The sequence below is a fragment of the Streptomyces sp. NPDC048416 genome (genome assembly GCF_043200435.1).
Lineage (GTDB): Bacteria > Actinomycetota > Actinomycetes > Streptomycetales > Streptomycetaceae > Streptomyces.
The window spans coordinates 227,859-343,201 of record NZ_JBICXU010000004.1 but is presented as its reverse complement, the minus strand read 5'-3'; the positions used below and the strand labels follow the sequence as shown (position 1 = coordinate 343,201).

Here is a 115,343-nt window from a genome sequence, read left to right as displayed (position 1 = left end):
AGGGGTACGGGGTGAACCTGCCCGAGCGGACCCTGCCCGGAGCCGGCCCGGTCGCCCCCCTGGTGGTGGTCGACAACGACGCGGTCGTGGTGACGGCGGTGAAACTCGCGGACGACACAAGCGGCGACGTGGTGGTCCGCTTCCACGAGGCGTGCGGCGGGCGGGCAAGGGCGACCCTCACGCCCGGCTTCACGGCGCACAGTGTCACGGTGACGGACCTGCTCGAACGTCCTTTGTCCGAGGCCGAGTCGACGGATGGCGCGGTCGAGGTCGCCCTGCGCCCCTTCGAACTGCGGACGCTGCGATTCCGGCGGTCGTGAACCGATGCGGCCGTCGCGCTCCGATGCGGCCGTCGTGTCCCGGCCGACCCGCCACGGGCCGGCCGGGACACGACAGCCGGCGGCCTCACACCGGCCGGAACCAGACGGTGGCCAGCGGCGGCAGGGTCAGGTTGAGGGAGACGGGGCGGCCGTGGGACGGGGTCGCGTCGGGCTTGAGGGGGTCGGGGTTGCCCACCCCGCCTCCGCCGTAGCGGGCCTCGTCCGTGTTCAGGGTCTCCTGCCAGGCGGAGACCGTCTCCGGCACGCCCAGGCGGTACTCCGCCCGGACCACCGGCGAGAAGTTGGACACGGACAGGAGCGGTGAGCCCGAGGCGTCGTGGCGCAGGAACGCGAAGACGTTGTCCTCCGCCGCGTCGCCCGCCAGCCACGAGAAGCCCGCCGGGTCCGTGTCGCGCTCCCACAGGGCGGGCTCCCGCGCGTAGGCGCGGTTCAGGTCGCGCACCAGGTCGCGTACGCCCCGGTGGTCCGGCTCGGCGCTGTAGGAGGGGTCGAGCAGCCACCAGTCGGGGCCGTGCTCCTCGGACCACTCGGCGCCCTGCGCGAACTCCTGCCCCATGAAGAGGAGTTGCTTGCCGGGGTGGGCCCACATGAAGCCCAGATAGGCGCGGTGGGTGGCGCGCTGCTGCCACCAGTCGCCGGGCATCTTCGACACCAGGGCCCGCTTGCCGTGGACCACCTCGTCGTGCGAGATCGGCAGCACATAGTTCTCGCTGTACGCGTACACCATGGAGAACGTCATCTCGCTGTGGTGGTACTTGCGGTGCACCGGCTCGTGCTGGACGTAGCCGAGCGAGTCGTGCATCCAGCCCATGTTCCACTTCAGGCCGAAGCCGAGGCCGCCGTGGTCGGTGGGCCGGGTCACGCCGTCCCAGGCGGTGGACTCCTCGGCGATGGTCACCACGCCCGGGCAGCGCCGGTAGACCGTGGCGTTCATCTCCTGGAGGAAGGCCACCGCGTCCAGGTTCTCGCGGCCGCCGTGCTCATTGGGGTTCCACTCGCCGTCCTCGCGCGAGTAGTCCAGGTAGAGCATCGAGGCGACCGCGTCGACGCGGAGCCCGTCGACGTGGAACTCCTCGCACCAGTACGTGGCGTTGGCGACCAGGAAATTGCGGACCTCCTTGCGGCCGTAGTCGAATTCGAGGGTGCCCCAGTCGGGGTGCTCGGCGCGCAGCGGGTCCTCGTGCTCGTACAGGGTGCGCCCGTCGAACTCCGCGAGCGCCCAGTCGTCCTTGGGGAAGTGCGCCGGCACCCAGTCCACGATCACGCCGATGCCCGCCTCGTGCAGCGCGTCGACCAGGAAGCGGAAGTCGTCGGGGGTGCCCATCCGGGACGTCGGGGCGTAGAAGCCGGTGACCTGGTAGCCCCAGGAGCCGCCGAAGGGATGCTCGGACACCGGCAGGAACTCCACATGGGTGAAGCCCAAGTCCTTGACGTACGCCGGGAGTTGATCGGCAAGCTGGCGGTAGGTCAGGCGCGGGCGCCACGAGGCCAGGTGGACCTCGTACACCGAGAACGGCGCCTCGTGCACCGGACGCGTGGCGCGGCGCGCCATCCAGTCGTCGTCGCGCCAGATGTGGTGCGACTCCGTGACGATCGAGGCGTTGGCGGGCGGCACCTCGGTGCGTCGCGCCATCGGGTCGGCCCGCAGGGTGTGGCTGCCGTCGGGGCGCATGATGTCGAACTTGTACAGCGCCCCGTCGCCGACGCCGGGCAGGAACAGCTCCCACACGCCGGTCGAGCCGAGGGAGCGCATGGGGTGCGCGGTGCCGTCCCAGTACGTGAAGTCGCCGGTGACCCTGACCCCCTGGGCGTTCGGCGCCCACACCGTGAAGCGGGTTCCCGTGACGCCCTGGTGGACCATCGGGCGGGCGCCTAGCGCCGTCCACAGCTCCTCGTGCCGGCCCTCGCCGATCAGGTGCAGATCGAGGTCGCCGAGCGAAGGCAGGAAGCGGTACGGGTCCTGCACCTCGATCTCGTTGTCGTCATAGGTGACGAGCAGCGTGTAGTCCGGGACCGTACGCAGCGGCAGCACCCCGGAGAACAGGCCGTCGCCGTCGTCGTGCAGCTCGGCCCGCAGCCCCTTGCCGAGCACGGTCACGGCCTGCGCGTAGGGGCGCAGGGCACGGATCGCCACCCCGCCGCGCACCAGGTGCGCGCCGAGCATGTAGTGCGGGTCGTGGTGTCCGCCCGCGAGCAGGCGCCCCCGGTCCGCGGCGCTGAGGGCGGGCGCGGGCCGTACACCGCGGCTCGCGGGCCGGCGCGGCGCGGGGGGCGTCTTGGCGGCCTTGGCCGCCGGGGCCGCTGTCTGGGCGGTGCGGGGGGCGGGTTCAGAGGAGTTGCGGGCGGGGCGGGGGGTCACGGGGTCTGCCTCCTCGGGGCGTCGTGCGCGGGTGGGTGGGGATTCTGGTGGATCAGGGTCGGTCAGGGCGCGGCGTCTGGTGCGGTGCATCGCAAGGCGCCGGAACGGCTTGTAGCGGAGCTATCGGGGCGTTTGGGCAACGCCGCGAAGTGCCGTGCCAGACGTCGCGCCCCCGGCCCTGGTCCACCAGACACCCCCTAGGAACCGGCCAGGCGGTCGATCGCCGCCATCGGCACGGGCAGCCAGTCGGGGCGGTGCCGGGCTTCGTAGAGCACTTCGTACACCGCCTTGTCGGTCTCGTACGCGCGCAGCAGCTCGGGCGAGTCACGCGGGTCGCGGCCCGAGCGCGCCGCGTAGCCCGAGCAGTACGCGGCCCGGCAGTCCTCGGCCCAGCGGGGGTTGTTCGGGCGGGCGGAACAGGAGGCGTAGTCGAAGGAACGCAGCATGCCGGCGACGTCACGCACCGGGGGCTGCGGGCGGCGGCGCTCGGCGAGCGGGCGGCTCGGCTCGCCCTCGAAGTCGATCACCGACCAGGGCCCTTCGCCGGCCCGCAGGGCCTGGCCGAGGTGGAGGTCGCCGTGGACACGCTGGGCCGTGCCCGCCGTGTCGAGCGCGGCGACCGCGTCGAAGGCGGCCCGCAGCCCCGGGACGTAGGGCGCGAGCGCGGGCACGGCCTGGGCGGTGGCGTCGAGGCGCTCGGTCATCGCGTCCGCGATCAGCGCGGTCTGCGGGCGGCCGAGGGAGACGGCCGGGAAGGCGTCGGCGAGCGCCAGGTGCACATCGGCGGTGGCCCGCCCCAGTTCGTACGCCTCCTCGGTGAAGGGGCGTCCGTCCGCGAGCGAGGCGAGCGCGAGGGTCCAGCCGTCGTCGGCGCCGCGCAGGAACGGCTGGAGCACCCCGAGTGTCGTCTCCTGGGGCTGCGAGGTCCGGAACCAGGCGGCGGGGGCGGGCACCCTCTCGCAGCCCTGGCGGGCCAGGGCCCACGGCAGCTCCAGGTCCGGATTGACGCCGGGCTGCACCCGCCGGAACACCTTGAGAATGAACGTATCTCCGTACACCAGCGAGGAGTTGGACTGCTCCACGCCGAGCATGCGCGGCGCGAGATTGGGCGCCACGGTGACCTCGGGGTCGCGTTCGAAACAGAGCGGGCCCACCGTGCCCGGGTTGCGCAGCCGCTCCAGGAGCAGGGCGGCGGACTGCGGGTCCTGGAGGGCGTCGTACACGGTGCGTCCGGCCAGCGGGCCCTGGCTCGCCCGGCCGATCAGGGCGGGCGCGAGACGGGGCGGCAACTGGTCGCGCACCCCGACGAGGAGCTGGTAGCAGTCGGCGGGCTGCGCCCTTGGCGGGTTGCTCGGGGCGGGCGGTGCGGCGTGTTCGGTGCGGACGAGCAGATGCAGGAAGCCGGGCAGCAGCTCCGTCGCGGTGAGCAGCGCGAAGTCCGTGACGGGCCGCCCCTTTCCCGCGAACCAGCGCTGCCGTGGCAGCCATTCGTGCAGCAGGGGTGCGAGTGAGGTCAGCAGCCTGGTGAGTGGGAGGCCGGTCGTACGGGGCGGTGCGGCCTTCGGCATGGCGGCGCATCCTTTCCCCGGGCACACATCGAGTTGCGCAGAGTGTCCCGGATTGCAACAGAAGCTGTCCGGCGGCGCGCGGGGTCCGGGGTTCAGAGTGCCCCGGGCGGAGCGCTGGAAACCGCTCCGCCCGGGCCCCGGTCACAGGGCTGCGGGGGGCGGGGTGGGGTCCTTGCGCAGCCGGAACCAGTAGAAGCCGTGGCCCGCCAGGGTGAGCAGATACGGCAACTCGCCGATCGCCGGGAAGCGCACCCCGCCGATCAGCTCCACCGGGTGCATCCCGTTGAACGCGCGCAGGTCCAGCTCGGTGGGCTGGGGGAAGCGCGAGAAGTTGTGCACGCACAGCACCAGGTCGTCGCCGTGTTCGCGCAGGAACGCCAGGACGGCCGGGTTGGAGGAGGCCAGCTCGGTGTACGAGCCGAGCCCGAAGGCGTGGTTCTGCTTACGGATCTCGATCATCCGCCGCGTCCAGTGCAGCAGCGAGGACGGCGAGGCCATGGACGCCTCGACGTTGGTCACCTGGTAGCCGTAGACGGGGTCCATGATCGTGGGCAGGAAGAGCCGGCCCGGGTCGCAGGAGGAGAACCCGGCGTTGCGGTCGGGCGTCCACTGCATCGGGGTGCGCACCGCGTCACGGTCGCCGAGCCAGATGTTGTCGCCCATCCCGATCTCGTCGCCGTAGTACAGGATCGGCGAGCCGGGCAGCGAGAGCAGCAGCGCGGTGAACAGCTCGATCTGGTTGCGGTCGTTGTCGAGCAGCGAGGCGAGGCGGCGCCGGATGCCGATGTTGGCGCGCATCCGGGGATCCTTGGCGTACTCGGCGTACATGTAGTCGCGCTCTTCGTCCGTGACCATTTCGAGGGTGAGCTCGTCGTGGTTGCGCAGGAAGATGCCCCACTGGGCGTTCTTCGGGATCGCCGGGGTCTTGGCGAGGATTTCCGAGACGGGGTAGCGGGACTCGCGCCGCACCGCCATGAAGATGCGCGGCATCACCGGGAAGTGGAACGCCATGTGGCACTCGTCGCCGCCCTTGGTGAAGTCGCCGAAGTAGTCGACGACGTCCTCGGGCCACTGGTTGGCCTCGGCGAGCAGCACCGTGTCCGGGTAGCTCGCGTCGATCTCGGCGCGTACCCGCTTGAGGAATTCATGCGTTGCCGGAAGGTTTTCGCAGTTGGTTCCCTCCTCCTGGTACAGGTAGGGCACCGCGTCGAGGCGGAAGCCGTCGATACCGAGATCGAGCCAGAAGCGCAGCGCGGAGACGATCTCCTCCTGCACGGCCGGGTTCTCGTAGTTGAGGTCCGGCTGGTGGGAGAAGAAGCGGTGCCAGTAGTACTGCTTGCGGACCGGGTCGAAGGTCCAGTTGGACGTCTCGGTGTCGACGAAGATGATCCGGGCGTCCTGGTACTGCTTGTCGTCGTCGGCCCAGACGTAGTAGTCGCCGTACGGGCCGTCCGGGTCCCGGCGCGACTCCTGGAACCACTCGTGCTGGTCGCTCGTGTGGTTCATGACGAAGTCGATGATCACGCGCATGCCGCGCTGGTGGGCGGCGTCCACGAACTCCACGAAGTCGGCCAGGTCGCCGAACTCGGGCAGGACGGCGGTGTAGTCCGAGACGTCGTAGCCGCCGTCGCGCAGCGGGGACTTGAAGAACGGCGGCAGCCAGAGGCAGTCGACGCCCAGCCATTGCAGATAGTCCAGCTTGGCGGTGATGCCCTTGAGATCCCCGACGCCGTCGCCGTTGCTGTCCTGGAAGGACCGCACGAGCACCTCGTAGAACACGGCGCGCTTGAACCACTCGGGGTCGCGGTCCTTGGCGGGGGTGTCCTCGAACGTGTCGTGGACGGGCTCATTGACGATCATGGTGTGGGTGACCCTCCGATCGGCGGGGACGGTCGCAGGACCAGGATGTGCGCGGGTGCTCGGCCCGGTTCAAGGCGCACGTAGTTGGCCCTGCCCCAGTGGTAGGTCTCTCCGGTGAGCTCGTCGCGCACCGGGAAGGACTCGTCCCATGCGAGGCCGAGTTCCGGCATGTCCAACGAGACCGTGGCCTCCTGGGTGTGGTGGGGGTCGAGGTTGGCGACCACCACAACAGTGTTCGATCCTGAGCGCTTGCTGTACGCGATCAACGCGTCGTTGTCGGTGTCGTGGAAGTGGACCGAGCGCAGCTGCCGCAGGGCCGGCTGGCGGCGCCTGATGCGGTTGAGCGCGGTGATCAGCGGAGCGATGGAACGGCCCTCGCGTTCGGCCGCCTCCCAGTCGCGCGGACGCAGCTGGTACTTCTCCGAGTGCAGGTACTCCTCACTTCCCGGCTTGGCGGGGACGTTCTCGCACAGCTCGTATCCGGCGTAGACGCCCCAGGACGGGGAGAGCGTCGCGGCGAGCACGGCCCGCACCTCGAAGGCGGGGCGGCCGCCGTCCTGGAGGTAGCCGTGCAGGATGTCCGGGGTGTTCACGAAGAAGTTGGGCCGCATGTAGGGCGCGGTCTCGGTCGCCAGCTCCGTGACGTACTCGGTGAGCTCCTGCTTGCCGGTGCGCCAGGTGAAGTACGTGTACGACTGCTGGAAGCCGATCGTGGCGAGGGTGCGCATCATCGCGGGCCGGGTGAACGCCTCGGCCAGGAAGATCACGTCCGGGTCGGTGCCGTTGATCTCGGCGATGACCTTCTCCCAGAACACCACCGGCTTGGTGTGGGGGTTGTCGACGCGGAAGATCCGTACGCCGTGCCCCATCCAGAACCGCAGCAGCCGTACGGTCTCCTCGATCAGACCCGGCATGTCCCGGTCGAAGGCGATCGGGTAGATGTCCTGGTACTTCTTCGGCGGGTTCTCGGCGTACGCGATCGTCCCGTCCACCCGGTGGTGGAACCACTCGGGGTGCTTGTCGACCCAGGGGTGGTCGGGAGAGCACTGGAGGGCGAAGTCGAGGGCCACCTCCAGACGCAGGTCGCGGGCGGCGGCCACGAAGTCGTCGAAGTCGTCGAGGGTGCCCAGATCGGAGTGGACGGCGTCGTGGCCGCCCTCGGCCGAGCCGATCGCCCAGGGCACGCCGACGTCCCAACGCCCGGCCTCCAGGCTGTTGTCGGGCCCTTTGCGGTAGGTGGTTCCGATGGGGTGGACCGGTGGCAGGTAGACGACGTCGAAGCCCATGGCGGCCACCGCGGGCAGCCGCGCGGCGGCGGTGCGGAAGGTGCCGGAGACTGGCGGGCCCTCGCCGGTGACCACGGCGCCCTCGGAGCGCGGGAACAGCTCGTACCAGGAGCCGTACAGGGCGCGCCGGCGTTCCACGAGCAGCGGCATCGGCGCCGAGCAGGTCACGAGGTCGCGCAGCGGGTACGCCGCGAGGGCCGCGCCGGCCGGTGGGGCCAGGGCGGCGGCGAGCCGGGCCGCGGGGGAGCGGCTCGTGTCGCGCAGGGCGTCCACCACGGCCAGGACCGCCTCGCGCCGCCCCTTCGCCTTCGGCACCCCGGCCGCGGCCCGCTCGTACAGCGCGGCGCCCTCCGCGAGGACGAGCTCGGTGTCCAGGCCGGCCGGGATCTTGATGCGGGCGTTGTGGCGCCAGGTCGTGAGCGGGTCGCCCCACGCCTCGACGGTGAACGTCCACAGGCCTTCGGAGGTCGGGGTGACATCGGCGCCCCACCGGTCGGTGCCGGGAGCGAGTTCGCGCATCGGGGTGAAGGGCCGGCGGCGGCCTCCCGGGTCACGCAGCACGACGTTGGCGGCCACGGCGTCATGGCCTTCACGGAACACGGTGGCGGTCACCTGGAAGCTCTCCCCGGCCACCGCCTTCGCGGGCCTTGTGCCGCACTCGACGGCGGGGCGCACGTCGAGCACGGGGATGCGGCCGATGGACGGGTTCGGGATCACGGGCTCACCTGTGGATGATTGGTATGGTTTGCCGCGTTTGCGGGATTCTGTCCTTTTTATCTGTTCCCCTGGCGACTGACCGGCTGCGGGCATGGCCGCTCCTGTCCGCGTTCACTCGAATGGCGTGCGGGAAAGACTGCGGGAAGGCGTACCGAGTGAGCCTTCCACGGTGTACGGGTGGGCATTCCGGCTGTTTGTTAACTACCTGCGCGTAATGGTTCGGACAAGGAATCCGCCCGTCCTTTGGCCGACAACGATCCAAACTTTGCCCGCCCGCACGTGAGGTGACGCCCTTTCAGGGAACGGCCGGGCGCGCCGCCCCCACCTGGAATCGGACAGGCCGGACCGCGGGGCACAGTCGTGGCCCGGGGCGCACCGGCACTACCTTCGGGAGTGAAGGAGGGGCGCACATCGCGGTGTGGCCGCCCCACTCCGTACGTCCCCTGCGAAGGTGGAAGCGTGAAGGCAATCCGTCGATTCACCGTGCGCCCCGTCCTGCCCGACGCCCTTCGTCCGCTCAGCGATCTCGCGCGCAATCTGCGCTGGTCCTGGCATGCGGAGACCCGAGACCTCTTCCAGTTCGTGGATCCCGACGGCTGGCGGGCGGCGGGTGAGGACCCCGTCCGGCTGCTCGGGTCCGTCAGCGCCGCCCGGCTCGACTCGCTCGCCCAGGACCGCCGCTTCCTGCGCAGGCTCACCGCTGCCGCCGACGACCTCGACGACTATCTGCACGGCCACCGCTGGTACCAGGACCAGAGCGGTGAACTCCCGTCCGCCATCGCCTACTTCTCGCCCGAGTTCGGTGTCACCGCCGCCCTGCCGCAGTACTCCGGCGGCCTCGGCATCCTCGCGGGCGACCATCTCAAGTCCGCCAGCGACCTCGGCGTACCGCTCATCGGGGTCGGCCTCCTCTACCGGCACGGATACTTCCGCCAGTCGCTCTCGCGCGAGGGCTGGCAGCAGGAGCACTACCCCCTGCTCGACCCCAACGAGCTGCCCGTCTCACTCCTGCGGGAGGCGGACGGCACCCCCGCCAAGGTCGCCCTCGCGCTCCCCGGCGGCCGCGCACTGCACGCCGCCGTCTGGCAGGCGAGGGTCGGCCGGGTGCCGCTGCTCATGCTCGACTCGGACGTCGAGGAGAACGGCCCGGGCGAACGCGACGTCACCGACCGCCTGTACGGCGGCGGCAGCGAGCACCGGCTGCTCCAGGAGATGCTGCTCGGCATCGGCGGAGTACGCGCGGTACGGACGTACTGCCGCCTCACCGGGCACCCGGCGCCCGAGGTGTTCCACACCAACGAGGGCCACGCCGGGTTCCTCGGGCTCGAACGCATCCGTGAACTCGCGGGCGATGGGCTGGAATTCGACGCGGCGCTGGAATCGGTGCGGGCCGGCACGGTGTTCACCACCCACACCCCGGTGCCGGCCGGAATCGACCGCTTCGACCGGGAGCTGGTCGCCCGCCACCTGGGCGACGACGGCGAACTGCCCGGCGTGGACGTCGAGAAGATCCTCCACCTCGGCATGGAGACCTACCCCGGCGGCGAGCCGAACCGCTTCAACATGGCCGTGATGGGGCTGCGCCTCGCCCAGCGCGCCAACGGCGTCTCCACCCTGCACGGCGCCGTCAGCCGGGACATGTTCGCGGGGCTCTGGCCGGGATTCGACCCCCAGGAGGTGCCGATCACCTCCGTCACCAACGGCGTGCACGCCCCCACCTGGGTGGCGCCCGAGGTCTTCCGGCTCGGCGCCCGCCAGATCGGCGCGGGCCGCACCGAGGACGCGCTGACCACCGGCGGCTCCGACCGGTGGGACGCGGTCACCGGCATCCCCGACGGCGAGATCTGGGAACTGCGCAGGGAACTGCGCGAACAGCTGGTCCACGAGACCCGGGAACGGCTGCGCGCCTCCTGGCGCCAGCGCGGCGCGGGCTCGGCCGAACTCGGCTGGATCGACTCGGTGTTGAGCCCCGACGTGCTCACCATCGGCTTCGCCCGGCGGGTGCCCTCCTACAAACGCCTCACGCTGATGCTGCGCGACCGCGACCGGCTGATGGAACTGCTGCTGCACCCGACGAGGCCCGTGCAGATCGTCGTCGCGGGCAAGGCGCACCCCGCCGACGACGGCGGCAAACGGCTCGTGCAGGAACTGGTGAAGTTCGCCGACGACCCACGGGTCCGCCACCGCATCGTGTTCCTGCCGGACTACGGCATGCGGATGGCGCAGAAGCTGTACCCGGGCTGCGACGTGTGGCTCAACAACCCGCTGCGCCCCCTGGAGGCGTGCGGGACGAGCGGGATGAAGGCGGCCCTCAACGGCTGCCTCAACCTGTCCGTCCTGGACGGCTGGTGGGACGAATGGTTCGAGCCGGACTTCGGCTGGGCCATCCCGACCGCGGACGGCGCGGCGACCGACGAGGACCGCCGCGACGAGCTGGAGGCCAATGCCCTGTACGACCTCATCGAGGACCGGGTCGCCCCCCGCTTCTACGACCGGGGCCCCTCGGGGCTGCCCGACCGCTGGATCGAGATGGTCCGCCAGACCCTGACCAAGCTGGGGCCCAAGGTGCTCGCGGGACGGATGGTGCGGGAGTATGTGACCCGTCTGTACGCGCCGGCCGCGGCGGCCCACCGCTCCCTCGACCCGTCCACGGCGCGCGATCTCGCGCACTGGAAGGCCCGGGTGCGGGGCTCCTGGCCGCGGGTCGCCGTGGAGCACGTCGAGGCGGTGGCCCCGGCGGCGGCCGCCCCGAACGGCACCGCGGAGCTCGGCTCCACGCTGGCGCTGCGGGTACGGGTGGCGCTGGGCGACCTCGGTCCCGACGACGTCGAGGTGCAGGCGGTGGCCGGCCGGGTGGACACGGCGGACGCCATCGCGGACGCGGCCACCTTCCCGCTGAAACCGGCGGGCGGCCCCGACCTGGAGGGCCGCTGGACCTACGAGGGCCCCCTCGCCCTGGACCGCACCGGCCCGTTCGGCTACACGGTCCGCGTGCTGCCGGCCCACCGCTGCCTCGCGACCCACGCGGAGCTGGGTCTGGTGGCGGGCCCGACGGAGGCGACGGGGGAGGGCGCCGGCGTGCTCATGCGCTGAGTCCGGTCCGCGCCCGGGCTCGCGGCCCGGGCGCGGACATGGGCGGTGCCCGGAGCCTCTGGGGCTCCGGGCACCTTCACTTTCCGGCCAGCCGCCTGGTCAGAAAATGAGCCTGCGGGGCGGTTTCGTCAGGGACGGGCTCAGAAGCTGAGCTTGAAGTCCGTGACGGTGCCGGTGTCGTACCGGCCCTTGTCCTGGACCTTCAGCTTCCAGACGCCGTTGGCCGCGACACTGGAGGCGTTGACGGTGAACGTCTTGTCCATGTTCGCCGTCGAGTCCGAGGACGAGTTCTGCAGACGGAACGACTTGCCGTTCGGGGCCACCAGGTCGATCTGGAGGTCACCGATGTAGGTGTGGGTGATCTTCACCCCGACCTTGAGGGCGCTCGGCGCGTTGCCCGTGATGCCGGAGACGGTGACCGGGTCGTTGATGGCGTTGCCCGGGTAGTCCGGGATGGCCACGCTCGCGCTGTTCTCGAAGACCTTGCCACCGGGGTCGGTGCCGCCGCCGTGCCGGGCGCCGACGTTGATGGCCGCCCACGCGTCGGTGATGTTGTTGACCTCGGCGCTGTTCGCGCCGTACAGCTCGGTCGCCGCGGCGATGGTGCCGGCGCGGGCTCCCGCGTAGTCGGTGCTGGAGTTGAACTTGGTGCTCAGCGCCTTGTACCAGATGAGCTGGGCCTTGTCGCGGCCGATGCCGGTGACCGGCAGACCGTCGGAGGTCGGCGAGTTGTAGCTCACGCCGTTGATGACCTTGGCGCCGCTGCCCTCGGAGGCCAGGTAGAACCAGTGGTTCGCCGGGCCCGACGAGTAGTGCACGTCGAGGTTGCCGACACCGGAGTACCAGCTGTCCGCGGAGCCGCCGTCCTTGCTGGGCTTGTCCATGTAGCGCAGCGGGGTGCCGTCACCGTTGATGTCGATCTTCTCGCCGATGAGGTAGTCACCCGGGTCGGAGGAGTTGTTCGCGTAGAACTCCACCGAGGTGCCCATGATGTCGGAGGTGGCCTCGTTCAGACCGCCCGACTCGTCCGCGTACTCAAGGCCCGCGGTGGCCGCCGTGACGCCGTGCGACATCTCGTGGCCCGCCACGTCCAGCGCGGTCAGCGGGTCGTTGTTGCCGGACCCGTCGCCGTACGTCATGCAGAAGCAGCTGTCGTCCCAGAACGCGTTCACGTACGAGTTGCCGTAGTGGACGCGGGAGTAGGCGGCGACGCCGTCGCCGCGGATGCCGCTGCGGCCGAAGACGTTCTTGTAGAAGTCCCAGGTCTCGGCCGCGCCGTACGCGGCGTCGGCGCCCGCGGTGGCCGCGTTGGCGTTGGTGCCGTCACCCCAGGTGTCGGTGGACTGGGTGAACAGCGAACCCGTCCCGGACGTCCCGTGGTTGAGGTTGTAGGTCTTGTGACCGCCGCGGCCGGTGTCGTTGAGCGTGTAGCTCGACCCGGACTGCGAGGTGCCGAGGGTGACCTGCCCGCTGTAGCGGGTGTTGCCCACGCCGGTCTCGATGCCCTGCCACTGGTGCAGCTTGGCGCCCGTCTTGGCGTCCGTGATGACGTGCAGCTGGTTCGGCGTGCCGTCGTCCTGGAGCCCGCCCACGACCGTCTCGTACGCGAGGGTCGGCGCGCCCTTGACCATCCAGATGACCTTGCGGGCGCTGTCGGCCTTGTCCGCCTTCGAGCCGGCTGCCTTGGCGGCCTTGAGGGCCTGCGTGGCGGCGGCGGCCGGGGCGTTGGAGGGCGCGGCGGTGGAAACGCCCTGGAGCTGGGCGGTGTTCGCCTTGATGACGCCCTTGGTCTTGCCGGCCGCGGTGTCGACCATCAGGTCGCCGCCGAGGACGGGCAGGCCCTGGTAGGTGCGCTCGTAGCGGGTGTGGACGGTGCCGTCCTGGTCCTTGGCCACGTCGTGGACGACGAGCTTTTCCTGCGCGCCCAGGCCGAGTGCCTTGGCGGTGGTCGCCGTGGTGGCGGTGGCCTGGCGTATGAGCTCGGCGCGCTGGGAGGGGGTGAGGCTCACGGGCAGGGCGCCCGGGTTGCGTACCGCCTGGGCCTTGACGGCCGCGGTGGACGCGGAGTCGTCGGGGTGTGCGCTGGCGGTTCCCGCCTGGAAGCCGACGCTGAGCATGGCGGCTGCGGCGATCAGGGCGCCGGTGGCGGTGGCACGACGACGATGCGTGGATCTCACGCGAACTCCTTCTGCGAGGGGGATCCGGGCGACTGGGTGGGGTCGGCCGGGCAGAGCAAAGCGGAGCAGGTGCGGCAACGAAATGATGTGCGTGAAAACTGTGTGCGAGGAACGGGGGAAGAGTGCCAGCAGTGGAGAACCCGTGTCAGGAGCGCGTCAACAAGTTGGCCGAAAAACGTCCGTTGTCCGAAGGTCGTCGTTCGTTAAGCGGACGTTTCGCGGATGCTCACCGCGATGCCGTCGAGAAGTCGGTCGAGCCCGAAACCGAAGAGCGAGTCCAAGTCCATCTCGAACGGCTCGTGATCGAAGATGGTGGCAAGGACGGGGTAGCGGCCGCTCGACACGATGGCCGCAAACCGACCCCCGTTCTGGTCCATCCACTCCTCGTTGGAGACCCCGGTGTCCTGGAGCGCGTGCCCCTCCAACTCCATGGCGAGGCCCAGCCCTTGGACGAAGGCGATGAGCGTCAGATGCGCGAGCATCACCTGGTGCGTGCCCAGTGACGTGCCGCGCAGGGCCCGCAGCACCGACTCCGTGTACTTCATCGCCTCGGGCATGGGCTCCGGCCGGATGAAGGAGGCCATCGCCCGCGCCATCCAGGGATGCCGGCGATACGCGCCCCACAACCGCCGTGAGGCGTGCGTGAGTTGGTCCCGCCAGTCACCCGTGGGATGGCCCGGATCCGCCTCGGCGAACCCCACGTCCGTCATGAGCCGTACGAGCTCGCCCTTGCTCGGCACATGCCGGTACAGCGCCATCGTGGAGGCCCCCAGCTCGCCCGCGACCCGCCGCATCGAGAGCCCGGCAAGCCCCTCGGCGTCCGCGATGCGGACCGCGGCGGCCACGACGGCCTCGCGGCTCAAAGGCGGCGCCCCCTCGTGCCCGCGCGCCGGCACGGCATCGGCGACCACCGTGCCGACGCCCGGCACCACCCGCACCAGGCCCTCGCGCGCGAGCACGGCGAGCGCCTTGGTCGCGGTCGCCATCGCCACCCCGCTCTCGCGCACGACGGCCCGCGTCGAGGGCACCCGGTCGCCGGGCGCCAGCTCGCCCGAAGCGATGCGCTGCCGGATCCCGGCGGCGATGGAGAGATAGGGCGCGTGATCGGTCACGCCGGGCAGCGTACTAGTGCACCGTACGGCGTTCCACCCGCAGTGCCAGGGCGTTTTCAGGGGTGCACTAGGTCGACGGTAGCGCCGTACGCGACCCGCTGCTTCGCTCCCCCCATGAACACCATCACCGGCCCCCTCGCGGGCCGCACGGACCCGGCCCCACCGCGTGCCGGACGCAGGGAATGGACCGCGTTCGCCGTCCTCATGCTGCCGCTGCTCCTCGTCTCGATGGACGTCTCCATCCTCTACTTCGCCATCCCGTTTATCAGCGAGGACATCGCACCCAGCTCCACCGAGCAGCTGTGGATCCTCGACATGTACGGGTTCGTGCTCGCCGGTCTGCTCATCACGATGGGCGCGCTCGGCGACCGGATCGGCCGGCGCCGGCTCGTGCTCGCGGGAGCGGCGGTCTTCGGCGTGGCCTCGGTCGCCGCGGCCTACGCGGACTCGCCCCAACTGCTCATCGCCGTACGGGCCTTGCTGGGCGTCGGCGGCGCCGCCCTGATGCCGTCCACGCTGGCCCTGATCCGCAACCTCTTCCACGACGACAGGCAGCGCGCCCAGGCGGTCACCGCCTGGACCGGCGTCATGACCGTCGGCATCTCCTTCGGGCCCGTCGTCAGCGGAGCCCTGCTCGAACACTTCTGGTGGGGTTCGGTGTTCCTCATCAACCTCCCCGCCATGCTCCTCCTGCTGATCCTCGCGCCCGTGCTGCTGCCCGAGGTGAAACAACCGGTGGCCGGCCGCTTCGACTGGCCGAGCGCGGTGCTGTCGCTCGCCGGACTGCTCCCCGTCATCCAGGGCGTCAAGCAACTCGCCCGCGACGGCGTCGCGTTGACGTCGGTCCTGGCTGTGGTCGCCGGACTGGCGATCCTGTACGTCTTCGTGCGGCGCCAGTCCAGGATCGCCCACCCCCTGATCGACCTGGAGCTGCTGCGCCGGCGCACCTTCGGCGGCGCGGTGCTCGCCAACCTCTTCGCCATCGCGGCGACCGTGGGCATGGCGGTGTTCCTCACCCAGTACCTCCAGTCGGTGCTGGGCAAGAGCCCCCTCGATGCGGCGCTGTGGAGCCTCGTGCCCGCGGCGGGGGCGTTCGCGGGGGCGCCGAGCGGGGCGGCGCTCGCCCGGCGCTTCGACCGGGGCACCGTCATGGCGGTCGGCTTCGCCGTCTCCGCCTGCGGCTTCCTCGCGCTGACCCGGGTCCGCACGGACTCGCCCCTGTGGTTCACCCTCACGGCCTGTGCGGTGTACACGTCGGGCCTCGTCGCGGCGATGGCACTCGCCAACGAACTCGCCCTCGGCGCGGCCCCGCCCGAGCGGGCCGGATCGGCGGCCGCCGTCCTGGAGTCCGGCCAGGAGCTGGGCGGCGCGCTCGGCATGGCGGTCCTCGGGTCGGTCGGCGCGGCGGTCTACCGGCACGGCATGGCCGACGCGCCGGCCGCGGCCCGCGAGACGCTGGGCGCGGCGCTGGTGTCGGCGCGGGGGCGTGATCTGACGACGGCGTTCGATGCGTTTACGCGGGGGCTGGATCTGGCGGCGTTCTGTGCGGCCGGGTTGATGGCGGGGGCGGGGGCGCTGGCGCTGGGCCTGCTCCGGGTGCGGCGATCCGAGAGGGTGCCCTCGCTGACTCCCCCAGGGAGGTAGGCCCCTTGGAGCGCTTGCCTGTGGCGCCGGGGCTTGGGGGACCGGGGGTGGCTCCGTCGTCGTCCGAGCGCGAGTTGAGCGTGGCCGACCGCGCAGTTCCCCGCGCCCCTTGGGGTGGCGGTGGTCGGTTTTTGGGCGCGGGTCGGGCGTGGTTGCTCGCGCAGTTCCTCGCGCCCCTTGGGGGGGGTGGTGGTTGGTTTTTGGGTGCGGGCTGGGCGTGGTTGCTCGCGCAGTTCCTCGCGCCCCTTGGGGTGGCGGTGGCGAGGGGGAGGGTGGCTGCCGCTGGGTGTGGCTGGGTGTTGCTGGGCTGTCGGGGTTCCTCGGTGCTGCCCGGGGGGCGCGGGGAACTGCGCGAGCGGCCCACGGCGGTGGGCGGACGAAGGGCGGCGGGGTGTCCCCGGGGGTGCGGGGAACTGCGCGATCAGCCGTGGGCGGCGGGTGGGTGACAGTCGCGGTGGGTCCCCAGGGGGAGGGTGGCTGTCGCTGGGTGTTCGGGGTGTCTCGGTGCTGCTCAGGGGCGCGGGGAACTGCGCGGGCAACCCATGGCGGTGGGCGGACGAAGCGCATCGGGGTGCCCCCGGGGGCGCGGGGAACTGCGCGATCAGCCGTGGGCGGCGGGCGGGTGACAGTCGCGGTGGCGCCCCCCAGGGGAGGGTGGGTGTCGCTGGGTGTTCGGGGTGTCTCGGTGCTGCTCAGGGGCGCGGGGAACTGCGCGACCAGCCCACGGCGGCGGGCGGACGAAGCGCATCGGAGTGTCCCCGGGGGCGCGGGGAACTGCGCGACCAGCCCATGGCGGCGGGCGGACGAAGGGCGGCGGGGTGCCTCCGGGGGCGCGGGGAACTGCGCGAGCGGCCCACGGCGGTGGGCGGACGAAGGGCGTCGGGGTGTCCCCAGGGGCGCGGGGAACGGCGCGAGCGGCCCGCGGCGGTGGGCGGGTGAAGGGCAACGGGGTGTCCCCGGCGGCGGGGGCAGCTCAGGGTGGCGGGCGGGTGAGGGGCGGCCGCGGCGTGGGGGTACGGTGTCGGGCCCAGCGCCGTATCAGCGAGGAGCACACCGGTGACGGACAACCGCATAGGCCCACCCCACTTCGGCACCGAGCGCGAAACCCTGCGTGCCTTCCTCGACTACCACCGGGCCACGCTGGCCATGAAGTGCGAGGGGCTGGGCGATGAGGAGCTGCGGCGGGAGTCGATGCCGCCCTCCACGCTGTCCCTGCTCGGCCTGGTGCGCCACATGGCCGAGGTCGAACGCGCCTGGTTCCGCCGGGTGTTCGAGGACAAAGACGCCCCGATGGTGTGGTCGGACACGGTCGATTTCCAGGCGGCGTACGACACGAGTGAGGCGACCGGCGCCGAGGCGTTCGCGGCCTGGGAGGCCGAGGTCGAGCACTCCCGCCGGATCGAGCGCGCTGCCGAGTCCCTGGACCTCGCGGGCCGCCAGCCGCGCTGGGACGAGGAGGTGTCGCTGCGCATGGTGATGCTGCACATGATCCTGGAGTACGGCCGGCACAACGGCCACGCCGACCTGCTGCGCGAGGGCGTCGACGGCACGGTGGGCGCCTGACCCCCGCCGGGCCCCAGGCCCCAGGCCCCGGGCCCCGGGTCAGCGCCAGGGGAGGTTCCGCCACGGGCTGCCCTCGTGCTCGGTGAGGACCCGGTGCGCGTCGAGGCTCTGCTGGTAGAAGGGGCCGTAGGACTCCTCGTCGAAGCGCAGCACCCGCCCCAGCGCGTACCCGGCGGAGAAGTCCTCCCACGAGCGGTGGGCCGACTTGCTCAGCGCCCCCGCGTACACGATCGCCTGCTCGGCCTCGTGCGGGGTGCAGAACCGGGCCTCCAGTCCGCAGCGGGCCAGGTTCACCGCGCGGGCGTAGTCGTAGGCGACGGTGGTGGTCACCCGGCCGTCCGGCTCCAGCAGTCCGTCGGCGCGGAACCGGGCCTCGTACCGGATGATGCGCCGCACCAGCTCCTCGACGTGCCTGACCGTGGCGTCACCCAGCCCGATGTCCTGGGCGTGCCCCGCGGCGGTCTCGCGCCACAGCTCGGCCGGCGGCGGCTCACCGAGGCCCGCGCGCAGCTCCTCGCGCACACCGAGTACGAAGTCCGGCTCGGGCGGGCTGTTGCGCGCGTCGAGCAGAATGTCCAACTGACGCCTGAACGACGTGGGTTCGGTGATGTTCCACGATGAGCGCAGCGCTGCGAGCTGGCCGGCGTAACCGTGGTGGACGGTGCCGACCTCGTTCCACGGCACACCGCTCCCGGTCGCCAGATGCGCGCCGCACGCCAGGCCGTAGGCGAGCGGCCCGTGCAGGGCGCCGTGCCGCAGCGCGATCAGCCGGGCGCCGCGCGGGCGCTCGGTCTCCTCGTGGACGCGACGCCACATCGCACGGTGCTCGGGCGCGGCGGGCAGGAACAGCTGGGCGGGGGTGCCGGCGTTGACCGCGAGCAGCTGGTTCGGCCCGCGCCAGCCGAAGTCGGCGATCCACTCCAGAGACACGTCGTGGAACACCCAGTCGGGATGCCACGGCGGCAGCATCCCGCGGGTGAGCACCGGCTTGCACAGCCACCCCGAAGGGTCGCGGTAGGAGGGCCAGTGGACCAGGTCGGGCCGCGCGTCGACGTCCGCCTTCGGCGCCCCTATGTACAGCTCCTCACGGGCCAGCACCCGTAGCTGCGCCTCCACGTCGCCGCGCAGTCCCGCGGAGTGCAGCAGCCACTCCGTCTCCGTCGGCGCCGCCCAGCTGATCCCCGTTGCCGTTGCCACGTCCCGATCCTACGAAACCGGTCCCGGGCGGCACGGCGGCAGGTATGGGCGAGTGCACAGGGGAGGTGACGGACGAGCTCGCAGGCGAGGCGACGGGCAGGTGCACAGGCGAGGTGACGGGGAGGCGTGGGGGAGGCGTGGGGGAGGCACGGAAGAGGCCGTGCGGCGCGGGAAGGTTACTGTCCCCGGATGAACATTCCCGCCGAAATGCTGCCCCACGACGTCCAGTTGCGGATCGTCGTCCCCGACGACGCGGAGGCGCTGTACCGCGCTCAGCTCGCGAACCGCGAGCATCTGAGACCGTGGGAACCCCGCCGCGCGGAGAGCTTCTTCACCGTCCGGGGCCAGGCCGAGCGGATCGAGGGGCAGGTGGAGGAGTTCCGGGAAGGGCGTGTCGTGCCCTGGGTGTTGGAGAAGGACGGCGCCGTCATCGGCATCATCACGCTCTCCGGTGTGGTGCTCGGCCCCTTCCGCAGCGCGTCGCTCGGGTACTGGGTCGCCGCCGACCAGCAGGGCCGAGGGCTGGCCGGCGCGGCCGTGGCGCGAGTCTGTGCCATCGCCCGCGACATCGTCGGCCTGCACCGCATCGAGGCCGGCACGCTGCTCGACAACCACGCCTCGCAACGCGTCCTGGAGAAGAACGGCTTCGACCCGATCGGCATGGCGCCGCGCTATCTGCACATCGACGGGGAATGGCGCGACAACCGGCTGTTCCAGCGGATCCTGCACGACGGCCCCCCGCCGGGCCACTGACCGGGGCCCGGCGCCCGGCGTGACTTCCGGGCGCCGAGGGAGAGTCACCCGCCGGCCCACGGGTCCCTCGCGGGGTGTGCCGAGCCTGAGGGACGCCGCTCAGGCCAGGCTGTCCTGCCAGGCCCGGTGCAGGCCGGCGAAGCGGCCCGTGCCCGCGATGAGGTCGGCGGGGGCGCCGTCCTCGACGATGCGGCCGTGCTCCATGACCAGGACCCGGTCCGCGACCTCGACCGTGGACAGCCGGTGCGCGATCACCACCGCGGTACGGCCTCCCAGAACCGTGTGCATGGCACGCTGCACCGCGCGCTCGCCGGGAATGTCGAGCGAGCTGGTCGCCTCGTCGAGGATCAGGACGGCCGGATCGGCGAGCAACGCCCGTGCGAACGCGACCAGTTGGCGCTGCCCGGCCGAGATCCGGCCGCCCCGCTTGCGTACGTCCGTGTCGTACCCCTCGGGGAGGCCCGCGATGAAGTCGTGCGCGCCGATCGCCTTCGCGGCCCGCTCGATCTCCTCCCGGGTGGCGTCCGGACGCCCGATCGCGATGTTCTCGGCGACCGTGCCGGAGAACAGGAACGCCTCCTGGGTGACCATGACGACCCCGCGCCGCAGGTCCCGTACGGACAGGTCGCGCAGATCGGTGCCGTCGAGCAGCACGCGGCCCGGTCCGGGGCTCTCCTGCCCGGGCGCGGCCGGGGCGTTGGGCGACGGGTCGTAGAAGCGGGCCAGGAGCTTGGCGAGGGTGGACTTGCCCGCGCCCGTCGAGCCGACCACGGCCACGGTCTGGCCGGCGGGGATGGTCAGATCGAAGCGGGGCAGCACCTCGCCGCCGGTCCGGTAGGCGAAACTGACCTGCTCGAAGTCGACGCGGCGGCCCGGGAGTTCACTTACGCGCTCCGGCAGCGGGGCCGGCGTGGCCGCTTCCGGGACGGACGGGACCTGGGCGAGCAGACCGGCCACCTTCTCCAGGGACGCGGCGGCCGACTGGTAGGAGTTGAGGAACATGCCGAGCCGGTCGATCGGGTCGTACAGGCGCCGCAGGTACAGCACCGCTGCCGCCAGCACACCCAGGGCGAGGGTGCCGTCCGCGACCCGTGTCGCACCCCACAGCACCATCGCCGCGACCGCCGTGTTGGCCACGAGCCGGGAGCCCACCACGTAGCGCGCCATCTCCAGGAGCGCGTCCCCGTTCTTGCGTTCGTGCCGCCGGTTCAGCTCAAGGAACTCGGCGTCGTTGGCCCGCTCGCGCCGGAACGCCTGCACCGGCCGGATGCCGTTCAGGGTCTCCGCGAACTTGACGATCACCGCGGCGATCGCCGTCGACCGTGCCCCGTAAATGGCTCCGGCCCTGCGCTGGTAGACACGGATCAGGAAGTGCAGCGGCACATAGGAGAAGAGGGCGAGCGCGCCGGTGCCCCAGTCGAGCCAGAGCAGCATCGCGCAGATGTAGACCGAGGAGAGGATCACCCCGATCAGCTCCTGAAGCCCCTCGCTGAGCAGTTCCCGCAGCGACTCGACATCCGTGGTGGAGCGCGAGATCAGCCGGCCCGAGGTGTACCGCTCATGGAAGTCCACGCTCAGCGCCTGGGCGTGCCGGAATATCCGCCCGCGCAGATCGAGCAGCAGGTCCTGGTTGACCCGCGCGGAGGCCCGGACGAAGGCGTACTGGAAGAACCCGGAGGCCAGTGCGCACAGCAGGTATCCGGCGCCGACGGCGATCAGCGGCCCGTGGTCGTGTGCCCGGAACGCCGGTACGCCCCGGTCGATGGCGTACGCGACGAGCAGCGGGCCCGCCTGCGCCGCCGCCTGCTGCACGACGAGCATCAGCGTCGCAAGCACCACCCGGCGGCGCAACGGGCGCAGCAGCGACCGCAGCAGGGCGCCGGTCGCCCCGGCGGGCGCGGGCAGCTCGTCCCGGTCGAACGGATCGACGTGGCCCCCCGACGGCGCCGCCGGTTCGTCGCCGGTGGCCGTTTCCTCCCCGACCGTGGTCGTCATCGCCCGTCCTCCCGCTCGTCCCGGTGCTGGTCATCGGCGCCCGACATCAGCCAGGCGTATTCGGCGTTGCCGCGCAGCAGTTCCTGGTGCGTACCGACGGCCGCGATCCGGCCCTGCGACAGCAGCGCCACCCGGTCGGCCAGCATCACCGTCGAGGGCCGGTGCGCCACGACCAGCGCGGTGGTGTCCTCAAGCACCCGGCGCAGCGCCGCCTCGACCAGCGCCTCCGTGTGCACGTCGAGGGCCGACAGGGGGTCGTCGAGTATCAGGAACCTGGGCCGCCCCACGACCGCCCGCGCCAGCGCGAGCCGCTGCCGCTGCCCGCCCGACAGGCTGAGCCCCTGCTCGCCGACCTGTGTGTCCACGCCCTGCGGCAACCGGTGTACGAACTGGGCCTGCGCGATGTCAAGGGCGCGCTCCAGGTCCCGCGAACTCCCGCCGCCCATCAGGACGTTGTCCCCGACGGATGCCGAGAACAGCGTGGGCTCCTCGAACGCCACGGCGACGAGCCCGCGCAGCCGGTCCCGGGACATCCCGGCGATGTCCTCCCCGTCGAGCGTGATCCGCCCCCCGCCGACCTCGTAGAGGCGGGGCACGAGCGCGGTGAGCGTGGTCTTCCCGGACCCGGTCCCGCCGACCAGCGCCATCGTCTCGCCCGGCCGGATGTGCAGATCGACCCCACCCAGCACGGGCGAACTGCCCTCGGCGGCATCGGGATACCGGAACAAGACCCCGTCGAACCGAATCCCGTCCGCGACCGACACCGCCACCTCAGCCCCTCCGGCGTCGGAGGAGCCGGGGTCCGCCGGCAAGTTGACGGACGCGGCCACCCCAGCCTCTCCGGCGTCGGAGGAGCGGGGGTCCGGGGGCAAGGTGTCGGGCGTGGCCACCCCAGCCCCTCCGGCGTTTGAGGAGCGGGGGTCCGGGGGCGGAGCCCCAGGTGCACGGTCCGCAGGCGATGCGACGGGCGTGGCCACCCCAGCCTCTCCGGCGTCTGAGGAGCGGCGGTCCGCGGGTGACGCGACGGGCGTGGCCACCCCAGCCCCTCCGGCGCTTGAGGAGCGGGGGTCCGGGGGCGGAGCCCCTGGTGCACGGTCCGCAGGCAAGGTGACGGCGGAAGGGGCCACGGGGGCGGAGCCCGACGCGGGGCCCAGGGGCAGCGCCCCCTGGGGGTCACCCGGGGGCACACCCCCCGAGGGGTGGCTCGCGGAGGCGCCCGGCGCCTCAGCCTCCTCCCGCACATCCATCGCCTCAAAGAACCGCTCCGTCGCCGTCGCAGACTCCTGGCTCATCGCCAGCAGGAACCCGATCGACTCCACCGGCCACCGCAGGGCCAGCGCCGTGGACAGGAACGCCACCAGCGTCCCGGCCGAGAGCTCACCGTCGGCCACCTGCACCGTGCCGAGCACCAACGCCGCCCCGATGGCCAGTTCGGGAATCGTGGTGATCAGGCCCCAGATCCCGGCGAGCAGCCGCGCCTTGGCGAGCTCGGTGCCGCGCAACCGCAGGGCGAGTTCGCGGAAGGCCAGCGCCTGGCTGCGGTGCTGCCCGAACCCCTTGATGATCCGGATGCCGAGCACGCTCTCCTCGACGACCGTCGTCAGATCACCCACCTGATCCTGCGCCTGCCGGGCGACCAGCGAGTAACGGGTCTCGAACAGCGAGCAGATGACCACCAGCGGGATCACCGGCACCAGCAGCACGAGACCGAGGCTCCACTGCTGCGAGAGCAGGATCGCGAACCCGGCGAGGATCGTGACCGCGTTGACGACGAGGAAGGTCAGCGGGAACGCGAGGAACATCCGCAGCAGCATGAGGTCCGTGGTGCCGCGCGACAGGAGTTGGCCCGACGCCCACCGGTCGTGGAAGGAGACCGGAAGGCGCTGCACATGCCGGTACAGATCGGCCCGCATGTCCGCCTCGACCCGTGCGAGCGGCCGCGCCACGAGCCAGCGCCGGAACCCGAACAGCGCCGCCTCCGCCAGCCCGAGCAGCAGCAGGTACGCCGCGCCGAGCCACACCCCGCCGGGGTCGTGGTCCGCGACCGGCCCGTCGACGATCCACTTCAGGACGAGCGGGATCACCAGGCCGAGGCAGGAAGCGATGACGGCCACAACTGCCGCACTGAACAGGCGCGTTCGTACGGGTCGTACGTACGGCCAGAGCCTCAGGAGCGAGCGGGTGGCCGACTGGTCCTTGGTAGCTGCATGTGATTCGGACATCAATGCTGAGCCTACGGAGAGGCACTGACAGTGCCCACCGAGTTTCGACCGGGCCCCGCTGGTCCGCTGGTCCTAGGACCGGTGGAGCCGCGATCGAGCGACCTCCCCGTCCGGACCCCGAACCGGGACCCGGACCCCGAACCGGGACCCGGACCCCGAACCGGGACCCGGACCCGAACCGGGACCCGAACCGGGACCCGAACCGGGACCCGGACCCGGACCCGGACCCCGGACCCGAATCCGCCCCCACTCCCGGCCCCCGCCACCGCGGCCAGTCGTACCGCCCATCAACCGATCGGTTGATCCGGGGTCGAGCGTGATGGGCGATGTGCGGGGCCCCCGCCGGGCGGGATTCTCAGGGCATGGCAATCATCGAAGTCAGCGCACTGCGCAAGGCATACGGCCGCAGGCCCGCTGTCGACGGCGTCAGCTTCGCCGTCGAGGAGGGGGAGATCTTCGGCATCCTGGGCCCCAACGGCGCCGGCAAGACCACCACCGTCGAATGTGTCGAGGGGCTGCGCGTGCCCGACGCGGGGACGATCCGGGTGGCCGGTCGCGATCCCGTGGCCGACCACGACGAGGTGGCCCGCATCCTGGGCGCCCAGCTCCAGGAGAGCGAGCTCCAGCCCAAGCTCACCGTGCGTGAGGCGCTTGAGCTGTACGCCGCCTTCTACCCGAACCCGGCCGACTGGCGTCCGCTCGCCGAACGCCTGGGGCTCACCGAGAAGTTGGCCACCCGCTTCGCCAAACTGTCCGGGGGCCAGAAGCAGCGCCTGTCCATCGCGCTCGCGCTCATCGGCAACCCGCGCGTCGTGGTGCTCGACGAACTCACCACCGGGCTCGACCCCCGGGCCCGCCGCGACACCTGGGAGCTGATCGAGGACGTACGCCGCGGCGGGGTCACCGTGCTGCTCGTCACCCACTTCATGGAGGAGGCGCAGCGCCTCTGCGACCGGGTCGCCGTCATCGACAAGGGGCGGATCGCCGCCCTGGACACCCCCTCCGGCCTGATCCGGCGGGCGGCGGGCTCCACCGTCATCTCCTTCACGCCCTCGGCGCCGCTCGACGACGCCGCGCTGGCCGCGCTGCCGCAGGCCGCCGCGGTGGAGGACAAGCACGGCCGGGTGACCATCCACGGCACCGACGAGACCGTCAACGCCGTCATCACCCTGCTCGCCCGGCACCACATCACCGCCCACCAGCTCCGCGTCGGCGAGGCGACCCTCGACGACGCGTTCCTCGACCTGACGGAGGCCTCGGCATGACCAGCACCCTCACCCCGCCCCGCCCGAGTGGCGCCGCCCGCACCTCCCGTCCGGCCGCCGTCGCCGTCCTGAAAACCGAGACCAAGCTCTTCCGCCGCGAGCCCGCCGGACTCTTCTGGATCATGGTCTTCCCGACCGTGCTGCTGGTCGTGCTCGGCTCGATCCCGGGCTTCCGCGACCCCGACAAGGCGCTCGGCGGCATCCGCTTCGTCGACGCGTACGTACCCGTCGCCGTGCTCCTCTCCATGATCATGGCCGGGCTCCAGGCCATGCCGCCGGTCATCACCGGATACCGCGAGCGCGGCATCCTGCGCCGGATGTCGGCCACCCCGGTCCGCCCGTCGGCCGTACTCGGCGCGCAGATGGGGCTGCACGGCGCGGCGGCGCTCGTCTCCGCCGTCCTCTCCCTCACGGTGGGCCGGATCGCCTTCGGCGTGGCGCTTGCGCACCAGCTCTTCGGGTACGCCCTCGCCCTGCTGCTCGCCGTCCTGAGCGCGCTCGCTCTCGGCGCGCTGGTCTCCGCGCTCTCCCGTACCTCGAAGATCGCCAACGCCATCGGCTCCGCGGTGTTCTTCCCGATGATGTTCAGCGCCGGAGTCTGGCTGCCCGTCCAGGCCATGCCCGACACGCTGGCCCGCATCGTCGAACTCCTTCCGTTCGGCGCCGCGGCCCAGGCGCTCGGCGAGGCCGCGGCCGGCGACTGGCCCGGCTGGGACCACCTCGGCATCCTCGCCCTGTGGACCGTGGTCCTCTCGGCGGCCGCGACGCGCTGGTTCCGGTGGGAATGACAGCGGTGTCCCTCCGGGGCGGTTGCGACGACGGAGCCCGCCTGGACGACACTTGGGGCATGAGCGACGGGGTGAACACGGCGAAGCGGGATCCGGTGGAAGAACGCTGGGACGTGTTCCACCGCTGGGGCCCCTACGGGCTCCTCTTCGTCGGCAGCCTCGCCGCCACCGCCACCGCCGACCTGCTGATGAGCACCACCGCGCGCTGGGTCACCGTCGCCCTGGCCGGCGCCGCCCTCGCGCTCCAGCTCTGCTGGGGCCGGCTGCGCCGCACCCGGCCGGGACCGAGCGCGGCCGGAGCCGTCTACTACTTCCTGCGCTGGGGGATCGCCTTCGCGCTCACCTGGCTCAACCCGTTCTTCGCCTTCTACGCGGTCTGCGGCTACTTCGGCGCCCACGTGGTGCTGCCCCGGCGCCTGGTGAAGCCCGGCCTGTTCGCGACGGCGGTCGTCATGGCGGGCTCCCAGTCCGGCGGGCTGCCCCCCAAGGGCTCCATGGGCTGGGTGCTGTTCGGGGCGGTGCTCGTCATCAACATCGTCCTCCTCACGGTGTTCAGCCACCTCGCCGCCCAGGAGGACGAGCGGACCCGCGTGCAGGCGGCGACCATCGCCGAACTGGAGACCACCAACGCCCGGCTCCAGCAGGCCCTCGACGAGAACGCCGCCCTGCACACCCAGCTGGTGCTCCAGGCCCGCGAGGCGGGCGTCGCCGACGAGCGCCGCCGGCTCGCCGCCGAGATCCACGACACCATCGCCCAGGGACTGACCGGCATCATCGCCCAGCTCCAGGTGGTCACCAGCAGCACCGACCCCGCCCTCGTGCGCGACCACCTGGCCAGCGCGCAGGAACTGGCCCGGCACAGCCTCGGTGAGGCCCGGCGCTCCGTGCAGAACCTCAGCCCCCTCGACCTCGAACACGACGTCCTGCACGAGGCGTTGAAGAAGACCGTCGCCGAATGGGGCACCCGGCACGCGGTGCGCGCCGACTTCACCGTGACCGGCACCGCCGTGCAGCTCCACGAGGAGATCGAGGCCACCCTGCTCCGCATCGCCCAGGAGGCCCTGGCCAACGCTGGCCGGCACGCCCGGGCCTCGCGTGTCGGCGTGACCCTCTCCTTCATGGGCGACGAGGTCTCCCTGGACGTCCGCGACGACGGCCGGGGGTTCGACCCGCTGGACCTCCCGGCCCGCACCGGCACCGGCGGCTTCGGCCTCGACGGGATGCGGGCCCGCGCCGAACGCATCGCGGGCAGCCTCACCGTGGAATCGGAGCCCGGCCATGGCACCGCGGTCTCCGCCCGCGTACCGTTGGTCCCCCATGACCACTGACGCCACCATCACCCTCCTGATCTGCGACGACCACCCTGTTGTACGGGACGGTCTGCGCGGCATGTTCGCCTCGGCCGACGGCTTCCGGGTCCTTGGCGAGGCGGCCGACGGCGTCGAGGGCGTCGACCTCGCCCAACGGCTCGACCCGGACGTCGTCCTGATGGATCTGCGGATGCCGGGCGGCGGGGGAGTGGCCGCGATCGCTGAGCTCACCCGGCGCGCCCTGCGCTCCAAGGTCCTCGTCCTCACCACCTACGACACCGACTCGGACACGCTGCCCGCCATCGAGGCGGGCGCCACCGGGTACCTCCTCAAGGACGCCCCCCGCGATGAGCTGTTCGCCGCGGTCCGTGCCGCCGCCGCGGGACGCACGGTGCTCTCACCCGCGGTCGCCTCCCGCCTGGTCACGGCGGTGCGCACCCCGGCCGCTCCGGTCGGCGAACCGCTCTCGGCCCGGGAGCGCGAAGTGCTCGTCCTGGTCGCGCAGGGCACCTCCAACCGGGAGATCGCCCGGAACCTGTTCATCAGCGAGGCCACGGTCAAGACCCATCTGACGCACATCTACGGCAAGTTGGGGGTCAAGGACCGGGCCGCGGCGGTGGCGGTGGCGTACGACCGGAAGATCCTCGGCTAGCCGCGGCGCGTCCCGCCCCTGCCCTCCCTCAACCTTCAGGACCCCGGCCCTGCCCTACCCCGCCACCTTCAGGACAAGGACCGACCGGGCCGGCAGCGTCACCGTCTCGCCGCCGCGGTGCGGGCGGCCCGGCGCCTCGGCCTGGTCCTCCAGGGAGGTGTCCACCACCAGCTCGTAGGAGCCGGCCCACGGCGGGCCGGGCAGCACACAGCTCTGCGGGCGGTCACCGGAGTGCAGCAGGATGAGGAAGCTGTCGTCGATCACCGGGGCGCCCCGGGCGTCGCGGCCCGGAATGTCGCGGCCGGAGAGGTAGAGGCCGAGGGTGGCGGCCGGCGCGTACCAGTCCTGCTCCGTCATCTCCTTGCCCCGCGCGGTGAACCACGCCAGGTCCCGCAGCCCGTCGGCGCCCCGCGCCCGGCCCGAGAAGAAGGCCCGGCGGCGCAGCACCGGATGGCGGTGCCGCAACGCGACAAGGCGGGTGGCCAGTTCGAGCAGTCCGCGCGGGCCGGGCTCGTCCAGGAGCGACCAGTCGACCCAGCTCACCTCGCCGTCCTGGCAGTACGCGTTGTTGTTGCCGCCCTGGGTGCGGCCCATCTCGTCACCGGCGACCAGCATCGGCACCCCGGTCGACACGAGCAGAGTGGTGAGCAGATTGCGCAGCTGGCGGCGGCGCAGCGCGTTGACGCCCGGGTCGTCGGTCTCGCCCTCCGCCCCGCAGTTCCAGGCCCGGTTGTCGTTGGTGCCGTCCCGGTTGCCCTCCCCGTTGTCCTCGTTGTGCTTGCGCTCGTAGGAGACCAGGTCGCGCAGCGTGAAGCCGTCGTGAGCGGTGATGAAGTTGATCGACGCGTACGGGCGCCGGCCGCCCCAGGCGTACAGGTCGCTCGAACCCGAGAGCCGGTAGCCGAGGTCGCGCACATCGGGCAGCGCGCCGCGCCAGAAGTCCCGTACGGCGTCCCGGTAACGGTCGTTCCACTCGGTCCACAGCGGCGGGAAGGACCCCACCTGGTAGCCGCCGTTGCCCACGTCCCAGGGCTCCGCGATCAGTTTCACGCGGCGCAGGACCGGGTCCTGGGCGATCACGGCGAGGAACGGGGAGAGCATGTCGACGTCGTGCATCGAGCGGGCGAGCGCCGCCGCCAGGTCGAACCGGAAGCCGTCCACACCCATCTCGGTCACCCAGTAGCGCAGCGAATCCGTGATCAGGCGCAGCACATGGGGCTGGACCACATGGAGTGTGTTGCCGCACCCCGTGTAGTCGGCGTAGCGCCGGGCGTCGGACTGGAGGCGGTAGTAGCCGCGGTTGTCGATGCCGCGCAGGGACAGGGTCGGCCCCAGCTCCCCGGCCTCGGCGGTGTGGTTGTAGACCACGTCGAGGATGACCTCGATGCCGGCCGCGTGCAGTGCCCGCACCATCCGCTTGAACTCGCCGACCTGCTGACCGGTGCTGCCGCTCGCCGAGTACGCGGCGTGCGGGGCGAAGTACCCGATCGAGTTGTAGCCCCAGTAGTTGCGCAGGCCGCGCCGGAGCAGATGGTCCTCGTGCGCGAACTGGTGGACCGGAAGCAGCTCGACGGCCGTCACGCCGAGCCGCACCAGATGGTCGATCGCCGCTGGATGTGCGAGCCCCGCGTACGTACCGCGCAGATGCCCGGGCACCCCCGGATGCAGCCGGGTGAAGCCGCGCACGTGCAGTTCGTAGATGACGGAGTCGGACCAGGGCGTCTTGGGCCGGTGGTCGTCGGCCCAGTCGTCGTCGTCCTGTACGACCACGCCCTTGGGGACGTGCGGCGCCGAGTCGCGGTCGTCGCGCACGGTGTCGGCGACCTGCTGCTGCGGCCAGTCGCGTACGTGTCCGTACACCTCGGGCGGCAGCGTGAAGTCGCCGTCCACGGCCCGTGCGTACGGGTCGAGCAGCAGCTTCGCCGGGTTCCAGCGGGCGCCCGTCCACGGGTCCCAGCGCCCGTGCACCCGAAACCCGTACCGCTGGCCCGGCCGCACGCCCGGCACGAAGCCGTGCCAGATCTCATGGGTCAGCTCGGTCAGGGCGAGCCGGGTCTCGGTGCCCGCCGCGTCGAACAGGCACAGCTCGACCGACTCGGCGCCCCCCGCCCACAGCGCGAAGTTGGTGCCCGCGACGCCGTCCGGGCCGACCCGGAAGCGGGCCCCCAGCGGGGTCGGCGCCCCCGGCCAGACAGGGGGGCGCAGAGCCCCCGGTTCACCCCGATGGCCGTTCACCTTCCGGCGCCCCTCCTTCTCGGGCGCGCTCCTGGCGGCCTCCGGCACTGCCTCCTGCTCGGCTGCGCTCGACACCTGACGGCCTCCCGCGGCTCGGCACAGGGCAGCCGCGGCGTCCCGGCCGCGGCTCCCGATGCGTGTCCCTGCACCTGTTCTTCCCGCAACCGCCCTCGTACTCACGTTTCCCCCGGCGGGGGCCGGTCGTTGGGCCGGTCGTGACAGACGTACTGAAGCGGGCAGGGGCGGGCGCGGCCGCCGCCCTGGCATGGGCAGGACTGACGGCGGTCCTGGTGACCGCGCTGACCGGGTGCTCGGGCGGCACCCTGGACATCGGTGACATCGGCGGCAAGCCGTTGACGCCGCAGGAGGCGATCCTGGTGACCCCGGACGACGGGGCCAAGGCGGTCACGGCCGACCAGAAGGTGGAGGTGCGGGTGCCGAGCGGGCGCCTGGAGCGGGTCAAGGTGATGAAGACGGAGGACGCGCAGCCCGAGGAGGTGCCGGGGAAGATCTCCGCGGACGGGCTGACGTGGACGCCGGACGCGGGGGCGCTGCAACTGGCCGCGCTCTACACGGTGGACTCCGTGGCGCTCGACGGGCACGGCCGGCGCCAGGCCCGCCACACCAGCTTCACCACCTTCGTCCCCGAGCACCGGTTCATCGGCTACTTCAAGCCCGAGAACCGTTCCACGGTGGGCGTCGGCATGATCGTGTCCTTCAACTTCAACCAGGCGATCAAGGACAAGGCGGCCGTCGAGCGCGCCATCCGGATCACCTCGCAGCCGCCGGTGGAGGTCAGGGGCCACTGGTTCGGCAAGGACCGGCTCGACTTCCGGCCCGCGACGTACTGGACGCCCGGCACCAGGGTCACCGTCGACATGCGGTTGCGGGACGTCGTCGCGGCGCCCGGCGTGTACGGGATCCAGGACAAGAGCATCGGCTTCACCGTGGGACGCGACCAGGAGTCCCTGGTCGACGCGGAGGCACACACCATGGAGGTGCGGCGCGGCGGCGAGCTGGTCTCCACGCTGCCGGTCTCCGCGGGGTCGCCGAAGAACACCACGTACAACGGCAAGATGGTCGTCACCGAGATGTACGACGTGACGCGGATGAACAGCCAGACCGTCGGCTTCGGCGGTGAGTACGACATCCCCGATGTCCCGCACGCCATCCGCCTGACCAACACCGGCACCTTCCTGCACGGCAACTACTGGGCGCCCTCCAGTACGTTCGGCAACACCAACACCAGCCACGGCTGTGTCGGCCTGCGCGATGTGAAGGGCGGCAGCTCGGACACCCCGGCGGGCTGGTTCTTCGACCGCACGCTCATCGGTGATGTCGTCGAGGTCGTCAACTCCCACGACCGCCAGGTCGCCCCCGACAACGGGCTCAGTGGCTGGAACATGGACTGGGCGAAGTGGAAGGCGGGGTCCGCGATCTCCTGAATTGACCCTGACCCCTTCGACGCACGGCCCGTGACCGTCCCCGGTCGACCGACCGGGGGCGGTTCCTGTGTCTGACCTGAGAGTTCCCGGCAGAAGTTGGGACTGAACGGTGACATGGGAGGGGAGATCGGGGCTCGTCCGGTGTGATTGTCTAGCGCCGTGCGCGCGAGGACGCGCGCGGGGGTGAGTGAGTGCGGGCGGTGGCGGGGCCACGCCGTGCGAGGGGAGAAACAGTCTTGAACGGGCAGCCATTTTCGGGCGCTCCGGCCACGGCCGGCCGGCGCGGGCGCCGGGGCAGCACACTGCTGGCCCTCATATTCGGCGCGTTGCTGCTCCTCGTCACCGCGTGCGGCGGCGGCGACGGCGGCTCGGGGAGCGCCAAGTCGAAGCCGGGTGCAGGCGCCGGCGAGGACACCAAGGCGTCCGAGGCCGTGGTGAGCATCGTCCCGGCGGACAACGCCAAGGACGTGGCGACCAACGGCGCGCTGAAGATATCCGCCGACAAGGGCAAGCTGTCCGCGGTCGCGGTGGCCGACAGCAAGGGCAACGCGGTCGCCGGGAAGATATCCGCGGACGGCGCCGGCTGGGTTCCCGACCAGCACCTCGCCTCCGCGACGCAGTACAAGGTCCACGCGGTCGCCAAGGACGCCAAGGGCCGCGAGTCCGCCAAGGACACCTCCTTCACCACCCTGGTGCCGAAGAACACCTTCATCGGCCAGTACGTGCCCGAGGACGGCTCCACCGTCGGTGTGGGCATGCCGGTCTCCCTCAACTTCAGCCGGGGCATCACCAACCCGGAGGCCGTCGAGAAGGCGATCACCGTGACGGCCGAGCCCTCCGTGCCGGTCGAGGGCCACTGGTTCGGCAACGACCGCCTCGACTTCCGGCCCGAGAACTACTGGGCGCCCGGCACCAAGGTCACCGTCAAGATGAACCTGGACGGCGTCGAGGGCCGGCCAGGTGTCTACGGCAAGCAGACCCGCACCATCCACTTCACCATCGGCCGCTCGCAGGTCTCCACCGTCGACGCGAGCGCCCACACCATGAAGGTCGAGCGCGACGGCAAGCCGCTCAAGACCATCCCGATCAGCGCGGGCTCCCCGGCGAACACCACGTACAACGGGCAGATGGTCATCAGCGAGAAGTTCCAGGTGACCCGGATGAACGGCGCCACCGTGGGCTTCGGCGGCGAGTACGACATCAAGGACGTGCCGCACGCGATGCGCCTGTCCAGCTCGGGCACCTTCATCCACGGCAACTACTGGGGCGACCCCTCGGTGTTCGGCTCGGCCAACACCAGCCACGGCTGCGTCGGCCTGCGTGACGCACGCGGCGCGGGCGACCCGTCCACCCCGGCGGCCTGGTTCTACAACAGCTCCCTGATCGGCGACGTGGTCGTCGTGAAGAACTCCAAGGACAAGGTCATCCAGCCGGACAACGGTCTCAACGGCTGGAACCTGTCCTGGTCGGAGTGGACCAAGTAATCACGCGGCAGCCGTTCCACGCGACGCGCCCCCGGCGGGCCCGGTGCGTGCGGTGACACCGGGGGGAGCCCCCTGTCACCCACGCGCCGGGCCCGCCGTCGTTAGTGGCCGTTAACCTGCCTGCATGACTGTGAACCTCGAAGTTTCCGAAGGCGTCGGCACCATCCGCCTGGACCGCCCCCCGATGAACGCCCTCGACGTCGCCACCCAGGACAGGCTGCGCGAGCTGGCCGAGGAGGCGGCCCGCCGCGAGGACGTGCGGGCCGTGGTCCTGTACGGCGGCGAGAAGCTGTTCGCGGCGGGCGCGGACATCAAGGAGATGCAGGCCATGGACCACGCCGCCATGGTCGTACGCGGCCGCGCGTTGCAGGACTCCTTCACCGCCGTGGCCAAGATCCCCAAGCCCGTCGTGGCGGCCGTCACCGGCTACGCGCTCGGCGGCGGCTGCGAGTTGGCGCTCTGCGCCGACGTCCGCATCGCCGGGGACAACGCCAAGCTCGGCCAGCCCGAGATCCTGCTCGGCCTCATCCCGGGCGCGGGCGGCACCCAGCGCCTGGCGCGTCTGGTCGGTCCGTCCAAGGCCAAGGACCTCATCTTCACCGGACGCCAGGTGAAGGCGGACGAGGCGCTGGCCATCGGCCTCGTCGACCAGGTGGTGCCGGCCGCCGAGGTGTACGAGCGGGCGCTGGCCTGGGCCGCGCGGCTCGCCAAGGGGCCGGCCATCGCGCTGCGCGCCGCCAAGGAGTCGATCGACGCGGGCCTGGAGACGGACCTCGACACGGGGCTCGCCATCGAACGCAACTGGTTCGCGGGTCTGTTCGCCACCGAGGACCGCGAGCGGGGCATGCGCAGTTTTGTCGAGGACGGGCCGGGCAAGGCCAAGTTCCTCTGAGTGACGCCGAGTTGAGGCACCCGGTCAACACGGCCTGTACATGTGATGGCGGTGTGTACACCCTGTGGGGGGATTAGCGCAGCCTTAAGGCAACCTTAAGGAAAACCTCTCCGGAACGCTTTGTGATCAAGCGAGCGCAGCACGTCATCGCAGGTCAGACGGGGTCCCGTGGACACTCTTCTGCCCCTGTCATACGCCAACCCGCGCCTCCGGAACGTCAGCTTCCGGAGGCGCGATTCCTTCGGAACGGCCCCGGAGGCCGCCCTGGGCCGCCATGATGGTGGCATGGCGGGGCTGGAGGGTGTGGAACAACCGGCGCAGCGCGTGAGTGCGACCGCGGCACGATGGATGCCGTCAGCCGATGACGAACTGGCGCTCAAAGCGCTGGAGTTGTTCGGGAATCCGACGGAGGGCGAGGTGCGTCTGCCCTCGCGCCCGGAGTCCGCGGCGACCGCACGCCGGATCACCCAGTCCGTCGTCCTGCGCCAGTGGGCGCTCTCGCCGGCACTCGCCGAGCACGCGGTGCTCCTGGTCTCCGAACTCGTCGGCAACGCGGTGCGTCACACCGGGGCCCGCGTCTTCGGGCTGCGCATGCTGCGCCGCCGCGGCTGGATCCGGATCGAGGTCCGCGACCCCTCGCGCGGGCTGCCCTGTCTGATGCCGGTGCACGAGCTCGACGTCAGCGGCCGCGGCCTGTTCCTCGTCGACAAGCTGTCCGACCGCTGGGGCGTGGACCTGCTGCCGCGCGGCAAGACCACCTGGTTCGAGATGCGGGTCGCCGACCGCTGACATCACAGAAGCCCCCTGGCTGCCGGATGCGGCGCCGCGGGGGCTTCTGTGGAGCGCCGTGGATCTGGGGGGGGTGTGATCCACGACGACTGAGGACGACCTGGCCCGGGTCAATGGGGGTCGTGGCTCCGACTATGACAGATGGGCGGCCCATCATCAAAAGTCCCAAGTCGGGCATAACCCCATGAACCCTCACAGTTTAGCTGTGAATCGTAGGTGAGCTAGAGCACGCACCTTCTAAAGCATGAATAAATATCGAGGCCGCTGAGTGAATCAGCGAGAGTGCGCCCGTCATTCGGCCCGTGTCGGGCGCGACCCGCAAAGGTCCTTGAATGGGTCAATCAGTACGAACCACCCTTCGGCGCACTTAAATGTCCATGTGCTGAATCCATCACCCCGCGCGATCGACCGCCGCAGCGCCCTGCGCACCGGGGCGGGCGCGGCCGTCGCGGGGGCGTTGACGGCAGGCTGTTCGGACGAGCGGGCCGGCCACCGGCCGTCCGGCTCCCCGACGACGTCGCCGTCCGCCTCCGCGGCGGCCGCCGCCCGCCCCCGGGCGCCACGCCCCGCACCGGCACCCCGGGCCTTCCCCGGGCAACCGGTCCAGATCAGCAGCGGACCCAGGGGCCGGCCCCAGGTCGCGCTCACCTTCCACGGCCAGGGCGATCCCAAGATCGCCAGCGCGCTGCTCGGCGAGGCCGAGAAGGCCGGTGCCCGTGTCACCGTCCTCGCCGTCGGCAGCTGGCTCGACGAACAGCCCGCGATGGCCCGCCGCATCCTGGACGGCGGCCACGAGCTGGGCAACCACACCCAGCACCACATCGACATCTCCGCCATGGACGAGTCGCAGGCGTACGCCGAGATCACCGGCTGCGCGGACCGGCTGCGCCGCCTCACCGGCTCCATCGGGACCTGGTTCAGACCCTCCCGTACCCAGTACGCGACGCCGCTCGTTCAGAAACTGGCCCGCCGGGCCGGGTACCCGCACGTCCTGTCGTACGACGTCGACTCGCTCGACTTCACTTCGCCCGGCGCCTCGGCCGTGACCCGCAACGTCACCGGGCAGATCCGCGAGGGATCGGTGGTGAGCCTGCACTTCGGATATGCGGACACGGTCGCCGCGCTACCCGTACTCCTCGCCGAACTGGAACGCCGCCGACTGCGCGCGGTCACGACCACGGAGCTGCTGATCTGATGCCGACCGCTACGAAGACGACCACCGCGCTGCTCTCGGCGGCCGCCCTGCTCGCGGCCCTCGCCGGCTGCGGCTCGGGAGCCGGCCACAAGGACGAGGCACTGAGCACCAAGGCGGCGGTCCCGCCCGCCGTCGCCAAGAAGACCGTGCCGCAGGGCCTGCCCGGGATGCCACCCGTCCTCGACCCCAAGGACGCCTACGCCGCCGACCGGCCGGGCGCCCTCCAGCCCGCGGTGAAGAACTTCCTGCCGCGGGTGTACGTGCCCAACACCAACTCCAACACGGTGTCCGTGATCGACCCGGCCACGTACAAGGTCATCGAGACGATCCGGGTCGGCCATCAGCCGCAGCACGTCGTGCCGTCGTGGGACATGAAGACGCTCTGGGTCAACAACGACCTCGGCGACTCGCTCACCGCCATCGACCCGGCGACCGGCAAGACCGGACGCACGGTGCAGGTCTCCGACCCGTACAACCTCTACTTCACGCCCAACGGCAAGTACGCCATCGTGATGGCCTCGATGGACCGCGAGCTCGTCTTCCGCGACCCGGTCAGCATGAACCGCGTCAAGACCGTCCCGGTGACCTGCGCCGGCGTCAACCACGCCGACTTCTCCATGGACGGCCGGTACTTCATCGTCTCCTGCGAGTTCTCCGGCGAACTCCTCAAGGTGGACACCGAGAAGATGAAGGTCGTCGGCCAGCAGAAGCTGCCCTTCGACGGGGCGATGCCGCAGGACGTCAAGATGTCGCCCGACGGCAAGACGTTCTACGTCGCCGACATGATGGCGCACGGCATGTGGGTCCTGGACGGCGACACGTTCAACAAGCCGACCCTGCTGCCCACCGGAAAGGGCTGCCACGGCCTCTACATCAGCCGCGACTCCAAGGAGATGTACATCTCCAACCGGGGCGAGGGCACCATCTCCATCTTCGACTTCACCAAGAACAAGCTGACCAAGAAGTGGGAACTGCCCGACGGCGGCAGCCCCGACATGGGCGGCGTCTCCGCCGACGGCAAGGTGCTGTGGCTGTCCGGGCGCTACAACGCCGAGGTGTACGCCATCGACACCACCACCGGCAAGGAGCTGGCCCGCATCCCGGTCGGCTCCGGCCCGCACGGACTCGCCGTCTACCCGCAGCCCGGCCGGTACTCGCTCGGCCACACCGGCATCTTCCGCTGAGCACCGCCGGGCGGGAGACCCCGGGCGCCCCGGCGAAGTGCCCCGGAGTCCGCGGACCCGGGGCACCTCTGTGTCACCACAGCACCGGCAGCCGCTCGGGCAGGCGCTTGATGAACCCCGTACGCCACACCAGTTGTTCGGCCGGCACCGCCAGGCGCAGCCCCGGCAGCCGCTCCACCAAGGCCGCGAGCGCCGTCCGTGCGTGCAGCCTGCCGAGGCCCGTGGCCGGGCAGAAGTGCCGTCCGGCGCCGAAGGACAGATGCGGGTTGTGCTCCCGGTCCACATCGAGGCGCTGGGGATCGGGGAAGACCGCCGGGTCGAAGTTGGCGCCCTCCACCAGGACGAGCACCAACTCGCCCCGCTTGACGAGGACATTACCCAGGCGTACGTCCTCCATGGCGAGCCGGGGGAGACCGTCGCCGATCGACAGGTTCCAGCGCAGCAGCTCCTCCACGGCCCGGTCCATGCGCTCGGGGTGCTCACGCAGATGGCCGATCAGCTCGGGGTGCTGGAGCAGGGCGAGGATCGCGAGCACCAGGAACGCCGAGGTGGAGACCGCGCCGGCGCCGAACATCGACACCGCGACGGTGGCCAGCATCTCGTCGGTGAGGTGCGCCGACTCCCGGTCCTCGCGCAGCGCCGCGAGCCGTCCGAGCAGGGTCTCGGGTGCGAGGTCCGGCGCGTTCAGCCGCTCCACCATGTACCCGAGGTCCTTGTACCAGTTGAGCCCGGCGCCCTCGAAGGTGTGCGCGCTGGTCATGAAGGCCACGTCGAGGCCGGACATGAGCCTGCGCCAGTCGGCGAACGGCACCCCGATGACGTCGCAGTGCAGCGCCGCCGAGAAGGGGTCGGCGAATCCCGCGCGCAGATCGGCGGGCGGCCCCTCGGCGAGCAGCGCGTCGACGAACTCGTCGGCCCGCTCGCGCAGCCGCTCGGCCAGACCGTCGGCGCGGGGGCTGAGGGACTTCATCACGGCGCCGCGCAGCCCCGCGCTGTTGATGTTGCCCATGTTGTTGACGACCTCGGGCGGGATCGTCAGGGCGTACTGGCGGGGGACCCCGCCGGCCGCGGTGTCCTTGAGACTGAACCGCTCGTCCTCCAGGACCTGGGTGGCCAGCGCGTGGCTGCTCACCAGCCACGCCTGATCGCCGGTGAGCGTACGCACCCGGGCCACCGGCTGCTTCTCGCGCAACCAGGCGCACTCCTCGGGCAGGACGTCTCCGCGTCGCGAGAGCGGGAAGTCGAAGACGGGCTCGGGGCTCATGCGGCGATTCCTTCCGGGCGCACCACGGCGTGGGCCTGATTGCGGGACGCACGCAGTCCGCCGCCCTTGGCGTACAGGAGATCGGTCAGGGGGATCGGCACGTGGTAGCACGACACCGACGAGGGGACGCCGAGGATGCCCGGGGTGTCGAGGAAGAAGGGCAGCTCGGCGCTGATGTAGTCGAGACACGCGGCCAGCTGCTCGGCGCCGGCGACGGGCCCGCCGATCTTCGAGGAGAGGAAGTGCGCGGCCATCCGCTCGCAGCCGGCACGCACGTTGTCGTCGGTCGCGAGGAAATGCTGCACCCGGCGGTGCAGCAGCTCGTACACCGGATGTCCGGCGAACTCCGAGAGCCCGTGCACCCGCACCGGGGTGCCCTGCGGATCCGCCTCCTCGACGCCGCGCAGCACTCTGCGGCGTACCGCCTTCAGTTCCTTCGAGGCGCGGCGTGCCGCGTGGTCCTCCTCGTAGCCGAGCGCGCCGAACAGCTCGGCGACGTGCAGGTCGGCGTACACGATGTCGATGCGCGAGAACCGTGCAGAAGCCCAGCGGACGAGTTCGGTGATGCGGCCGGCGCTGAAATAGCTGTTCCCCGGACTCACGCCGATGAGGACGTGATCGCCCTCGTCCCATATCTGGTGGCAACTTCGTGTGAAGGGCTGCACGGTGAATGCTTCAGTTGTGATGGTCACAGCTGTAACGCCCCAGCGCCGCTAGTCCCTGGGAGCCCGGTGCTCCCGGTGTGGCGGCGACAGCAAGAAGTTATCGCTCAGTGGCGGAGCGTGAGCGTCCGGTGATCGCTGTATGGCGTGAACTCCTCTTTGTGTGGCGGAAAACGATCGTTTCCATACTCCTAACAGTCACTTCCGCCCGTCGGTTCCGCGTGGGGCCGGGCGCCGGCCGCCATCAGTGCGCCGGCCGCCATCAGTGCGCCGGCAGCGATCAGTGCGCCAGCAGCAGGGCCTCCGAGCCGACCGGCCGGAAACCGGCGTCCTGGAAGGTGCGGACGCTGCGCGCGTTGCCCGGCGACTGCTGCGCCCACAGCACCTCATCCGGCACCAAGTGCCGTGCAGCCAGGGCGAGTTGGACGCCGAGCCCCCGGCCGCGCGCCTGTTCGTCCAGCTCGATGGCGACCTCCCAGCGGCCCGCCACCCCGCGTCCGAGTATCAGGACGCCGCCGTCGGCCGCCCACACCCGTACGTCGTCCCGGAACTTCAGGGCCCGCGCCACCCGCGGGTGCGCCGGATCCTCGATCTCCCGCAGCGCCACGGGCGGTTCGCCCGGCAGGGCCGGAGCACAGGTCACCAGGTCGACGCAGTTCATCGTCCGGCCGGTGCGGGCCATCAGGGCGGCCAGGAAGCCGGGGTTCATCGACGCGCCGAGCGGATCGGCACGGGTCGCGGCGAGGGTGGCTCTGATCCAGTCCTCGTCCTCGTCCAGAAAGATCACCGAGTGCGCGGTGAACGCCAGCACGCCCGCGTCGCGCGGCCCCGGCTGCGCCACCAGCGTCGTGCCGCCGTCCGTCGGCGGGAACCGGCCACCGGCCGCCGCCGCCAGGATGTCCCCGAGTGCCTCACCCATCGCCGTCCCCGTTCCTCTGCTCGTACAAGTGAGCCGTCGCCCACTGGTCGTACCGGTGAGCCGTCGCCCACTGGTCGTACCGGTGAGCCCTCGCCCACTGAAAACCCAACTTTCCCACGCGTCACCGCGCGGGCCTGCGGCGTGGCGGGCGCCCGCCAAGGGTCGGCCGCCGCGTGGAGCGGTGGGATGGGCGGCTAATCTGACCCGCGTCAGAAACGCACCAAGCAGTAGCACCAACAAAGGGGTGGACCCAGTGGCGGACATCGAAGAGGCGCGCAAGGCGTTCGCGAAGCTCGACGTCGACGGTGACGGACGCGTCACCGCGAGCGAGTACAAGGCGGTCATGGCGCAGCTGGGCGACTACCACGTCACCGAGACCGTGGCCCAGGCCATCATCAGGGCCAAGGACGCCAACGGCGACGGCAAGCTCTCCTTCGAGGAGTTCTGGGCGTCGCTGAACAAGTGACCCCCATCGGCCCCGGTGGCGTACCCCCGCTTGTGCGGTACGCCGCCGGAGCCGGCCCGGAATAACGCCGAGGGCCCCGTGAGTTGCCGGGAGCGTGCCCAATGCACCCTTTCCGGAAGGCCAGCTCATGAAGATCGGCATCATCGGCGCGGGCAACATCGGCGGCAACCTGACCCGCCGCCTCACCGCGCTCGGCCACCAGGTTTCCGTCGCCAACTCCCGCGGCCCGCACACCCTTTCCGCGCTCGCCGAAAAGACCGGCGCCACCCCGGTCACCGTCGCCGAGGCCGCCGACGGCGCACAGGTCGTCGTGGTCACCGTCCCGCTGAAGAACGTGCCGGACCTGCCCGAGGGCCTGTTCGACAAGGCGGCCGACGGCTTCGCCGTCATCGACACCGGGAACTACTACCCGAAGGAGCGCGACGGCCGGATCGACGCGATCGAGGACGGCCTCGCCGAGAGCCGGTGGACCGAGCAGCACATCGGCCACCCGGTGATCAAGGTCTTCAACGGCACGTACGCGCAGGACCTCCTGGACCGCCCGCGCGCCCAGGGCGACCCCGAGCGGATCGCCGTGCCGGTGGCGGGTGACGACGCGGCCGCCAAGCACCTGGTGCGCGAGCTCGTCGACGAGCTGGGCTTCGACACCGTCGACGCGGGTGGCATCGACGACTCCTGGCGTCAGCAGCCCGCGACCCCGGTCTACGGACTGCGCGGCACGGTCGCCGAGGTCACCGAGGCGCTGGCGGCGGCCCCGCGGGAGAGGCCGGCTGCCCACAGCTTCTGAGCGGCGTGGATCAGCACCTTGAGGGGGTGCCCGCCGAGGGGACGATACGGCGGACCACCGCCCTGGACCGGCGGCGTGGCCGCCGAGGCCGCGGCGACGCCGGACCCGCCGGAGTTCGCCTCAGTCGGTTGCTCTGCCCGGCCATCTGGTGAAGCGCCGTAGGCCCCTTCGGCTGCGCTTGAGCGGCGTGTCCTCCGGGGCGGCGGGGCTCTCGGCCGGGGCGAGAGCCGCAACCGGAGGGCCCGCCGGGGCTTCCACGTACGGGCTGCCCCGTTCGAGCCGGGTCCGGACGGCCAGCGCCATGGTCTGGTGGGCCTGATGCTGTACCAGGCCCTCCGCGGACAACCGGTCCCACATGTACAGCAGTTCCTGCCCTCGGGCCGCCACCTGGCTCGCGTCGTCGAGCCGTTGCCACGCCGCGGTGGCGCGAGCCACCTCGGGTGCGGCCCTGTTGAGGTCGGTGCGGCACCGGATGCGCGCGACAGTGAGCGCGAGCACCGTGGAGACCGTGTAGTCGCCGCGCAGAAATGCCATGTAGGCCTCGATCGCCCGCGCTTCCAGCGAGAGGTCGTCCTCCACGCCCCGGCGGAGCGTCAGGTGCTCGCGCAGGGCGCTGGCCAGCACGAAAGCGGCGTGCAGCTCCTCTCGCTGCGCGTGCTGGATGATCCGCTCGACGCGGGCCAGCGGGGGGAACGCCTGCTCCTCCGCGTCGGTCCGCTCGCGGCCGGGCGGCAGGTCCTCCTCGTCGGCGATCGTGTAGCTGGAGCCGTCCGGGTGCACCCGGAGCCGCGCCACCTGCTGCACGGTGCGGTCGACGACCGTTGCCGCCACCGGCGCCCCCAGGGTGCGGGCGAACATGGCCACGGCGTCGAGGATCGCCTCATTGGGCGGCCTGGTGCCGCCCATCGTCAGCAGATGACCGTTGACCACCGTCGACCCGTCCTCCGCGACGTACGCGTCCAGGCGGATCAACGGTTGCGCGCTGAGCGCGGGCAGGTTCCCGTCGTCACGGGACACAGGCAAGTGGGACATGTTCGTTCAGCCTCCGGGTCGGACCACGCCGAGGATCGGCATGGATGCGGCCGGTGCGGTCGTGATCGTACGCCCGGGCCGTGGAGCGTGGACGATCTGTCCGCCTCCGATGTACATGCCCACATGCGTAGCGTCGTTGAAGTAGATGATCAGGTCGCCGGGCTGGGCGGACGACACACTGACGTGGCGCAGTCCCTGCCACTGAGCCTGCGAGGTACGGGGTATCGGGTGTCCGGCATGGGCCCACGCCACGGAGGTGAGCCCCGAGCAGTCGTACGACGAGGGACCCACGTCACCCCACCCGTAAGGTTTGCCGATCTGGGCCATGGCGAAGGCCACGGCCTGACCGGCGCTGCCGCTCACGGCGGGCCCGCCACCCGAAGGTCCGCTGCCCTTGCCGGTCTTGTCGCCCTTGTCGGCCGGGCCGCCGTTCGCACCGGAACCGGGCCATTTGGCCGTGGCCTCGTCGGCCTTCTTCTTCTCCAACTCGGCCAGCGCGTTGACCTGTTCGGTCTTCAGGCCCGCCTCGATCCGCTCGGCGTCGGCGATCCTGTTCTGGATCTTCTCCTTCGCGTCGGCCTTGTCCGCGAGGGTCTTCTTGAGCTCGCGCAGGTTCTTCGTCGCGGCCTCGGTCTGCCCGTCGAGCTCCGTGCGGGCGGTCTTCTGGCTCTTGTAGATGCTCGCGAGGGTGTCTCTGGTGCGGCCGGCCTGCGCGGCGTCGGGGAGCGCGTTCTCGGGGTGGTCGCCGAGTACCAACTGGAAGCCCGCGGAGCTGAAATAGTCCCCGCGGTACTGCGCTCGGGCCGCCGCCCCCGCCAGACCGTGCAGGGCGTCCATCCGGCCTTGCGTATGGGCGAGGTCATTCTGAAGGGTCGTCAGTCGCTGCGACTGCTCGGTCGCCTTCTCGTTGGCGGTGTCGTACGCCTCGGTCGCCACCTCCGCCTCGCGGTAGAGGCCGTCGAGCTGGCTGTGGATCTGTTCCAGGGGGCCGCCGTCGACCGGCTTGGGGTCCTTGGGAGCGGCGTAACTCACGTTCGGCATGAGGGCGATCGCGCTGACGAGGGCTGTCAGAACGGCCCGGCTTCGCAGCTGTCTGTCGCCGGTCGACACGTTCATCAGCGCCACTTTCAGGAGGCCGGGTACGAGAGTTGAGATCGCGACCTACCGTCGAGGTGGTCAAGTTGGGTCATACGGAGATTCGTTCGACCCATGAACACACTATCCTCACGCGGCGGGCAGATCCTGCGGTCCCCCACGTGTGTCAACGCGCATGCGACCGATTCATCGGCCACAGTTGGCCGATTCTCGCGCCCAGCACCCACAGCGAAGGCCCTGACCGCGCCGCACTTGGCGCTGGTCAGGGCCTCCGGTTTGTCAGCACTGCGTGCCCCATCTCAGTCCCCCTGCAGACCGGCTGCATGGCTCGCGCCTCAGTAAGGAGCGTACGCGTTCCCCCTCGTGGTGGATGCTGAGGGAGCCGACGGACCAAGATCCGACCACTCGTGATGCGTAGGTATCGGGTTCACCCCGAAGGCCTGGTCGGTCGGCCAGGCTGGTTCATGACCACGTGAGGGTCGCCGCACTCCAAGTGAGGGTGACGGCGTCGCCGTTGAGGAGCGTGTCTGCGAAGGCAGTGACTTGCCGGACGACGTCCGTGAAGCGCTCGGGGTAGCCGGCTGCGGCGGCGGGGCCTTGCCGGCGGCGCCAGGCGGTGTAGGAGGTCTGGCGGCGCTCGCCGAGGTCGGTGATGGTCGAGCTGAGGGGTTTCAGGGTGATGCCGCGGTGTGTGGCGGTGGCGGTCAGTGCTGTGGTGAGTTCTTGGCCGTCCAGGTCGTTGAGCGTGAGCAAACGGTAAAGGTCGCCGTAGTCGCGGTCGCGGGTGTTGAGCTCACCGAGTGAGACAGCGGTGGAGAGTTTCTCGGCGATGACGGTGGCCAGTGGGTAACCGAAGATCTGGAAGCTCTCCTCGGTGAGCTGTTGTGGGTAGTCGATGAGCCGGGGGCCGGGCGTGACGGGGTCGCCAAAGCTCACGTCCAGTTGAACTTTGAGCCGCGCTCGGGCGATGGAGGCGACCATGGACAGGCGTAGGCCGTGGTATTCGTCCTCCTCGCGGATGGGGACCGTCTTGAGTGCCGTGGGATCGAACACGACTCCATCGTCGTTCTCGGTGGCGGCGATGGCCGCGATTCTGTGGATGATCTCGGTTTCTGTGCCTGGGAACGAGCGGCCGAGGATGTCGATGCCGCGGGTCATTCGCCGTGCGCCGAACTGGGCGAGCAGCAGGCCACCCTTGAGAACGAAGTGCTCCCGGCCCAGGGGTGATGAGGCAAGGCGGTAGAGGAACCGTTCGAGGACGTACTCGACCATAACCTCGTCCGTTGACCGGCTGGTGCGGCGGGCCAGGTTACGCAGGTCGTTGTAGACGCGGCCGGCGGTCGTGTCGCGGGTGGGGTTGGTCATCAGGCGAGCACCGCCTCTACGGCGGGGCGGACGACGGAGAGAGCGTCCAACTCGCATGCGAAGTGCTGAAGTTCGCCGACTCCGCCTCGCCCGCTCCGGCGCAGGTAGCGGCCGAGCGCGGACAGGGCGAGGGTCTCGCCGAGGCGGCTGCGGTGGCGCATCGCGTCGACGACGCTGCGGGCCGCGTTGTACAGGGGGACGGTCTCTCCCGGGGCTGCTTCGAACCGTTCGATACCGAGGCCGAAGGTCTTCGCGGCGTACTGCGCCACCACGGTCGGCGGGTAGGAGATCGTCGGGCGTCGTGTACCGCGCGGCACGGCGATGTGTACTGCTGCGGGGATGTCGTCGATCAGCTCATGCAGGGCCAGGGCGGATTCGCCGCACACGACGGCGCGAGGAGCTCGGGCGCACACGGCCAGCAGATCCGCGTGCGCGGTCTCCGGGGCGTCTGCCCGCCGGTACACCCCCCGGGACAGTTCGTCTATCTCCGCTTCCGTGATCAATCGTGCCAGATCGCGAGGGGAGAGCCGGGCCTGACGTGCCTGCGCCGTCGTGAATGTGGGGGACAGGCCGGCCAGCCGCTGTTGCAGGCGCGAGTTTTCCGCAGCATCCATGTATCAAATGGTACCCCTCATGTGATTCTGAGGGACCGATTTGATACATCCCGTGACGCGTGGGCGGCGCATCGGGCGTTGAACGCGTACCGCAAACCTGCAGGTCAAGAGCCCTTCCGCAGGGACTTACCAGGGGCTTTTCAGGGACTTCCACGTCTGCCCAGGGAGCCTTTAGGAACTTCCGCCGAGTAAGCAGGGAGGACCCGGGCAGCGCTGTAAGGCGCGAACATGCTGGTCAGGGCCCCATTTCCCCTAGCACTCGATGATGTTCACGGCAAGTCCGCCCCGCGCCGTCTCCTTGTACTTGACGCTCATGTCGGCCCCCGTCTCCTTCATCGTCTTGATGACCTTGTCCAGGGACACCTTGTGGCTGCCGTCGCCGCGCATCGCCATCTTCGCGGCGGTGACGGCCTTCACGGCGGCCATGCCGTTGCGCTCGATGCACGGGATCTGCACGAGGCCGCCGACCGGGTCGCAGGTCAGGCCCAGGTTGTGCTCCATGCCGATCTCGGCCGCGTTCTCCACCTGCTCGGGGGTGCCGCCAAGGACCTCGGCGAGGGCGCCCGCCGCCATCGAGCAGGCGGAGCCGACCTCGCCCTGGCAGCCGACCTCGGCGCCCGAGATCGAGGCGTTCTCCTTGAACAGCATGCCGATCGCGCCGGCCGCGAGCAGGAAGCGGACGACGCCGTCCTCCTTCTCCTGGACGGAGCCGCCGGGCACGAAGTTCATGTAGTAGTGCAGGACCGCGGGGATGATGCCGGCCGCGCCGTTGGTGGGCGCGGTCACGACCCGGCCGCCCGCCGCGTTCTCCTCGTTGACGGCCATCGCGTACAGCGTCGCCCACTCCATGGCGTGCGCGTCGGGGTTGCCCTCGGCGCGCAGCTGGCGGGCGGTGGTGGCGGCGCGGCGGCGGACCTTGAGGCCGCCGGGCAGGATGCCCTCGCGGGACATGCCGCGCGAGACGCAGGCCTGCATGACCCGCCAGATGTCGAGCAGACCGGAGCGGATCTCGTCCTCGGTGCGCCAGGCCTTCTCGTTCTCCAGCATCATCGCGGAGATGGAAAGGCCGGTCTCCCGCGCGAGCCGCAGCAGCTCGTCGCCGGTGCGGAAGGGGTGCTTGAGCACGGTGTCGTCCGGCACGATCGGGTTGTCGCCCGCCGCGCCCTCCTGTGCAAGCACGGTCTCGTCGACGATGAAGCCGCCGCCGACCGAGTAGTACGTCTTCTCCAGGACCAGCTCGCCGTCGACGTCGTAGGCGAAGACCGTCATGCCGTTGGCGTGGTAGGGCAGGGCCTTGCGGCGGTGCAGGACCAGGTCGTCGTCGTAGGCGAAGTCGATCTCGTGCATGCCGAGCACGTTGAGCCGGCCCGACTCCTTGATCTGCTCCACCCGCGCGTCGGCACTCTCCACGTCGACGGTGCGGGGCGAGTCGCCCTCAAGGCCCAGCAGGACCGCCTTCGGGGTGCCGTGGCCGTGACCGGTGGCGCCGAGCGAACCGTACAGTTCGGCCCGTATCCGCGTGGTGTGGGCGATCAGGCCCTCGTTCTTCAGGCGCGCCGCGAACATCCGCGCCGCCCGCATCGGGCCGACGGTGTGGGAGCTGGACGGGCCGATGCCGATCGAGAACAGGTCGAACACCGAGATGGCCACGGGAGACTCCTTGTGGGGGTGGGTGGACGCCGTTGTCTGCCGAGGTGGTGCAGAGCAAAGGGGGCACAGCATGGGATGGGGCACCGCGCTCACTACCAGTGTGCGCGGTGCCCCGGGGCTTCGTACCGGACGGACCGAGAACGAAAGCGTACGAAATTACTTCAGGCCGGGGTACAGCGGGTGCTTGGCGGCCAGAGCGGACACGCGCGCCGAGAGGGCGTCCTTGTCGAACTCCGGCTTCAGGGCCTCGGCGATGATGTCGGCCACCTCGCGGAAGTCCTCGTCGCCGAAGCCGCGCGTGGCGAGCGCCGGGGTGCCGATGCGCAGACCGGAGGTCACCATCGGCGGCCGCGGGTCGTTCGGGATCGCGTTCCGGTTGACCGTGATCCCGACCTCGTGGAGACGGTCCTCGGCCTGCTGGCCGTCGAGCTCGGAGTTGCGCAGGTCCACCAGGACCAGGTGCACATCGGTGCCGCCGGTCAGGACGTCGACGCCGACGGCCAACACGTCGTCCTGGACCAGGCGCTCGGCCAGGATCCGGGCGCCGTCCAGGGTGCGCTGCTGGCGCTCCTTGAACTCGGGGGAGGCCGCGACCTTGAAGGACACCGCCTTCGCCGCGATGACGTGCTCCAGGGGACCACCCTGCTGACCGGGGAAGACCGCCGAGTTGATCTTCTTGGCGAGCTCCTGCGTCGACAGGATGACACCGCCGCGCGGACCGCCGAGGGTCTTGTGCGTGGTGGTGGTCACGACGTGGGCGTGCGGCACCGGGTTGGGGTGCAGACCCGCGGCGACCAGGCCCGCGAAGTGGGCCATGTCGACCATCAGGTACGCGCCGACCTCGTCCGCGATGCGGCGGAACGCGGCGAAGTCCAGCCGGCGCGGGTAGGCGGACCAGCCGGCCACGATCAGCTGCGGCTTGGACTCCTTGGCCAGGCGCTCGACCTCGGCCATGTCGACCTCGCCGGTCTCGTCCACGTGGTACGGGACCACGTTGTAGAGCTTGCCGGAGAAGTTGATCTTCATGCCGTGGGTCAGGTGACCGCCGTGGGCCAGGTTGAGGCCCATGATCGTGTCGCCCGGCTTGAGCAGCGCGAACATCGCGGCCGCGTTGGCCTGCGCGCCCGAGTGGGGCTGCACATTGGCGGCCTCGGCGCCGAACAGCGCCTTGATGCGGTCGATCGCGATCTGCTCGACCACGTCGACGTGCTCGCAGCCGCCGTAGTAGCGGCGGCCCGGGTAGCCCTCGGCGTACTTGTTGGTGAGGACCGAGCCCTGGGCCTCCATGACCGCGACCGGAGCGAAGTTCTCCGACGCGATCATTTCGAGGGTGGACTGCTGACGGTGGAGCTCGGCGTCGACGGCGGCGGCGACGTCCGGGTCCAGCTCGTGGAGGGGCTGGTTCAGAAGCGACATCAGACGATCCCTGTATCCCTGTGGTCTCTAGGTCAGCTGGCGAATGCGGTGTACTCGTCGGCGGAGAGCAGGTCGTCCGGCTCGTCCGTGAGCTTCACCTTGAACAGCCAACCGCCCTCGAAGGGGGCCGAGTTGACCAGCGACGGGTCGTCCACGACGTCCTGGTTGACGGCGGTGATCTCGCCGGTGACCGGGGAGTACAGGTCGCTGACCGACTTGGTGGACTCCAGCTCGCCGCAGGTCTCGCCCGCGGTCACCGCGTCGCCCACCTCGGGAAGCTGTACGTACACGACGTCACCGAGCGCGTTGGCCGCGTGCTCCGTGATCCCGACCGTCGACACGCCGTTCTCGGCGTTCGACAGCCACTCGTGCTCCTTGCTGTAGCGCAGCTGCTGGGGGTTGCTCATGACCTGGATTCTCCTGTACGCGGGGGAGTGCTGCTGACGGGGTCTCGTCGAGTGTCTTGGACAGCGAGACGGGAAACGGGATGCCGAAGGGAGGCGATCGTCACTTCTGGCGCTTGTAGAAGGGGAGCGCGACGACCTCGTACGCCTCGTGCGTCCCGCGGATGTCGATGCCGACGCCCGTGGTGCCGGGCGCGGCGTGCGCGGCGTCGACGTACGCGATGGCGATCGGCCTGCCCAGCGTCGGCGAGGGGGCGCCCGAGGTGACCTCGCCGACGACCTCGCCGGCCGCGACGACCGAGAACCCGGCGCGCGGCACCCGGCGGCCCTCGGCGATCAACCCGACGAGCTTGCGCGGCGGGTTGGTCTCCGCCTTCTCGGCGGCGGCCTCCAGGGCCGTACGGCCCACGAAGTCGCCGTCCTTCTCGAACTTCACGACCCGGCCGAGCCCCGCGTCGAACGGGGTGAGCGCGGTGGTCAGCTCGTGCCCGTACAGCGGCATGCCCGCCTCAAGGCGCAGCGTGTCGCGGCAGGACAGGCCGCACGGCACCAGGCCGGCGTCCTTTCCGGCCTCGGTCAGCGCGCGCCACAGCTGCTCGGCGTGCTCGGGCGCCACGAACAGCTCGAAGCCGTCCTCGCCGGTGTAGCCGGTGCGGGCGATGAGCGCCGGCACGCCCGCGACGGTGCCGGGCAGACCGGCGTAGTACTTCAGGCCGTCCAGGTCGGCGTCGGTGACGGACTTCAGGATGCCGGGGGACTCGGGGCCCTGGACCGCGATCAGGGCGTAGGCGTCGCGGTCGTCGCGGACCTCGGCGTCGAAGCCGGCCGCGCGCCCGGTGATCGCGTCGAGCACGATCTGCGCGTTGCCCGCGTTGGCGACCACCATGTACTCGGTCTCGCCCAGCCGGTAGACGATCAGGTCGTCGACGATCCCGCCATCCTCCTGGCAGATCATCGTGTACCGGGCGCGGCCCACGCCGATGGTGGCGATGTTGCCGACGAGCGCGTAGTTGAGCGCCTTCATGGCCTCGGGCCCGGTGACGGTGATCTCACCCATGTGGGAGAGGTCGAAGAGCCCGGCGCGGGTGCGGACGGCGGTGTGCTCGTCGCGCTCGCTCCCGTACCGCAGCGGCATGTCCCAGCCCGCGAAGTCGGTCATCGTGGCACCCAGCGAGCGATGCAGGGCATCGAGGGAGGTGAGGCGGGGGGTGTTGCTCATGGATGGTGCTCCAAGGTCCCGGGGCATGACGGTCGAGGACATCCTCCCCATCTGTCATCGGAACCTGAGAGGTTCACCGTCGCGCGCTGCGCGGCACGGCTTGCACCTTGGGTGGGGCCGCCCGGCAGGGGACGGCCCGCTTTTCAGATCTGCCTCACCCGCGCGGTACGGGGCCTGAGAGATTCAAGGGAGGAACTTGCTCCTTCGGCGCCCCAGCTCACAGCTGCTGAGGACTCTCCCGCGCGGATTCGAACGGCCGGTATGCAGTTGGCGCGCACATCATTGCACGCATCCCGGAAGCGGCACATCGACGGTGACCTATTACTCACTCTTTACACTCCGTGGGCAAGGGACGCGGAAGCGAACAGGGGGGAGTGCCATGACGGTGGGACGCGAGACGGGACAGATGCGGGAGGTCCCCGCTCCACAGGACGGCCCGGCGGCGCGGCGTCAGGACGCGCCCGCGCCCGACGCCGCCGGCCGGGCGCTGCCGGTGCCACGCGCACGGCGGGCGCGGGAGACGGCAGCCGAGGAAGAGGTGACAGGCGGGGCCGTGGACGGGGCCGTGGACGGGGTGGCGACGGGCGGGGCCGTGGACGGGGCGGTGACGGGCGGGGCCGTGGACGGGGCGGTGACGGGCGGGGCCGTGAACGGGGCGGTGACGGGCGGGGTCGTACGTGATCTGCGCGGCCGGCCCGAGCGGACCCCGGCGGAGCTGTTGTTCGACGCGGGCGACGTCGTCGTGGTGTCGGGCCTGCCCGGCAGCGGCAAGACGACCCTGATGCGGCGCACCGTCACTGACCGCCGCATCGACTCGCAGGACACCCGGCTCGCCTGGCAGCGCAGGCTGCCCGGCATTCCGTACGCCCTGTACCGCCCGCTCACCCGCACCGCGCACTTCGCCAGGACCTGGTGGGCGCTGCGCTCCGGCGACAGCCTCGTCGTGCACGACTGCGGAACCCAGGCGTGGGTGCGGCACTGGCTCGGACGCGGAGCCCGGCGCAGGGGACGCGCGCTGCGCCTGGTCGTGCTCGACGTGCCGGCCGGCACCGCGCTGGAGGGCCAGGCCGCCCGGGGCCGCTGGGTCTCGGCGTACGCCTTCGCCCGGCACCGCGGCGCGGCCCGCCGCCTCATCGCCCAGGTGGAGGCCGGACGGCTGCCGACCGGCTGCGCCACCGCGGTCCTGCTCGACCGGGAGTCGGCGTGCGTACTGCGACGGATCGGCTTCACCGAGTAGCGCCGGGACGCGGGCGCGGGTCCCTCGCGCGGCGGCTTTCCCGCTGCCGCGCGTACGGCGTTAGGGTCGTGGGGTACGGCCGTGCAGGCCGGCGGACCGTCGGGGGAGAAGCCGGCAGGCAGTCGGGGGAGAAGGACAGCACATGAACTTTCCGGAGCAGGCGTTCGCGCACCCGCTCGGCGGCGGAGGCTGGCCGGGCAACGAGCTCGAAGAGGTCCTGGCGGCCGCCGTCGGCCATCCCGACGCGGGCCCGCGCCTGATAGAGGTATTGGGCCGCAACGCGGTCTGGGTGCCGCTGCCCAACGGCGGCAGCCAGGACAGCACCGACCTCGATCTGCCCACCATGGAGCTCGACGGCGCGCCCTACGTGCCCGTCTACAGCTCCGAGCAGCAGTTCCGCCAGTGTGTCGGCTCCCACATGTCGTTCGCGGTGGCCCCGGCCGTCGAGTTCGCCCGCGGTCTGCCGCCGCAGCTCGGCATCGTGGTCAACCCCGAGGGCGCCGTGGGCATGCCACTGCCGCCGCCCGCCGTCGCCGAGCTGTGCCGTACCGGACGTACCGCACTCGACGGACCCGCGTCCGGCGCCCGGGTACGCCTCTTCGAGCCGGACTGGCAGGAGGATCCGGTCGACTTCCTGAGCGCCGCGGCCACCGAGTTCGAGGCGACCGGCGTGGTGCTCAGCGCCCGCCGCGCGCTCGCCTCCATCGAGGGCGAGTCGCCCACGCTCTTCATCGGCGTGGAGTTCTCCACCTGGGACGGCGCGGGCCGCGGCGCCCCCATGGAGGCACTGGGCCGCGCGCTCGACCGGGTCCCGGTGGCCTGGCCGGTCCACCTGGTCCTGCTCGACGTGACCCAGGATCCGGTCGCCACCTGGATGCGCGACCGGGTCCGCCCCTTCTACGCGCGGGTCCCGTAGCGACCGCCGGGTGCGTGACGGCAGGTCTTCGCCGAACCATGGCGGTGTCTGTACGGCGCCTTAACCTGGTTTCATGACCCTTGCAGCCCCGCAGCCGCACGCGTGTGCCCGGGGCTGTGAGGCTGAGGGGCGGCGCAGGCGTCGGCACGGTGGATCGAAGAGGGGCGGAACCCAGGGTGAGCGCGTCAGGCACCGCGGCGGCCGGGCAGGTCGAGCACATGCTGCGCCAGGTGACGCCCGGGCGCTACGACGCGTACGAGGCGCTGCTCCACGCCCTCGCCGACCCCGCGTCCGGCCGGCTCTGGATGCTGCTGTGGAACGGCCGGCCGGGCTCGCCGGACGCGCAGTACGGAAACATGGAGGTCGACGGCGTCGCGTACGCGCCCTGCGTGACCTCCGTGCAGGAGCTCTCCGCAAGCGGCTGGAACCGGGCACACGAAGTGGCCGCCGCCCTCGACGTCGCCCGCGCCCTCTACCCCGACCGGTACGGGGTCTGGCTCAATCCGCACGCCCCCGGCGGCGGGGTCGGCATCCCCTGGACGGATCTGCGGCGGATCGCGACCGGCCTCGACCGGATGCCCGCAGGACCCTTGAGGCTGTCCGAACCGGCCGTCGAGGTACCGCAGTTCTACGCCCTGCTCGCGCAGCACGCGCACCACACCCCGGCCGTGCGCTCGCTGCGCCGCGCCTGGGTGCAGCCGGCGCTCGGCACGCCCTACCTCGCCATCGGCCTCGATCTCTACGACACCGGCGCACGGTCGGTCGACGCGGTGCGGGCGATGATGCGGCAGTCCGTCGCGGCCGTGCCGGACGGGCTCGCGGTCTCCACGGTCGCGATGTCCGACGCGTACGACCCGGTCGGCATGTGGCTCACAGCGCATGCCCGGCCGTTCTACGACCGTGAGGCACAGGGCGGTCACGCTCCCGGGGCGCCCGGATACGGCTACCCGCCGCCCGCGCCCCGCGCGTACTGAGCCGTTCCGTTTCCGTTCCGAGTCCACCACGGACAGTCGCCCAACCGGTACAAAGCCCCTCAACTCCCTCTGCACACAAAGGGAATGTCCGTTCTGGTGGGGCGAAGGGTGCAATAGCCCCAGGCGTCGCATGCGCCCCAACTTCCGCGTGTCCGCCCCCCGTTCACCTGCGTCCGTATAACGGAAACCCTCTTTCCGCATCACGGTTGCGCATACTTTCTCCGTCACATCTGGCGGGTGATCGCGAACACGCTGAAGACTCGCGACTCAGACACGAGGTCGACGATCTCGTGATCGTGAGCAAGTCGACAAAGCCGCAATCCGCGGCAGGCGCAGGCCGGTCACCACCGGCGAGAGGGGTCGCTCACCGTGACCGCACCGATCGAGACCACCGGGACGGCTGCCGAGGCGCAGCCGGAAGCCGTGCTGGCGGGTGCTGGAAAGGGACAGATCGAGGGTCGTTCCCTGGGTCAGATCGCCTGGACCCGGTTCAAGAAGGACCGCGTCGCCGTCGCCGGCGGCGTCATCGTGCTCCTGCTGATCCTCGTCGCGATCCTCTCGCGTCCGCTTCAGGCGATGTTCGGCCTCGACCCCAACGCCTTCCACCAGAACCTGATCGACCCCGACACCTCGCTGCCCACGGGCAGCATGGGCGGCATGAGCCTGGATCACCCGCTGGGCGTGGACCCGAAGTTCGGCCGTGACATCGCCACCCGCGTCCTGGAGGGCTCCTGGGTGTCGCTGGTCGTCGCCTTCGGCGCGACCATCCTGTCGAACGTCATCGGCGCGATCATGGGTGTCGTCGCGGGCTACTACGGCGGCCGGGTCGACGCGATCATCAGCCGCCTGATGGACACCTTCCTCGCCTTCCCCCTCCTGCTTTTCGCCATCGCCATCTCGGCCACCCTCCAGGGCGGCGCGTTCGGCCTCAACGGCCTGCCGCTGCACCTGAGCGTGCTGATCTTCGTCATCGGCTTCTTCAACTGGCCCTACCTGGGCCGCATCGTCCGCGGCCAGACGCTCGCCCTGCGCGAGCGGGAGTTCGTGGACGCCGCCCGGGGCATGGGCGCACGAGGCCCGTACATCCTGTTCCGGGAACTGATGCCGAACCTGGTCGGTCCGATCACCGTCTACTCGACGCTGCTCATCCCGACCAACATCCTCTTCGAGGCCTCCCTGAGCTTCCTCGGCGTCGGCATCCAGCCCCCGCAGGCCTCCTGGGGCGGCATGCTCCGCGAAGCGGTGACCTTCTATCAGGTCGATCCCGAATTCATGATCGTGCCCGGCCTCGCCATCTTCGTGACCGTCCTGGCGTTCAACCTGCTCGGCGACGGTCTGCGCGATGCTCTCGACCCCCGCAGTCGCTGACGCCTGCCACCGAGAGCCCAACAAGTTTCCGACTATGGAGGGGAAAGCACCCATCATGCGAAGGTCAGCGCTGGCCGCGATAGCGGTCATCGGAAGTGCGAGCATGCTGCTCGCCGGCTGCAGCAAGGCCGACAGTTCGAGCGACAACGGAAAATCGGCCGGGGTCAACGCCGCGACCAAGGGTGTCGTCAACGCCTCCGACAAGAAGGGCGGGACGCTCACCTACGAGCTGTCCGACGTCCCGGACTCGTTCGACCCCGGCAACACGTACTACGCGTACATGTACAACCTCAGCCGGCTGTACGCCCGCCCGCTGATGACGTTCAAGCCCGGTGCGGGCCAGCAGGGCAACACCCTCGTTCCCGACCTCGCCGCGAGCAAGGGCGAGTCCAGCGACGGCGGCAAGACCTGGACGTACAAGCTGCGTGCGGGCCTCAAGTACGACGACGGCACGCCGATCACCTCGAAGGACGTCAAGTACGCCGTCGAGCGCTCCAACTTCGCGCGTGACGTGCTCTCCCTCGGCCCGAACTACTTCCAGCAGTTCCTGGCCGACAGCGACACGTACAAGGGCCCCTACAAGGACAACAGCGCCGACGGGCTCTCCTCCATCGCGACGCCCGACGACACCACGGTCGTCTTCCACCTGAAGCAGGCCTTCCAGGAGTTCGACTACCTGGTCGCCGCCCCGCAGACGGCGCCGGTGCCCCAGGCCAAGGACAAGGGCGTCGACTACGTCAAGCACATCGTGTCCTCGGGCCCGTACAAGTTCGAGAGCTACGACGACGGCAAGCAGGCCGTCCTCGTGCGCAACACGAACTGGGACGCGAAGACGGACCCGCTGCGCAAGCCGCTGCCGGACAAGATCGTCGTCAAGCTGAAGGTCAACCCCGAGACCATCGACCAGGACGTCCTCGCGGGCAACGCGATCGACCTCGGCGGCACCGGTGTCCAGGCCTCCACCCAGGCCAAGCTGCTCACCGACCCGGCCAAGAAGGCCGACAGCGACAACGCCTACGGTGGCCGGCTCGTCTACATGGCGATCAACACCAAGGTGAAGCCGTTCGACAACGTCGCCTGCCGCAAGGCCGTCCAGTACGCGATCGACAAGACCTCGGTGCAGACCGCCGAGGGCGGCCCGGTCCGCGGTGACATCGCCTCCACCGTCCTGCCGCCGGACATCCCGGGCTACCAGAAGTCCGACGTCTACGCCACCACGGGCAACAAGGGTGACGTCACCAAGGCCAAGGACCAGCTGAGCGCGTGCGGCCAGCAGGCGATCACCACGAACATCACGGCCCGCTCGGACCGTCAGCAGGAGATCGACGCCGCCACGGCGATCATCGCCTCGCTGAAGAAGGTCGGCATCAACGCCAGCCTGAAGACCTACCCGTCGGGCAAGTACTTCACGGACTACGCGGGTGTGCCGAAGTTCACCGAGGACAACAACGTCGGTCTGATGATGATGCAGTGGGGCGCCGACTGGCCCTCCGGCTACGGCTTCCTGCAGCAGATCCTGAACGGCAAGGCCATCAGCCAGTCCGGCAACACGAACCTGTCGCAGTACGACAACAGCGACGTGAACGACCTGCTCGGCAAGGCGATCGCGACCGAGGACACCAACGAGCGCAACGCCCTCTACACGCAGGTCGACAAGAAAGCCATGGACGACGCCTCGATTGTTCCCCTGGCCTACTTCAAGGTCCTGCTCGCCCGGCCCAAGGCCACCAACCTGGTGTCCACCTCGGCCTTCAGCGGTCAGTACGACTACCTCAACATCGGCACCTCGAAGTAGCAGCCCCGGAAGGCAGGTGAAGGCATTGGTGCCCGCGGGTTCCTCAACCCGCGGGCACCGGCGCCGGCCCCCGTGATTTCGTACCTCCTCCGCCGGACGTTCGCGGCAGCGATCCTGCTGCTCGTCGTCTCCGCGGTCACCTTCGCCATCTTCTTCCTGCTGCCACGACTGGCCGGCCAGACCGCCGACCAGTTGGCGACGCAGTACCTCGGCAAGAGCCCGTCAACGGCCGACATCCTCGCGGTCAAGCACAACCTGGGACTGGACCAGCCCCTGTACGTCCAGTACTGGCACTTCATCAAGAGCATCGTGGCCGGCGCCACCTACAACCTGGGCCCGACCACGGTGCACTGTGACGCGCCGTGCTTCGGCTACTCCTTCAAGAACCACCAGGAGATCTGGCCGCAGCTGGTCTCCCGACTGCCGGTGACCATCTCGCTGGCCGCCGGTGCCGCGGTCCTGTGGCTGGTGTCGGGCGTGACGGTCGGCGTCATCTCCGCCCTGAAGCCCCGCTCGTTCTTCGACCGGACGTTCATGGGTGTGGCGCTCGCGGGCGTCTCGCTGCCCATGTTCTTCACCGGCAACCTGGCGATCCTGCTCTTCGTCTTCAACTGGCCGATCTTCGGCCGCGAGTACGTGCCCATCACCGAGAACCCGGCGCAGTGGGCCAACACCCTCTTCCCCGCCTGGTGTTCGCTGGCACTGCTCTACTCCGCCATCTACGCCCGGCTCACCCGGTCGGGGATGCTGGAGACGATGAACGAGGACTTCATCCGCACGGCGCGCGCCAAGGGTCTGCACGAGCGCAATGTGGTCGTCCGGCACGGCCTCAGGGCCGCGCTCACCCCGATCATCACCGTCTTCGGCATGGACCTCGGTCTGCTGCTCGGTGGTGCGGTGATCACCGAGACCGTCTTCTCCCTGGACGGTGTCGGCGCCTACGCGGTGCAGGGCATCACTGACAACGACCTGCCCAAGATCCTCGGCGTGACCCTGCTCGCCGCCTTCTTCGTCGTGATCGCAAATCTCCTGGTGGACCTGCTGTACGCCGCCGCCGACCCGCGGGTGAGGCTCTCGTGACCCAACTGTCCAAGACCGGCGCCGCCGTCGGCGAACCCACGCCGGGCCACGCACCGGACGCCTTCCTCGAAGTCCGCGACCTCAAGGTGCACTTCCCGACCGACGACGGCCTGGTCAAGTCCGTCGACGGCCTCACCTTCTCGTTGGAGAAGGGCCGCACCCTCGCCATCGTCGGCGAGTCCGGCTCGGGCAAGTCGGTCACCTCGCTGGCCGTCATGGGGCTGCACCGTCTCGGGGCGCGCGGCAAGAACGTCCAGATGTCCGGGGAGATCTGGCTCGACGGCAAGGAGCTCCTCAGCGCCTCGCCGGACGAGGTGCGCAAGCTCCGCGGCCGCGAGATGGCGATGATCTTCCAGGACCCGCTGTCCGCGATGCACCCGTACCACAAGGTCGGCGCCCAGATCGTCGAAGCCCACCGGGTGCACAACAACGTCAGCAAGAAGGTCGCCCGCACCCGGGCCATCGAGATGCTGGACCGCGTCGGCATACCCGAGCCGCACAAGCGCGTCGACGGTTACCCGCACGAGTTCTCCGGCGGCATGCGCCAGCGCGCCATGATCGCGATGGCGCTGGTGAACAACCCCGAACTGCTCATCGCGGACGAGCCGACCACGGCTCTCGACGTGACGGTCCAGGCCCAGATCCTCGACCTCATCCGGGACCTCCAGAAGGAGTTCGGCTCCGCCGTCGTCATGATCACGCACGACCTCGGCGTGGTCGCCGAGATCGCCGACGACGTGCTGGTGATGTACGGCGGCCGGTGCGTGGAGCGCGGCAAGGCCGACGAGGTCTTCGAGAAGCCGCAGCACCCCTACACCTGGGGCCTGCTCGGCTCGATGCCCCGCATCGACCGGGAGACCTCCGAACGGCTCATCCCCGTCAAGGGCCAGCCGCCGAGCCTCATCAACGTCCCCTCGGGCTGCGTCTTCCACCCGCGCTGCCCGTACGCGGACCTGCCCAAGGGGAACGTCACCCGCACGGTCCGTCCCGAGCTGGAGCTGGTGGGCACCGGACACTGGTCCGCCTGCCACCTCTCGACCGAGGACCGCACGCGGATCTGGACCGAAGAGATTGCGCCGAAGCTGTGAGTGAGACGAAGAAGCCCCAGTCCGCCGATGGCGAGCCATTGCTCAAGGTCGCGGGTCTGACGAAGCACTTCCCCATCAAGAAGGGGATCCTGCGTCGGCAGGTCGGCGCCGTGAAGGCGGTCGACGGCATCGACTTCGAGGTGCGCAAGGGCGAAACCCTGGGCGTGGTCGGCGAGTCGGGCTGCGGCAAGTCGACCATGGGCCGGGTCATCACCCGCCTCCAGGACCCCACCGGTGGCACCATCCACTTCGAGGGGCAGGACATCACCCACATGCCGGCGGGCAAGCTCCGCCCGCTGCGCCGTGACGTCCAGATGATCTTCCAGGACCCGTACGGCTCGCTGAACCCGCGCCACACCATCGGCGGCATCGTCTCCACCCCCTTCCGGCTCCAGGGCGTCACGCCCGAGGGCGGGGTGAAGAAGGAGGTCCAGCGGCTGATGGAGCTGGTGGGCCTCAACCCCGAGCACTACAACCGCTATCCGCACGAGTTCTCCGGCGGCCAGCGCCAGCGCATCGGCATCGCCCGGGCGCTCGCGCTCAACCCGAAGCTGGTCGTCGCGGACGAGCCCGTCTCGGCGCTGGACGTGTCGATCCAGGCGCAGGTGGTCAACCTCCTGGACGACCTCCAGGAGGAGCTCGGCCTCACCTACGTGATCATCGCGCACGACCTGTCGGTCATCCGGCACGTGTCGGACCGGATCGCGGTGATGTACCTCGGCAAGATCGTGGAGCTCGCGGACCGCTCGTCGCTGTACGCCGCTCCCATGCACCCGTACACCAAGGCGCTGATGTCCGCGGTGCCGGTGCCGGACCCCAAGCGGCGCGGCGCGAAGAGCGACCGCATCCTGCTCAAGGGCGATGTCCCGTCGCCGATCTCGCCGCCCAGCGGCTGCCGGTTCCACACCCGGTGCTGGAAGGCGACCGAGGTCTGCAAGACGCAGGAGCCGCCGCTCATCGAGCTGAAGCCGGGCCAGCAGGTGGCCTGCCACCACCCGGAGAACGCGCCGGACCAGGCGCCGGGCGAGGAGATCCTGGCGGAGGCCAGGGAGTCGATCGACCTCGTGACGATCGCTGCGGAGGTGCCTGCGGCTGCGGGGGTGTCTGAGGCGTCTGAGACCTCGGAGGCGTCTGAGACTACGGAGGCTGCGGCGGGCTCTGGGGTTGCGGAGGTGCCTGTGGCTTCGGAGGAGACCGAGGCCACGGAGGCCGCGGAGGCCACGGCGGACTCTGGGGCTGCTGAGGTGCCTGCGGCCGCGGAGGTGTCCGAGGCCACGGAGGCTGCGGCGGACTCTGGGGCTGCCGAGGTACCTGCGGCCACGGAGGCGTCCGAGACCGCGGAGGTGCCCGAGACCGCGGAGGTGCCCGAGGCTGCGGGGGTGCCTGCGGCCGCGGAGGCGTCTGATGCTGCGGAGGCGCCCGGTACCGCCGAGGTGCCGGACGCGGCCGCCGCGTCGGGCGTCGGTGAGGCGTCCGATGCTGCGAAGGGGGCCGACGCCTCCAAGGGGGCTGACGCCTCCGAGGTGTCCGACGCTGCCGAGGCGTCCAAGGCTCCGGCGGCCAAGCGCTCCAAGGCGCCGCGTGCCAAGCGGGGTTCCCGGAAGGGCGGCGGCGCCGTACCGGACGCTGGTGTGCAGGAGTCAACTGACAAGTAGGGCATGACAGTTCGGCAAAGTCATGTCCATGCCGAAGCGGGAGAGTGCAGAGTCTGCGTGTCCGTACCAACGGCACACGTTCGAAGGGAAGACTCATGGCACTCTCCCGTTCGGCACGTCGCAGCTCCCGGCTGCTCGCCCTCGCCACCGCGGTGGCCGCCGGGTTCACCATCGCCGCCGCGCCGGCCGCCTCACCGGGCGCCCCCGGAATCGGCGATCCGTACTTTCCCACCATGGGCAATGGCGGCTTCGACGCCCTCCATTACGATCTCGGGGTCAGCTACAACCCCGATTCGGGGCGCCTCGACGGGCGCACCACGCTCACCGCCCGGGCCACCAAGAACCTCTCCCGTTTCGACCTCGACCTCCAGAAGCTCACCGTCGACTCGATACGGGTGAACGGCAGGCCCGCCGACTTCAGCAGAACCGGCGACGAGATCGTCATCACCCCCCGCCACCGGCTCGACAGGGGAGAGAAGTTCGAGGTCACCGTCGCCTACGGCGGAGTGCCCCAGGCGCTCAACGGGCCCATCGTCTTCGGCTCCGACTACGGATGGATGAAGACCAAGGACGGCGTCTTCGTGGCCTGCGAGCCCAACGCCGCCTCCACCTGGTTCCCCTCCAGCGACCACCCCTCCGACAAGGCGACGTACGACATCCGCATCGACGCCCCCAAGGGCCTCACCGGCGTCTCCAACGGGCGGCTCGTGGAGTCGCACGACCGCGGGGGCCGCTCGTACTACCACTGGCGCGAGACCAAACCGATGGCGACCTACCTGGCCACCGCGTCCATAGGCAAGTTCGATGTGAAGACGGGCAAGACGCCCGCCGGCACGCCCATCTACGTGGCCATCGACCCGGTACTCGCCAACCAGAACAAGGTCGACGTGTACGCGGTGACCGCCGAGGCCACCGACTACTGGTCCAAGCTCTTCGGCCCGTACCCCTTCGAGGTCACCGGGGCGGTCGTCGACGACATGCCGCAGGCCGGGTTCTCCCTGGAGACCCAGTCCAAGCCCAGCTATTCGGCGGTGCGTTCCGAGTCGACCATCGTGCACGAGCTCGCCCACCAGTGGTTCGGCGACTCCGTATCGGTCGCGCACTGGGACGACATCTGGCTCAACGAGGGCTTCGCGACCTACGCCCAGTGGCTGTGGTCCGAGCACCGCGGCACGAAGACCGCGCACGACTCCTTCCTCTCCGCCTACAACTCGATCCCGGCCGACGACGACTTCTGGAAGATCGAGGTCGCCGACCCGCAACGCGACACGATGTTCTCCGACGCCGTCTACGACCGCGGCGCGATGATGCTTCAGGAGCTGCGCGAACGCATCGGTGACCAGGCCTTCTTCAAGCTGCTCCCGGCCTGGACGAAGGCGCACCGCTACCACAACGCCGACACCGAGGACTTCATCGACCTGGCCGAGAAGGTCTCGGGCCAGTCGCTCGACGGTCTGTTCCAGAAGTGGGTCTACGACACCGGCAAGCCCGCCCTCTGAGTCCGGCGTGTGCAGGGGGGCGCCCCGTGATGAGTAAAAATACGGGGTGCTCCACTCACTGTTCAGCCCCTCCGTCCAGCATGTGCTGGACCTCGTCGGAATCTTCGTCTTCGCGATCTCCGGCGCTCTGCTCGCCGTGCGCAAGAACTTCGACGTGTTCGGCATCGCGGTGCTCGCCGAGGTCACCGCGCTGGGCGGAGGGCTGTTCCGCGACCTCATCATCGGGGCGGTCCCGCCGGCCGCCTTCACCGACCTCGGGTACTTCGTGACCCCGCTGCTGGCCGCGGTCCTTGTCTTCTTCCTGCACCCCGAGGTCGAGCGCACCCAGCTCGCGGTCAACGTCTTCGACGCGGCGGGGCTCGGCCTGTTCTGCGTCACGGGCACGACGAAGGCGTACGACTACGGGCTCGGCCTGACCTCGTCGGCGGCCCTGGGCCTTGCCACGGCGGTGGGCGGCGGTGTGCTGCGCGACGTCCTCGCCAACGAGGTGCCCTCGCTGCTGCGCTGGGACCGCGACCTGTACGCGGTGCCCGCGATCGTCGGCTCCACGATGGTGGTGCTCTGCATCCGCTTCGACATCCTGAACGCGGGGACGAGCGGGGTCGCGGTGCTTACCGCGTTCCTGCTGCGGATCGCCGCGCTGAAGTACCACTGGCGGGCGCCGCGCGCCTGGCACCGGCGGAGTTCGACGCTGGAGGAGGTCTGAGGGGCTGAGGGTCTGGGGGTCTGAGGGTCTGAGGGGCTGACGGCCGGTCGGGTCCGGGCTGGACGGAGGGACCTGGAAAAGCTACCGCTCAGTAATTTATCGGTGTACGGTGCTGCCCATGGCACAGGCATCGTCACAGGTACTCCCCGCCACGATCGGGGACAGCGAGTTCGACCGCGACACCGCGGTCACCCTGCGGGAAGCGGGGGTCTACGACGCGGAGCTCTCGGCGGGCTGGACCATCATCCACGCCGTCAACGGCGGCTATCTGCTGGCCCTCTTGGGCCGCGCGCTCGGCGACGCACTGCCGCACCCGGACCCGTTCACCGTCTCGGCGCACTACCTGACGCCGTCCGTGCCGGGGCCCGCGGTCATCCGTACCCAGGTCGTACGCACCGGGCGCACCCTGTCCACCGGTCAGGCCTCGCTGTTCCAGTACGACGAGAGCGGCGCGGAGGTCGAACGCATCCGGGTCCTCGCCTCGTACGGAGACCTCGACGCGCTGACCGACGACGTACGCACCACGGCGAAGCCGCCCGCGATGCCGCCGCTCTCGCACTGCATCGGCGCGACGGACGCCCCCGACGGCAGCCGCCCGCCGATCCCCGGCAGCTCGGCCATCACCGATCGCCTGATGCTCAAGCTCGACCCGACGACGCTTGGCTGGGCGGTGGGCGCGCCGTCCGGCAAGGGCGAGATGCGAGCCTGGTTCGGGCTCGCGGACGGCCGCGACGCCGACCCGATCTCGCTCCTGCTCACCGTCGACGCGCTGCCACCGACCTCCTTCGAGCTGGGCCTCAAGGGCTGGACCCCCACGGTCGAGCTGACCACCCACGTCCGGTGCCGGCCCGCGCCGGGTCCGCTGCGGGTGTCCATCACCACGCGGAACCTGGCGGGGGGTTTCCTGGAGGAGGACGCGGAGGTCTGGGACTCGGCGGACCGCCTGGTCGCCCAGTCCCGCCAGCTGGCACGGGCCCCGCGGGACCTGCGGGGCTGAGCCTGGGGGTTTGCCCGCCCGCCCGCCCGTTGCCCGGCGTTGGTCGGGTTGAGCCCTGGGGCTGCGCCCCAGACCCCATGCGGGGCTTCGCCCCTGCACCCCTGGGGGTTTGCCCGCCCGCCCGCCCGTTGCTCGGGGTTGGTTGGGCTGAGCCCTGGGGCTGTGCCCCAGACCCCATGCGGGGCTTCGCCCCTGCACCCCTGGGGGTTTGCCCACCCGCCCGCCCGTTGCTCGGGGTTGGTTGGGCTGAGCCCTGGGGCTGCGCCCCAGACCCCATGCGGGGCTGCGCCCCTGCACCCCGGGGGTTTGCCCGCCCGCCCGCCCGTTGCTCGGGGTTGGTTGGGCTGAGCCCTGGGGCTGTGCCGCAGACCCCATGCGGGGCTGCGCCCCTGCACCCCTGGGGGTTTGCCCGCCCGCCCGCCCGTTGCTCGGGGTCGGTTGGGCTGAGCCCTGGGGCTGCGCCCCAGACCCCACGCGGGGCTTCGCCCCTGCACCCCCTCGGGGATGCGCCCCGGACCCGCCTCGGGGCTGCGCCCCGGACCCCATGCGGGGTTGCGCCCCGGACCCCATGCGGGGTTGCGCCCCTGCACCCCCGGCACCATGCTCACCCCGCGCTCGTTGGGTGAGGGCGATGGTCGACAGGTCCTGTGGCCGCACTTCCCACCCGGCCCGGGGGTGAAATTCAGCCCCTCCGGCGTTTGAGGAGCGGGGGTCTGGGGGCGGCGCCCCCAGGTCCGTGGCCGCTACGGGGTGCGGGTCTGGCTGCGCATTCACCCCCGGAGGGTTTCGGGAAGGGGCGGGGTGGGGCCTCCCGGGGCCCGGGGCGAAGCCCCGGCGGCCGGCCTCAAGGCCACAGGGGTGGCCCGCCCCCCCCAGAGTGCCCAGCTCCACGCAATGGCCAGCTCCACGCAATGGCCGGCCCCACGCAGCTGGCCCGCCCCCAGAGTGCCCAGCTCCACGCAGTGGCCCGCCCCACGCCCTGACCCAGCACCACGCAGTGGCCCCGCTCAGTCCAGCCAGTGGCGGCGGCCCAGCGTCACGAGGCGCAGTTGCGCACGGGCGGTCGCGAGGGCCGCGTCCGTGCCGTCACCCTCCTCCAGGAGCGCGGACGCCGTCATCACCATGTGGTCGACGTACAGGCCGGCCAGCATGCGCAGATCCGCCGACGACCACCCCGCCGACTCCGGGTCCGCACCCACCGCATCGGCCACCTCGTCCGCGAACCGCCGCAGTTGGACGCCGATCGCCTCGCGAACCGGGGCGACCCCGCCGTGCCGTTCGCGCGCGATGAAGCGGACGTGTGCGGGGTAGGCGCGAACATGGGCGGCGATCAACGCGACCGCCCTGTCGATGCGTTCGTCGCTGGACCCGGTGGTGACGATCGCCGCCCGGATCGTGCCGTGGAGCGATCCGAGCGCCTGCTCGACCAGGGCGACCCCCAGGTCGGCGGTGTCCTTGAAGTGCCGGTAGAACGCGGCCGGCGCGACCCCCACGGCCCGGGTGACCTCGCGGAGCCCGAGGCTGCTCAGGCTCTGGTGCTCCAGGAGCTGGAGCGCCGAGTCCATGAGGGCCTGGCGCGTCTTCGCCTTCTGGGCCTGCCGGATTCCGAGAGTGTGGCTCATACCACTCAGTAAACATGTGTTCGCCGAAGTTGGGAAGACTAGACTCAGCAGTCAGTGAACAGTCGTACTCCGACTGGTCGTTGACTGGGCGTATCGCCCATACCGTCCACCCGCCGAAGCACCCGCCCCGTCCCACGACCCCGCGTCGCAGGGACGCACACGGAAAGGAATCCCATGTTCTTCCTCGTCGCCGCCCTCCTCCTGCTGGGGGTCGTGCTGGGCTCAGCGGCGCATCTCCCGCTCCCGGTCACTCTCGCCGTCGCCGGAGTCATCGGCGTCTGGCTGCTCGTCTTCACCGCCCGTGAACGCCTCTCGCACCGGAAGGGCTGACCATGGAACTCACCGCGATCCGCCGCCGCACCCGGGACCGTGACGCCGACGGAATGGCCGTGGCGGCCTTCGTCCTCGGCCTGCTCGGGCTGCTCGTCATGAACGTGATCCTCGGCCCCCTCGCCATCGTTTTGGCCTCCCTCGCCCTGCTGTACGGGACGCAGCGGCGCGGCCGGGCCCTGCTCGGCCTCGCCCTGGGCGTGGCCGACCTCCTGGTCCTCGTCTGCCTGACGATGGCCGACCACACCGTCTCGTGGGGCCTCGGCGGCTGAACCCCGGCCGGGGTCCTGGCCGGAACTGCGGCGCAGCCCACCCGGCGCGGCTCGTAGAATCGGGCCCACCATGGCTTACCTCGACCACGCCGCGACCACTCCGATGCTTCCGGAGGCGGTCCTGGCGATGACCGCCCAGCTCACCGTCACCGGCAACGCGTCCTCGCTGCACGCCGCCGGACGGCGGGCCCGCCGCGCCACCGAGGAGGCCCGGGAGGAACTGGCCGACGCGCTCGGCGCCCGCCCCAGCGAGGTCGTCTTCACGGCCGGCGGCACCGAGGCCGACAACCTCGCCGTGAAGGGCCTGTACTGGGCCCGCCGGGCCGCCGACCCGCGTCGCGTCCGCGTCCTGGCCAGTCCCGTCGAGCACCACGCGGTGCTCGACGCGGTGCACTGGCTCGCCGAGCACGAGGGCGCCACCGTGGAGTACCTGCCCGTCGACCCGTACGGCAGGGTGCACCCCACGGCGCTGCGTGAGGCCATCGAGCGCGACCCCGGCGACGTCGCCCTGGTCACCGTCATGTGGGCCAACAACGAGATCGGCACCATCATGCCGGTCGTCGAACTGGCCGCGGTGGCGCGGGAGTTCGACATTCCGATGCACGCCGACGCGGTGCAGGCCTTCGGCCAGCTCGACGTGGACTTCGCCGCGTCAGGCCTGGCCGCCATGACCGTCTCCGGCCACAAGATCGGCGGCCCGTACGGCATCGGCGCCCTGCTCCTGGGCCGTGAGTACACCCCCGTTCCCGTGCTGCACGGCGGCGGTCAGGAGCGGCATGTGCGCTCCGGCACCCTCGACGTTCCCGCCATCGCCGCGTTCGCGGTCGCCGGGCGGCTCGCCGCCGAACGGCGCCGCGCGTTCGCCCGTGACATCGGGGGACTGCGCGACCGCCTCGTCGAAGCCGTGCACGGGGCCGTGCCCGACGCCATCCTCGGCGGCGACCCCAGCCCGCAGGGCCGGCTCCCCAGTAACGCCCACTTCACCTTCCCCGGCTGCGAAGGCGACTCCCTCCTGCTGCTCCTCGACGCGCAGGGCATCGAATGCTCCACCGGCTCCGCCTGCACCGCGGGCGTCGCCCAGCCCAGCCACGTCCTGCTCGCCACCGGCACCGACCCCGACCTGGCCCGTGGCACCCTGCGTTTCTCCCTGGGACACACCTCCACCCGGGCCGACGTCGACGCGGTCGCCCGGGCCATCGGCCCCGCCGTCGAGCGGGCCCGCACCGCCGGCCTCGTCTGACCACCGCCCCGGACCCCGAACGCCGTCCGGGCCGCCGCCCCGCCAGAGGCACGGCTCGGGCCCGCCCCGCCCGGGCCCGCCGCCGGTCAGCGGCGCGGCTCAGCCCCGCCCGGCCGCGCCCACCAGCTTCAGGTAGCGCGACCAGTCCCAGTGCGGACCGGGGTCCGTGTGATCGGTGCCCGGCACCTCCACGTGCCCGATGATGTGCTCGCGGTCGACGGCTATGCGATAGCGGGCGCATATCGCCGCCGTCAGCCGCGCGGATGAGGCGTACATGGCGTCGGTGAAGGAGGACGCCTCCTCGATGAAGCCCTCGTGCTCTATGCCGACGCTGCGCTCGTTGTACGCGCGATTGCCCGCGTGGTACGCCACGTCCAGCTCCCGCACGGTCTGCGCCATGTGCCCGTCCTTGCGCAGCACATAGTGCGCCGCGACCTTGTTCCGCGGGTCCTGGAACGTCTTGAGCGCGCTGTCGAAACTGCCCTGCACGACATGGATCACCACCCGGTCCACCCGGTAGTCGTCCGGCCGGTCGGCCATCCGCCAGTTCGCCGGGGCGGCCGGCACCCACTGCGCACCCGCGTAGTCCAGCTCCCCGGCCTTGCGCGGCTTGTGCGGCCGCGTGTGCGGCGCGTTCAGATACCCGATGGTCCCGAGCGCCACCACCGCGCCCCCGATCAGCAGCCCCCTGCGGCTGGTCGCCATACGCCCCGCCCCCGTCGCTCTCTCCCGTACCTCCCCGCGGGGCCCCGCCGCCACCCGCGCGGCCCCCGGAATCCCGGACCGGACCCCTCTGACATGCACAACGGATACTCCCGCGCCCCCGGTTCCCGATCCCACGTACCCTTACGAGTGCTATGACTCAGACTTCGCCGCAGCACTCGCCGATGACCTCGCCGACGCCCTCCTCCCGTCCCCTGCGCGTCCTCGCCGCCATGTCCGGCGGTGTCGACTCCGCCGTCGCCGCCGCCCGGGCCGCCGAGGCGGGCCATGACGTGACCGGTGTGCACCTGGCGCTGTCCGCGAACCCCCAGTCCTTCCGTACCGGGGCCCGCGGCTGCTGCACCATCGAGGACTCGCGGGACGCCCGCCGCGCCGCGGACGTCATCGGCATCCCCTTCTACGTCTGGGACCTGGCGGAACGCTTCCGTGAGGACGTCGTCGAGGACTTCATCGCCGAGTACGAGGCCGGCCGCACCCCCAACCCGTGCCTGCGCTGCAACGAGAAGATCAAGTTCGCGGCGCTGCTCGACAAGGCCCTCGCGCTCGGCTTCGACGCCGTGTGCACCGGCCACTACGCGACCGTCGTCCTGAACGAGGACGGCACCCGCGAGCTGCACCGCGCCTCCGACATGGCCAAGGACCAGTCGTACGTCCTCGGCGTGCTCGACGAGCGCCAGCTCGCGCACGCGATGTTCCCGCTCGGCGACACCCTCACCACCAAGGACGAGATCCGCGCCGAGGCCGAGCGCCGGGGTCTCGCGGTCGCCAAGAAGCCCGACAGCCACGACATCTGCTTCATCGCCGACGGCGACACCCAGGGCTTCCTCGCGAACCGCCTGGGCAAGGCGGAGGGCGACATCGTCGACGAGTCCGGCGCCAAGATCGGCAGCCACGAGGGCGCCTTCGGCTTCACCATCGGCCAGCGCAAGGGCCTGCGCATCGGCCACCCCGCAGCCGACGGCAAGCCCCGCTACGTCCTGGACATCTCCCCGGTGAACAACACCGTCACGGTCGGCCCCGTCGAGGCGCTTGACGTCACCGCGCTCGGTGCGATCAAGCCCCGCTGGTGCGGCACCGCGCCGGTCGGCGCGGGCACGTACACCGCGCAGCTGCGCGCCCACGGCGGCGAGACCGAGGTGACGGCGGAGCTCGTCGACGACATCCTCACGGTGACGTTCGCCGAGCCGGTCCGCGGCGTCGCCCCCGGCCAGGCCATCGTCCTGTACGACGGCACGCGCGTGGTGGGCTCGGCGACGATCGCGACGACCGAGCGGGCCGCCGCGGGCGTCGGTCCTCTCGCCGGCTAGCCGACCCGAAGGACGATCTTGCCCTGGGTGCGCCCGCGCTCTCCGTACTCGTGCGCCTTTGCGGCGTCGGCCAGTTCAAACACCGAGTCGATCTCCACCCGCAGCGCGCCCTCGGCCACGAGCGCGGCGATCGCCCGCATGCCGTACAGGTCGGGCTCGACCAGGGTGAAGCCCGCCCGCACACCCCGTTCCGCCGCCTCGGCCAGCAGCTCGGGCTCGTCGGGGCCGCTGATCGAGACCAGGGTGCCGCCGGGGCGCAGCACCTTCAGCGAGCGCGTCGCGTAGTCGCCGCCCACCGTGTCGAAGACGACGTCCACGTCGCGCACCGCCTCGGTGAAGTCGACCGCGGTGTAGTCGATCACCTCGTCCGCGCCGAGCCCGCGGACGAACGCGTGCTTGGCGGCGCTCGCCGTGCCGATGACGTACGCGCCGCGCGCCTTGGCGATCTGCACGGCGAGGTGGCCCACACCGCCGGCCGCGGCGTGGATCAACACCCGCTGTCCTGCTGCCAGTTGTGCCGTGTCGACCAGGGACTGCCAGGCGGTCAGCGCGGCCAGCGGCAGGGCCGCCGCCTGGATGTGGTCGATGCCCTCGGGCTTGGGGACGAAGTGCCGGGCGGGGGCGGTGACGTACTCGGCGTAGGCGCCGGCCTGGTGCGGGAAGAGCGGCATGCCGAAGACCTCGTCGCCCTGCCGGTACAGCGTGACGCCGAGCCCCACCGCCTCGACGGTGCCGGACACGTCGTGGCCGAGGATCGCCGGGGTGCCCATCGGCGTGAACCCGCCGTGCGTGCGGATCTTCCAGTCGGCGGGGTTGACGCCCGCCGCGTGGACGCGCACCAGGATCTCGCCGGGACCCGGCTCGGGGCGCTCGGTCTCGATCTCGGTCAGCACCTCGGGACCGCCCAGTCGGGGGAGGCTGATGGCGCGCATGGTCTGGGACATGACTGATCCTTTTTTCACGGGGTTTCGGCTGGTGAGAGCCTTCGACGGAGACCAGCCTGCGGCCTGGCCGGCCCTCGTGGTACTGGCCGTTTGGCCATGATGTGACAGAATCTGGCCATGCCCTCACGACCGGACACACATCAGGTGGCGGTGCTCGCCCTCGACGGAGTGGTCTCCTTCGAGCTGGGCATCCCGTCGCGGATCTTCGACAGCGCCCAGGGGCCGGACGGCAAGCGCCTCTACGAGGTGACCGTCTGCACCGCCGACGGCCGGCCGGTGCGCACCGAGGCCGGGTTCTCGATCGCGGTCGACCACGGTCCCGAAGCGCTCGCCGCGGCCGACACCGTGGTCATCCCGCCCACCCACGACCTCGGCGCCATGGCCACCGGCGGCCCGCTGCCCGAGTCGCTGGCCCGCGCCTTCGAGCGGATCAGGCCCGGCACCCGCATGGTGTCCATCTGCACGGCGTCCTACGTGCTGGCCGCGGCCGGCCTGCTCGACGGGCGGCCCGCCACCACGCACTGGTGCGACGCCGCCGCCTTCGCGCGCACGTTTCCCGGTGTCGACGTGGACCCGGGCGTCCTGTTCGTCGACGACGGCGACGTCCTGACCTCGGCGGGCGCCGCCGCCGGCATCGACCTCTGCCTGCACCTGGTGCGCCGCGACCACGGCAGCGCGGTCGCCAACCGCGCCGCCCGGCACTGTGTAGTGCCGCCCTGGCGCGACGGCGGGCAGGCCCAGTACATCGAGCGCCCGGTCCCCGAGCCGACTCTCGCCAGCACCGCCGCCACCCGTGCGTGGGCCCTCGAACGCCTCCAGGAACCGCTCTCGCTGGGCGAGATGGCCGAGCACGCCCGGATGAGCCTGCGCACCTTCACTCGCCGCTTCCGCGAGGAGGCCGGCATGACGCCGGGCAGCTGGCTCACCGCCCAGCGGCTCGAACTGGCCCGCCAGCTCCTGGAGTCGAGCGACCTGCCGGTGGACCTGGTGGCCCACCGTGCGGGCTTCGGCACCGCCAACTCGCTGCGCCAGCACATGCGTTCCGTGCTCGGCGTCTCCCCGGTGGCCTACCGGCGCACCTTCCAGGTCGGCGCGCCGGCCTGAGCGCGCGCTCCTGCTCGGTGACCTTCTCCACCCCGTAGAACGCTTACTCGGCGGGGCCTTCTCGACCTCGTGGAACCCTTACTCGGTGACCTTCTCCACCTCGTAGAAACAGAGGTGATCCTTGATCTCGGCCACCTCCGCCTTGGGGTCGGGGTAGTACCAGACGAGATCGGGCGCCCCGGGCAGCGACCAGTAGGAGGCCGTTCCCTTGAACGGACAATGGGTGTGGGTGTCCGACGCCGTCAGGAGGTCGGTCCGTACGTCCTCGGGCGGAAGGTAGTAGCGCACGGGGAGGCCGGTCTCGCGCAGGAGCAGCGGACGGCGGCTCTCGGCCAGTACCTGCCCCTCGTGAACGACCCGCACGTGCTCCAAGCCCTGCTCGACGGTGATGCGATGTCCAGTCGTCATACGTAGTGCAGCGCCCGCGGGCGGCCACTTCTTCCCTCGTAGGGTGGGTGCATGAATATCTGTGTCTTCCTGTCCGCGGCCGATCTCGACGAGCGCTACACCCAGCCCGCCCGCGAGTTCGCCGAACTCGTCGGCAAGGGCGGCCACACCCTGGTGTGGGGCGGGTCCGAGAGCGGGCTCATGAAGGTCGTCGCCGACGGCGTACAGGACGCGGGCGGCAAACTGGTGGGGGTCTCGGTCGACTTCCTGGCGGCCAAGGCGCGCGAGAACGCCGACGAGATGGTCATCGCCAAGGACCTCGCCGAACGCAAGGCGCTCCTGCTCGCGAAGTCCGATGCCGTCGTGATCATGGTGGGTGGCACCGGCACCCTGGACGAGGCCACCGAGATCCTGGAGCTGAAGAAGCACGGCAAGACCACCAAGCCCGTCGTCCTCCTGAACACCGCGGGCTTCTACGACGGCCTCAAGGAGCAGTTCCGCCGCATGGAGGACGAGGGCTTCCTGCCGGTGCCCCTGACCGAGCTGGTCTTCTTCGCCGAGGACGGCGTCGCGGCGCTCGCCTACCTCGAAGAGTCCCGCGGCATCCAGTAGGGCGACGACCAGGGCCTTTCGTGCGGATCAGGCCCGAGTGCGAGCATGGCGGGTATGGCTACTCACCTGATCACCGGCGCCGGCTCCGGCATCGGCGCCGCCGTCGCACGCCGGCTGCACGAGCGCGGCGACGAGCTCATCCTGCTCGCGCGCGACGCCGGCCGCGCCAAGGAGCTCGCCGCCCGCCACCCGGGCGCCCGCACCCTCGTCGGCGACCTCGCCGATCCCGACCGCCTGTCCTGGGCCTTCGACAAGCAGCCGATGCCGGACCGGCTCGACTCGCTGCTGCACATCGCGGGCATCGTCGACCTCGGCCCCGTCGGCGAACTGCGCCCCAAGACCTGGCACCAGCAGCTCAACGTCAACCTGATCGCCCCCGCCGAGATCACCCGCCACCTGCTGCCGCAGCTGCGCGCCTCGCGTGGCCACGTGGTCTTCGTGAACTCCGGCGCCGGGCTCAGCGCCCACGCCGAATGGGGCGCGTACGCCGCCTCCAAGCACGGCCTCAAGGCGCTCGCCGACTCGCTGCGCCAGGAGGAGCACGCGAACGGTGTCCGCGTGACGTCGGTCTACCCGGGCCGCACCGCCAGCCCCATGCAGGCCAAGGTGCACTCGCAGGAGGGCAAGGAGTACGACCCGTCGCGGTTCATCGACCCCGAGTCCGTGGCCACGACCATCGTCATGGCCATCGACCTGCCGGCCGACGCCGAGGTCAACGACCTCACGGTGCGCCCGGGCAAGTAGCCCGCCCCGCCCGGTGTTCCGGCAGGCGGCCGGGGCCGGGCCCGCTGCCCGTTGCGTAGGCTTCCGGGGTGAGAGAACAGAGCACATTCCCCTGGGGGCCCGCCACCGGGATCGGTTCGATGCCGGGCGGCGACGCGCGGGAGACCGCCAAGACCGTCACCGGATCGCTGATCGGGGCCGAGGCGGCGAGCGGCGACTTCCCGCACCTCGCGGAGCTGCCCGCGCGCGGCCCCGGCGCCGACATGATCGGCCGGACCATCGGGCTCCTCGTCGAGATGTACGGACATGTGGAGCCCAGCGGCTGGCGGGTCGGCGACCGGCCCGGCCGGGACACCCGGCGGGCCAGGTCCTGGCTCGGCGAGGACCTGGACGCCCTTGAGGAGTTCACCCAGGGCTACACCGGGCCGCTGAAGGTGCAGGCCGTCGGGCCCTGGACGCTGGCCGCGGCCCTGGAACTGCGCAGCGGAGAGCTCTCGCTCGGCGACCCCGGCGCCTGCCGCGACCTCGCCGGATCGCTCGCCGAGGGCCTGCGCGACCACCTCGCCGACGTACGCCGCCGGGTACCCGGCGCGCAGGTGGTCCTCCAGCTCGACGAGCCCTCCCTCACCGCCGTGCTGCGCGGACAGATCCGTACCGCCAGCGGATACCGCACCCACCGGGCCGTCGACCGCCAGGCCGTCGAGGCCGCCCTGCGCGAGGTCGTCGCCGTGCACGACGGGCCCGTCGTCGTGCACTCCTGCGCCCCCGACGTCCCGTTCGCGCTCCTGCGGCGGACCGGCGTCGCGGGCGTGTCGTTCGATTTCGCCCTACTCACCGAACGTGACGACGAGCAGATCGGTGAGGCCGCCGAGAGCGGCATCAAGCTCTTCGCCGGAGTGGTGCCCACCGCCGACGGCCCATTGTCAGACCCTGCCGGTAGCGTCATGGGTGTCAGGACGCTGTGGCGCAGGCTGGGGCTGAATCCGGGGACTCTGGGCGAGTCCGTGGTGATCACCCCGTCATGCGGTCTCGCGGGCGCCTCGCCGGCGTACGCGCGGGCCGCGCTCGCCCACTGCGTCCGGGCGGCGAGATCGCTCGCGGACAACCCTGAGTGACGGGGACAACGGGAAACGGGAGGACATGACGGTGGCTGGCGAACAGAACGCAGTGCCCGCACAGGCACGGGAGAAGCACGCGCTCCTCGCCGAGCAGATCGAGGAGCACCGCTTCCGGTATTACGTCCGCGACCAGCCGGTCATCAGCGACGGCGACTTCGACAAGCTGCTCCGCTCGCTCGAAGCCCTGGAGGACGAGCACCCGGAGCTGCGCACCCCCGACTCGCCGACGCAGAAGGTGGCCGGCCCCTACGCGACGGACTTCGCCTCGGTCGAGCACCGCGAGCGCATGCTGTCCCTGGACAACGCCTTCGACGACGAGGAGCTGGCGGCCTGGTCGGAGCGGGTCGCCAAGGATGTGGGCACGGGCGCTTTCCACTACCTGTGCGAGCTGAAGGTCGACGGCCTCGCCGTGAACCTGACGTACGAGAACGGCAGGCTGACCCGCGCCGCCACCCGCGGCGACGGCCGCACCGGCGAGGACATCACGCCCAACGTGCGCACCATCGCCGACATCCCCACCCGCCTCAAGGGCGACCGCATCCCCGCCCTCGTCGAGATCCGCGGCGAGGTCTACTTCCCGATGGAGGCCTTCGAAGGTCTCAACGCGCGTCTGGTCGAGGCGGGCGACAAGCCGTTCGCCAACCCGCGCAATGCGGCGGCCGGTTCACTGCGCCAGAAGGACCCCAAGGTCACCGCCACCCGGCCACTGCACATGGTGGTGCACGGCATCGGCGCCCGCGAGGGCTTCGACATCGACCGCCTGTCCCAGGCGTACGGCCTGCTGCGCGAATGGGGCCTGCCCACCGCCCAGCACAACAAGGTGGTCGGCTCCCTGGAAGAAGTGCGCCAGTTCATCGCCTACATGGGCGAGAACCGGCACTCCGTGGTGGAGCACGAGATCGACGGCGTCGTCGTCAAGCTCGACGAGATCCCCCTCCAGGGCCGCCTCGGCTCCACCGCGCGCGCCCCCCGCTGGGCCATCGCCTGGAAGTACGCGCCGGAAGAGGTCAACACCAAGCTCATCAACATCCGTGTGGGCGTGGGGCGCACGGGCCGCGTCACGCCGTACGCCCAGGTGGAACCGGTCACCGTGGCCGGCTCCGAGGTCGAGTTCGCCACCCTGCACAACCAGGACGTGGTCAAGGCCAAGGGCGTCCTCATCGGCGACACCGTGGTGCTGCGCAAGGCGGGCGATGTCATCCCCGAGATCCTGGGCCCCGTCGCCGACCTGCGGGACGGCAGCGAGTACCCCTTCGAGATGCCCGCTCAATGCCCGGAGTGCGGCACCGCCCTGCGTCCGATGAAGGAGGGCGACATCGACCTGCGCTGCCCCAACGCGCGGTCCTGCCCCGCCCAGTTGAGAGAGCGCCTGTTCTACCTGGCGGGCCGCAAGAGCCTCGACATCGAGAACTTCGGGTACGTGGCGGCGGCCGCCCTCACCAAGCCCCTCGAACCCGCCACCCCGCCGCTCCTGGACGAAGGCGGCCTCTTCGACCTGACGATGGAACAGCTCCTGCCCATCAGGGCGTACGTCCTCGACCAGGACAGCGGGCTGCCCAAGCGCGATCCGAAGACCGGTGAGGAGAAGACCGCGCTCGTCTTCGCCAACATGAACGGCGAGCCCCGCAAGAACGCCGTCTCGATGCTGGAGAACATCGCGGCGGCCAAGGAGCGCCCGCTGGCCCGCTTCCTCACCGGGCTCTCCATCCGCCATGTCGGCCCGGTCGCCGCCGAGGCGCTGGCCCGCGAATTCCGCTCCATCGACCGCATCGAGCAGGCGACCGAGGAAGAACTCGCCGCGGTCGAAGGCGTCGGCGGGATCATCGCGGCCTCGCTCAAGCAGTGGTTCACCGAGGACTGGCACCAGGAGATCCTGCGCAAGTGGAAGGCCGCGGGCGTCCGCATGGAGGACGAAGGCAGCGGTGAGGACGAGGGGCCACGCCCCTTGGCCGGCCTCATTGTTGTCGTGACCGGAACTCTTGAGCGGCACACCAGAGACGGCGCGAAAGAAGCCCTCCAGAGCCGCGGCGCCAAGGTCACCGGCTCGGTTTCGAAGAAGACGTCGTTCGTCGTCGTCGGCGAAAGCCCGGGTTCCAAATACGACAAGGCGATGCAGCTGAAGGTTCCGGTTCTGGACGAGGACGGCTTCGCCGTTCTGCTGGAAGAAGGGCCGGAAGCGGCGAGGGAAGCGGCGGTGCCCACCGCCCCTGAGGGGGAATGAGACAGAAACCAGGGTAGTAACAGGGGGCCTGGAGGCTGCGCGTTGTCACCCGTTCGGCGCATAGCAGACCGACGCGGGTGGCTGGGCGGCATTCGGGCAAGAGCTGTAGACCGCTGCCCGACAGCGCCTTGCGCGGCCTACTGTTGAGATGCGCGCCTGTCGTGCACGGCCGACGGCCCTTGCTCGTGGAGCGCTTGGGGTGGAACACCAGTCGTGGTGGCATGACATCGGGGCCATCGCGTGCACGGGCACTGCCGGCTGTGAGAGGGACGGGAATGAAACCGACCGAGAGCACCGCCCCGGCTGTGAGGCTGCGCGGGTTCACGGGCTTTTCGTCCAAGCTGACGGCCGTCGTCACCGGCCTCGCGGGCGTGGCCCTCGCCGTCGGCTTCCAACGGGCCGTCCAGCAGGGCGACGCCCTGTTCCCCGGCGGGACGACGGGCTGGTCGCTCGCCGTCCTCAGCGGCATCATCGTGGGCCATCTCGTCGCGCTCGGCCGTGACCGCTGGTGGGGCGGCACGGGCTCGGGAGCCGCCCTCACCATCGCCGTACTGCTCCTCTACGGCTGGCTGGCGGCGGCGCTGGTCAGCCTGGCCGTGGTGGCCCTGGTCGGCGCCGCACGCCACAACCGCTGGCGCCAGGGCATCCTGCACGGAGCCGTGGACGTCCTCGGCACGGCAGGCGCGGGCCTGGTCCTCGCCGCGTTCGGCGTCGTCCCGGACGTCGCCGACCCCTGGTGGCCCACCCGGTGGAGCATCGCCACCATCCCCGAAATCGTCCTCGCGGCCGGCGCCTATCTGCTGCTCACCAGGACACTGCTGCGGTACGCGCTCACCCCCCGCGGCGACCTGTCGACGACGGCCCGCACAGCCCTGCTCCGGCAGGGCCTTGTCGCCGTCGCCCTGCTCGGCATCGCCCCGCTGATCTGTGTCGTCGCCATGTCCGTGCCGGTCATGCTGCCGCTGTTCGCGGTGCCGCTGGTCGCCCTCGACTCGACGCTGTGGATCGCCCGCGCCCGCGCCGAGGAGCAGTTGCGCGACCCGCTCACCGGGCTCCCCAACCGCCAGTGGCTCCTTGAGCGCACCTGGGCCGCCCTCGAAGAGGCCGAGAACACCGCGACCCGCTCCGCGCTCGTCCTGATCGACCTCGACCGCTTCCGGTCGGTGAACGACACCCTCGGCCACCTCGCCGGGGACCGCCTCCTCCTCCAGATAGCCGAACGGCTCAAGACCGCTCTGCCGCGTGGCGCGGAGGCGGCCAGGCTGGGCGGCGACGAGTTCGCCGTGCTGCTGCCCCTCTGCGAGTCCGCGACCGGCGCCATGCGCACCGCCCGCGGCCTGGTCGCCGAGCTGTCCTCGCCGCTCGACCTGGACGGGCTGACCCTGGTGCTTGAGGCCAGCGCGGGTGTCGCCCTCTTCCCCGACCACGCGCTCGACGCCGAAGGGCTGCTGCGCCGGGCCGACATCGCGATGTACCAGGCCAAGCGTGACCGTACGGGCGTGGAGGTCTACGAATCCAAACGGGACTCCAACACCCCTGACCGGCTCGGCCTGTTGGGCGACCTGCGGCGGGCGCTCGACGCCGGTGACGTGGAGCTGCACTACCAGCCGAAGGTCCAGTTCGACGGCCAGGTGGCGGGGCTCGAAGCGCTGGTGCGCTGGGTGCACCCCGAGCGCGGGCGGGTCGCTCCGGACGAGTTCATCGCCATAGCCGAGTCCAGCGGGCTGATGCCGCACCTCACCGAGTACGTCCTGGACACCGCGCTCGCCCAGGTGGCGCGCTGGCGTGCCCAGGGTCTCTTCGTGCCGGTCGCCGTCAACGTCTCCCCGCGCGACGTCCACACCCCCGGCTTCGCCGGAGCGGTCGCCGCGCGGCTGGCCCGGCACGGGGTGCCGCCCGGCGCGCTGCAACTGGAGATAACGGAACACGTCCTGCTGGAGGACCCGCAGCGGGCCGCCGACACCCTGGCCGGACTGACCGCCCACGGCGTGAAGATGTCCCTCGACGACTTCGGCACGGGCTACTCCTCGCTGGTCCACCTGCGGCGGCTGCCGGTCAGCGAGCTGAAGATCGACCGGTCCTTCGTCGCCCGGCTCGCCGTCGACAACGAGGACGCGGAGATCGTCCGCTGCACCGTAGATCTCGCCCATTCGCTGGGCCTGCTGGTCGTCGCCGAGGGTGTCGAGGACGACGAGACGTGGGAGCGGTTGCGGGATCTGGGCTGCGACGCGGTGCAGGGGTGGCTGGTCGCCGCGGCGATGCCGCCCGCCGAGGCCACGGCGTGGCTGCTGGCCCGGGGTGACTCCGGCTGGCACCGGCCGGCGGAGATAGCGGCGGCGGCTGCGCGGGCTGCCGAGGCGGAGGCCGGCCGCGGCTCCGGCCAGCCGGTCCAGTAGCTCGTACGGGGCGGGCCCCGCGCCCCGCCCCTGCGCCGGGGTCGGCCCCAGCCCCCCCCTTGCGCCGGGGTCGGCCCCAGCTCCCCGGGGCTCCGCCCCGGACCCCGTTCGCGCCTGAACGGCGCTCGTCCTCAAACGCCGGACGGGCTGAGAATGGCTCGCGTCCGTGATCGCGTACACGGCTGAAGACGCCCATACCGGTCGACGCGCCCGCGCTGCCAGGGGCGCCGGGAACTGCGCGTAGCCCCTGCGGGGAACCGAGCGGGCAACCGAGCGTGACGCGTGGTCGAAGTCGGGCCAGGGGCGCCGGGAACTGCGCGAGCACCTGAGCGTGACGCGTGATCGAAGTCAGGTCAGGGGCGCGGGGAACTGCGTGATCAGGTGTCCGTGGGCCGCTGCCGCTGCCGGAGGCGGGTGTGGCGGTGGGGGTGGAGGTGGGGGTGGGGGAAATCGGGCGGGGAGCCGTGGGGCGGGTTGGGGTGGAGAGCAGGGCCGGGGGCGGTGGTCCGGGGTGAGGGGGATATCCGTTTCGTGGTGACGGGGGCGCGCCGCATAGGATTGGGGCCACCACACTCACTCACCCCTGAGGATCGCTGCATGCCTGGCATTACGCGCGAGGAGGTCGCCCACCTCGCCCGGCTGGCGCGTCTTGAGCTGAAGGGCGAAGAGCTCGACCACTTCGCCGGACAGCTCGACGACATCATCGGCGCGGTCGCCCGCGTCTCCGAGGTCGCCGACCAAGACGTACCCCCGACCTCCCACCCGCTGCCGCTGACCAACGTCATGCGCGCGGACGAGGTCCGTCCGTCGCTCACCCCCGCGCAGGCGCTCTCCGGCGCCCCCGCCCAGGAGCAGCAGCGTTTCAAGGTGCCGCAGATCCTGGGGGAGGACTAATCATCATGACGGACATCATCAAGCTCACCGCGGCCGAGATCGCCGCGAAGATCGCGTCCGGCGAGCTCACCGCCGTCGAGGTCACCGAGGCCCACCTGGCCCGCATCGAGGCCGTCGACGAGAAGGTCCACGCCTTCCTGCACGTCGACCGCGAGGGCGCGCTCGCGCAGGCCCGCGCCGTCGACGCCAAGCGCGCCGCCGGCGAAAAGCTCGGCCCGCTGGCCGGTGTGCCCCTGGCGCTGAAGGACATCTTCACCACCGAGGGCATCCCGACCACCGTCGGCTCGAAGATCCTCGAAGGCTGGATCCCGCCGTACGACGCGACGCTCACCAAGCGCCTCAAGGCCGCCGACGTCGTCATCCTCGGCAAGACCAACATGGACGAGTTCGCCATGGGGTCCTCCACGGAGAACAGCGCGTACGGGCCGACCGGCAACCCCTGGGACCTGACCCGCATCCCCGGCGGCTCCGGCGGCGGCTCCTCCGCCGCCCTCGCCTCCTACGAGGCGCCGCTCGCCATCGGCACGGACACCGGCGGCTCCATCCGCCAGCCCGCCGCCGTCACCGGCACCGTCGGCGTCAAGCCGACCTACGGCGCGGTCTCCCGCTACGGCATGGTGGCGTTCAGCAGCAGCCTCGACCAGGGCGGCCCCTGCGCCCGTACGGTCCTGGACGCGGCGCTGCTCCACGAGGTCATCGCCGGACACGACCCGCTCGACTCGACGTCCATCGACGCGCCGGTCCCGCCGGTCGTCGAGGCCGCCCGCAACGGCTCGGTGGCCGGGATGCGCGTCGGCGTCGTCAAGCAGTTCAGCGGCGAGGGCTACCAGGCCGGTGTCGTCCAGCGCTTCAACGAGTCGGTCGAGCTGCTGAAGTCGCTCGGCGCCGAGGTCGTCGAGCTGGACTGCCCCTCCTTCGACCTGGCGCTCTCCGCGTACTACCTGATCGCGCCGTCGGAGTGCTCCTCCAACCTGGCCCGCTTCGACGCGATGCGCTACGGCCTGCGCGTCGGCGACGACGGCACGAAGTCCGCCGAGGACGTCACCGCGCTGACCCGCGAGGCCGGCTTCGGCGACGAGGTCAAGCGCCGCATCATCCTCGGTACGTACGCGCTGAGCTCCGGCTACTACGACGCGTACTACGGCTCGGCCCAGAAGGTCCGCACGCTCATCACCCGGGACTTCGAGAAGGCCTTCGAGCAGGTCGACGTGATCGTTTCGCCGACCACGCCCACCACCGCCTTCCCGATCGGCGAGCGCGCCGACGACCCGATGGCGATGTACCTGGCCGACCTGTGCACCATCCCGACCAACATGGCGGGCAACGCCGCCATGTCGCTGCCCTGCGGCCTCGCGCCGGAGGACGGCCTGCCGGTCGGGTTGCAGATCATCGCCCCCGCCATGAAGGACGACCGCCTGTACAAGGTGGGAGCCGCCGTCGAGGCCGCCTTCGTGGAAAAGTGGGGACACCCGCTGCTTGAGGAGGCACCGTCGCTGTGAGCGCACTGACCAAGGCCAAGGGCTTCAAGAAGTCCAAGGCCGGTACGTACCTGTCCATCGGCACCACCGCCTTCGGTGCCATCAGCGTCGTCAAGCAGGCCAAGAAGGCCCGCACCGAGAACGACACGCTGAAGCTGATCGACGCCGTCGTCTCCGCCGCCGCCATCGCCACCGGCGTCGCCATCCTGCTGCGCGAGCTCAAGCGCATCGGTGACGACGACGTCCTGTTGGGCTGAGAGGGAAGTTTTTCACCGTGACCGTCATTGATCTGGTCTCGTACGAGGACGCCCTCGCGTCGTACGACCCCGTCATGGGCCTTGAGGTCCATGTCGAACTCGGCACCAAAACCAAGATGTTCTGCGGCTGCTCGACCGAGCTGGGCGCCGAGCCCAACGCGCAGACCTGCCCCACCTGCCTCGGCCTGCCCGGCTCGCTCCCGGTCGTCAACGCGATCGGCGTCGAGTCGGCCGTCAAGATCGGCCTCGCGCTGAACTGCGAGATCGCCGAGTGGTGCCGCTTCGCCCGGAAGAACTACTTCTATCCGGACATGCCGAAGAACTTCCAGACCTCGCAGTACGACGAGCCGATCGCCTTCAACGGCTATCTGGACGTCCAGCTGGAGGACGGCGAGATCTTCCGCGTGGAGATCGAGCGCGCCCACATGGAGGAGGACACCGGCAAGTCGCTGCACGTCGGTGGCGCGACGGGCCGTATCCACGGCGCATCGCACTCGCTCCTGGACTACAACCGCGCGGGCATCCCGCTCATCGAGATCGTCACCAAGCCGATCGAGGGCGCGGGCGAGCGCGCCCCCGAGGTCGCCAAGGCGTACGTGGCCGAGCTGCGCGAGGTCATCAAGGCGCTGGACGTCTCCGAGGCCCGGATGGACAAGGGCCAGATGCGCTGCGACGTGAACCTGTCGCTGCGCCCGCACGGCGTCGAGAAGTTCGGCACGCGCTCCGAGACCAAGAACGTCAACTCGCTGCGTTCGGTGGAGCGGGCCGCCCGCTTCGAGATCCAGCGGCACGCGGCGGTGCTGTCCTCGGGCGGCACGATCGTGCAGGAGACCCGGCACTTCCACGAGGAGGACGGCTCCACGACCTCGGGGCGCATCAAGGACAACGCCGAGGACTACCGCTACTTCCCCGAGCCGGACCTGGTGCCGGTGGCGCCCGCGCGCGCCTGGGTCGAGGAACTGCGTTCCGGGCTCCCCGAGATGCCCCGGGTGCGGCGCAACCGGCTCCGCGAGGAGTGGGGCGTATCCGAGCACGACATGCAGTCGATGCTGAACGCCGGCGCGGTCGACCCGATCGTCGCGACGATCGAGGCGGGCGCGGATGCGGCCGGTGCCCGCAAGTGGTGGATGGGCGAGCTCGCCCGTAACGCTAACGAGCGGGGCGTCGCGCTCGACGAGCTGCCCGTCACCCCGGCGCAGGTCGCCCGGGTCGTGGCGCTCGTCGCCGCGGGCGACCTCAACGACAAGCTGGCGCGCCAGGTCATCGAGGGTGTCCTCGCGGGCGAGGGCGACCCCGACGCGGTCGTCGAGAAGCGCGGCCTGAAGGTCGTCTCGGACGAGGGGGCGCTGGGCGCTGCCGTGGACGAGGCCATCGCGTCCAACGCGGCGATCGCGGACAAGATCCGTGGGGGCAAGGTTGCGGCCGTGGGGGCGCTGGTCGGTGCGGTCATGAAGACCACGCGTGGTCAGGCTGACGCGGCGCGCGTCAAGGAGCTCATCCTGGAGCGCCTGGGCGTCGAGGGCTAGCCCCTCGCCCCCAAGGGGCGGTCCGGCCCGGCGACTTGCCCGGGGCGGGCCGCCCTTTGCTTTGCCCCACCCCGCCCCTTCCCGTAACCCTCCGGGGGTATGGGTGGGTTGAGCCACACTCCCGGGGCTCCGCCCCGGACCCCGCCCGCGCCTGAACGGCGCTCGTCCTCAAACGCCGGACGGGCTGAGGCGCCCCGTACCGCCCGGCATGGAGTAGTTCAGGGCCGCGAGGCGGCCTGAGGGCGTGCATGCCGCCCGGCATGGAGTAGTTGAGGGGCGCGGGGAACTGCGCGGGGTGGGTTGAGGGTGTGCACGCCGCCCGGCACCGAGCAGCCCAGGGGCGCGGGGCGGGTTGAGGATGTGCATGCCGCCCGGTACGGAGTGGTCAGGGGCGCGGGGAACTGCGCGGGGTGGGCTGAGGGCGTGCATGCTGCCCGGCGTGGAGTAGTTGAGGGGCGCGGGGAACTGCGCGAGCCGGGCTGAGGGCGCGCATGCCGCCCGGCGCCGAGCAGCCCAGGGGCGCGGGGAACCGCGCGAGGCGGGTTGAGGATGTGCATGCTGCCCAGCACGGAGTAGCCAAGGGCGGCGAACCGCGCGACCGGTCGCGCCCCCGTGCGGGTTGGACTTTCGCAGGCAGCGCTTGGACGTTCATCCGGGGGTACGGCCGGGGCCTTCTGGGGGACACCCCGGGTCACTACCGTTCCCCGTACACACCCCACCGCCCGGGAGGACGACTTGACCACGGACAACGCCGCCGAAGGCACCGGCACCGGCACCGGCACCGGCACCGGCACCGGCATCTCACGGCGACGCCTGCTCGCCCTGAGCGGAGGCGCCCTCGGCGTCGCCGCGGCCGGCTCGCTGCTGCCGCCCTCGTTGCAGACCGCGATGGCCGCAGGGCCGCCCGCCGGAGGGCTGAGCGCGGTCAAGCACGTGGTGATCCTCATGCAGGAGAACCGGTCCTTCGACCACTACTTCGGAACGCTGCGCGGCGTACGCGGCTTCGGTGACCGCAATGCCGTCCAACTCCCGGGCGGAAAGCCCGTGTTCGAGCAGCCCGGGCCGCTCGGCAGCACCGTGCTTCCCTTCCCCGTGCGCGGGGCCGCGGCCGCCCAGCACAAGGACCTCCAGTACATAGGCGCCCTCGACCACTCCTGGGCCGGCGGCGCCAAGGCCTGGAACGGCGGCTGGATGGACAACTGGGTCTCCGCGAAGACCTCGGCGACGATGGCGTACTACGACCGCCAGGACATCCCGCTGCACTACGAGCTCGCCGACACCTTCACCGTCTGCGACGCCTACCACTCCTCCATCCACAGCTCCACCAGCCCCAACCGCAACCATCTGTGGAGCGGCAAGACGGGGTACGAGCCGAACGGCAAGCGGGCCGTCGGCAATGACGCGTACGACGAGGGCACCCACCCCGGCTACGACTGGGGCACCTACGCCGAGCGCCTGGAAAAGGCCGGGCGCAGCTGGAAGACGTACACCGAGTGGGAGAACTTCACCGACAACCAGATCGAGTTCTTCACCACCTTCAAGGCGGTCGCGAGGAAGGCGCTGGCCAAGACCGGTGGCCACACCTTCATGGAGTCGTTCTACTCCGCCGTACGCGACACCGCGGATGCCGCCGAGCGCGAGCGGCTGCTCGGGCTGCTCGACCAGGGCGTCGCCGCGCTCACCAAGGCCGAACGCAGTCTGTTCGAGCGGGGGTTGAGGCGGGTGCCCACCGGCACGCTGGCCGACGCCTTCGGCAAGGACGTCGCCGCAGGCACCCTGCCCGAGGTCTCCTACCTGGTGCCGTCCGCGCTCGACTCCGAGCACCCCAGCGTCTCCTCGCCCGTGCACAGCGCGACCATCGTCTACAAGGTGCTCGACGCCCTCGGCAAGCACCCCGACGTCTGGCGGCACACCGTCGTCCTCATCAACTACGACGAGAACGACGGCTTCTTCGACCACGTCCCGCCGCCCGTCGCACCGCCCGGGGTGGCCGACGAGCAGTGGGAGGGCAAGCCGACCGGGCTCGGCGCGCGGGTGCCGATGCTCGTCGTCTCGCCGTGGAGCGTCGGCGGCTACGTGTGCTCCGAGGTCTTCGACCACACCTCGGTGATCCGCTTCCTGGAGCGCTGGACCGGGGTGCGCGAGCCGAACATCAGCGCGTGGCGGCGTACCGTCAGCGGCGACCTCACCTCCGCCTTCGACTTCAAACGCGGCAGGTCCCAGCCCGCCGTCAACCGGCCCGGACCCATCCCGCCGCTGAGCGGACGCTGGCGTCCCGAGCCGCCCGCCCAGCAGCACATGCCGGTGCAGGAGGAGGGCAGCCGGCCCGCGCGCCCGCTGCCGTACCAGCCGGACGCCCACGCGCGGGTCTCCCAGGGCGCGCTCCAGGTGCAGCTCAGCAACAACGGCGGGGCGAGCGTCCACTTCGCGCTCTACCCGTACGCCGGGGAGTTCGCCGCGCCGCAGCACAAGGACGTCCGGGGGACGACAAGCTGGAGCGTGCCCCTGACCGGGGACGCGCACGGCGCCTACGCGTTCACGGTGACCGGTCCGAACGGGTTCCGGCGGGAGTTCGAGGGCGCCGGGGCCGTGGACGCCGCCGAGGTGACGACGTACCTCGACCATCACGACCGCGACGTCCACATGACGCTCCGCAACCGCGGCCGCAAGCCGGTCACCTTCGTGGTCCGGCCGCTCGGTTACGCCGACGAGGCCGATCTGCGGGACTGGCGGCGGACCGTCACGGTCAAGCCGGGCCGCAGCCGCACGGTCGTGCACTCGGCCGCCGACGCGCACGGCTGGTACGACCTCGAAGTGACCGTGGACGGCTCCGGGTTCCGCAGGCGGCTGATGGGCCACATCGAGAACGGGCGCCCGAGCGTGTCGGGCTGATCCGGCCGCCCATCGGCGTCGAGGCGCCCGCGCGCGGCCGTGCGAGGATTCCGGAGCGGCCGGGCGGGCGGAAGCCCCCGCAGCGGCCGGCGGCCGGGCGGCTCAATCAGCCCGCGCCGCGGCACCCGATGGCGTACGCAGGTGGAGGAGCGGGGATGTTCGCACGATCGCTGGGGGACGACGGGGCCGAGCTCCGTCCGCTGGAACCGTGGCAGGCCGAGGAGTACCTGGCCCATATGGACCGGGGACGTGAGTTCATCGGCACCCACATCGCTCTGCCCGACGTCGTGGCCGACCTGGCCTCCGCGCGCGCCTACCTCCAGAGCTACGCGGACAAGGCGGCCGCCGACGAGGGACGGCTGTACGGCATCTGGCTCGACGGCACGCTCGTCGGCGGGGTCCTGTTCCGCGTCTTCGACCCGGCGCAGGGCACCTGCGAGATCGGCTGCTGGCTGGAGCAGGCGGCGGTCGGGCGCGGCCTGGTCACCCGCGCGGCCGCCCTCCTCATCGACTGGGCGGTCGATGTGCGCGGCATGCACCGGATCGAATGGGTGGCGTCCGCCGAGAACACCCCCAGCATCAACGTGGCCAAACGCCTCGGCATGAGCAGGGAGGCGGTGCTGCGTGAGAAGTACCTCTACCGCGGGACACGCCACGACAGCGAGATCTGGGCGGTGCTCGCCGAGGACTGGCGGGCGGCGCGGACGAAGCGCTGACGGCACCCGGTCCCGGCGGCGGCGAAGCGCTCGGTGAGCCCAGCCGGAGCCCGGCGCGGACGAAGCGCTCGGTGAGCCGGATTCCGGCGGTTGGCGCGGGCGGGGAGTCGGTGGGGCCGGGCAGGCGCCATGCGGGACGGGCAAAAGCCGCGGCCGGCACGGGCCCGGCGTTAAGGAAGCTCTCAGCGGCCTCTCAGAAACGGCACCTAGCGTGCCCGGCATGAACGTCACCCCCGCCACGACCGAGACCGACGCCGAGACCGACGCCGAGACCGAGCCCACGACGGACGCCGGGACCAAGGGCGCGTCCACCACCAAGGCGGCGTCCACCGCCAAGGGCGCGTCCACCACCAAGGACGGGGCCACCGTCGGGGGAGCGAGCGCCGAGGCGGCCCCCGCGACCACCGGCGCCGCCGGCACCCCCGACGCGCGGGGCACCGAGGAGCCCAGCCTCGAAGACGGCCACGAGGACGCTCACGAGGACGCTCACGAGGACGACCGCGAAGAGGGCTTCGAGGACGAGGGCCGTCGCGACGGCGACCCGGTTCCCGCGCGGGCGGCCTTCGGCGCGGGCGCCGCCGCCGTCGTCGCGGGCGCACTCGGCGCGGTGTCGCTCAGCGGCACCTGGATGGGCAAGACGCTCTCCGAGCGGGCCACCCTCATCGGGCAGATCAAGACCTCCCAGAGCGGTACCGCCGCCCAGCAGATCCAGGAGATCTACGGCAACTCCTGGCACACCACCGCCGTGGTCAACGGCGTCTTCGCGCTGCTCGCGCTGATCGTCGGCGCCGTGGTGCTCGCCCGGCCCGCCTTCGGTACGCCGGGCCGCTCCGAGCAGCCGGTGTGGGTTAAGGCCGTCGCGCTGGCCGGGGTCGTGCTCGGCGTCATCGGCCTGCTGATCTCGGTCGGCATGTACCTGGACCTCTTCGCGGCGATGCCCAGCACCAAGGGCTGAGTACCCCCGGCGGCCGGATGAGTACCCCCGGCGGCCGGACAGGACGCCGACGGCCAGACCCTAAGGCGCCCCCACCCCTGCCTTAGGCGGCTTTGGCCCGCAGGCCGGATCGTCTAAGGCGGCGCCACCTCAGGGATGCGGCACTCGCCCGATGTGGGAGAGGCCCCTGGGAGACGAGAGTTGAGGCATCGCAAGGAGCCCGGAACACCGGGACCGGGCGAAGGACCTCAACCCACGTCACACCCCAGGAGCATTCAGATGTACGACTACGACCTGTACAAGACCCACCAGGCCGAGCTGCTGCGCCGCGCCGAGCACGAGCGCCTGGTGGGCCAGGCCCGCCGGGGCGCCCGCCGCTTCGGGCGCCGCAGTGGCGGCAACGGGCCCGACGGGCAGGTGAGTTCACCGCGGGACCGGTTCGCCCGGGCCGCGTGAGAGCGCCGGCCGCCCGCGATGACGACCGTCCCGGACCGTCCCGTCACCACCCACGCGGCGGGCGGTCCGTCCCCGGCCGTGGCCCTCACCTCCTCAGGGGCCGCCTCCCCAGCCGGGGACGGACCGTCCGCCGCGTCGGCACCCGCCTGTGCGATGCTCGGCGGCGTGGAGACCAGGTCAGTCAGCCCCGTGTTCGTCGGCCGCGCCGACGAACTGCGCATATTGAACGAAGCGCTCGCCCGTGCCGCGTCCGCCGATGGGGAGCCGCAGGCGCTGCTCGTCGGCGGCGAAGCGGGCGTCGGCAAGAGCCGGCTCGTCGAGGAGTTCACCGGCGCCGCCCGCGCGGCCGGCGCCGTGATCGCCATCGGCGGCTGCGTCGAGGTCGGCGCCGACGGGCTGCCCTTCGCCCCCTTCTCGGCCGCGCTGCGCGCCCTGCGCCGCCTGCTGCCCGACGAGCTGGGCGCCGCGGCCGACGGCCAGGAGGAAGAGCTCGCACTGCTCCTTCCCGAACTGGCCAAGCCGGGCCTGCCCATCGCGCGCGAGGACGGCACGGCCCGCCTCTTCGAACTCACCGTACGGATGCTGGAGCGGATCGCCGTCGGGCGCACCGTCGTCCTCGTCCTCGAAGACCTGCACTGGGCCGACGCCTCCACCCGGCATCTGCTCGCCTACCTCTTCCGCACCCTGCGCCGCGGCCGGCTCGTCGTCGTGGCCACCTATCGCGCCGACGACATCCACCGCCGCCACCCGCTGCGCCCGCTGCTCGCCGAGCTCGACCGGCTGCGCAGTGTGCGGCGCATCGAGCTGTCCCGCTTCACCCGGGCCGAGGTCCGGCGCCAGCTGACCGGCATCCTCGCCGCCGAACCCGAACAGCGCCTGGCGGACGAGATATTCGAGCGCTCCGACGGCAACGCCTTCTTCGTCGAGGAACTGGTCGTCGGGCGGGACCCGGACGGCACCTGCCCCGACCTCAGCGACTCCCTGCGCGACCTGCTCCTCGTCCGCGTCGAAAGCCTGCCCGAGGATGCCCAGCACGTGGTGCGGATCGCCGCCGAGGGCGGCTCCACCGTGGAGTACGCGCTGCTCGCCGCGGTCGCCCGGCTTCCCGAGGACAAGCTCATCGAGGCGCTGCGGGCCGCCGTCGGCGCCAACATCCTGCTGCCGGCGGGCGACGGCGACGGCTACCGTTTTCGTCACTCCCTGGTCCGCGAGGCCGTCAGCGACGACCTGCTGCCCGGCGAGTGCTCACGTCTGAACCGCCGTTACGCCGAGGCGCTGGAGGCCGACGCCTCGCTGGTACGGGCCGACGAGCGCACCACCCGCCTCGCCACCTACTGGTACCACGCGCACGACGCCGCCAAGGCGGTGCCCGTGGTGCTGCGCGCCTCCGTCGAGGCCCGTCGCCGGCACGCCTACGCGGAACAACTGCGCCTGCTCTCCCGGGCCATGGAGCTGTGGGACGCGGTCCCCGACGAGGTGCGCGACGGACTCAGGCCGCTCGACCACGTCGGCTCCTACCCGGCCTGCGGCCGCGCCCCCGCGTCCGCCGCGCCGCTGCGCTACCTCGACCTGCTCGCCGAGTCCGTCGAGGCGGCCCGGCTCTGCGGCGAGCGCGAACGGGCCCTGAAACTCGCCAAGAAGGCGCTGCGGCTCATCGACGTCGAGAGCGACCAGCACGCGGGGAGCGACCCGCTGCGCGCGGCGTGGTTCTGGATCCAGCTCTCCCGCCTGGTGCAGAACCAGGGGCGCGGCGACGGCTGGGCCGAGATCGCCACCGCCCAGGAACTGGTGCGCGGTCTTCCGCCGTCGCCCGTGCACGCCGAGGTCCTGGCCACCGCGGCCGGCTGGCGCATGCTGCACAGTCCGGGCGGCGAATCCCTGGCCGAAGCCGAACAGGCCGTCGCCTACGCCCAGTTGGTGCGGAACGAGGAGATCGAGCTCAACGTCAAGCTCACCCTCGGCACCCTGATGCTCGACGCCGGCTCGGTCGAGGAGGGGTTCGCCACGATGCGTGCGGTGATCGACCGCTGCCTCGAACTCGGACTCGTGGGCGAGGCGACCCGCGGGCATGTGAACCTCTGCTCCGGTCTCGAATCCGTCGGCCGCTCCGTGGACGCGGTGCGCGTCGCCGACGCCGGGGTGTCTCTGGCCCGCAAGTACGGGCTGCTCGACAACGAGGCCTGGGTGCAGGCCAACCGTGCGGAGTCCCTGTTCAACCTCGGCCGCTGGGCGGAGGCCGCCGCATCCGCCGAGCGGGTCCAGCGCACCGCGCTGAGCACCAAGCCGCTCGGCAAGGGCGCCATGCTGCGGGCCGAACTGGCTCTGGTGCGAGGGGAGTTGGAGCAGGCGGTGACTTTCCTGGCCGATGCGCGTGCCGCGTTCGGCGCGCATGACCCGATGGCCCAGCACGCCATCCCGCTCGCCCGGATCGCGCTGGCCTGCGCGGCCGCGCAGGGCCGCATCGAGCAGGCCCGCGCCGAACTGGCCTGCGCCGCCGAGCACGGCTTCCCGCCCGGCAGCCAGCGCTATGTCTGGCCGCTGCTCGCCGCGGCCGCCGCGATGGAGGCCGACGTACGGGGCCTCCCCTCGGCCGGGCCGGGCCGGGCCGCCGCCCTCTCACTCATCCGCTCGACGGCCAAGCGGCTCCCGACCGGCGCGCCCTCGTGCGAGGCGCTGGCCCTCGTCGTGACCGCCGAACTGGACCGCGCCGACGGCTGCGACGCGGCCGCCCGCTGGGAGAGCGCCGCCCACGCGCTGAGGCCCCTGGATCACCCCTATGAGCTGGCCGTGGTCTGCGGGCGCTGGGCCGCCGCGCTGCTGACCGAGGGCGGCGACCGCGAGACGATCGCGACCCTGCTGCGCCAGGCCCACGCGGAAGCCGAGCGGCTGGGCGCCCGCCCGCTGCGCGAACAGCTGGAGCTTTTGGCCCGCCGGGCGCGGATCGCGCTGACCGCCCCGGATCCCGTACAGCCCGATGAGCCTGCCGATCCGGCCCAGGCGCTGGGCCTCACCAGCCGCGAGCGGGACGTCCTGCGCCTGGTCGCGGCCGGCCACACCAACCGCCAGATCGCCGAAGAGCTCTACATATCGCCGAAGACGGCGAGCGTGCACGTCTCCAACATCATGGCCAAGCTGGGAGTTTCGGGCCGGGGCGAGGCGGCGGCGCTCGCCCACCGCCTGAACCTCTTCCAGGAGGGACCGGCGACCGTCCCTAGGTGACGTCGAGTTCCAGGATGCGGTCGTCGCCGGGCTTCGGGGTGCCACGCGAATCGGTGTTGTTGGTCAGCACCCAGAGCTTTCCCGCGCCCGCCGCGAGTACGGTGCGCAGGCGCCCGTACTGGCCGGTCAGGAAGGCCTCGGGGGCGGCGAGCGGCTTGGTGCCGTCCAGCGGGACGCGCCACAGCCGCTCGCCCTTGAGCGCGGCCAGCCACACCGACCCCTGGGCGAAGGCGATCCCGCTGGGCGAGGCGTCGGACGTCTTCCACTGGGCGACGGGATCGACGTAGCCCGGCTTGCCGCCCCGGCCCTCCACGACGGGCCAGCCGTAGTTCTTGCCGGGCTCGATGACGTTGAGCTCGTCCCAGGTGTCCTGGCCGAACTCCGAGGCCCACAACCGGTTCTGGCCGTCCCAGGTGAGACCCTGCACATTGCGGTGGCCGGGTGAGTAGACAACGGATTCGGCGTCCGGGTTGCCGTAGGCGGGCTGCCCGTCGGGCGTCATCCGCAGGATCTTCCCGCCGAGCGACTTCGTGTCCTGGGCGAGGCCGCGGTCGCCGGTCTCGCCCGTTCCGGCGTACAGCATCCGGTCGGGGCCGAAGGCGATCCGTCCACCGTTGTGGATGGTGCCCTTGGGGATGCCGCGCAGGATGGTGTCCGGCGCCCCCAACTGCTCGCCCGCCGGCCGGTGCGGGTCGTAGATCATCCGGGCGATGCGGTTGTCGGACTCGGTGGTGAAGTACGCGTAGACGAGGTGGTCCGCGCCGTACGTGGGGGACAGGGCGAGCCCCAGCAGACCGCCCTCGCCCTGGTGGTCGACGCCCGGCACGCTGCCCACGGCGGTCTTCTTGCCGGTCGCGGTGTCCACGCGCAGGACGGAGCCGTCGTCCCGGGAACCGACGAGGAGGCCGCCCTCGGGCAGGGCCACGACGCCCCAGGGCGACTTCAGGTCCTGGGTGACGGTCCTGACGACGGTCACCGAGCCCTTGGCGGGCGGCAGTTGGACGGACGGCGTCGCGGCCGGGGCGGCCGCCCCGGTCCCGGACGCCGCGCTTTGGCCGTGCGGCTGCGGAGCCCCGGAGGAGCAGCCGGCCGCGAGTACGAGCGCGGCTGCGGCCAGGGCGGTGGCCGCGGTGGTTCGTCGCACGGTGGTGGTTCCCTTCGACGGGGTCGATGCGCTGGGTTCATTCTGCGGGGCGGGGCCCGCGAACCCGGTCCTTCAGTCGCGCGCCGCCGGAAGCGCGGCCAGGTCCGCCAGGTCCCGCGGGGTCAGGGACAGCCGCGCCGCGAGGGCGTTCTCGCGCACCCACTCCTCGCGCTTGGCCCCGGGCACCGGAATGACCTGGGGGCCCAGGCGCAGCAGCCAGGCGAGCGCCACCTGCCCCGGGGTGGCCCCGTGCCGCTCGGCGACCCGGCGCAGGCCCGCCACCACGGGCTGGTTGGCCGCCATCATCTCGGCCGTGAAGCGGGGGTGGCGGGCCCGGATGTCGTCCGGCTCGAAGCCCTGACCGGGGGTGAGCGTGCCCGTCAGGAACCCGTTCCCCAGTGGCATCGCGGCGAGCAGGCCGACCCCCCGCGGCGTGCACCACGGCAGCAGGGTCTCCAGCGCCTCACGCGACCAGAGCGACAGCTCCGCCTGCACGGCCGAGACGGGGAACACCTGCTGAACGCGCTGGAGCAGCCGCACCGTTCCTTCGTAGCGGCCCACGTGCAGCCCGTGCACCCCCGCGACCGGCGTGGTGCGGCGCACCGCTCGCGCGCCCATCGCGCTGAGCCCGAGCGCCCGTACCTTGCCCGCCGTCACCAGCTCCGCCATCGCCCCCCAGGTCTCCTCGACGGGGACCTCGGGGTCGGTGCGGTGCAGCAGGTAGAGGTCGATGACCTCGGTCCCCAGGCGGCGAAGGGACGCGTCGCAGGCCCGACGCACGTACCCGGGGCGGCCGTTGGCGACCACATGCTGGTCCCCGCCCACCAGCAGCCCGCACTTGGTGGTGACGAACGCCTCGTCGCGGCGCTCCTTGAGGACGCGTCCGATCAGCAGCTCATTGGTGAACGGCCCGTACATGTCGGCCGTGTCCAGCAGGTTCGAGCCGGTGTCAAGTGCCGCGTGCAGGGCCAGCAGTGAGCGTTCCAGGTCCTGTTGCGAGCGGGTGTAGCCCCAGCTCATCGGCATGCAGCCGAGCCCGATCGCACCCGCCCGCAGGGCCCCCGCCCCGATTGTCCTGCGCTCCACCTGGCCGGATCCCTCCCTCGTCGCTCCCCAAACTAACCTCTGGCCTCCAGGACCCTTCGCACAGCCTCCTGACCATGGGCGCAGACGGGTTCGCATAGCCTCCTGGCCATGAGCGCAGACGTGTGGATCCCCTTCGACCCGGCCGTCGTGCCGGGCCTTCCCGACTCCCTCACCTACCGGGTCTGGGACGGCGGCCCGGACTTCCCGGCCGACCCCGCCGACTGCGCCGTCTACGTGGTCCCGTACATGAAGCCGTCCGAGACCGCGGTCCGCCCGCTCGCTGCCATGACGGGCCTGCGGGTGGTGCAGACGCTGACCGCCGGCATCGACCACGTGCAGCCCGGCATCGGCCTTCTGCCGACCGGCGTACGCCTGTGCAATGCGCGCGGGGTCCACGAGGCGTCCACGGCGGAGCTGACCCTGGCCCTCGTGCTCGCATCGCTGCGCGGGATCCCCGGCTTCGTCCGGGGCCAGGACAAGCACGAGTGGCGGTCCGGTTTCTATCCCGCCCTCGCCGACAAGTCGGTCCTGATCGTGGGGTACGGGGCGATCGGAGCCGCCATCGAGGACCGGCTCGCGCCCTTCGAGTGCGCGCGTGTGGCGCGCGTCGCGCGCTCCTGGCGCACCACGGAGCGCGGCGAAGTGCACGCATTGACCGATCTGCCCGCCCTGCTCCCGCAGGCGGACGTCGTCATCGTCTCCACCCCGCTGACCGAACAGACGAAAGGCCTCGTGGACGCCGCGTTCCTGGGCCGGCTCAAGGACGGGGCGCTCCTGGTGAACGTCGCACGCGGGCCGGTCGTGGACACGGCGGCGCTGCTCGCCGCGGTGGAGTCGGGCCGCATCCATGCGGCACTCGATGTCACCGACCCCGAACCGCTGCCCGCGGGACACCCGCTGTGGGACGCTCCGAATGTCCTCATCAGCCCGCATGTGGGCGGTTCGAGCTCGGCCTTCCTGCCCCGCGCCAAGCGTCTGCTCGCCGCGCAGCTGACCCGGTACGTCGCCGGAGCGCCCCTCGCCAACCTCGTACTGACCACAGGGGAATGACCCTGTGCGAGGACCCGGATGCACCGCGTGTCCTCCCTCGCCCATGCCGTCACGGAGCGTAGAGGGGCTATGTCCCTGAGTGACGAGACTGGTGTATCGTCCCGACCGGGGGCCGGCGCCGTGTGTTGACGGCGCGGGGGAGCGATCACTGCGAGGGGGGCGACGGGCGATGCACGGCCAATGGACGAACGATCCGACGCGTTGGAACCGCCTGCGGCGACCCCGCCGCGCGCATCGCGCAGCAATGCACCGCGGTGCGGCGGCGACCACCAAGGCGATAAGCGACGCGACCGCGAACGGTACCCGGGAGCACGGCCCCTGGGGCCGCGGCCCCGGATTCCGGCTCCGGCGGGCAGGCGCCCCGGCGCGGCCCCGGTGGCGTGGAGCGGTCCGGTGAGCGCGCCGGGTGCGATTCTGACCCGGCCGCCGGTGGTGGGAGGCGGTGGGACCGGCATGGTGTCCCAACTGGTGCTCGCCGTGGTCTGTGCCGGATATGCCACCGGCGCATTCCTCGGCTGGGGCTCCAAGGAACTCGCCCTGATCATGGGCGACTTCGGCCTCTCCTGCGCGGCCCTGATCGCCGCGGTCTCCTGCTTCCTGTACGCGCGGGACGAGGCGTCACGCAGCGAGAGCAGCTTCCGGCCCGCCTGGCTGCTGTTCTCCTTCTCCTCCGCCATGGCCGCCTGCGGCAACGGCGTCTGGGGCTGGTACGAGGTCGTGCTGCGGCGCGACGTGCCCAACACCTCGCCCGCGGACCTCTTCTTCCTCTGCTTCGCGCCGCCCGCCATCGTGGGCCTGCTCGTGCTCGCCAAGCGCCCGGTCACCAGGGCGGGCTGGGTCTGCCTGGCGCTCGACTCCTGGCTCATCGGCGGCTCCCTGCTCACCCTGTCCTGGAGCCTCGCGCTGGCCCGCACGGCCCACGAGGGCGAAGGCGAGGGCGTCGGCCACGCCACGCTCACGCTCGCCTATCCACTGCTCGACATCGTGCTGGTCAGCATGGTGCTCGCGCTGCACTTCAGGCGCTCGTCGGCCAACCGGACCGCGGTGAACACCGCGATCGCGGCGCTGGCCCTGACCGTGCTGTGCGACGCCCTGTTCACCTCACCCCTGCTGCACGAGCACTACCGTTCGGGACAGCTCCTCGACGCGGGCTGGTTCGCCGGCTCCCTGCTCCTCGCGTACGCCCCCTGGGCGGCCGTCCGGATGCCCGCAGCGCCCTCCCTGAAGCCACTCGCGGCCCCGCGCGCCGCCCGGCCGGCCGCCGGCCGCGCCCAGGCCCCGCCGGTGACCCGGCCGCTCGCCAGCTCGCTGGCCGCGCTCACCCCGTACCTCGCGGCCGCCGTCTGCACGCTGGGGATCCTCTACAACGTCATCGCGGGCCACCGGGTCAGCCGGATGGCCGTCTTCACCGGCTGCACCGTGGTGCTCGCCCTCGTGGTCCGCCAGGGCATCATGCTGCTCGACAACATCGCGCTCACCCATGAACTGGCCCAGAAGGAGAACCACTTCAGGTCCCTGGTGCAGGGTTCGAGCGACGTCATCATGATCGCCGCCCCCACCGGCGTGCTGCGGTACGTCAGCCCGGCCGCGGCCGGCGTCTACGGACGGGACGCCGAGGAGCTGGTGGGGTCCGAACTCGCCTCCCTCATCCACCCCGAGGACCTGGGCCGGGTGGTGCACGAGGTGCGCCGGTTTCTGGCGGCGCCACCCGCCGACGAACCCACGACGCGGATCGAATGCCGCTTCAAGTCGGGAAGCGGCGAATGGCTCAATGTGGAGTCGACCGTCAACCGCCACCAGGGCGGCCTCATCCTCAACAGCCGCGACGTGACCGAACGGGTGCGTCTCCAGGCCCAGTTGGAACACAACGCCGAACACGACCCGCTCACCGACCTGCCCAACCGCGCCCTGTTCACCAAGCGGGTGCGCAAGGCGCTCGGCGGACGGCGCATCTCCGACCCGGGCACCGCCGTGCTCTTCATCGACCTCGACGGCTTCAAGCAGGTCAACGACACCATCGGCCACCAGGCCGGCGACGAACTGCTCATCCAGGCCGCCCGCCGCCTCCACGAGTCCGTACGCGCCGGCGACACGGCCGCCCGGTTCGGCGGCGACGAGTTCGCCGCGCTGATCCTCGGCGACGGCACCCGCGACCGCGCGGCCCGTGAACACCACGTCCGCGAGATCGCCGACCGGCTGCGCCTCACCCTGTCGCAGCCCTACCGGATCGACGGCAACGAGGTCCGCGTCGCCGCCTCCATCGGCGTCGCCTTCGCCGAGCCGGGCGTCGGCGCCGGGGAACTGCTGCGCAACGCCGACCTCGCCATGTACCGCGCCAAGAAGGGCGGCAAGAACCGGGTCGAGCTGTACGCCCCGCAGATGCAGGCCGAGGTGGTCCGCAAGACGGAGCTCGCGGCCCGGCTGCGTTCGGCTCTGAGCGACGGCGAGTTCGTCGTGCTGCACCAGCCCGTGGTCGACCTCACCACCGGCGAGGTCTCCGCGGTCGCCGCCCAGGCCCGCTGGAGGTCGGCGCAGGGCATCCTGTTCACCCCGGCCGAATTCCTGCGGGTCGCCGACGAGAGCGAGCGGGCCGCGGAGCTCGGGCGCTGGCTGCTCGAAGAGGCCGTCGAGCTCGCCGCCGAGCGCAGGCGCGCGGGCCTCGCCGCACCCGTCTCGGTCCGCCTCTCGGCCCGGCGCCTCCTCGACAAGTCGCTGCCGATCGGCGCGCTGGAAGCCCTGCTCGCCCGGCACGGACTGCCGTCGGGCGCCCTGATCATCGAGCTCGCCGACAGCGACCCAAGGATCTCCTTCGACGAGCTGGAGCGGCGCCTGGTGGGCCTGCGCAGACTCGGCGTGCGCATCGCACTCGACGGATTCGGCAGCGGCTACGCGGCGATCAACGCGCTGCGCCGGCTCCCCATCGACCTGCTGAAACTGGACAGGGGCCTCGTCGAGGGCGTCGTCGAATCGGCCCGCCTGCACAAGATCACCGCGGGGCTGCTCCGGATCGCCTGCGACCTCGGCATGCAGTCGGTGGCCGACGGTGTGGACGTGCCGGAGCAGGTCCTCGCGCTGCGCGCCATGGGGTGCACGCACGGACAGGGGATGGCGTTCTCCGGGCCGCTCGACGAATTCCGGCTGCGGCGGTCCCTGCTGCGCGGCGAATACCCGGTCCCGGGCGGGGCCGCGCTCTCGGTGCTCAGTGGCCGGAGCCGGCCCCTGCTCGGCTCACATGATGAGACGCCCGTCCCACCTACTTGACACCACCTGCGCGCCGGGGGGAGGGTCAATGCCATGCGCACCCGAATTCTCGTACTTGGAAAGCGCGTCGGCTGAAGCGGAGCCCCATGCAGGCTCCGCAGACCGCACCCGACGCGCTCCCCCTCGCTTGCCTCACGGCACGAGGGGTTTTTTGTTGCACTGGCACCCCTCAAGCACCACCGAAGTCTTGATCAAACCCCCGCAAAAACCCTCAGCTTCGAGAAGAGAATGCCGATGACCGAGCAGGCCACCGGGGCCCACCATCCGCAGCCGCGGCCCCGTAACGGCGGACACCAGTCCGCGACCGTCGAGCACGTCACGGGCGCGAAGTCCCTCATCCGTTCTCTTGAGGAAGTCGGGGCGGAGGTCGTGTTCGGCATCCCCGGCGGCGCCATCCTGCCGGCGTACGACCCGATGATGGACTCCACCCGGGTGCGCCACGTCCTGGTCCGTCACGAGCAGGGCGCGGGCCACGCGGCCACCGGATACGCCCAGGCCACCGGCAAGGTCGGCGTGTGCATGGCGACATCGGGACCCGGTGCCACCAACCTGGTCACCCCGATCGCGGACGCCCACATGGACTCGGTGCCGCTGGTCGCGATCACCGGCCAGGTCTCCTCCAAGGCCATCGGCACGGACGCCTTCCAGGAGGCGGACATCGTCGGCATCACCATGCCGATCACCAAGCACAACTTCCTGGTCACCAAGGCCGAGGACATCCCGCGCACCATCGCCGAGGCCTTCCACATCGCCTCGACCGGCCGCCCGGGCCCGGTCCTGGTCGACATCGCCAAGGACGCCCTCCAGGCACAGACCACCTTCGCGTGGCCGCCGCAGACGGACCTGCCGGGCTACCGGCCGGTCACCAAGCCGCACGCCAAGCAGATCCGCGAGGCCGCCAAGCTGATCGTGGCGGCCAAGCGCCCGGTCCTGTACGTCGGCGGTGGCGTCCTCAAGGCCGGTGCGACCGCCGAGCTGAAGGTCCTCGCGGAGCTCACCGGAGCGCCCGTCACCACCACCCTGATGGCGCTCGGCGCCTTCCCCGACAGCCACCCGCTGCACGTGGGAATGCCCGGCATGCACGGTGCGGTCACCGCCGTCACCGCGCTCCAGAAGTCGGACCTGCTCATCGCGCTCGGCACCCGCTTCGACGACCGCGTCACGGGCAAGCTGGACAGCTTCGCACCGTTCGCGAAGATCATCCACGCGGACATCGACCCGGCCGAGATCGGCAAGAACCGCGAGGTCGACGTCCCGATCGTGGGCGACGCCCGTGAGGTCATCGCCGATCTGGTCCAGGCGGTCCAGGCCGAGTACTCCGAGGGCCACAAGGGCGACTACACCGCCTGGTGGAAGGACCTCAACCGCTGGCGCGAGACCTACCCGCTGGGCTACGACGAGCCGAACGACGGCACGCTGTCCCCGCAGCGCGTCATCCAGCGCATCGGCGAGCTCGCGGACGCGGACACCATCTACGCCGCCGGCGTCGGCCAGCACCAGATGTGGGCCGCCCACTTCGTCAACTACGAACTGCCCGCCACCTGGCTCAACTCGGGCGGCGCCGGAACCATGGGCTACGCGGTCCCCGCCGCCATGGGCGCCAAGGCCGGGCAGCCGGACCGGATGGTCTGGGCGATCGACGGCGACGGCTGCTTCCAGATGACCAACCAGGAACTGACCACCTGCGCGCTCAACAACATCCCGATCAAGGTCGCCATCATCAACAACGGCGCGCTCGGGATGGTCCGCCAGTGGCAGACCCTGTTCTACAACCAGCGCTACTCCAACACGGTCCTGCACTCCGGACCCGGGGACGGCGTCGCCGAGCAGGGCAAGCCCAGCGGCGGCACTCGCGTCCCGGACTTCGTCAAGCTGTCCGAGGCGATGGGCTGTTACGCGATCCGCTGCGAGCGTCCCGAGGACCTGGACAAGGCGATCCAGGAGGCCAACTCCATCAACGACCGCCCGGTCGTGATCGACTTCATCGTCCACGAGGACGCGCAGGTGTGGCCGATGGTCGCTGCCGGCACCTCCAACGACGAGGTCATGGCCGCCCGGGGCGTCCGTCCCGACTTCGGCGACAACGAAGACGACTGAGAGCTGTAGGAAGAGGTAAGAGGCTCATGTCCACCAAGCACACGCTCTCGGTCCTGGTCGAGAACACCCCCGGCATCCTGGCCCGGATCGCCGCGCTGTTCTCCCGCCGCGGCTTCAACATCGACTCGCTCGCGGTCGGTGTCACCGAACACCCCGACATCTCCCGCATCACCATCGTGGTCAGTGTCGAGGACCTGCCCCTTGAGCAGGTCACCAAGCAGCTCAACAAGCTGGTCAACGTCCTCAAGATCGTCGAACTCGAGCCCAGCGCTGCGATCCAGCGCGAGCTCGTCCTGGTGAAGGTGCGTGCCGACAACGAAACGCGCTCCCAGATCGTCGAGATCGTCCAGCTGTTCCGCGCCAAGACCGTCGACGTCTCCCCGGAGGCCGTGACCATCGAGGCGACCGGCGGCGCGGACAAGCTGGAGGCGATGCTGAAGATGCTGGAGCAGTTCGGCATCAAGGAGCTCGTCCAGTCCGGCACGATCGCCATAGGGCGTGGCGCCCGGTCCATCACGGACCGCTCGCTGCGCGCCCTGGACCGCAGCGCCTGAGTCCCGCCGAGGGGGCTTCGACCCGCCCGTATCGCGAGACTCACCCCTTCCTCACTCACCCCCACCGATACGGTGGACGCAACACCAGCACACCAAGGAGATTTCCCAGTGGCCGAGCTGTTCTACGACGACGATGCCGACCTGTCCATCATCCAGGGCCGCAAGGTCGCGGTGATCGGGTACGGCAGCCAGGGCCACGCCCACGCGCTGTCGCTCCGTGACTCGGGTGTCGACGTCCGCGTCGGTCTGCACGAGGGCTCCAAATCCAAGGCGAAGGCCGAGGAGCAGGGCCTGCGCGTGGTGACGCCGTCCGAGGCGGCCGCCGAGGCCGACGTCATCATGATCCTGGTCCCGGACCCGCTCCAGGCCCAGGTCTACGAGGAGTCCATCAAGGACAACCTGAAGGACGGCGACGCGCTGTTCTTCGGCCACGGCCTGAACATCCGCTTCGGCTTCATCAAGCCCCCGGCCGACGTGACCGTCGCGATGGTCGCGCCCAAGGGCCCCGGCCACCTGGTGCGCCGCCAGTACGAGGAGGGCCGCGGCGTTCCGTGCATCGTGGCCGTCGAGCAGGACCCGCAGGGCAACGGCCTTGCGCTGGCGCTCTCGTACGCCAAGGGCATCGGCGGCACCCGGGCGGGCGTCATCAAGACGACCTTCACCGAGGAGACCGAGACCGACCTGTTCGGTGAGCAGGCCGTGCTGTGCGGTGGCACCGCGGCGCTGGTCAAGGCGGGCTTCGAGACGCTGACCGAGGCCGGCTACCAGCCGGAGATCGCGTACTTCGAGTGCCTGCACGAGCTGAAGCTCATCGTGGACCTCATGTACGAGGGCGGCCTGGAGAAGATGCGCTGGTCGATCTCCGAGACCGCCGAGTGGGGCGACTACGTGACCGGCCCCCGCATCATCACCGCCGACACCAAGGCCGAGATGAAGAAGGTCCTCGCCGAGATCCAGGACGGCACGTTCGCCAAGAACTGGATGGACGAGTACCACGGCGGTCTGAAGAAGTACAACGAGTACAAGACCCAGGACGAGAACCACCTCCTGGAGACCACCGGCAAGGAGCTGCGCAAGCTCATGAGCTGGGTGCAGAACGACGAGGCGTAGGCCTCCCGTCGGCGGGGCCGGGCACGCTTGGCTGCCCGGCCCCGCCGCCCGTCGCGCGTTGTCGCGGCAGGTGTGGACGCCAAGTCCAACCCCCATCGGGTGATCCTGCCGCAGCGGCATAAACCCGGCGGGGAACCCGCACTACACTTTCCAGCAACACCAACGCGTCAGGCCCACAGCGTCGTGCGTCTTCCACGCGGCCACTCCACCGCCTGCGGCCGTCGGAACGGCCGTCCGCAAAGGATTCAGTGAGGACCCACGTGAGCTCGAAACCTGTCGTACTCATCGCTGAAGAGCTGTCGCCCGCCACTGTCGACGCCCTCGGGCCGGACTTCGAGATCCGGCACTGCAACGGCGCCGACCGCGCGGAACTGCTGCCCGCCATCGCCGACGTCGACGCGATCCTGATCCGCTCGGCCACCAAGGTGGACGCGGAGGCCGTGGCCGCCGCGAAGAAGCTGCGGGTCGTCGCCCGCGCCGGCGTCGGTCTCGACAATGTGGACGTGTCCGCCGCCACCAAGGCCGGCGTGATGGTCGTGAACGCCCCGACCTCCAACATCGTCACCGCGGCCGAGCTCGCCTGCGGCCTCCTGATCGCCACCGCGCGCAACATTCCGCAGGCCAACACCGCGCTGAAGAACCGCGAGTGGAAGCGCAGCAAGTACACCGGTGTCGAGCTGAGCGAGAAGACCCTCGGTGTCGTCGGCCTCGGCCGCATCGGGGTCCTGGTCGCGCAGCGCATGTCGGCCTTCGGCATGAAGATCGTGGCGTACGACCCCTATGTGCAGCCCGCCCGCGCGGCGCAGATGGGCGTCAAGCTGCTCTCCCTGGACGAACTGCTCGAAGTCTCCGACTTCATCACGGTGCACCTGCCCAAGACCCCCGAGACGCTCGGCCTCATCGGCGACGACGCGCTGCACAAGGTGCAGCCGCACGTGCGGATCGTGAACGCGGCGCGCGGCGGCATCGTCGACGAGGCCGCGCTGTACTCCGCCCTCAAGGAGGGCCGCGTAGCGGGCGCCGGTCTCGATGTGTACGCGAAGGAGCCCTGCACGGACTCCCCGCTGTTCGAGCTCGACCAGGTCGTCTGCACCCCGCATCTGGGCGCGTCCACCGACGAGGCCCAGGAGAAGGCCGGCATCGCCGTCGCCAAGTCCGTACGCCTCGCACTCGCGGGCGAGTTGGTGCCGGACGCGGTCAACGTCCAGGGCGGCGTGATCGCCGAGGACGTCAAGCCGGGCCTGCCGCTCGCCGAGCGCCTGGGCCGGATCTTCACCGCGCTCGCGGGCGAGGTCGCGGTCCGCCTCGACGTCGAGGTGTACGGCGAGCTCACCCAGCACGACGTCAAGGTGCTCGAACTCTCCGCGCTCAAGGGCGTGTTCGAGGACGTGGTGGACGAGACGGTCTCCTACGTCAACGCCCCCCTCTTCGCGCAGGAGCGCGGCGTCGAGGTCCGCCTGACGACGTCGAGCGAGTCCCCCAACCACCGCAACGTGGTGACCGTGCGCGGCACCCTGTCGGACGGCGAGGAGATCTCCGTCTCCGGCACCCTGGCCGGCCCCAAGCATCTCCAGAAGGTCGTCGCGATCGGCGAGTTCGACGTGGACCTGGCGCTCGCCGACCACATGATCGTGCTCCGCTACGAGGACCGTCCCGGCATCGTCGGCACCGTCGGCCGCGTCCTCGGCGAGGCCGGGCTCAACATCGCCGGCATGCAGGTGGCGCGCGCGGAGGAGGGCGGCGAGGCGCTTGCCGTGCTCACCGTGGACGACACCATCCCGCAGAACGTGCTGAGCGAGCTCGCCGAGGAGATCGGCGCCAACTCGGCCCGCTCGGTGAACCTGACCGACTGATCGGCCCGCCAGGCTCGCTCCCCGTGCCCGGCCCACGGACCTCCGTAGACGCTTGTCTTAGACGGATGTCTGTGCGGCCGGGTACGCTGCTGTCATGGGACACCGCGAGGATCTGCTCGAAGGCGCCAAGCGCTGCCTGCTGGAGAAGGGCTATGCCCGCACCACCGCCCGCGACCTCGTCGCCGCTTCGGGCACCAACCTGGCCTCCATCGGCTATCACTACGGCTCCAAGGAAGCGCTGCTCAACCTGGCGTTCCTGCGGCTGACCGAGGAGTGGGGCGACGTGGTCTCGGAGAGCCGGGACAAGGGCGCCGTCACCGAGGACCTTCCCCCGCTCGAACGCTTCGAGCGGGGCTGGGAGAAGGTCATCGACTCCTATGAGCTGAGCCGCCCGGTGTGGAAGCTCCAAATGGAGATCGTCTCCCGGCTCGACGGCGACCCCGAGCTGCAAAAGGCCCTGGCGGGACCGCAGTTGGAGGGCCGCAAGGGGCTCGGCGGCGGCTTCCTCGGCATCGACGAGAACGCCGACCCCGAGCGGGCGCGGATCGCCGGGACCTTCTACCAGGCGCTGCTCGCCGGGGTGATGGTCCAGTGGATGGTCGATCCGGAGACGGCCCCCTCGGCCCAGGACCTGACCGAGGGCCTGAAGATCGTCATGGGACTCGACGGCGGCCAGGCCCAGGCCCAGGGCCAGGCCCAGGCCCAGGCCCAGGCCCAGGGTGAGGGTCAGGACACGGCCTGAGCCATGGGCCCGGCGGGCCCGCGTCCGCCCGTTCAGGACGGCTCGGACTCGGTGAGCGCGGCGATGAGGTCGTGCGGTGTGATGTCGCCGGACTCGGACTCGGGCCCGAACTCCTCGCCCGCCTCCAGGACGGCCGCCCGCGCGCTGCGCGGGAACATGGCCCGCTCGTAGGCGGTGAGCGCCGCCTCGACGTCTCCTTGGTGCTCGGCCAGCGCCGTGCCCAGTTCGGCGCCGTCGAGCATGGCCAGGTTGGCCCCCTCGCCGTTCGGTGCGGACAGATGCGCGGCGTCGCCGATCAGGGTCACGCCCGGCACCCGGTCCCAGCGGTGCTCCGCCGGCAGGGCGTGCAGGTGCCGCAGGACCGGCGGGACGTCGCTCTCGGTGATCAGCGCGGTGAGCTCCGGGGCCCAGCCCTCGAATTCCCGCGCGATCCGCGCGGTGGCGCCGACGGCGTCGGTGAAGTCGATGTCGCTGAACCACTCCTGGGGTTCGATCACGCCCACATAGGCGTGCAGCGTGTCGTTCTTCTCCCGGTGGGCGAAGATCTCCCTGGTCGGCTTTGTCGCGATCATGGATCCGCCGCCGACCGCCTTCGCGACGGCCGGGTGGCGGGTCTCGGCGTCGAAGAGATAGGTCTCGATGACGGACCTGCCGGTGTACGCGGGGGTGGCGCCGGACAGCAGTGGCCGCACCCGCGACCACGCGCCGTCGGCACCCACCAGCAGGTCCGTGACGATGGTCGCGCCGTCGTCGAAGGTGACCTCGTGCCGCCCGTCGTCGAGGGTGCGGGTGGCGCGGACCTTGCGGCCCCAGCGCACGGTGGTGGCCGGGAGTGAGTCGAGCAGGAGCTGTCGCAGGTCGCCGCGCTGCACCTCGGGGCGGCCGCCCGTGCCGTCGTCGGCCTTGTCGAACAGGACGGTGCCGTCCGGGTCGAGCAGCCGCATCGCCTGGCGGCCTGCCAGGATGAAGCTCTGGAATCCGTCCAGCAACTGTGCTTGTTCCAGGGCGAGTTGGCCGTTGTAGTGGTGGATGTCGAGCATCCCGCCCTGTGAGCGCGAGGTCGGTGACGGCTCGGCCTCGTAGACCGTGGACGCGATGTTGTGGACGTGCAGGACGCGGGCGAGCGTGAGGCCGCCGAGCCCGGCGCCGATGATCGTGACGTGGGTGGACATGGGACTTCCTTCGAGATCGTGGGCCCGTCGGCGGGTGTCCGGCGCATCACGCCGGGCACGCCGTCCCGGGAGCCGGTGCGGAGTCGGGCGCCGGCGCCATGGGTGCGGGGCCGGCTCACACCAAGGTCGCGGCAGCCGCCGACAGAACACCGACAACCCACCGACCGGCGCGGGCCGGCGCCGGCGGACGGCTGTAGGAGCCGGCTCACTTTCACGTCTACGTCTACGTCTACGTCCACGCCGGGGAAGTCACGCCGGCCCACACATGGCAAAGCCGCCGCGACCCTCGAACGTCGTCATTTTCGGAAGTCATTTTCGGAAGGCGCAAGTCGGCTGAATTGCGTGAGGGCTTGATGATGACCGCCCGCACCGGCGTTTGACGCAGGACCGGCCTGGAATTGGCCGGTGACCGCAGTAACGGCAGCCACATCACCCGTACAACAGCCCATCCATACGGCGCCGCTGGTGAATTATAGCTGTGCAGATGAAATTCTGATGACTCCCATGCAGGTCAAGGCCTTTTAACGACCTTACAACTGACGTGAGTTGGGCCCCGGACGGCTGATTCCGTCATCGTCACTGCGTGGCTTCCGACACTAAATTCGTCTCGTCCGACCATCGCTCCCCATCACTGGCAGAATTCCGGCCCGGGGCATGGCGCCCGGCCAAGGAAAGGGCATGATGAGCCACTTGAGATCTTCCGGCCGCTGGGTCAGAGGGCTGGTCGCGCTCACCGCGACCGCCGCGTCGACGCTCGCCGTAGTCGGCACAGCAGGCGCGGCAGAGCATCCGAAAGCCGCGACAACCGCCGGCCTGCCCAAGCCCGGCGACGCGTGCGGGGTGGCCGACCTCGGCACCCGCCACCCGTACATCAAGTCGACCGAAGTCTCACCGACGATCACCCATTTCAAGGGCTGGTACGTCACCCAGGGCTCGACCGGCACCCAGACCATCTCCACCAGCACCCAGACCACCATCTCGGTCTCCGTCGGCCTCAACGGCACCGTGCAGGGCAGCTTCGGCGTCGAGGCCCTCGGCACGGTCGGCGCGAGCCTGGGCCTGAACGTGCAGCTCACCTACTCCTCCACCAGCAGCGTGTCGAACTCCGTCACCTGGAACTTCGCCCAGCCCGGCTACTACGGCCTCTACAAGGGGACGAAGAAGGTCACCGGCACCTACAGCAGCCTCAACTGCAACCGCGTCCAACAGGGCGACGGCAGCTGGGCGCTGAAGTGGATCGAAGGGGCCGACACCGGCAGCTACACCACCTACACCGACCTCGAAGAAGGCGCGGTGCGCTGCGAGGACAAGGTCCCCGCCAACAGCATCATGCGCAAGGCGCAGGACCTCCTCGACTGCGGCTCCGCCATCGCCACCGCGAAGCACCCGGCCGGGCCGGTCACCTCGGCGAAGGCCGCCCTGGCCGCGCGCGAAGCCGGGAAGGCGACCACGGCCGGGAAGAGCGTGGCCACCGGCAGCTTGGCCCCCGCCTCGCAGACCGCCCTGAACTGCCAACCCGCCGTCTACCGGATCGACGTCCCCGGCAAGCCTCTGAACTGGAGCGCACCGCTCCTTGCCAACGACGGCATACGCCTGCGTGAATCCAACTTCTTCAGCGCCCACCTGGACAACTGGCGCCTGTGCAACGTGACGGAGAGCAACGGAGTCATCGAGGCGTCGTTGTGGAACTGGGGCAACGGCGGTTGCGCGACCGTCCCGGCGAACATCGCCAACCAGGAGCAGGCCTATCTGACGACGGCCACCTGCGTGGAGGACGACCTTCAGCGGTTCTACATCTACCGTGACGTGCCCGGCAGCTCGAAGATCGGTGTGCAGAACAAGTACACCGGTTCCATGATGGGCCACGACCGGTACGCGGACGGCGAGTTGATCCGCCAGTACTCCAGCGGCAGGCAGGACGGCACGGGCACGTACACCCTGACGGGAGTCTGACCGCCAACCAGCCACGCCCGCTCGGGCCCCGGCCTTTTCCGGCCGGGGCCCGAGCCACGTGCGGCGGGCGGGTGGCGTGCCCCCAAGCACGGGCACCGGCTCGGCCCACGGTGACCGGCGCCGTAGGTGCCGTGCCGACGCGCTCTTGCCGTCCGCCCGCCAAGCGGCTGTGCTCAGGGAACCCGCGGAGCCCGCGACGGCTCAGAGCCGCGCCGCCTTCAGGGCCATGTGCAGCAGCAGCCGGTCCTCGCCGCGGTCCAGGTCGAGGCCGGTCAGGTGCTCGACGCGCGAGAGGCGGTAGTAGAGCGTCTGGCGGTGAATGCCGAGCGTCGCCGCCGCGCGGCCCGCCTGTCCCGCGCAGTCGAGGAACGCCTCGGCGGTGCGGGCCAGTTCGGCGTGGGCGGGGGTCAACAGGGCCCGCACCGCCGGGTCCTGCTCCGCCGGGGCGGGCAGCGCGGTCAGCGTCCGGTACGGGCCGATCGCCGCCCACGTGGCGACCGGGCCGAGCCGGGGATCGGCACGTGCCGCACGGGCGGCGGCGGCCGCCTCCCGGTGGGCGGGTGCCAGGTCGGCGAGGCCGCGCCGGGCCGTGGCCACCCCGGCCGCCGCGCCGGACCCGGCGTCCCCGCACAGCCGCTGGGCCGCGGTCATGGCCGGGGCGGGCGCGTCCGCCGAGCGCAACCGCACCAGGGCGGCGAGCCACTGGCCCCCGCCCCGCACCGCGGGTTCCGCCGGCAGCGTGCACACCGCGGCCGCGCCCGGCACCGTACGGGCCGAGGGGGCGTCGTCGAAGGGCCAGGGCGCCACGCACACCAGCGCGTGCAGGCCCTCCGCGTCGGGGCCGAGCGCCACCGCAAGGGCCGCCGTCGCGGTGTCGCGCTGACGGCCACCCTCCGCGGTCAGCACCGCCCGGAACTCGCGCGAGAGGTCCGCGCCCGCCTGGACCTCGTCGGCGAGCAGCCCCCCGATCCTGGCGGCCACCTCCATCGCCGCGGCCAGCTTGTCCTCGGTCGGCCCCGGCTCGTCGTCGAGCAGCCAGACGTATCCGAGTGCGATGCCCCGATGGCGTACCGGCAGGCAGATCCGGCCGCGCAGGACTCCCGCGTCGGGCGCGGCCGGGATGCGGACCGGGCGGGTCGCGCGGGTGATGCCGAAGCCCTCGAACCAGGCACGGACGGCGGGCGTCGACTTCCTGGTCAGGATGGAACGGGTACGGACCGGGTCGAGCGTCAGTTCGCCGAAGCCGCTGTCCGAATCGTGCGCGCCGAAGGCGATCAGCCCGAAATCGCGGTTCTCCAGCGTCGCGGGGGCGCCGAGCAGCGCCGAGATTTCATCGACCAGATCCTGGTAGTCGCCCTTCACGTGAGCCATTCTCGCTCATCACGCACGCCGCTTCAGACATATGTATGAGATCTGGGCCACGGATGCGTGACAGCTGTCGATGGCAGAGGATCGTGGAGATCCTTAGGTTTCACGGTGGTTCTCCGTGCCGTCGCCGGAACGCCGGGAAGACGTCGCTCGTCCCTCCGGTCCAGGTCGCGGCCCCGTCTCGTTCTTTCCGTGGAGGTGCCCCGTGCTGGGTCCCGTGATCCTCGCCGCGTCGCGCAGCGACAAGATGCGCAGGCTTGTTTCGGCTGCCCCGATGACCAAGCCCGTGGTGAACCGGTTCATCCCCGGCGAGACCGTCGCGCAGGTCGTCCCGATCGTCGAGGAGACCGTCGCCAAGGGCCTCGAACTCACCCTGGACGTGGTGGGCGAGGACATCACCACCCCCGAGCAGGCCGCCCACGCGCGTGACGCCTACCTGGAGCTCATCGAGCGACTGAAGGAGCTCGGCCACGGCACCAAGGCCGAGATGTCCGTCAAGCTGTCCATGTTCGGCCAGGCGCTCGAAGGCGGCCACGAGCTGGCCCTTGCCAATGTGCGCCCGGTCGTCGAGGCCGCCGCCGCCATCGGCACCACGGTCACCCTGGACGCCGAGGACCACACCACCCTCGACTCGATGTTCGCCATCCACGACGAGCTGCGGAAGGACTTCCCGCAGACCGGCTGCGTCATCCAGGCCTATCTGTTCCGCACCGAGGCCGACGCGAAGCGCCTGGCCGACGCCGGCAGCCGGGTGCGTATCGTGAAGGGTGCCTACAAGGAGCCCGCCGAGGTCGCCTACCAGGACAAGGGCGAGATCGACAAGGCATACGTCCGCATCCTGAAGATCCTCATGGAGGGCGAGGGCTACCCGATGATCGGGTCCCACGACCCGCGTCTGATAGCCATCGGGCAGGAGCTCGCGCGGCGTGCCGGGCGCAAACTGGACGAGTACGAGTTCCAGATGCTGTACGGGATCCGCAGCGAGGAGCACCTGAGGCTCGCCGCCGAGGGCCACCGGATGCGGGTCTACACCGCGTACGGCACCGACTGGTACGGCTACTTCATGCGGCGCCTCGCGGAGAAGCCGGCCAACCTGCTGTTCTTCCTCCGGTCGATGATCACAAAGAACTAGATTTCGGACAGGCCCAAGACCCTCCAGGTCGCCGGAAAACACCCCTCACAAAGGAGTCAAGGAACTCATGGACGCTGTGACCCAGGTCCCCGCCCCGGTCAACGAGCCGGTGCACGGCTACGCCCCTGGTTCCCCGGAGCGCGCCCGTCTGGAAGCCAAGCTCAAGGAGCTGGCCGAGAACCCCGTCGACCTGCCGATGATCATCAACGGTGAGAAGCGGATGGGCGGCGGTGAGCGCTTCGACGTCGTGCAGCCGCACAACCACAAGGCCGTCATCGGTACGTACGCCAACGCCACCACCGAGGACGCCCAGGACGCGATCGACGCCGCGCTCGCCGCCGCCCCGGCCTGGCGTGCGATGGCCTTCGACGACCGCGCCGCGATCATCCTGCGCGCCGCCGAGCTGCTTTCGGGCCCCTGGCGCGAGACGCTGGCCGCCTCCACCATGCTCGGCCAGTCCAAGACCGCCCAGCAGGCCGAGATCGACACCCCGTGCGAGCTCGTCGACTTCTGGCGCTTCAACGTCCACTACGCCCGCAACCTGCTCGCCGAGCAGCCCCCGGCGAACTCCCCGGGCGTGTGGAACCGCATGGACCACCGTCCGCTCGAAGGCTTCGTCTACGCGATCACGCCGTTCAACTTCACGGCCATCGCGGGCAACCTGCCGACCGCCCCGGCCCTGATGGGCAACGTCGTCGTGTGGAAGCCGTCCCCGACGCAGACCCACGCCGCCGTGCTGCTCATGCGCCTCCTGGAGGAGGCGGGCCTGCCCAAGGGCGTCATCAACCTCGTCACCGGTGACGGCCTGGCCGTCTCCGAGGTCGCCCTGAACCACCGCGACCTGGCCGGCATCCACTTCACGGGGTCGACCAAGACCTTCCAGCACCTGTGGAAGACGGTCGGCACCAACATCGAGAAGTACCGCACCTACCCGCGTCTGGTCGGCGAGACCGGCGGCAAGGACTTCGTCGTCGCGCACCCCAGCGCCGACCGCGCCGTCCTGAAGACCGCGCTGACCCGCGGCTCCTTCGAGTACCAGGGCCAGAAGTGCTCCGCGTCATCGCGCGCCTACGTCCCGGCCTCGATCTGGAACGACGGGTTCAAGGAGGAGTTCGCGGCCGAGGTCGACGGCATCTCCATGGGTGACGTCACCGACCTGTCGAACTTCATCGGCGCGGTCATCGACGAGCGCTCCTTCGCCAAGAACAAGGCCGCGATCGACCGTGCCAAGGCCGACGCGTCCTGCACGATCGTCGCGGGCGGCACCTACGACGACTCGGTCGGCTACTTCGTGCGCCCGACCGTCATCGAGTGCACCGAACCGGCCAACGAGGTCTTCACGACCGAGTACTTCGGCCCGATCCTGGCGGTCCACGTCTACGACGACGCGAAGTACGACGAGATGCTGGAGCAGATGGAGTCGGCCTCCGACTACGCCCTGACCGGCGCCGTCATCTCCAACGACCGCGCCGCGGCCGCGTACACGATGGACAAGCTCCGCTACGCGGCGGGCAACTTCTACATCAACGACAAGTCGACCGGCGCCGTCGTCGGCCAGCAGCCCTTCGGCGGCGGCCGCGCGTCCGGCACCAACGACAAGGCGGGCGCCCCGCAGAACCTGATGCGCTGGACGCTGACCCGCGCCATCAAGGAGACCCTGGTCCCGCCGACCGACTACACGTACCCGCACATGGGCTGACGTTTCGGTCGCCACCGAACCCCGCCCCCGTCCTTGGTCCCCCAACCGAGGACGGGGGCGGTTTCCATGGGCCCCGGATCTCCACGGGCCCCGGATCTCCAGGTACCTCGGATCTCCAGGGACCTCAGATCTCCACGAGTACCTGGTCGAGCGACTTGCGGACCAGGTCGGGGACCTCGCAGTCCTCGGCCGGATAGCCGATCGGTACCACCGCGAACGCCTTCTCGTTCGTGGGCCGTTCAAGGACCTCCGACAGGAAGCGCATGGGGCTCGGCGTGTGCACGAGCGCCGCGAGACCCGACTGGTGCAGCGCCGAGAGCAGCAGGCCCACCGCGATGCCGACGGACTCGTCGACGTAGTAGTGCTTGTGCTTGGTGCCGTCGTCGGCCAGCCAGTACCGCTGCTGGAAGACGACGAGCAGCGCCGGGGCGTCCGTGAGGTGGGTCTTCACCGCGTCCGTGCCGATGGGCCGCAGCGCCGCAAGCCACTCCTCGCCGAGCCGCCCGTCGTAGGAGACGCGCTCCTCCTCCTCGGCCGCTTCACGGATCCGGCGCCGTACGTCGGCGTCCTTGACCAGGACGAACGTCCAGGGCTGCTGGTGGGCGCCGGACGGCGCGGTCGCGGCGCAGGCGACGGCGTCGCGCACGGCCTGCTCGGGGACGGGGTCGGGCGAGAAGCTGCGTACGGTACGGCGCTCGTCCATGCGCGCGCGCAACTCGGCGGCCCGGGCCAGGGTCTCGGCGGTCGCCATCCGGGCCGGACGGTAGGCGACGGGCCGGTAGGGCTCGCCGTGGACCGGGGTCCAGTGCTGCTCGGTAGGTGTCGGCATGGTCAGAGTCTGGCCAAGGACTTGGTCCGGTCCAAGTCCCTTGGCACGTAGGTGACTTGAAAGGAGCGCGGCGTGGCGCGAGCGCTCCGGGTCCGGCGCCCCGGGCCGCCGAGGTCCCGGGCCGCCGGGGTCCTGGGGGTCAGCGGCTCTCGGTCCCCCGGGCGAGGTCCCGGTTGATGCCGAACCAGCCGAGCACGAGGCCCACCACGGCCGCGCCGAGCAGGCGGGCGCAGGCCCAGGGCCCGTCCAGGTCGACCAGGCCGAAGCCGAAAAGCATCACCATCAGCGTCACGCACACCACGAACACCGCTGCCAGAGCGCGGAACTTGGCGCTGAAGAACAGGGTCCGGGCGGGCGCCGGCGGGGGCGCGGTCAGCGCGGCGGCCGGGCCGGCACTGGCCGAGGCCGGGCGCTTGTAGTACGTGATGTGCAGCCAGCGGCCGCACGGCTCCCAGCCGTCCGGCGCGAACCCGGCGCGCTGGGCCTCACGCTCCTTGGCGCCCCGCGCGGTCTCGCGCCGGTACTCCCAGCGCATCGCGGCGTCGGGCCTGCGGCACACGAAACGCCCCAGGGAATCCACCCCCTCCACCTCCCAGCCCTGCGCCCCGTGCTCGTTCAGCAGACGCCGGTCGGTGTAGATGTCGGCGGTCCACTTCCACGTCTCCTGCCTGGTCGCGGGCGGCTCGGCGGCGCGGCCCCGGGTCAGGCGGTCGGCGAAGACGTCCGGCGCCCCGAACTCCTCGTGGGCGTCGGCCGATCCCGACTCCGCGAGGTAGCCCTCCAGATCGGCGACCGTCGCCGCCACCTTTGGCGCGGGCATCTTGCGCTCGGCGAGGAGGCGGCTCAGTTCGGTGAAGTACGCGGTGGTCACGCGGGTCCCCCTGGAAGCGTGCTGGTGAGCATGGTCGTGACGGCCGCGTGGAACTCCCGCCAGGAAGCGCCCTGTTCGGCAAGTGCCCGGCGTCCGTCGTCGGTCAGGCGGTAGTAGCGGCGCCCCGGCCCGCGCTCGGCCGCCCGGAACTCACCGACGGCGAGGCCGGCTTCTTCGAGGCGGTTGAGCACGGGGTAGAGGGTGCCGCCCTTGATCTCCCCGAGCCCCGCGGCGGTGAGCGCCTTGGAGATCTCATACCCGTAGCTCTCGCCATCGACGAGACAGGACAGGACGAGGAGGTCGAGGACGCCCTTGAGCCAGCTGGATCTGCGGTCTGCGGCCATACCTGTATTCCAGCACCACCTAGATAGGAATGCAACCTAGGTGGCCATGTCGGCTGGAGGTGACGCGAGCTCGAAGTCGGCCCGGGTGGGAAGCCCTTGGGGCCGGACGCTCTGCTGAGCGGTGATCGATACGGTCATGGGCCTGACGTCATGCCGCCGCTGTCCGGCCCGGGCGGGGGAGCCGGGTCGTCCCGGTCGAGGCCCGCGACGATCTGGGTGAGCACTCCCCGCAGCCACCGCTGCGCCGGGTCCGCGTCCACCCGGATGTGCCAGGCCTGCGTGAACCGGCTGGCCGGCAGGTCGAGGGGGATGTCGAGGACGGCGAGCGGCATCGCCCGGGCCGCCTCCAGGGCGAAGAGGCGGGGCACAAGGGCGAGGGCGTCGGAGCGCAGCGCGAAGAAGCAGGCCGCCGTGTACGTGGGCGCGGTGGCCAGCACGTCCCGGGTCAGGCCGAGTGCGGCAAGCCGCTCGTCGACCACGCTGCGCACCCGGCCGCGCCGGGTGACGGTGATGTGGGGGAGCGCGGCGAACCGCTCCGGTGTCAACCGCTCGTGCGCGTACGGCCCGTCCGCGCGCACCACCGCCGCATAGCCGTACGCGCCGAGCGGTTCGGTGCGGATGTCGTGCGGCAGGTCGCCCATCTGTCCGACGTCCAGATCGATGAAGTCCCGCAGGTCCGCCGGGTTCTCGTCGCCCTCGGGCAGGATGCGAAGGCGTACGCCGGGCGCGTCCCGCAGCACCCGCGCCGTCAGGGCCGGCCCGAAGATGACGGCCACTCCGTCATTGGTGCGGATGGTGAACTCGCGTGACAACGTGGCCAGTTCGAGCGGGGGAGGCGGGCGCAGGGCGGCCACGGCCGATGCGAGGGCCGCCTCGACGCGGGGCCGCAGCTCGTGGGCGCGCGGCGTCAGGACCAGGCCGCGCCCCGACGGTACGAGCAGGTCGTCGCCCACCACCCGGCGCAGCCGGGCGAGGGTCCGGCTCATCGCGGACGGTGAGATGCGCATCTCGGCGGCGGCCCCCGCCACGCTCCCGGCGCGCAGCAGGGCGTCGAGCGCGGGCAGCAGGTTCATGTCCGGCAGCTGTGGCATGCCCCCAGTATGCCGAGTGCTGCATCCCGCGCACGCCTCGCATGAACAACCGGACCTTGTGTGCAGCAATGGCGGCCGCCACGCTGAAGCCATGCTCGACACCCGACAGCGCGCCACCGCCCTCCTCGTCGCGGGCTGCTTCTTCATGGAGATGCTCGACGGCACCATCGTGGCCACCGCCGCCCCGCAGATGGCCGCCTCCCTCGGCACCACGCCCGCATCCGTCGGCCTGGTCATCACCGTGTATCTGCTGACCCTCGCCGTGCTCATACCGCTCAGTGGCTGGCTCACCGCCCGCTACGGCGCCCGACGGATCTTCCTCACCGCCATCGTCCTGTTCACCCTCGCCTCGGCGTGCTGCGCCGCGAGCGGCAGCCTCGGCATGCTCGTCGCGATGCGCGTCCTGCAAGGGGCGGGCGGCGCCCTGATGGTGCCGGTCGGCCGGCTCGTGGTGCTCGACGGGACCGCCAAGACCGACATTCCCAAGGTCATGGCGTACATCGTGTGGCCCGGCCTCATGGCGCCGGTCGTCGCCCCGCTGCTCGGCGGGCTGCTCACCACGTACGCCACCTGGCACTGGATGTTCCTGATCAACATCCCGCTCGGCGCGGCCGCGTTCGCCGTCGCCCGGCGCCTGGTGGCGGCGAAGCCCACCGCGACCCCGCCGCCGCTCGACGTGCCCGGCGTGCTGCTCAGCTGCACCGGGCTTGCCGCCCTGACCTGGGCCGCCCATCTGGTCGCCGAGACCGACAGGGGCTGGGTGGAGGCCGCCGCCGTCGCCGCGCTCGCCGCCGTCGCGCTGGCCGCGGCCGGACGTCATCTGCTGCGTGCGGCGCACCCGTTGGTGAATCTGCGCACCCTCGACGTGGCCACGTTCCGGGCCGCGGTGAGCGGCGGCTCGCTCTTCTGGGTCGTGGTCGCCGCCATGCCCTTCCTGCTGCCCCTGCTCTTCCAGGAGGTGTTCGGGTGGAGCGCGGTGAAGTCCGGGGCGGTGGTGCTGTTCGTCTTCGTCGGCAACATCGCGATCAAGCCCGCCACCACCCCGCTCCTCAACCGTTTCGGGTTCCGCCCGCTGCTCCTCGTCGCCACCCTGGGGCTCGCCGTCGCCGTGGCCGGCTGCGCCCTGCTCGGCGCCGCCACCCCGGTCCCCCTGACCGCCGCTCTCGTCCTGCTCGGCGGCGCCGCCCGCTCGCTCGGCCTGACCTGCTACTCCACCATCGCGTTCAGCGACATGGCACCCGAACGGCTGCGTGACGCCAACGCGCTGTCGGCCACCGCCAAC

At 71.1% G+C, this 115,343-nt stretch carries 91 protein-coding genes and 1 riboswitch (2 of these 92 cut by a window edge); of the genes, 58 read left to right on the top strand and 33 right to left on the bottom strand.

The window, feature by feature from the left end:
* Positions 1-320, top strand: partial view of an alpha-mannosidase gene (locus ACGFW5_RS08125; protein WP_393833337.1) — the end only. 2,725 nt of this gene lie to the left of the window's left edge; 320 of the gene's 3,045 nt are visible here — the last part of the coding sequence; the start codon falls outside the window, past its left edge; its stop codon occupies positions 318-320.
* A gap of 85 nt (positions 321-405) precedes the next feature.
* Here the strand turns inward: ACGFW5_RS08125 and glgB are convergent, their stop codons facing one another.
* The 4 genes from glgB to ACGFW5_RS08105 form a co-directional block, all read right to left on the bottom strand.
* Entirely contained in the window at positions 406-2,790 is a 2,385-nt protein-coding gene (glgB, locus tag ACGFW5_RS08120) for a 1,4-alpha-glucan branching enzyme (protein ID WP_393833336.1), read from the bottom strand.
* Between the two features lie 107 nt (positions 2,791-2,897).
* Positions 2,898-4,268 (bottom strand): maltokinase, encoded by a 1,371-nt coding sequence (locus tag ACGFW5_RS08115; protein ID WP_393833335.1) that lies wholly within the window; start codon positions 4,266-4,268, stop codon positions 2,898-2,900.
* 141 nt (positions 4,269-4,409) lie between these two features.
* The gene (treS, locus tag ACGFW5_RS08110) at positions 4,410-6,128 is read right to left on the bottom strand and encodes a maltose alpha-D-glucosyltransferase (RefSeq protein WP_393833334.1); all 1,719 of its coding nucleotides are present in this window, start codon (positions 6,126-6,128) and stop codon (positions 4,410-4,412) included.
* The gene (locus ACGFW5_RS08105) at positions 6,125-8,224 is read right to left on the bottom strand and encodes a maltotransferase domain-containing protein (RefSeq protein ID WP_393833333.1); all 2,100 of its coding nucleotides are present in this window, start codon (positions 8,222-8,224) and stop codon (positions 6,125-6,127) included. Before ACGFW5_RS08105 ends, treS begins: the two co-directional genes overlap by 4 nt.
* Positions 8,225-8,590: 366 nt before the next feature.
* Here ACGFW5_RS08105 and glgP point away from each other — a divergent pair, with 366 nt between their 5' ends.
* The gene (gene glgP, locus ACGFW5_RS08100) at positions 8,591-11,224 is read left to right on the top strand and encodes an alpha-glucan family phosphorylase (protein WP_393833332.1); all 2,634 of its coding nucleotides are present in this window, start codon (positions 8,591-8,593) and stop codon (positions 11,222-11,224) included.
* 140 nt (positions 11,225-11,364) lie between these two features.
* On the opposite strand, the gene ACGFW5_RS08095 is transcribed toward glgP, so the two are convergent.
* Positions 11,365-13,401 (bottom strand): M4 family metallopeptidase, encoded by a 2,037-nt coding sequence (locus ACGFW5_RS08095; RefSeq protein ID WP_393833331.1) that lies wholly within the window; start codon positions 13,399-13,401, stop codon positions 11,365-11,367.
* A 203-nt stretch (positions 13,402-13,604) separates the two neighbouring features.
* Positions 13,605-14,513, bottom strand: coding sequence for a TetR/AcrR family transcriptional regulator C-terminal domain-containing protein (locus ACGFW5_RS08090; protein ID WP_393833330.1), 909 nt, complete (start codon positions 14,511-14,513; stop codon positions 13,605-13,607).
* Between the two features lie 114 nt (positions 14,514-14,627).
* On the opposite strand from ACGFW5_RS08090, the gene ACGFW5_RS08085 reads away from it, so the two are divergent.
* Both ACGFW5_RS08085 and ACGFW5_RS08080 read left to right on the top strand, forming a co-directional pair.
* Complete coding sequence (locus tag ACGFW5_RS08085; protein WP_393833329.1) at positions 14,628-16,157, top strand: MFS transporter; 1,530 nt, start codon at positions 14,628-14,630, stop codon at positions 16,155-16,157.
* A gap of 1,056 nt (positions 16,158-17,213) precedes the next feature.
* Entirely contained in the window at positions 17,214-17,720 is a 507-nt protein-coding gene (locus tag ACGFW5_RS08080; protein ID WP_393833328.1) for a DinB family protein, read from the top strand.
* A 39-nt stretch (positions 17,721-17,759) separates the two neighbouring features.
* Here the strand turns inward: ACGFW5_RS08080 and ACGFW5_RS08075 are convergent, their stop codons facing one another.
* Complete coding sequence (locus ACGFW5_RS08075) at positions 17,760-18,917, bottom strand: DUF1266 domain-containing protein (protein ID WP_393833327.1); 1,158 nt, start codon at positions 18,915-18,917, stop codon at positions 17,760-17,762.
* Between the two features lie 189 nt (positions 18,918-19,106).
* Between ACGFW5_RS08075 and ACGFW5_RS08070 the strand changes: the two genes are divergently transcribed.
* Positions 19,107-19,670, top strand: a complete 564-nt coding sequence (locus ACGFW5_RS08070; RefSeq protein WP_393833326.1) for a GNAT family N-acetyltransferase — start codon at positions 19,107-19,109, stop codon at positions 19,668-19,670.
* 99 nt (positions 19,671-19,769) lie between these two features.
* Here ACGFW5_RS08070 and ACGFW5_RS08065 read toward each other — a convergent pair whose 3' ends face one another.
* Positions 19,770-21,665, bottom strand: a complete 1,896-nt coding sequence (locus tag ACGFW5_RS08065; RefSeq protein WP_393833325.1) for an ABC transporter ATP-binding protein — start codon at positions 21,663-21,665, stop codon at positions 19,770-19,772.
* Positions 21,662-23,887, bottom strand: a complete 2,226-nt coding sequence (locus tag ACGFW5_RS08060) for an ABC transporter transmembrane domain-containing protein (protein WP_393833324.1) — start codon at positions 23,885-23,887, stop codon at positions 21,662-21,664. The genes ACGFW5_RS08065 and ACGFW5_RS08060 overlap by 4 nt, the downstream gene beginning before the upstream one ends.
* Before the next feature lie 362 nt (positions 23,888-24,249).
* Here ACGFW5_RS08060 and ACGFW5_RS08055 point away from each other — a divergent pair, with 362 nt between their 5' ends.
* The 4 genes from ACGFW5_RS08055 to ACGFW5_RS08040 are packed head-to-tail and all read left to right on the top strand — an operon-like array spanning position 24,250 to position 27,902.
* Positions 24,250-25,152: an ABC transporter ATP-binding protein gene (locus ACGFW5_RS08055; protein ID WP_393833323.1), complete on the top strand. Its 903-nt coding sequence runs from the start codon at positions 24,250-24,252 to the stop codon at positions 25,150-25,152.
* On the top strand, positions 25,149-25,940 hold the full coding sequence (locus ACGFW5_RS08050; protein ID WP_393833322.1) for an ABC transporter permease: 792 nt from the start codon (positions 25,149-25,151) through the stop codon (positions 25,938-25,940). Before ACGFW5_RS08055 ends, ACGFW5_RS08050 begins: the two co-directional genes overlap by 4 nt.
* A gap of 59 nt (positions 25,941-25,999) precedes the next feature.
* The gene (locus ACGFW5_RS08045) at positions 26,000-27,268 is read left to right on the top strand and encodes a sensor histidine kinase (RefSeq protein WP_393833321.1); all 1,269 of its coding nucleotides are present in this window, start codon (positions 26,000-26,002) and stop codon (positions 27,266-27,268) included.
* Positions 27,258-27,902, top strand: a complete 645-nt coding sequence (locus tag ACGFW5_RS08040; RefSeq protein WP_393833320.1) for a response regulator — start codon at positions 27,258-27,260, stop codon at positions 27,900-27,902. Before ACGFW5_RS08045 ends, ACGFW5_RS08040 begins: the two co-directional genes overlap by 11 nt.
* A 54-nt stretch (positions 27,903-27,956) precedes the next feature.
* On the opposite strand, the gene glgX is transcribed toward ACGFW5_RS08040, so the two are convergent.
* Positions 27,957-30,212: a glycogen debranching protein GlgX gene (gene glgX / locus ACGFW5_RS08035; RefSeq protein ID WP_393833319.1), complete on the bottom strand. Its 2,256-nt coding sequence runs from the start codon at positions 30,210-30,212 to the stop codon at positions 27,957-27,959.
* A 140-nt stretch (positions 30,213-30,352) separates the two neighbouring features.
* On the opposite strand from glgX, the gene ACGFW5_RS08030 reads away from it, so the two are divergent.
* From ACGFW5_RS08030 to ACGFW5_RS08005, 6 genes are all read left to right on the top strand, one after another.
* Positions 30,353-31,582, top strand: coding sequence for an Ig-like domain-containing protein (locus tag ACGFW5_RS08030; RefSeq protein WP_393833318.1), 1,230 nt, complete (start codon positions 30,353-30,355; stop codon positions 31,580-31,582).
* A 236-nt stretch (positions 31,583-31,818) separates the two neighbouring features.
* On the top strand, positions 31,819-33,066 hold the full coding sequence (locus ACGFW5_RS08025; RefSeq protein WP_393833317.1) for an Ig-like domain-containing protein: 1,248 nt from the start codon (positions 31,819-31,821) through the stop codon (positions 33,064-33,066).
* A gap of 124 nt (positions 33,067-33,190) precedes the next feature.
* Positions 33,191-33,958 (top strand): enoyl-CoA hydratase/isomerase family protein, encoded by a 768-nt coding sequence (locus ACGFW5_RS08020; RefSeq protein WP_393833316.1) that lies wholly within the window; start codon positions 33,191-33,193, stop codon positions 33,956-33,958.
* Positions 33,959-34,243: 285 nt separating this feature from the next.
* The gene (locus ACGFW5_RS08015; protein WP_393833315.1) at positions 34,244-34,747 is read left to right on the top strand and encodes an ATP-binding protein; all 504 of its coding nucleotides are present in this window, start codon (positions 34,244-34,246) and stop codon (positions 34,745-34,747) included.
* A 382-nt stretch (positions 34,748-35,129) separates the two neighbouring features.
* Complete coding sequence (locus tag ACGFW5_RS08010; RefSeq protein ID WP_393833405.1) at positions 35,130-35,942, top strand: polysaccharide deacetylase family protein; 813 nt, start codon at positions 35,130-35,132, stop codon at positions 35,940-35,942.
* A complete protein-coding gene (locus ACGFW5_RS08005; protein WP_393833314.1) occupies positions 35,942-37,126 on the top strand; it encodes a YncE family protein in 1,185 nt (394 codons plus the stop codon). The genes ACGFW5_RS08010 and ACGFW5_RS08005 overlap by 1 nt, the downstream gene beginning before the upstream one ends.
* Before the next feature lie 73 nt (positions 37,127-37,199).
* Here ACGFW5_RS08005 and ACGFW5_RS08000 read toward each other — a convergent pair whose 3' ends face one another.
* The 3 genes from ACGFW5_RS08000 to ACGFW5_RS07990 form a co-directional block, all read right to left on the bottom strand.
* On the bottom strand, positions 37,200-38,390 hold the full coding sequence (locus ACGFW5_RS08000) for a cytochrome P450 (protein WP_393833313.1): 1,191 nt from the start codon (positions 38,388-38,390) through the stop codon (positions 37,200-37,202).
* Positions 38,387-39,082 (bottom strand): tRNA-dependent cyclodipeptide synthase, encoded by a 696-nt coding sequence (locus ACGFW5_RS07995; protein ID WP_393833312.1) that lies wholly within the window; start codon positions 39,080-39,082, stop codon positions 38,387-38,389. The genes ACGFW5_RS08000 and ACGFW5_RS07995 overlap by 4 nt, the downstream gene beginning before the upstream one ends.
* 250 nt (positions 39,083-39,332) lie before the next feature.
* Positions 39,333-39,971 carry a GNAT family N-acetyltransferase gene (locus ACGFW5_RS07990; protein ID WP_393833311.1) on the bottom strand — a complete coding sequence of 213 codons (639 nt, stop codon included), beginning with the start codon at positions 39,969-39,971 and terminating at the stop codon, positions 39,333-39,335.
* A gap of 253 nt (positions 39,972-40,224) precedes the next feature.
* Here ACGFW5_RS07990 and ACGFW5_RS07985 point away from each other — a divergent pair, with 253 nt between their 5' ends.
* Positions 40,225-40,437 carry an EF-hand domain-containing protein gene (locus ACGFW5_RS07985; RefSeq protein ID WP_393833310.1) on the top strand — a complete coding sequence of 71 codons (213 nt, stop codon included), beginning with the start codon at positions 40,225-40,227 and terminating at the stop codon, positions 40,435-40,437.
* A gap of 127 nt (positions 40,438-40,564) precedes the next feature.
* On the top strand, positions 40,565-41,224 hold the full coding sequence (locus ACGFW5_RS07980) for an NADPH-dependent F420 reductase (protein ID WP_393833309.1): 660 nt from the start codon (positions 40,565-40,567) through the stop codon (positions 41,222-41,224).
* Positions 41,225-41,344: 120 nt separating this feature from the next.
* On the opposite strand, the gene ACGFW5_RS07975 is transcribed toward ACGFW5_RS07980, so the two are convergent.
* The 8 genes from ACGFW5_RS07975 to gcvT form a co-directional block, all read right to left on the bottom strand.
* A complete protein-coding gene (locus ACGFW5_RS07975; protein WP_393833308.1) occupies positions 41,345-42,256 on the bottom strand; it encodes a hypothetical protein in 912 nt (303 codons plus the stop codon).
* Positions 42,257-42,262: 6 nt separating this feature from the next.
* Positions 42,263-43,372 (bottom strand): NlpC/P60 family protein, encoded by a 1,110-nt coding sequence (locus ACGFW5_RS07970; RefSeq protein WP_393833307.1) that lies wholly within the window; start codon positions 43,370-43,372, stop codon positions 42,263-42,265.
* A gap of 441 nt (positions 43,373-43,813) precedes the next feature.
* A complete protein-coding gene (locus ACGFW5_RS07965) occupies positions 43,814-44,716 on the bottom strand; it encodes a nucleotidyl transferase AbiEii/AbiGii toxin family protein (protein ID WP_393833306.1) in 903 nt (300 codons plus the stop codon).
* A complete protein-coding gene (locus ACGFW5_RS07960; RefSeq protein ID WP_393833305.1) occupies positions 44,716-45,330 on the bottom strand; it encodes a type IV toxin-antitoxin system AbiEi family antitoxin domain-containing protein in 615 nt (204 codons plus the stop codon). The genes ACGFW5_RS07965 and ACGFW5_RS07960 overlap by 1 nt, the downstream gene beginning before the upstream one ends.
* A gap of 252 nt (positions 45,331-45,582) precedes the next feature.
* A complete protein-coding gene (locus tag ACGFW5_RS07955) occupies positions 45,583-46,980 on the bottom strand; it encodes an L-serine ammonia-lyase (protein ID WP_393833304.1) in 1,398 nt (465 codons plus the stop codon).
* Positions 46,981-47,136: 156 nt separating this feature from the next.
* Positions 47,137-48,396: a serine hydroxymethyltransferase gene (gene glyA / locus ACGFW5_RS07950; protein ID WP_393833303.1), complete on the bottom strand. Its 1,260-nt coding sequence runs from the start codon at positions 48,394-48,396 to the stop codon at positions 47,137-47,139.
* A gap of 32 nt (positions 48,397-48,428) precedes the next feature.
* Complete coding sequence (gene gcvH / locus ACGFW5_RS07945) at positions 48,429-48,803, bottom strand: glycine cleavage system protein GcvH (protein ID WP_393833302.1); 375 nt, start codon at positions 48,801-48,803, stop codon at positions 48,429-48,431.
* A 100-nt stretch (positions 48,804-48,903) separates the two neighbouring features.
* Positions 48,904-50,019 (bottom strand): glycine cleavage system aminomethyltransferase GcvT, encoded by a 1,116-nt coding sequence (gene gcvT / locus ACGFW5_RS07940; protein ID WP_393833301.1) that lies wholly within the window; start codon positions 50,017-50,019, stop codon positions 48,904-48,906.
* A gap of 153 nt (positions 50,020-50,172) precedes the next feature.
* A riboswitch (glycine riboswitch) is annotated at positions 50,173-50,270 on the bottom strand.
* 368 nt (positions 50,271-50,638) lie between these two features.
* Here gcvT and ACGFW5_RS07935 point away from each other — a divergent pair.
* The 11 genes from ACGFW5_RS07935 to ACGFW5_RS07885 all read left to right on the top strand — a co-directional run bounded on the left by ACGFW5_RS07935 (position 50,639) and on the right by ACGFW5_RS07885 (position 63,334).
* Positions 50,639-51,256 carry an AAA family ATPase gene (locus ACGFW5_RS07935; RefSeq protein WP_393833404.1) on the top strand — a complete coding sequence of 206 codons (618 nt, stop codon included), beginning with the start codon at positions 50,639-50,641 and terminating at the stop codon, positions 51,254-51,256.
* Between the two features lie 142 nt (positions 51,257-51,398).
* Positions 51,399-52,172 (top strand): enhanced serine sensitivity protein SseB, encoded by a 774-nt coding sequence (locus ACGFW5_RS07930; RefSeq protein ID WP_393833300.1) that lies wholly within the window; start codon positions 51,399-51,401, stop codon positions 52,170-52,172.
* 176 nt (positions 52,173-52,348) lie between these two features.
* On the top strand, positions 52,349-53,146 hold the full coding sequence (locus tag ACGFW5_RS07925; protein ID WP_393833299.1) for an enhanced serine sensitivity protein SseB C-terminal domain-containing protein: 798 nt from the start codon (positions 52,349-52,351) through the stop codon (positions 53,144-53,146).
* A 369-nt stretch (positions 53,147-53,515) separates the two neighbouring features.
* A complete protein-coding gene (locus tag ACGFW5_RS07920; protein WP_393833298.1) occupies positions 53,516-54,514 on the top strand; it encodes an ABC transporter permease in 999 nt (332 codons plus the stop codon).
* Positions 54,515-54,548: 34 nt separating this feature from the next.
* Entirely contained in the window at positions 54,549-56,309 is a 1,761-nt protein-coding gene (locus tag ACGFW5_RS07915) for an ABC transporter substrate-binding protein (protein WP_393833297.1), read from the top strand.
* 72 nt (positions 56,310-56,381) lie between these two features.
* Positions 56,382-57,389 carry an ABC transporter permease gene (locus ACGFW5_RS07910; protein WP_393833296.1) on the top strand — a complete coding sequence of 336 codons (1,008 nt, stop codon included), beginning with the start codon at positions 56,382-56,384 and terminating at the stop codon, positions 57,387-57,389.
* Positions 57,386-58,477 carry an ABC transporter ATP-binding protein gene (locus ACGFW5_RS07905; protein WP_393833295.1) on the top strand — a complete coding sequence of 364 codons (1,092 nt, stop codon included), beginning with the start codon at positions 57,386-57,388 and terminating at the stop codon, positions 58,475-58,477. The genes ACGFW5_RS07910 and ACGFW5_RS07905 overlap by 4 nt, the downstream gene beginning before the upstream one ends.
* Complete coding sequence (locus tag ACGFW5_RS07900; protein WP_393833294.1) at positions 58,474-60,132, top strand: dipeptide ABC transporter ATP-binding protein; 1,659 nt, start codon at positions 58,474-58,476, stop codon at positions 60,130-60,132. The genes ACGFW5_RS07905 and ACGFW5_RS07900 overlap by 4 nt, the downstream gene beginning before the upstream one ends.
* Positions 60,133-60,227: 95 nt before the next feature.
* Positions 60,228-61,631, top strand: a complete 1,404-nt coding sequence (locus ACGFW5_RS07895; RefSeq protein ID WP_393833293.1) for a M1 family metallopeptidase — start codon at positions 60,228-60,230, stop codon at positions 61,629-61,631.
* Positions 61,632-61,677: 46 nt separating this feature from the next.
* Positions 61,678-62,337 (top strand): trimeric intracellular cation channel family protein, encoded by a 660-nt coding sequence (locus ACGFW5_RS07890; protein WP_393833292.1) that lies wholly within the window; start codon positions 61,678-61,680, stop codon positions 62,335-62,337.
* 118 nt (positions 62,338-62,455) lie between these two features.
* Positions 62,456-63,334 (top strand): thioesterase family protein, encoded by an 879-nt coding sequence (locus ACGFW5_RS07885; RefSeq protein WP_393833291.1) that lies wholly within the window; start codon positions 62,456-62,458, stop codon positions 63,332-63,334.
* A 1,007-nt stretch (positions 63,335-64,341) separates the two neighbouring features.
* Here the strand turns inward: ACGFW5_RS07885 and ACGFW5_RS07880 are convergent.
* On the bottom strand, positions 64,342-64,956 hold the full coding sequence (locus ACGFW5_RS07880; protein ID WP_393833290.1) for a TetR family transcriptional regulator: 615 nt from the start codon (positions 64,954-64,956) through the stop codon (positions 64,342-64,344).
* A gap of 174 nt (positions 64,957-65,130) precedes the next feature.
* Between ACGFW5_RS07880 and ACGFW5_RS07875 the strand changes: the two genes are divergently transcribed.
* The 3 genes from ACGFW5_RS07875 to ACGFW5_RS07865 all read left to right on the top strand — a co-directional run bounded on the left by ACGFW5_RS07875 (position 65,131) and on the right by ACGFW5_RS07865 (position 66,798).
* A complete protein-coding gene (locus ACGFW5_RS07875; protein WP_393833289.1) occupies positions 65,131-65,286 on the top strand; it encodes a hypothetical protein in 156 nt (51 codons plus the stop codon).
* Between the two features lie 2 nt (positions 65,287-65,288).
* Positions 65,289-65,558 (top strand): DUF4190 domain-containing protein, encoded by a 270-nt coding sequence (locus ACGFW5_RS07870; RefSeq protein WP_393833288.1) that lies wholly within the window; start codon positions 65,289-65,291, stop codon positions 65,556-65,558.
* 70 nt (positions 65,559-65,628) lie between these two features.
* Positions 65,629-66,798, top strand: a complete 1,170-nt coding sequence (locus tag ACGFW5_RS07865; RefSeq protein ID WP_393833287.1) for a cysteine desulfurase family protein — start codon at positions 65,629-65,631, stop codon at positions 66,796-66,798.
* Positions 66,799-66,897: 99 nt separating this feature from the next.
* On the opposite strand, the gene ACGFW5_RS07860 is transcribed toward ACGFW5_RS07865, so the two are convergent.
* Positions 66,898-67,503 (bottom strand): N-acetylmuramoyl-L-alanine amidase, encoded by a 606-nt coding sequence (locus ACGFW5_RS07860; protein WP_393833286.1) that lies wholly within the window; start codon positions 67,501-67,503, stop codon positions 66,898-66,900.
* 182 nt (positions 67,504-67,685) lie between these two features.
* On the opposite strand from ACGFW5_RS07860, the gene mnmA reads away from it, so the two are divergent.
* Positions 67,686-68,828 (top strand): tRNA 2-thiouridine(34) synthase MnmA, encoded by a 1,143-nt coding sequence (mnmA, locus tag ACGFW5_RS07855; protein ID WP_393833403.1) that lies wholly within the window; start codon positions 67,686-67,688, stop codon positions 68,826-68,828.
* Here mnmA and ACGFW5_RS07850 read toward each other — a convergent pair.
* Entirely contained in the window at positions 68,825-69,772 is a 948-nt protein-coding gene (locus ACGFW5_RS07850; RefSeq protein WP_393833285.1) for an NADP-dependent oxidoreductase, read from the bottom strand. The genes mnmA and ACGFW5_RS07850 overlap by 4 nt on opposite strands.
* A gap of 117 nt (positions 69,773-69,889) precedes the next feature.
* On the opposite strand from ACGFW5_RS07850, the gene ACGFW5_RS07845 reads away from it, so the two are divergent.
* Positions 69,890-70,876 (top strand): GlxA family transcriptional regulator, encoded by a 987-nt coding sequence (locus tag ACGFW5_RS07845; protein WP_393833284.1) that lies wholly within the window; start codon positions 69,890-69,892, stop codon positions 70,874-70,876.
* Between the two features lie 78 nt (positions 70,877-70,954).
* Here the strand turns inward: ACGFW5_RS07845 and ACGFW5_RS07840 are convergent, their stop codons facing one another.
* Positions 70,955-71,284 (bottom strand): DUF427 domain-containing protein, encoded by a 330-nt coding sequence (locus ACGFW5_RS07840; protein WP_393833283.1) that lies wholly within the window; start codon positions 71,282-71,284, stop codon positions 70,955-70,957.
* A 51-nt stretch (positions 71,285-71,335) separates the two neighbouring features.
* Here ACGFW5_RS07840 and ACGFW5_RS07835 point away from each other — a divergent pair, with 51 nt between their 5' ends.
* The 14 genes from ACGFW5_RS07835 to ACGFW5_RS07770 all read left to right on the top strand — a co-directional run bounded on the left by ACGFW5_RS07835 (position 71,336) and on the right by ACGFW5_RS07770 (position 90,705).
* Positions 71,336-71,875 carry a TIGR00730 family Rossman fold protein gene (locus ACGFW5_RS07835; protein WP_393833282.1) on the top strand — a complete coding sequence of 180 codons (540 nt, stop codon included), beginning with the start codon at positions 71,336-71,338 and terminating at the stop codon, positions 71,873-71,875.
* Between the two features lie 45 nt (positions 71,876-71,920).
* A complete protein-coding gene (locus ACGFW5_RS07830; protein WP_393833281.1) occupies positions 71,921-72,619 on the top strand; it encodes an SDR family oxidoreductase in 699 nt (232 codons plus the stop codon).
* A 119-nt stretch (positions 72,620-72,738) separates the two neighbouring features.
* The gene (locus ACGFW5_RS07825; RefSeq protein ID WP_393833402.1) at positions 72,739-73,713 is read left to right on the top strand and encodes a methionine synthase; all 975 of its coding nucleotides are present in this window, start codon (positions 72,739-72,741) and stop codon (positions 73,711-73,713) included.
* A 25-nt stretch (positions 73,714-73,738) separates the two neighbouring features.
* Positions 73,739-75,937, top strand: coding sequence for an NAD-dependent DNA ligase LigA (gene ligA / locus ACGFW5_RS07820; RefSeq protein ID WP_393833280.1), 2,199 nt, complete (start codon positions 73,739-73,741; stop codon positions 75,935-75,937).
* A 275-nt stretch (positions 75,938-76,212) separates the two neighbouring features.
* A complete protein-coding gene (locus tag ACGFW5_RS07815) occupies positions 76,213-78,333 on the top strand; it encodes a putative bifunctional diguanylate cyclase/phosphodiesterase (protein WP_393833279.1) in 2,121 nt (706 codons plus the stop codon).
* Between the two features lie 597 nt (positions 78,334-78,930).
* Positions 78,931-79,227 carry an Asp-tRNA(Asn)/Glu-tRNA(Gln) amidotransferase subunit GatC gene (gene gatC / locus ACGFW5_RS07810; protein WP_003966094.1) on the top strand — a complete coding sequence of 99 codons (297 nt, stop codon included), beginning with the start codon at positions 78,931-78,933 and terminating at the stop codon, positions 79,225-79,227.
* A 5-nt stretch (positions 79,228-79,232) separates the two neighbouring features.
* Positions 79,233-80,726: an Asp-tRNA(Asn)/Glu-tRNA(Gln) amidotransferase subunit GatA gene (gene gatA, locus ACGFW5_RS07805; protein ID WP_393833278.1), complete on the top strand. Its 1,494-nt coding sequence runs from the start codon at positions 79,233-79,235 to the stop codon at positions 80,724-80,726.
* Positions 80,723-80,962: a hypothetical protein gene (locus tag ACGFW5_RS07800; RefSeq protein ID WP_120721241.1), complete on the top strand. Its 240-nt coding sequence runs from the start codon at positions 80,723-80,725 to the stop codon at positions 80,960-80,962. Before gatA ends, ACGFW5_RS07800 begins: the two co-directional genes overlap by 4 nt.
* A gap of 17 nt (positions 80,963-80,979) precedes the next feature.
* Positions 80,980-82,488, top strand: a complete 1,509-nt coding sequence (gatB, locus tag ACGFW5_RS07795) for an Asp-tRNA(Asn)/Glu-tRNA(Gln) amidotransferase subunit GatB (protein WP_393833277.1) — start codon at positions 80,980-80,982, stop codon at positions 82,486-82,488.
* A gap of 798 nt (positions 82,489-83,286) precedes the next feature.
* Positions 83,287-85,380 carry a phosphocholine-specific phospholipase C gene (locus tag ACGFW5_RS07790; protein ID WP_393833401.1) on the top strand — a complete coding sequence of 698 codons (2,094 nt, stop codon included), beginning with the start codon at positions 83,287-83,289 and terminating at the stop codon, positions 85,378-85,380.
* A 155-nt stretch (positions 85,381-85,535) separates the two neighbouring features.
* The gene (locus tag ACGFW5_RS07785) at positions 85,536-86,096 is read left to right on the top strand and encodes a GNAT family N-acetyltransferase (RefSeq protein ID WP_393833276.1); all 561 of its coding nucleotides are present in this window, start codon (positions 85,536-85,538) and stop codon (positions 86,094-86,096) included.
* 220 nt (positions 86,097-86,316) lie between these two features.
* A complete protein-coding gene (locus tag ACGFW5_RS07780; RefSeq protein WP_393833275.1) occupies positions 86,317-87,051 on the top strand; it encodes a hypothetical protein in 735 nt (244 codons plus the stop codon).
* A 258-nt stretch (positions 87,052-87,309) separates the two neighbouring features.
* A complete protein-coding gene (locus ACGFW5_RS07775; protein WP_393833274.1) occupies positions 87,310-87,486 on the top strand; it encodes a hypothetical protein in 177 nt (58 codons plus the stop codon).
* Between the two features lie 153 nt (positions 87,487-87,639).
* A complete protein-coding gene (locus tag ACGFW5_RS07770; protein WP_393833400.1) occupies positions 87,640-90,705 on the top strand; it encodes an AAA family ATPase in 3,066 nt (1,021 codons plus the stop codon).
* Here the strand turns inward: ACGFW5_RS07770 and ACGFW5_RS07765 are convergent.
* Together ACGFW5_RS07765 and ACGFW5_RS07760 are read right to left on the bottom strand one after the other, a co-directional pair.
* Positions 90,698-91,849 carry a PQQ-dependent sugar dehydrogenase gene (locus tag ACGFW5_RS07765; protein ID WP_393833273.1) on the bottom strand — a complete coding sequence of 384 codons (1,152 nt, stop codon included), beginning with the start codon at positions 91,847-91,849 and terminating at the stop codon, positions 90,698-90,700. The genes ACGFW5_RS07770 and ACGFW5_RS07765 overlap by 8 nt on opposite strands.
* A gap of 72 nt (positions 91,850-91,921) precedes the next feature.
* Positions 91,922-92,935, bottom strand: coding sequence for an aldo/keto reductase (locus ACGFW5_RS07760; protein WP_393833272.1), 1,014 nt, complete (start codon positions 92,933-92,935; stop codon positions 91,922-91,924).
* 108 nt (positions 92,936-93,043) lie between these two features.
* Between ACGFW5_RS07760 and ACGFW5_RS07755 the strand changes: the two genes are divergently transcribed.
* The 7 genes from ACGFW5_RS07755 (at position 93,044) to ACGFW5_RS07725 (ending at position 103,602) form a co-directional block, all read left to right on the top strand.
* On the top strand, positions 93,044-93,985 hold the full coding sequence (locus ACGFW5_RS07755) for a 2-hydroxyacid dehydrogenase (RefSeq protein WP_393833271.1): 942 nt from the start codon (positions 93,044-93,046) through the stop codon (positions 93,983-93,985).
* A 393-nt stretch (positions 93,986-94,378) separates the two neighbouring features.
* Positions 94,379-97,246, top strand: coding sequence for a putative bifunctional diguanylate cyclase/phosphodiesterase (locus ACGFW5_RS07750; protein ID WP_393833270.1), 2,868 nt, complete (start codon positions 94,379-94,381; stop codon positions 97,244-97,246).
* Between the two features lie 228 nt (positions 97,247-97,474).
* Entirely contained in the window at positions 97,475-99,343 is a 1,869-nt protein-coding gene (locus ACGFW5_RS07745) for an acetolactate synthase large subunit (protein ID WP_393833269.1), read from the top strand.
* Between the two features lie 26 nt (positions 99,344-99,369).
* A complete protein-coding gene (gene ilvN, locus ACGFW5_RS07740) occupies positions 99,370-99,897 on the top strand; it encodes an acetolactate synthase small subunit (RefSeq protein WP_100577584.1) in 528 nt (175 codons plus the stop codon).
* A gap of 108 nt (positions 99,898-100,005) precedes the next feature.
* Positions 100,006-101,007 carry a ketol-acid reductoisomerase gene (gene ilvC, locus ACGFW5_RS07735; RefSeq protein WP_393833268.1) on the top strand — a complete coding sequence of 334 codons (1,002 nt, stop codon included), beginning with the start codon at positions 100,006-100,008 and terminating at the stop codon, positions 101,005-101,007.
* A gap of 260 nt (positions 101,008-101,267) precedes the next feature.
* Positions 101,268-102,860, top strand: coding sequence for a phosphoglycerate dehydrogenase (serA, locus tag ACGFW5_RS07730; RefSeq protein WP_393833267.1), 1,593 nt, complete (start codon positions 101,268-101,270; stop codon positions 102,858-102,860).
* Between the two features lie 94 nt (positions 102,861-102,954).
* Positions 102,955-103,602 carry a TetR/AcrR family transcriptional regulator gene (locus tag ACGFW5_RS07725; RefSeq protein WP_393833266.1) on the top strand — a complete coding sequence of 216 codons (648 nt, stop codon included), beginning with the start codon at positions 102,955-102,957 and terminating at the stop codon, positions 103,600-103,602.
* A gap of 32 nt (positions 103,603-103,634) precedes the next feature.
* Here ACGFW5_RS07725 and ACGFW5_RS07720 read toward each other — a convergent pair whose 3' ends face one another.
* Entirely contained in the window at positions 103,635-104,774 is a 1,140-nt protein-coding gene (locus ACGFW5_RS07720) for an FAD-dependent oxidoreductase (protein ID WP_393833265.1), read from the bottom strand.
* 681 nt (positions 104,775-105,455) lie between these two features.
* Here ACGFW5_RS07720 and ACGFW5_RS07715 point away from each other — a divergent pair.
* On the top strand, positions 105,456-106,727 hold the full coding sequence (locus tag ACGFW5_RS07715) for a hypothetical protein (protein WP_393833399.1): 1,272 nt from the start codon (positions 105,456-105,458) through the stop codon (positions 106,725-106,727).
* A gap of 201 nt (positions 106,728-106,928) precedes the next feature.
* Here ACGFW5_RS07715 and ACGFW5_RS07710 read toward each other — a convergent pair whose 3' ends face one another.
* Positions 106,929-108,098, bottom strand: coding sequence for a PucR family transcriptional regulator (locus tag ACGFW5_RS07710; RefSeq protein ID WP_393833264.1), 1,170 nt, complete (start codon positions 108,096-108,098; stop codon positions 106,929-106,931).
* A 202-nt stretch (positions 108,099-108,300) separates the two neighbouring features.
* Between ACGFW5_RS07710 and ACGFW5_RS07705 the strand changes: the two genes are divergently transcribed.
* Positions 108,301-109,227 carry a proline dehydrogenase family protein gene (locus tag ACGFW5_RS07705; RefSeq protein ID WP_393833263.1) on the top strand — a complete coding sequence of 309 codons (927 nt, stop codon included), beginning with the start codon at positions 108,301-108,303 and terminating at the stop codon, positions 109,225-109,227.
* Between the two features lie 67 nt (positions 109,228-109,294).
* Positions 109,295-110,926 (top strand): L-glutamate gamma-semialdehyde dehydrogenase, encoded by a 1,632-nt coding sequence (gene pruA / locus ACGFW5_RS07700; RefSeq protein ID WP_393833262.1) that lies wholly within the window; start codon positions 109,295-109,297, stop codon positions 110,924-110,926.
* A gap of 124 nt (positions 110,927-111,050) precedes the next feature.
* On the opposite strand, the gene ACGFW5_RS07695 is transcribed toward pruA, so the two are convergent.
* The 4 genes from ACGFW5_RS07695 to ACGFW5_RS07680 form a co-directional block, all read right to left on the bottom strand.
* Positions 111,051-111,755: a nitroreductase family protein gene (locus ACGFW5_RS07695; RefSeq protein WP_393833261.1), complete on the bottom strand. Its 705-nt coding sequence runs from the start codon at positions 111,753-111,755 to the stop codon at positions 111,051-111,053.
* 139 nt (positions 111,756-111,894) lie between these two features.
* Positions 111,895-112,626 (bottom strand): hypothetical protein, encoded by a 732-nt coding sequence (locus ACGFW5_RS07690; protein ID WP_393833260.1) that lies wholly within the window; start codon positions 112,624-112,626, stop codon positions 111,895-111,897.
* A complete protein-coding gene (locus tag ACGFW5_RS07685; protein ID WP_350232838.1) occupies positions 112,623-112,970 on the bottom strand; it encodes a PadR family transcriptional regulator in 348 nt (115 codons plus the stop codon). Before ACGFW5_RS07685 ends, ACGFW5_RS07690 begins: the two co-directional genes overlap by 4 nt.
* 134 nt (positions 112,971-113,104) lie before the next feature.
* Complete coding sequence (locus ACGFW5_RS07680) at positions 113,105-114,061, bottom strand: LysR family transcriptional regulator (RefSeq protein WP_393833259.1); 957 nt, start codon at positions 114,059-114,061, stop codon at positions 113,105-113,107.
* A gap of 91 nt (positions 114,062-114,152) precedes the next feature.
* Between ACGFW5_RS07680 and ACGFW5_RS07675 the strand changes: the two genes are divergently transcribed.
* Positions 114,153-115,343, top strand: partial view of an MFS transporter gene (locus tag ACGFW5_RS07675; protein ID WP_393833258.1) — the 5' portion only. 249 nt of this gene lie beyond the right edge of the window; 1,191 of the gene's 1,440 nt are visible here — the first part of the coding sequence; its start codon is at positions 114,153-114,155; its stop codon lies off the right edge, out of view.

What these genes read in the sequence shown, in the direction of transcription:
- glgB (WP_393833336.1), bottom strand. Translation starts at nt 2,790, where the DNA reads ATGCACCGCACCAGACGCCGCGCCCTGACCGACCCTGATCCACCAGAA.
- ACGFW5_RS08115 (WP_393833335.1), bottom strand. Translation starts at nt 4,268, where the DNA reads ATGCCGAAGGCCGCACCGCCCCGTACGACCGGCCTCCCACTCACCAGG.
- treS (WP_393833334.1), bottom strand. Translation starts at nt 6,128, where the DNA reads ATGATCGTCAATGAGCCCGTCCACGACACGTTCGAGGACACCCCCGCC.
- ACGFW5_RS08105 (WP_393833333.1), bottom strand. Translation starts at nt 8,224, where the DNA reads ATGCCCGCAGCCGGTCAGTCGCCAGGGGAACAGATAAAAAGGACAGAA.
- ACGFW5_RS08085 (WP_393833329.1), top strand. Translation starts at nt 14,628, where the DNA reads ATGAACACCATCACCGGCCCCCTCGCGGGCCGCACGGACCCGGCCCCA.
- ACGFW5_RS08070 (WP_393833326.1), top strand. Translation starts at nt 19,107, where the DNA reads ATGAACATTCCCGCCGAAATGCTGCCCCACGACGTCCAGTTGCGGATC.
- ACGFW5_RS08065 (WP_393833325.1), bottom strand. Translation starts at nt 21,665, where the DNA reads ATGACGACCACGGTCGGGGAGGAAACGGCCACCGGCGACGAACCGGCG.
- ACGFW5_RS08060 (WP_393833324.1), bottom strand. Translation starts at nt 23,887, where the DNA reads ATGTCCGAATCACATGCAGCTACCAAGGACCAGTCGGCCACCCGCTCG.
- ACGFW5_RS08055 (WP_393833323.1), top strand. Translation starts at nt 24,250, where the DNA reads ATGGCAATCATCGAAGTCAGCGCACTGCGCAAGGCATACGGCCGCAGG.
- ACGFW5_RS08050 (WP_393833322.1), top strand. Translation starts at nt 25,149, where the DNA reads ATGACCAGCACCCTCACCCCGCCCCGCCCGAGTGGCGCCGCCCGCACC.
- ACGFW5_RS08045 (WP_393833321.1), top strand. Translation starts at nt 26,000, where the DNA reads ATGAGCGACGGGGTGAACACGGCGAAGCGGGATCCGGTGGAAGAACGC.
- ACGFW5_RS08040 (WP_393833320.1), top strand. Translation starts at nt 27,258, where the DNA reads ATGACCACTGACGCCACCATCACCCTCCTGATCTGCGACGACCACCCT.
- ACGFW5_RS08020 (WP_393833316.1), top strand. Translation starts at nt 33,191, where the DNA reads ATGACTGTGAACCTCGAAGTTTCCGAAGGCGTCGGCACCATCCGCCTG.
- ACGFW5_RS08015 (WP_393833315.1), top strand. Translation starts at nt 34,244, where the DNA reads ATGGCGGGGCTGGAGGGTGTGGAACAACCGGCGCAGCGCGTGAGTGCG.
- ACGFW5_RS08005 (WP_393833314.1), top strand. Translation starts at nt 35,942, where the DNA reads ATGCCGACCGCTACGAAGACGACCACCGCGCTGCTCTCGGCGGCCGCC.
- ACGFW5_RS08000 (WP_393833313.1), bottom strand. Translation starts at nt 38,390, where the DNA reads ATGAGCCCCGAGCCCGTCTTCGACTTCCCGCTCTCGCGACGCGGAGAC.
- ACGFW5_RS07990 (WP_393833311.1), bottom strand. Translation starts at nt 39,971, where the DNA reads ATGGGTGAGGCACTCGGGGACATCCTGGCGGCGGCGGCCGGTGGCCGG.
- ACGFW5_RS07980 (WP_393833309.1), top strand. Translation starts at nt 40,565, where the DNA reads ATGAAGATCGGCATCATCGGCGCGGGCAACATCGGCGGCAACCTGACC.
- ACGFW5_RS07975 (WP_393833308.1), bottom strand. Translation starts at nt 42,256, where the DNA reads ATGTCCCACTTGCCTGTGTCCCGTGACGACGGGAACCTGCCCGCGCTC.
- ACGFW5_RS07970 (WP_393833307.1), bottom strand. Translation starts at nt 43,372, where the DNA reads ATGAACGTGTCGACCGGCGACAGACAGCTGCGAAGCCGGGCCGTTCTG.
- ACGFW5_RS07965 (WP_393833306.1), bottom strand. Translation starts at nt 44,716, where the DNA reads ATGACCAACCCCACCCGCGACACGACCGCCGGCCGCGTCTACAACGAC.
- ACGFW5_RS07960 (WP_393833305.1), bottom strand. Translation starts at nt 45,330, where the DNA reads ATGGATGCTGCGGAAAACTCGCGCCTGCAACAGCGGCTGGCCGGCCTG.
- glyA (WP_393833303.1), bottom strand. Translation starts at nt 48,396, where the DNA reads ATGTCGCTTCTGAACCAGCCCCTCCACGAGCTGGACCCGGACGTCGCC.
- gcvH (WP_393833302.1), bottom strand. Translation starts at nt 48,803, where the DNA reads ATGAGCAACCCCCAGCAGCTGCGCTACAGCAAGGAGCACGAGTGGCTG.
- gcvT (WP_393833301.1), bottom strand. Translation starts at nt 50,019, where the DNA reads ATGAGCAACACCCCCCGCCTCACCTCCCTCGATGCCCTGCATCGCTCG.
- ACGFW5_RS07930 (WP_393833300.1), top strand. Translation starts at nt 51,399, where the DNA reads ATGAACTTTCCGGAGCAGGCGTTCGCGCACCCGCTCGGCGGCGGAGGC.
- ACGFW5_RS07915 (WP_393833297.1), top strand. Translation starts at nt 54,549, where the DNA reads ATGGAGGGGAAAGCACCCATCATGCGAAGGTCAGCGCTGGCCGCGATA.
- ACGFW5_RS07895 (WP_393833293.1), top strand. Translation starts at nt 60,228, where the DNA reads ATGGCACTCTCCCGTTCGGCACGTCGCAGCTCCCGGCTGCTCGCCCTC.
- ACGFW5_RS07885 (WP_393833291.1), top strand. Translation starts at nt 62,456, where the DNA reads ATGGCACAGGCATCGTCACAGGTACTCCCCGCCACGATCGGGGACAGC.
- ACGFW5_RS07880 (WP_393833290.1), bottom strand. Translation starts at nt 64,956, where the DNA reads ATGAGCCACACTCTCGGAATCCGGCAGGCCCAGAAGGCGAAGACGCGC.
- ACGFW5_RS07875 (WP_393833289.1), top strand. Translation starts at nt 65,131, where the DNA reads ATGTTCTTCCTCGTCGCCGCCCTCCTCCTGCTGGGGGTCGTGCTGGGC.
- ACGFW5_RS07870 (WP_393833288.1), top strand. Translation starts at nt 65,289, where the DNA reads ATGGAACTCACCGCGATCCGCCGCCGCACCCGGGACCGTGACGCCGAC.
- ACGFW5_RS07865 (WP_393833287.1), top strand. Translation starts at nt 65,629, where the DNA reads ATGGCTTACCTCGACCACGCCGCGACCACTCCGATGCTTCCGGAGGCG.
- ACGFW5_RS07860 (WP_393833286.1), bottom strand. Translation starts at nt 67,503, where the DNA reads ATGGCGACCAGCCGCAGGGGGCTGCTGATCGGGGGCGCGGTGGTGGCG.
- mnmA (WP_393833403.1), top strand. Translation starts at nt 67,686, where the DNA reads ATGACCTCGCCGACGCCCTCCTCCCGTCCCCTGCGCGTCCTCGCCGCC.
- ACGFW5_RS07850 (WP_393833285.1), bottom strand. Translation starts at nt 69,772, where the DNA reads ATGTCCCAGACCATGCGCGCCATCAGCCTCCCCCGACTGGGCGGTCCC.
- ACGFW5_RS07845 (WP_393833284.1), top strand. Translation starts at nt 69,890, where the DNA reads ATGCCCTCACGACCGGACACACATCAGGTGGCGGTGCTCGCCCTCGAC.
- ACGFW5_RS07840 (WP_393833283.1), bottom strand. Translation starts at nt 71,284, where the DNA reads ATGACGACTGGACATCGCATCACCGTCGAGCAGGGCTTGGAGCACGTG.
- ACGFW5_RS07835 (WP_393833282.1), top strand. Translation starts at nt 71,336, where the DNA reads ATGAATATCTGTGTCTTCCTGTCCGCGGCCGATCTCGACGAGCGCTAC.
- ACGFW5_RS07830 (WP_393833281.1), top strand. Translation starts at nt 71,921, where the DNA reads ATGGCGGGTATGGCTACTCACCTGATCACCGGCGCCGGCTCCGGCATC.
- ACGFW5_RS07825 (WP_393833402.1), top strand. Translation starts at nt 72,739, where the DNA reads ATGCCGGGCGGCGACGCGCGGGAGACCGCCAAGACCGTCACCGGATCG.
- ligA (WP_393833280.1), top strand. Translation starts at nt 73,739, where the DNA reads ATGACGGTGGCTGGCGAACAGAACGCAGTGCCCGCACAGGCACGGGAG.
- ACGFW5_RS07815 (WP_393833279.1), top strand. Translation starts at nt 76,213, where the DNA reads ATGAAACCGACCGAGAGCACCGCCCCGGCTGTGAGGCTGCGCGGGTTC.
- gatC (WP_003966094.1), top strand. Translation starts at nt 78,931, where the DNA reads ATGCCTGGCATTACGCGCGAGGAGGTCGCCCACCTCGCCCGGCTGGCG.
- gatA (WP_393833278.1), top strand. Translation starts at nt 79,233, where the DNA reads ATGACGGACATCATCAAGCTCACCGCGGCCGAGATCGCCGCGAAGATC.
- ACGFW5_RS07785 (WP_393833276.1), top strand. Translation starts at nt 85,536, where the DNA reads ATGTTCGCACGATCGCTGGGGGACGACGGGGCCGAGCTCCGTCCGCTG.
- ACGFW5_RS07780 (WP_393833275.1), top strand. Translation starts at nt 86,317, where the DNA reads ATGAACGTCACCCCCGCCACGACCGAGACCGACGCCGAGACCGACGCC.
- ACGFW5_RS07775 (WP_393833274.1), top strand. Translation starts at nt 87,310, where the DNA reads ATGTACGACTACGACCTGTACAAGACCCACCAGGCCGAGCTGCTGCGC.
- ACGFW5_RS07770 (WP_393833400.1), top strand. Translation starts at nt 87,640, where the DNA reads ATGCTCGGCGGCGTGGAGACCAGGTCAGTCAGCCCCGTGTTCGTCGGC.
- ACGFW5_RS07755 (WP_393833271.1), top strand. Translation starts at nt 93,044, where the DNA reads ATGAGCGCAGACGTGTGGATCCCCTTCGACCCGGCCGTCGTGCCGGGC.
- ACGFW5_RS07745 (WP_393833269.1), top strand. Translation starts at nt 97,475, where the DNA reads ATGCCGATGACCGAGCAGGCCACCGGGGCCCACCATCCGCAGCCGCGG.
- ilvN (WP_100577584.1), top strand. Translation starts at nt 99,370, where the DNA reads ATGTCCACCAAGCACACGCTCTCGGTCCTGGTCGAGAACACCCCCGGC.
- ACGFW5_RS07725 (WP_393833266.1), top strand. Translation starts at nt 102,955, where the DNA reads ATGGGACACCGCGAGGATCTGCTCGAAGGCGCCAAGCGCTGCCTGCTG.
- ACGFW5_RS07720 (WP_393833265.1), bottom strand. Translation starts at nt 104,774, where the DNA reads ATGTCCACCCACGTCACGATCATCGGCGCCGGGCTCGGCGGCCTCACG.
- ACGFW5_RS07715 (WP_393833399.1), top strand. Translation starts at nt 105,456, where the DNA reads ATGAGCCACTTGAGATCTTCCGGCCGCTGGGTCAGAGGGCTGGTCGCG.
- ACGFW5_RS07710 (WP_393833264.1), bottom strand. Translation starts at nt 108,098, where the DNA reads ATGGCTCACGTGAAGGGCGACTACCAGGATCTGGTCGATGAAATCTCG.
- pruA (WP_393833262.1), top strand. Translation starts at nt 109,295, where the DNA reads ATGGACGCTGTGACCCAGGTCCCCGCCCCGGTCAACGAGCCGGTGCAC.
- ACGFW5_RS07695 (WP_393833261.1), bottom strand. Translation starts at nt 111,755, where the DNA reads ATGCCGACACCTACCGAGCAGCACTGGACCCCGGTCCACGGCGAGCCC.
- ACGFW5_RS07685 (WP_350232838.1), bottom strand. Translation starts at nt 112,970, where the DNA reads ATGGCCGCAGACCGCAGATCCAGCTGGCTCAAGGGCGTCCTCGACCTC.
- ACGFW5_RS07680 (WP_393833259.1), bottom strand. Translation starts at nt 114,061, where the DNA reads ATGCCACAGCTGCCGGACATGAACCTGCTGCCCGCGCTCGACGCCCTG.